Raw genomic sequence first — 111,549 nt, 5'->3', positions numbered from 1 at the left:
TCGTGTTGTTGAACGTGCTCTTGATGTGCGCGTGGCCGTGAGCGACGTTCTTCTTTTCCTTGCGGCGCACCTTCTTGGCAGCGCCCTGACGACCCTTGGGGGGCATCTAGTAACTCCTACGGGGAGGTGGTCGGTCCTACAGCGAAGACCGCTGATGAAGCGTTGTCCGCTGCGGACTACTTCTTGCCCGGCTTCTTCTTACCGGCGATGGCGCGACGCGGGCCCTTGCGGGTGCGGGCGTTGGTGCTGGTGCGCTGACCGCGGACGGGCAGACCGCGACGGTGACGCAGACCCTGGTAGCAGCCGATCTCGACCTTGCGGCGGATGTCGGCCTGGATCTCGCGACGGAGGTCACCCTCGGTCTTGATGTTGTTGTCGACGTACTCGCGGATGGCGACCAGCTGCTCTTCGGTCAGGTCGCGAACGCGGGTGTTCGGGTCGATACCGGTCTCGGCCAGCGTCAGCTGGGAGAGCGTCCGGCCGATGCCGAACACGTAGGTGAGCGCGACCTCCACACGCTTTTCGCGCGGGATGTCAACACCGGAAACGCGTGCCACTTCAATGGCTCCTGGTGATCGTCGGAGGTCTTCCGCAGAACCGGTTCCCAGCCGCCGTACCAGGTACGAACTGGGTCCCCGGCCTCCGAACCGGGGGTGTCAGGCGCCTTCGGCGCCCGGGTCCTGCGTATGAACATATTCAGCTCGCGTCGCGCGAATCTCTGCGATGTCGATGCAGAGGGATTGGTCGTGCGTCAGCCCTGGCGCTGCTTGTGGCGCGGGTTCTCGCAGATGACCATGACCCGACCGTGACGGCGGATCACCCTGCACTTGTCGCAGATCTTCTTGACGCTCGGCTTGACCTTCATGGGATTGAGGTTCTCCGGGTCAGTTGCCGGCGGCCCCGCTCACACGGGACGTGGGCAAGATCTACTTGTATCGGTAGACGATCCGGCCACGCGTCAGGTCGTACGGAGACAGCTCCACCACGACCCGGTCGTCAGGGAGGATGCGGATGTAGTGCATACGCATCTTGCCGCTGATGTGTGCCAGGACCTGGTGGCCGTTCTGGAGCTCGACCTTGAACATGGCGTTCGGAAGAGACTCGACGACAGTGCCCTCGATCTCGATGGCACCTTGCTTCTTGGCCACGCTTCGCCCTTCGAATCGACTACCTTGATCGACTCACGAGGGGCATGCGGACATGCGGGTGCACGAGAGCCGACGAGTCAGTCTACGTCAGCCCCCGGAAAAAGACGAACTCACGCGTGGTCCACACCTGCCCATGACAATGCCCCGCCCGTCGGCAAGTTATGCGCGACGGACGGGGCGGGGCGAGCGGTCGTTCCCCCGACCGCTCGCTACTGCTTACTTCTTACTGCGAGCCGCTTACTTCTCGACGGTCTCGCAGGCGGTGCCGTCGTCGTGCGTGCCGTCCAGGAGCGCCTGCACGCAGATGTCGGTGCCGTCCTTCCAGTTCGCGTTGATCGGAACCCGGAAGTAGGTGAAGTGGTTGCCGTTGTTGTAGTACGTCGTCAGCGTCGAGTACTTCACGTAATTCATCTTCTCGGCGTAGATCTTGAACTTGCCGTGGAAGGTCTCGTCGCCCGAGTAGGCCTGGATCCAGTTGACCTTGAGGCCGGAGCCGTCGACCCGGACACAGGCGCCGCCGTGACACCCGGCCGCGGACGCGAACGCGGGCGCGGTGCCCGTCGTGATGGCCAGAGCGGCCGCTCCCGCGAGGATGCCGACCGTTCGCTTCAGAGTGGAACCCACCGTTTTCCCTTTCATCATGTGCATGACAGGGGAGCAGGCACAGCTCTGCGCGACCGCCCCCCTGCCGGTCGGCATTGATCATATCCTCATAGGTAGAACATAGGATCGATTCCCAGGGGGGCTTTATGATCTCTTTGCGATCTTCAGCCCAGCGGGTCGGGCGCCGCCGTGACCCCGTGCTCCGCCAGCTTCGCGCGGCCCCCGTCGGGAGCCGTCAACACCAGCGGACCCTCCTCCGTGAGGGCGACGGAGTGCTCCCAGTGCGAGGACCAGGTGCCGTCCGTGGTGATGACCGTCCAGTCGTCCTCGAGGACCTCGGTCTTGGGCGTGCCCAGGGAGACCATGGGTTCGATCGCGAGGCAGAAGCCGGTGACCAGCTTGGGGCCCTTGCCGCGGCGGCGGTCTACGTAGTTCAGCAGGTGCGGGTCCATGTGCATCTCGGTGCCGATGCCGTGGCCGCCGTAGTCCTCGATGATGCCGTAGCGGCCGCCGCCGGGCTTCGGCTGCCGGCGGATGTAGGTCTCGATGGCCCGGGAGACGTCGACCAGGCGGCTGCCCTGCTTGACGGCCGCGATGCCGGCCCACATCGACTCCTCGGTCACCCGGGACAGCTCGATCAGCTCCGGGGCGTGACCCGAGCCCACGAAGGCGGTGTAGGCGGCGTCACCGTGCCACCCGTCGACGATCGCGCCCGCGTCGACGGAGATGATGTCGCCGTCCTTCAGGACGACCTCGTCGGAGGGGATGCCGTGGACCACGACGTCGTTGACCGAGGTGCAGATCGTCGCGGGGAAACCGCCGTACCCGAGGAAGTTCGGCTTGGCACCGTGCTCGGCGAGCACCTTGCGGGCGACCTGGTCCAGGTCCCGGGTGGTGGCGCCGGGGACCGCGGCCTCGTGGGTCGCCGCGTGGATCGCGGCCACGACCAGCCCCGCCGCACGCATCTTGGCGATCTGCTCGGGGGTCTTGATCTGCACCATGGGCGGCCTGCGCTCTCCATCACTCACGTCGACTGGGTTACCTGTACAACAGTACGGCCGCGACACCCTGGGGTCCCCGGACGTGGTCCGGGGGAGGGCGCCGCGGCCGGAAGAACCGCGATCTAGTTGTTCTCGGCCTTCTCGCGCTTCAGCGCCTCCAGCGCCCGCTGGGTGATCTCGTCCACCGGACCCAGGGAGGAGATCGTCACGACCAGGCCCTGCGCCTTGTAGTAGTCGATGATCGGCTCGGTCTGCGTGTGGTAGACCTCGAGCCGGGTGCGGACGGTGTCCTCGGAGTCGTCGTCACGCTGGTACAGCTCGCCGCCGCAGATGTCGCACACGCCCTCCTGCTTCGGCGGGCTGTACGTCACGTGGAAGACGTGCGACGAGTCGTTGCGGCAGACGCGCCGGCCGGCGATCCGCTTGACGACCTCCGCCTCCGGGACCTCCAGGTCCAGGACGGCGTCCAGCTCGATGTCCTCGTCGCTCAGCAGCCGGTCCAGCGCCTCGGCCTGCGAGACGTTGCGCGGGAACCCGTCCAGCAGGAAGCCGTTCTGCGCGTCCGGCTGCTCCATGCGGTCCTTGGCCATGGCGACGGTGACCTCGTCGGGTACGAGGTTGCCGGCGTCCATGTAGGACTTGGCGAGCTTGCCGAGATCGGTCTGCTTACTGATGTTGGCGCGGAACAGGTCGCCCGTGGAGATGTGCGGAATGGCCAGCATCTCGGCGAGGCGGACGGCCTGCGTTCCCTTACCGGCACCCGGCGGCCCGACGAGGACGATACGCATCAGCGGAGGAACCCTTCGTAATTGCGCTGCTGGAGCTGGCTCTCGATCTGCTTCACCGTCTCAAGACCGACACCCACGATGATGAGGATGCTGGTCCCGCCGAACGGGAAGTTCTGGCTCGCCCCGAAGCCGACCAACGCCACTGTCGGTACGAGAGCGATCAGCCCCAAATACAGCGAACCCGGCCAGGTGATCCGGTTGAGCACGTACGACAGGTACTCAGCGGTCGGTCGGCCAGCCCGGATGCCCGGGATGAAGCCACCATACTTCTTCATGTTGTCGGCGACTTCCTCGGGGTTGAAGGAGATCGCCACGTAGAAGAACGCGAAGAAAACAATGAGCAGGAAGTACATGGTGATGTACGTGGGGCTGTCACCCTGCTTGGTCAGGTTCTGCTCGATCCAGCTCTTCCAGCCCGAGTTGCCGCCCGCGAACTGCGCCACGAGGGCCGGGATGTACAGCAGCGACGAGGCGAAGATGACGGGAATCACACCCGCCTGGTTCACCTTGAGCGGGATGTACGTGGACGTACCACCGTAGGAACGACGGCCGATCATGCGCTTCGCGTACTGCACCGGGATGCGGCGCTGGGCCTGCTCGACGAAGACGACGAGCCCGACCATGACCAGGCCGACCGCGATGACCGAGCCGAACTCGATCCAGCCGTCGGCCAGCGTGCCCTGCTTCTTGATGGCCCACAGCGCGGACGGGAAGGTCGCGGCGATCGAGATGAACATCAGGATCGACATGCCGTTGCCGATGCCGCGGTCGGTGATCAGCTCGCCGAGCCACATCACAACGGCCGTACCGGCGGTCATGCAGACGACCATGGTGATCGTCGTGAAGATCGACTGGTCCGGGACGATGCTCGACGCGACCGAGCAGCCGTTGAAGAGGGCGCCGCTGCGCGCGGTGGCGACCAGACCGGTGCCCTGAAGGATGGCCAGGGCCACGGTCAGGTACCGGGTGTACTGCGTGATCTTCGTCGTACCGGCCTGGCCCTCCTTCTTCAGGGCTTCCAGGCGCGGGATCACCACGGTCAGCAGCTGAAGGATGATGCTGGCCGTGATGTACGGCATGATGCCCAGCGCGAAGATGGTGATCTGCAGCAGCGCGCCGCCGCTGAACATGTTGATCATGCCGAAGAGACCCTGGTTGCCCGAGGCCTCCTTCACGCACTGCTGCACAGACGTGTAGTTCACACCCGGGATCGGGATGTGCGTACCGACCCGGTAGACCACGATGATGCCCAGCGTGAAGAGCAGCTTCTTGCGCAGGTCGGGCGTCCTGAACGCCCGGGCGAACGCGGTGAGCACGGTGCCTCCTGCGACCCCCGCGCAAGTGCGTCAAGGGTGACGGTCTTGAGGTTCGACGAATGGGAAAAAGAACAGTGCTGGCCACCTTACCGGCCGCACTGCCCCCCGAGGAACGACCAACCGGGGATACCCCATTGTGAGGTATCCCCGGTCGGGATTCGCTTACGTCATCGAGACGTCCGAAACGATCAGACGAGCTCGGTGACGGTGCCGCCGGCGGCGGTGATCTTCTCCTTGGCGGAGCCGGAGACGGCGTCGACCGTCACCTGCAGCGCCACGGAGACCTCACCCTGGCCGAGGACCTTGACGAGGCTGTTCTTGCGAACGGCACCCTTGGCGACGAGACCCTCGACGGTGACCTCGCCACCCTCCGGGTACAGCGCGGCCAGCTTGTCGAGGTTCACGACCTGGAACTCGGTCTTGAACGGGTTCTTGAAGCCCTTCAGCTTCGGAAGACGCATGTGGAGGGGCATCTGGCCACCCTCGAAGCGCTCCGGAACCTGGTAACGGGCCTTCGTACCCTTGGTACCACGACCGGCCGTCTTACCCTTCGACGCCTCACCACGACCGACACGGGTCTTGGCGGTCTTGGCGCCCGGGGCGGGACGGAGGTTGTGGATCTTGAGCGGGTTGTTCTCCGCCATGATCAGTCGACCTCCTCGACCGTCACGAGGTGGCGGACGGTGTGCACCATGCCGCGGAACTCGGGGCGGTCCTCCTTGACGACCACGGTGTTGATCCCCTTGAGACCAAGCGACCGCAGAGTGTCACGGTGGTTCTGCTTGCTGCCGATGTACGACTTCGTCTGCGTGACCTTGAGGCGAGCCATTACGCACCCGCTCCCGCACGCGCACGAAGCAGAGCCGCGGGGGCGACGTCCTCGAGGGGCAGACCACGGCGGGCCGCGATCTCCTCGGGACGCTGCAGGCCCTTCAGGGCCTCCACGGTCGCGTGCACGATGTTGATCGCGTTGTCGGAGCCGAGCGACTTCGACAGCACGTCGTGGATACCGGCGCACTCCAGGACGGCACGCACGGGACCACCGGCGATCACACCGGTACCCGGCGAGGCCGGCTTGAGGAGAACGACGCCGGCAGCCTTCTCACCCTGGATCGGGTGCGGGATGGTGCCCTGGATACGCGGGACCTTGAAGAAGTGCTTCTTGGCCTCCTCAACGCCCTTGGCGATGGCGGCCGGCACCTCCTTGGCCTTGCCGTAACCGACACCCACGGTGCCGTCACCGTCGCCCACCACGACCAGCGCGGTGAAGCTGAAGCGACGACCACCCTTCACAACCTTGGCGACGCGGTTGATCGCGACGACGCGCTCAACGTACGCGGTCTTCTCGGCGGCAGCAGCGCCGCCGTCACGGCCCTTCCGGTCCCGCCGCTCGCCGCCACCGGCACCGCCACCGCGGCGCTGGGGTCCAGCCATTGGATTACCTCTCTCTTTCCGCTAGCTACAAGCGGCTCAGAACTTGAGCCCGGCCTCGCGGGCGGCGTCCGCCAGGGCGGCAATGCGCCCGGCGTACTGGTTGCCACCACGGTCGAACACCACGGCCTCGACACCGGCGGCCTTGGCACGCTCGGCGACCAGGGCGCCGACCTGCTTGGCCTGCGCGGACTTGTCACCCTCGCCACCACGCACCGAGGTGTCCAGCGTGGACGCCGACGCCAGGGTGTGACCCTTGATGTCGTCGATCACCTGGGCCACGATGTGGCGGTTCGAGCGGGTAACGACCAGACGGGGACGCTCCGCCGTACCGGAAATGTTCTTACGGATCCGGATGTGACGGCGCTTGATCGCGGCGCGCTTGTAGGCGTCGCCCTTGAGGATCTTCTGTCCGTATGCCATGGCTTACTTACCCGCCTTTCCGACCTTGCGGCGGATGACTTCGCCCTCGTACTTGACGCCCTTGGCCTTGTACGGGTCGGGCTTGCGCAGCTTGCGGATGTTGGCCGCGACCTCGCCGACCTTCTGCTTGTCGATGCCCTCGACCGAGAAACGGGTCGGAGCCTCGACCTTGAAGGTGATGCCCTCGGGGGCCTCGACCAGAATCGGGTGGCTGTAACCGAGCGCGAACTCGAGGTTCGAGCCCTTGGCGGTCACGCGGTAACCGACACCGCTGATCTCGAGCTTCTTCACGTAACCCTGGGTCACGCCGGTGATCATGTTCGCCACCAGCGTGCGGGACAGGCCGTGCAGGGCCTTGCTCTGACGCTCGTCGTTGGGGCGGGTCACCGCGAGAGTGCCGTCCTCGCCCTTGGCGATGTCGATCGGAGCCACGATGGTGTGGGTCAGCTCGCCCTTGGGGCCCTTGACCTGCACCGTGCGGCCGTCGATGGTGACGTCCACGCCGGCGGGAACCGCGATGGGGAGCTTGCCGATACGCGACATAGCTGTTTCCTCCGTTCCCTTCTGCTACCAGACGTAGGCGAGGACTTCCCCGCCTACGCCCTTCTTGCCGGCCTGCTTGTCGGTGAGGAGCCCGTGCGACGTGGAGATGATCGCCACGCCGAGGCCGCCCAGCACCTTGGGCAGGGAGGTGGACTTCGCGTACACCCGGAGACCGGGCTTGGAGATCCGCTTGATGCCCGCGATGGAGCGCTCACGGTTGGGACCGAACTTCAGGTCCAGGACGAGGTTCTTGCCGACCTCGGCGTCCTCGACCTTCCAGCCCGTGATGAAGCCCTCCTGCTGGAGGATCTCCGCGATGTGAGACTTGATCTTGGACGCCGGCATCGTCACGGAGTCGTGGTACGCCGAGTTCGCGTTCCGCAGACGCGTCAGCATGTCTGCGATCGGATCAGTCATGGTCATGAATTGGCCTGTGGCCTCTCTCGCCGGGGTTTCCTGGTGCGCCATCCCTCTCCCCGATCCGAGACGGGACGGGTGCGGCGCGGTGGACCTACGGCGTAGTAAGTCGTACGGGCGACCGTCAGGCGCCCAACCCTCCAAGCCTAAGCCATGGAAGGGAGGGCGCCTGACACGCCCATTGCTTACCGAGAGCCCTGGGAATCCCTAAAAGGGGGATTACCAGGAGCTCTTGGTCACGCCCGGCAGCTCGCCACGGTGAGCCATCTCACGAAGGCACACGCGGCACAGGCCGAACTTGCGGTACACGGAGTGCGGACGGCCGCAGCGCTGGCAGCGCGTGTAGCCACGCACACCGAACTTGGGCTTGCGAGCAGCCTTGGCAATCAGAGCCTTCTTCGCCATCTCGCTCACGCCTCCTTGAACGGGAAGCCGAGGTGACGAAGGAGCGCGCGGCCCTCAGCGTCGTTGGTCGCCGTGGTGACCACGGTGATGTCCATACCCCGGGTACGGTCGATCTTGTCCTGGTCGATCTCGTGGAACATGACCTGCTCCGTGAGACCGAAGGTGTAGTTGCCACGGCCGTCGAACTGCTTGGGGGACAGACCACGGAAGTCGCGGATGCGCGGCAGCGCGAGCGACAGGGTGCGGTCCAGGAACTCCCACATGCGGTCGCCACGGAGCGTGACGTGGGCACCGATCGGCTGGCCCTCACGCAGCTTGAACTGCGCGATGGACTTGCGGGCCTTGGTGACCTGCGGCTTCTGGCCGGTGATCGTGGTGAGGTCGCGGATCGCGCCGTCGATCAGCTTGGAGTCGCGGGCGGCGTCGCCCACACCCATGTTGACCACGATCTTGACGAGGCCGGGGATCTGCATGACGTTCTCGTACTTGAACTCGTCACGCATCTTGCCCGCGATCTCCTCGCGGTACTTCAGCTTCAGACGCGGAGCAGTGGTGGTAGCCATCAGATGTCCTCACCCGTCCGCTTGGCAACGCGGATCTTGTTGCCTTCGTCGTCGAAGCGGTAACCGACACGCGTGACGACCTTGTTGCCGTCCTTCTCAACGACCAGCTGGACGTTGGAGACGTGGACGGGCGCCTCGGTCGTGACGATGCCGCCGGCCTGCGAACCGCGAGCGGTCGGGCCGGCCTTGGTGTGCTTCTTGACCCGGTTGACACCCTCGACCAGGACCCGGTCCTCGCGGGGGTAGGCCGCGATGACCTTGCCCTGCTTGCCCTTGTCCTTACCGGTGATGACCTGGACCAGGTCGCCCTTCTTGATCTTCATGCTTACAGCACCTCCGGAGCCAGCGAGATGATCTTCATGAACTTCTTCTCGCGCAGCTCACGGCCGACCGGGCCGAAGATACGGGTGCCACGAGGGTCGCCGTCGTTCTTCAGAATGACAGCGGCGTTCTCGTCGAAGCGGATGTACGAGCCGTCCGGACGGCGGCGCTCCTTGACGGTGCGAACGATGACCGCCTTGATGACGTCACCCTTCTTCACGTTGCCGCCGGGGATCGCGTCCTTGACGGTGGCGACGATGACGTCACCGATGCCCGCGTAGCGGCGACCGGAGCCACCGAGCACACGGATGCAAAGGATCTCCTTCGCACCAGTGTTGTCGGCGACACGCAGTCGCGACTCCTGCTGGATCACGTCTATCTCCTGTTTGTCTGCCGGTTCCCGGCAGGGGTCCTGTTACGGAACCCCTGCCGAGCCTGGCGGAACTGTCCTGCGAGGAATGCCCCGCAGGAGACTTACTTGGCCTTCTCGAGGATCTCGACGACGCGCCAGCGCTTCGTCGCGGACAGCGGCCGGGTCTCCATGAGGAGGACACGGTCGCCGACACCCGCGGCGTTCTGCTCGTCGTGCGCCTTGAGCTTGTTCGTACGGCGGATGACCTTGCCGTACAGCGCGTGCTTGACGCGGTCCTCGACGGCGACGACGACGGTCTTGTCCATCTTGTCGCTGACGACGAGACCCTCACGGGTCTTGCGGAAGCTGTCGCGCGCCTCAGTGTTCTCAGTCACGTTGCTCTCGCTCATCAGGCGCTCTCCACCGTCTCGATGCCCAGCTCGCGCTCACGCATCAGGGTGTAGATCCGCGCGATGTCCTTACGGACGGCCTTGAGCCGACCGTGGTTCTCGAGCTGACCCGTCGCCGCCTGGAAGCGGAGGTTGAACAGCTCTTCCTTGGCCTCGCGGAGCTTGCCCAGAAGCTCCTCGTTGCCCAGCTCGCGCAGCTCGGACGCCTTGGTACCGGCCGACATCACGCTTCACCTGCCTCGCGCTTGACGATCCGGCACTTCATCGGCAGCTTGTGGGCTGCGCGAGTCAGGGCCTCACGGGCGATCTTCTCGTTGGGGTAGGACAGCTCGAACATGACCCGGCCCGGGTGCACGTTCGCGATCCACCACTCCGGAGAACCCTTACCGGAACCCATGCGGGTCTCGGCAGGCTTCTTCGTCAGCGGGCGGTCCGGGTAGATGTTGATCCAGACCTTGCCGCCACGCTTGATGTGGCGGGTCATCGCGATACGGGCCGCCTCGATCTGGCGGTTGGTCACGTACGCCGGCGTGAGGGCCTGGATGCCGTACTCGCCGAACGCGACCGTCGTACCGCCCTTGGCCTCACCGCGACGCTTCGGGTGGTGCTGCTTGCGGTGCTTGACCCTACGGGGGATCAGCATGTCGGTCAGGCCTCCGTTCCGGTGCTCTCAGCAGCCGGAGCGGCAGCGGCCTCGGCCTGGGGGGCCTCGGCAGCGGGAGCCTGCTGCGGCTTGCGACCGCGCCGCTCGCCACCACGGCCACCACGGGCCGGGCGGTCACCAGCGCCACCGCCACGGGCCGGGCGGTTGCCGGCGCGGGCAGCGGCGTTCTCGGCGCGGACCTCGGCGATGTTCTTGACGTCGCCCTTGTAGATCCAGACCTTCACACCGATACGGCCGAAGGTCGTCTTGGCCTCGAAGAAGCCGTAGTCCACGTTCGCGCGGAGCGTGTGCAGGGGCACACGGCCCTCGCGGTAGAACTCCGAGCGGGACATCTCGGCGCCGCCGAGGCGGCCGCCGCACTGGATCTTGATGCCCTTGGCGCCGGCCTTCATCGCCGACTGCATGCTCTTACGCATGGCGCGGCGGAAGGAGACGCGGGAGGAGAGCTGCTCGGCAACGGCCTGCGCAACCAGCTGAGCGTCGGTCTCGGGGTTCTTGACCTCGAGGATGTTCAGCTGGACCTGCTTGCCCGTGAGCTTCTCGAGGTCGCCGCGGATGCGGTCGGCCTCGGCGCCACGGCGGCCGATGACGATGCCCGGACGAGCGGTGTGGATGTCCACCCGCACGCGGTCACGGGTGCGCTCGATCTCAACCTTCGAGATACCGGCGCGCTCCATGCCGGACGTCATCATCCGACGGATGGCGACGTCTTCCTTGACGTAGTCCTTGTACAGCTTGTCGGCGTACCACCGGGACTTGAAGTCCGTGGTGATGCCGAGCCGGAACCCATGCGGGTTAACCTTCTGGCCCATTACCGGGTTCCTTCCTTGCTGCTGACGACCACGGTGATGTGGCTGGTCCGCTTGCGGATCCGGTAGGCACGGCCCTGGGCGCGCGGCCGGAACCGCTTCAGGGTCGGGCCCTCGTCGACGTACGCCTCGGAGATGAAGAGGCTGTCGGCGTCGGTGTGGTCGTAGTTGTGCGCGGCGTTGGCGATGGCGCTGTCGAGCACCTTGCCGACCGGCACGGAGGCTGCCTGCGGAGCGAATCGCAGAACAGCCTGAGCCTCCGTGGCGTCCATGCCACGGATAAGGTCCACCACGCGGCGGGCCTTCATGGGCGTAACGCGGATGTACCGCGCCTGGGCCCTGGCTTCCATGGTTGTCCCTCTCAGTTACTTACGTGTCTGAATGCGATCCGCTACTAGCGGCGCTTCGACTTCCGGTCGTCCTTGACGTGGCCCCGGAAGGTGCGGGTCGGCGAGAACTCGCCGAGCTTGTGGCCGACCATCGACTCGGTGACGAACACCGGGATGTGGGTCTTGCCGTTGTGCACCGCGATCGTGTGGCCGAGCATGGCCGGGACGATCATCGAGCGACGGGACCAGGTCTTGATGACGTTCTTGGTGCCGGCTTCGTTCTGGACATCCACCTTCTTGATCAGGTGGTCGTCTACGAAGGGCCCCTTCTTCAAGCTACGAGGCATCTCAACCAGTCCTTAACGCTTCTTGTTCGTCTTGCGGCGGCGGACGATGTACTTGTTCGACGCCTTCTTGGGCGAACGAGTACGACCTTCCTTCTTGCCCCACGGGGACACGGGGTGACGACCACCGGACGTCCGGCCCTCACCACCACCGTGCGGGTGGTCGACCGGGTTCATGACGACACCACGGACGGTCGGGCGAACGCCCAGCCACCGCTTGCGGCCGGCCTTGCCCCAGTTGATGTTCGACTGCTCGGCGTTGCCGACCTCACCGACGGTGGCGCGGCAGCGCGCGTCCACCATGCGGATCTCGCCGGACGGCATACGGAGGGTCGCCATGGCGCCCTCACGGGCGAGCAGCTGCACCGAGGCACCCGCGGAGCGGGCGAACTTGGCACCGCCACCGGGACGGAGCTCGATCGCGTGGATCGTGGTACCGACCGGGATGTTGCGGAGGGCCAGGTTGTTGCCCGGCTTGATGTCGGCCCCGGGACCGTTCTCCACGGTGTCGCCCTGCCGCAGGTTGCGCGGGGCGAGGATGTAGCGCTTCTCGCCGTCCGCGTAGTGCAGCAGCGCGATGCGCGCGGTGCGGTTGGGGTCGTACTCGATGTGCGCGACCTTCGCCGGCACGCCGTCCTTGTCGTGACGACGGAAGTCGATCACTCGGAAGGCGCGCTTGTGTCCGCCACCCTGGTGGCGAACGGTCACACGACCGGCGTTGTTACGGCCGCCCTTGCTGTGCAGCGGGCGGACCAGCGACTTCTCCGGCGTGGACCGCGTGACCTCGACGAAGTCGGCGACGCTGGCGCCACGACGGCCCGGCGTAGTCGGCTTGTACTTGCGGATTCCCATTTCTCAGTCCTCGTCCGATATCGGACGATCCGACCCGCTTACGCGGACGGACCGCCGAAGATGTCGATACGGTCGCCCTCGGCGAGGGTCACGATCGCGCGCTTGGAGCCCGCGCGCTGACCGAAACCGGTCTTGGTGCGCTTGCGCTTGCCCTGGCGGTTGAGGGTGTTGACCCCGGTGACCTTGACCGAGAAGACCGCCTGGACGGCCTGCTTGATCTGGGTCTTGTTGGCGCCCGGGGCGACGACGAACGTGTACTTGTTCTCGTCCAGGAGCGCGTAGCTCTTCTCCGAGACGACCGGCTTCAGCAGCACGTCACGGGGGTCCGTGAACGACTTGCTGAGCGGGGTCTCGACGGTGTTCTTGCCCTCGGCCTCGTGGCGGCGCGCCTTGGCGACGCGCGCGGCCTTGGCGGCCTTGGCGGCCTTCGAGGCGATGCTGGGGTGACGGATAGCCATCAGACCTCGGTCCCTTCGGTGTCGTTGGCCTTCGGGCCGGCGACGAAGGACTCGAGAGCGGCCTGGGTGAAGACCACGTCGTCCGAGACGATCACGTCGTACGTGTTCAGCTGGCCCGGCTCCAGGATGTGGACCTGGGGCAGGTTGCGGGCGGAGAGCCACGCGGCCTCGTCGGCGCGGTCGACGACCAGGAGCAGGTTCTTGCGCTCCGAGATCTTGCCGAACAGCGTGCGAGCGGCCTTGGTGCTGGGGGTCTCGCCCTCGATCACGCCGGTGACGACGTGAATGCGGTTGTGGCGGGCCCGGTCGGTGAGGGCGTGACGCAGAGCGGCAGCCTTCATCTTCTTCGGGGTCCGCTGCGAGTAGTCACGCGGCTGCGGGCCGTGGACGACGCCACCGCCGGCGAACTGCGGCGCGCGGGTCGAGCCCTGACGGGCGCGGCCGGTGCCCTTCTGGCGGTAAGGCTTCTTGCCACCACCACGGACCTCGCCACGGGTCTTCGTCTTGTGCGTGCCCTGGCGGGCGGCCGCGTTCTGCGCGACGACGACCTGGTGGATCAGCGGGATGCTGACCTTCTCCACGCCGAAGATCTCCGCGGGGAGCTCGACGCTACCGGTCTTCTCGCCGGCAGGCGAAAGGATGTCAACAGTGCTCATCGGTTACCTCAGGCCCCCTTGGCCGCGGTGCGGACCAGGACGAGGCCGCCGTTCGGACCGGGAACCGCGCCCTTGATGAGCAGCAGACCCTTCTCCGCGTCAACGGCGTGGACGGTCAGGTTCTGGGTGGTGACACGCTCGTTGCCCATGCGACCCGCCATGCGGAGGCCCTTGAACACGCGGCCCGGGGTGGCGCAGCCACCGATGGAACCGGGCGAGCGGTGCTTGCGCTGGGTGCCGTGACCGGCGCCGAGGCCCTTGAAGTTGTGACGCTTCATGACACCGGCGAAGCCCTTGCCCTTGCTCTTGCCGGTGACGTCGACCTTCACGCCGGCCTCGAAGACCTCGGCGGTGACTTCCTGACCGAGCGTGTACTCGGCGGCGTCGGCCGTCCGGATCTCGACGAGGTGGCGACGGGGGGTGACGTCGGCCTTCGCGAAGTGGCCCTTGAGGGGCTTGTTCACCTTGCGCGGGTCGATCTCGCCGAAGGCGATCTGGACCGACTCGTAGCCGTCGACGTCGTTGGTACGGACCTGGGTGACGACGTTGGGGCCGGCCTTGACGACGGTGACCGGGACGACACGGTTGTTCTCGTCCCACACCTGCGTCATGCCGAGCTTCTCGCCCAGGATGCCCTTGATCTGCTTAGCCATTCTCAGATCACCGGCCTCAGAGCTTGATCTCGATGTCGACACCGGCCGGGAGGTCGAGTCGCATCAGAGAGTCAACGGTCTTGGGGGTCGGGTCGAGGATGTCGATCAGGCGCTTGTGGGTGCGCATCTCGAAGTGCTCGCGCGAGTCCTTGTACTTGTGCGGCGACTTGATGACGCAGTACACGTTCTTCTCAGTGGGCAGCGGCACCGGGCCCGCGACCGACGCACCAGTCCGGGTCACCGTCTCGACGATCTTCTTCGCCGAGGAGTCGATGACCTCGTGGTCGTAGGCCTTGAGCCGGATGCGGATCTTCTGTCCCGCCATGGCTACTCAGTAGTCCTGTCTTTGCACGCTCTGGAACCCGGCGGTTCCGCCATCCTTCTCCGACCCACGCGGTCGGGTGTGTCGCGCTCTCACCGACACAGATGCCCCTTGTTCGAGCATCCCTGCTGGGAAGCACGGCCCTTCCGGAACCGCAAGCCGGGGGCGGAAGGCCCACCGGGCGCCTGGCCGGTGCCGCACTGCACTTCCCGAAAGATTCCCGTACGTCCGCCCCAGTGCTGCCGTAGTGGCAGTTAGGACGACGAGTACTGTGGGACTCGCTTCCGGTCCTCCCGGCGGGAGGCGCGCAGCATCAACACTCGGCCGAGCAACTCCGACAGTCTGCCATAGAGGGCGGGGGGCTGGCCAATCGGGGGGCGGAGAGCATACCCCCAGGGGGGCGAAGGTCAAACACAGGCTCGGGTGTACGCGCCGGGACTCCCCCGCCGACAGGGCTCAGAACCCCCACGGATCGGGGTGGACCACGGCCCCGGGCTCCTCCGACCAGGTCAGACGGGCCTCGATCTGGTCCCCCGTGAGGTCGAGCAGCCGATCGACGACCCAGCCGTTCCACTGAACGGCACGGGGGAACTGCGGCAGACGGAAGGCAGGCAGCTGGGCCGGCAGTGCCTCGGGCCGGTACACGGGCCTCTTGACCTCGCCGTTCCGCTTCGGCTTGGACGACCTGCGCAGATCCAGGCAGTCGACCACCTGGTCGACCAGGTAGAGGACGTAGTCGTCGCCCTCGGCCTTGTCGATCGCCACGGGCACCAGGCTTCCGGCCGTCATCAGCTCCTCTCCGAACCGCTCGGCGAGCCGGCGGCTGAGCACGGGGGCGGCGGGGCTGCTGCTGGGAAACTCGCTCTTGGGCGTACCGTCGTCGTCCAGCCATTCGGCACGCAGCCCGGTGGGCCGCTCCTCCTCACCTCCCTGACCCTGCCAGCGCATGAGCCGGACCTCGTCCGTGCCGTTCAGTCGCAGCGTCTCGTAGTCGACCAGGCTCGGCAGGAGGCGGTGGACCGCCAGGCCCCGCCGGGGGGCGCCGGGCACCGCGTCACCATCCGTACGGGCCAGGGGGCCGGCCGACCGGGGGGTCAGCACAGGCTCGCCTCCACCAGGGGCAGAAGCTCGTCGAGGCCCAGCTCTTGTGTCCCGGACGCGTCCGAGAGCACCCACGTGCCGTCCTGGTCCCATTGCACGCGGCGCACCTCACCGGCGTGGTTCTCGTACTCCACGAATCCACCGGGAGCGTTCCTCAGCTCCGGGATCTCGGCCAGCAGGACCTCGGGCCGGGCCAGGGCACGCCCCGGGTTGTTGCTGCCTCCGCCGGTACGCGGGTTGTCGAAGCGCATCTTCAGGAACGGCATGGGCGCACGGCCGATGTCCGCGGTGGCCAGCATCTTGTGGTACCTGGCCTCCGCCTCCTCCAGCGTCTCCAGCCCCGAGAACTCGCACCGGTACGCGGGAAAGACGATGGTGGTCACCGGCGTGAGGTCGGGGTTCTGGACCCGGTGGTGGCCGTGCACCCCGGGGACGGTGGCCGCGACGGCGTCGAAGGAATATCCGGGCGCCTCGAAGCCGCCGACACAGATCAGGAAGCGCCCCTCGGTGATCAGCTCGGACTCGTGCGCGCGGGCGAAAGCCAGGACCGCGCGGGCCAGCGCCTCGTCGTGCCGGCGTACCTGGTTCATCTGGAGAAGCCGGGTACCGTCGGCGGTCAGCGCGCCCGCGAAGTTCAGCACCGGGTTCAGCCGCCACGTCCAGGCGCGGTCCATGCCGTCGATCGGCGTGGCCCGCGGGAACGCGGTGACGGTGGACTGCAGATCCATGGTTCCTTCCGGGGGGTCCGGGGTCGGTTCCGGGCCGGACGGCCCGGCCTTCAGCGGCAGGAGTAGTTGTCGCCGGTGTCCTGGCGATACCGCGCGTCCATCAGCGCCCCACCGCGGGAGTTCTTGCTCTTCTCCATCGCTTCCATCTTGCTGGCGTCGTTGTAGAAGTCGTTCCTGGTGGCCCGGCCGGTGTCGTAGCCGGTGCTGTTCCAGTGATCCACGACGGGCTGCGTGTGCTCGTACGTGACCGTCTCATGGAACGGTTTCGAACCGGGGTTCTTCGGGTCCCAGATGATGTCACCCTTGGAGTCGAACCAGGTGAGATCCTCCCGCGGGATCTTGTTGCCCTTCGAGTCGACCGGCCGCGCGTCCTGGTCCACCCCTTCCAGCGTCCAGTTCTTGGCCATCTCGTCGTGTGTCGACTCCCGGTAACTGGACGGGTACTCGCTCTTCCTGTTGTGCGCCGTCTCGGGCGCGTCGGGGTCGCGCGCGTACTGGCCGTTGTCCTCGTCCCGGTACAGGCCGAGCGGGTCGATCCACCGGTAAGGGTTGGACACATAGGCGGTGTCGTTCGCGGCGGGCAGCAGCCCGAGCGGATCGGGAGTCGTGTAGTGCCCGGTCTCGGGGTCGTAGTGGCGGTGGCGGTTGTAGTGCCACCCGGTCTCGGCGTCGGCGTACTGCCCGGGAAAGCGCAGCGGGCAGGCGACCGCGTCCGCCGAGTCCCCCGTACTGCCGGACTGCACCCCCACGGGCAGACCCCACAGCGTGGTGAGCCGCTTCCAGACCAGCTCGCCGTCGGGTGAGACGAGTTCGGCGGGCGCCCCCGACAGGTCGGTGATCACCGCGTGGAAGCGGGTGCCCCCGTCGGGACCGTCCGGCCGGCGGTCGATCTGGGTCAGCGGCAGGTGGGTACCCGGGGCGTAGTCCCAGGAGGTCACCCGACCGCTCGCCGTGACCTGTTCGGCGAGCCGTGCGCCGTCCCAGGTGAAGCGCGTCTCCTCGGCGAGGGCGCCATCCGCGGCGAAACACTGCTTCGCCACTCTGCGGCCCTCAGCGTCGTAGAGGTAGCGCCAGCGTGTGCCCTCCGGCGTCACCGCGCCGACGAGCTGGCTCTGGCTGTTCCAGGCGAACGCGCGCACGCGTCTCTGCCCGTTGAGCAGTCGGCGTACCGACCGGACGATCCGGCCGTCGGAGTCCCGTTCGTAGCGGGTCCGGCCGCATCGGCGGATCAGGGTTCCCGAGAACTCCCGGTCCCTGTCGTCGCCACCGGTGACCGGTGTCGAGGCCTGGACCAGGTTCCCGAGGTCGTCGTAGGCGTAGGTCTCGGTCCAGTCGCTGGCGTGGACGGCGGTGACGCGTCCGCCGGCGTCGAGGGCGAACCGCCGCGTGCCGCTGGTCAGTTCACTCAGCTCTGCCAGGTAGCCGTCGGCGCGGTAGGCGTAGCTGCGGTGCTGGAGCAACGTCTCCGCGCCCTCCGGGTGCCGGGAGAGCGTCTGGGACGTGAGCCGGTTGGCCTCGTCCCAGGACTGGCCGAGCGTGATCCCGGGGCCCAGGCTGCGGGCGGTCTCCCGTCCCGCGGCGTCGAACCGGAAGCCGATCCGATGGCCCGCGGCCTCCAGGCCGTCGGGGCGTCCTGCTGCGTCGTAGGTCCACGTGGAGACGATCCCGGACGGTGTCCGACGCTCGACCCGGCGGCCGAGTGCGTCGTAACGGAAGGTCGTGGTGCGGCCGTTGACGCTCTCCGAGACGAGCCTGCCCACGGGGTCGTAGGCACGGTCGACCCTGACCTCCGGTCCGGCCTGTTCGACCAGTTGCCCCTGTCTGTCGTAGCGGAGCACCGTGGTCTGTTCGTCGTGCCGGAAGGAAGTCGTACGGCCCAGGGCGTCCCTGCCGAAGGAGACAGTCTCGTCGGCGCCGTTGGTGGCCGCCACGAGCCCTCCCATGGCGTTCACCTCGTACGTGAGCGTGCGCCCGTTGAAGTCGGTCTCGGCGATCACCCGGTTCACCGCGTCGTAGGCGTAGTCCCAGGTGGCACCCTGGGGGTTGGTCACCTGGACCAGGTTCAGCTCGGTGTCGTAGGTGAACGTGTAGCGCGAGCCGTCGGGGCGGGTCCGGGCGGCGGCGAGCTGGAAATGCGTGGGCGTGTAGGTGCTGGTGTTGCCGGCCTCGTCGGTGTACCGCACGAGGTTTCCGGCGGGGTCCCACTCGAAGCGTTCCGCGGGTGCGTCACCGGTCTGCCGCCAGGAGAGCCGCCCCTCGACGGTCCATCCGAACCGGGTGACCTGCCCCAGCGCTCCGGTGAGTGCCGTCGTCCGGCCGAAGGCGTCGTACTCGGCCGTCGAGACGCTGCCGAGCGGGTTCGTGAGCCGGACCGGCAGCCCCACGGCGTTCGCGACAGCGGTGCGCCGGTTTCCCAGGGCGTCGGTGACGTCTGTCAGGAATCCGGCCGCGTCGTAGGTGTAGTGGGTTTCGGCGCCGAGTGGATCGCGGGTGGCGGTCCGGTTTCCTCGTTCGTCGTAGCGGTGCTGCCATGCGACACCGTCCTCCTCCGTCACGGCGACCGGCAGGTGGAGGTCGTTGTAGACGGCCGACGCGGACGTGCCGTCGGGGCGCGTGATTCTCGTGATGTTGCCAGCGGCGTCATAGAGGTAGCCGAAGGTGTGCCCCAGGGCGTCGGTGCGGCTCACCAGCCGGTCGTACTCGTCCCACACGTTGTGCACGGCCGCACCGAGCGGATCGGTGGTGGAGACCAACTGCAGCCGCTCGTTGTGCCGGTAGACGGTGGTACGACCGAGGGAGTCGGTGTACCGGGTGGCACGGGCCTCCGTGTCGTACTCGATGGTGCAGTCGAGCACGCCGTCTGCGCCCTCGCCCCGGACGACACGGTCGTGGTCGTCGTAGCTGTAGCGGTACCAGGAGCCGTTCCGGTCGGTTCGGGACTCGATCCTTCCAGCGAGGTCGTAGGCGAAGGTGTACGGCACTCCGGTGGAGTCGTGGATCGCCGTGAGGTCCCCGGCCCCGTCGTAGCCGAACCGCAGCATCGCCGTTCCCGCGGGCCCATCGGCGGGGTTGCGCAGACTGAGCCCGACCACGCGGCCGCCTCGGGTGTGGACGTCGAGGTGGTACCCGCCGGAGTGCCGTACCGCCACGGGCGCGCCGTCGGGGGTGCGGTCGAAGTGGACGCGGTTGCCGTTGCGGTCCGATATCGCGGCCAGCGGCAGGGTGAACGCCGATTCGTTCCGATTACCGTTCGCCGAGGGGGAGAAGTGCCGGGTGATCCCCGTTTTGGGGTCGGTGACCCGAAGCTCCCCGGGGTGTTCGTCGTCCGAGGTCAGCGGCCAGCGCGGTCCCGCAACCGGCAGCGCCGGACCGTCGGCACCCGGAACCGGATAGCAGAGGATCATGCCGTCCTCGGTGGCGAACAGCACCCCGTCCTCGTCCACTTCCAGCCGCTCGTCGAGAGTGGACGCCCATGACTCGCCGAACCAGTTGCCCCAGTGGTAGGTGGACAGGTGCGCCCGGCGGAGGATGACGGGAAGCACACCGGGCAGCCCCACGTCGGTCTGCTCGATGAGCATCTCCCCGGAGACCATGTCGACGGGGTCGCCGTTCTTGCACCGCCCCTTGCCCGGCTTGCTCTTCTCCAGGGCGTCCTCGGCTCCCTTGCGCAGGTCCTTGCCGAGTCCTCTGCCCATGGCCTTGAGGCCGCCCTTGAGGAACTTCATCTCCTTCACACCCTTGGCGAGCTTGCCGAGCGATGTGATGCCCTTGCCGCCGGGTATGCAGTCCAGGGCCGCGAACGCCACATCCCATAGGGACGCCTGCCCTTGGGAGTATTTGTAGAGGGTGTCCGCGAGCACGACGAGCGCGGCGACGAGCACGATCGCGCCGAGGATCGGCCCGCCGATGATCATCGCGATGATCCCGACGACCGCGACGACGACCTTGCAGACCGTGACGATGGTGTCCCAGTTGTCCTCGAACCAGTGACCGACGTCCTGCCACCAGTGCCGGTTCGGGATCCCCGCGTCGGAGGCCTCGTCGATCTTCCGCTTCGCCTCGCCCGCGGCGTCGTCGCGCATCTTGCGGGCGTCCTCGGCCATCTTCTTCGCGGCGTCGAGGGCGTTCTGGGCGGTGGTGACGTCCGACTGGGCCTGGGTGTGCGCGGACCTGGCGCTCTGCACGTCCCGGGTGGCCGCCCGCACCTTCCCCTCGTCCGGCTTGTCGGCGGTGGATTTGCTGCCGGTGGGGTCGTCCTTGTACTTGTCGGCTTCCTTCGTCGCCCGGGTGACCCAGGAATCGGCTGAGGAGAGGCGGGACTTGGCGGAGGACAGGTCCGACTGGGCCTCCTTCGCCTTGGCGAGAGCCTTGTCCGCCAGCGCCTGCGCCCGCTCCAGCTTCGGCCAGTAGTCCGCGAGGGCGTCACCGCACATCTCGTACGACTTCTTCAGCTTCTTCAGGTTCTTCGGGACGTCCTTGAACTGCTCCTTGAAGACCTCGGCGGATTTGCCGGCCCATTGGAGGAGGGTGTCCTCGCCGGCCATGCCCTTGACCAGGCGGAGCGCGTCGGAGACGTCGTCGGCGAAGTCGTGCAGCTGCGTGGCGAGGGTGCGGACGCGCTGCGGGTCACCGGGGGTGGGGTCCCTGTCGAGGTCGAGTGGATGCCAGTCCGCCGGTCGGTACCCCGCCATGTCCCGCAACCCCCGTCGCGTACGCCACGTCAAGAACCCTGTGCACAAGTGAACTTACAAGGAACGACCGTTCGAGGTGAAGCCCGGCGCGCAGACTGGGCCGTGGGCCGGGCTCTCAGGCGCCGGGACGGTCACTGATGGTCCAGAAGCGTGAGCCCTTGGGCGGCGCCGGGCGCGCGTTCCAGCCGGACAGGTCCTCTTCGGGGTCTCCGTCCGGTGTCCGCCGCTCCTTGGGCTCGAAGTAGAGCCGGTAGGCCCAGAACTCGGGAAACTCATGGCACATGAGATCCGGATAGGGTTCTGTCTCCGCGCCTTCATAGGCCGCGTTGACCCGCGCAACCGCCTCTGCGGGAGAAACACCGAACCTGGTCACCAGCACTTCGGCGATGTCCCGGAAGAACTCGAGCATCCCCTCGTCGAGTTCCACAAGAAATTCCTTGGTTCTCACCCCGATGCCCCCTCTGGTGTCGAGCAGTCAGGGCGCCGCGCCCTCGGTCGACGGCGGACGGTTTCCGGATCCGGCTCCGGTGCGAAGGCGGGACGGGCGCTGGGGAAGTCGCCGGGGAACACGTCCATGCGGGTTGTGCCGGAAAGGACGGCCACGAGGAACTCCACGACTCCGCCGTCGAAGTGGGGCCACTTGGTGTTGCGTGCCCCATTCGCCGTGACGGTCCATTCGTCCGAGGCTGCCTCGGGTTCGGTGACCCAGTAGATCGTGTCTCCGTTGTCGGTCTTCCCGACCGCCAGGAGGTGATCGATCCTGTACGGGACTTTCTTCTGCAAGCTCTCCGGCATCTGCTCCAGCAACTCGGCGGCGCGCTCGGCGGCGTCGACGAGACGTGTCGGCCAGAACTGTGAATGCGGATGCAGGATGGTCATGAAATCGTCGAAGCCGCCCGGCCCGTACCGCTCCGACAGCCATTTGTAGTCGTCGGGCAGGGGGACACCGAGTTCGTCCTCCACTCGCTCCCAGTCGACAGCGCCCACGGCCGCATCCGTGGGCGGCGGTACGAGTCGCAGCAGCTCTTCTCGTGCGGTCGTCACTGCAGCTCCGTCCGTTCAGCGGTGGCCGCGGCCGCGCAGGATCCGCCGGCCGTCTTCGATCGCGTCCACGGAGCGCAGCCACCAGTACTCCAGCTTGTTCCGCACCGTCACGTACGCCCGCAGGCGCTTGAACCAGGGCGGCAGGTCCCGGTACGGCACGAAGGTCAGCGTGTCCCTGATCGGGTGCTCGGCGACGCCGCCGAGGCCTTCGGCGCGCAAGGCCGCGAACAGTTCCGGGGTCAGCCGCCCGTTGAGCCGTGCCGCGTGCCCGGCCGCGACGAAGGCGTTCGTCCGCTGGAGGCCGTCCGGGAACCCCATCACCTTGACGATCCGGGGCGACGCCTCCTCCAGCGGGCAGTGGAACGCCAGCCCGATCACCGCCGTGCCGAGATGGTCCTCGCCGCGTTCGAACGCGGCGTCCCATTCCGCAGGGTCGTCGAGCCCCAGCAAACCCTCGCCCGTCTCCCACCGCAAAGGATCAGTCCGCGAACCGGAACGTCGACGTGATCGCGTCGAAGATGTCGAAGAAGGAGTCGGCGAGGTCGAGGACCTGGCTGCTGCCGGCCACCAGGGCGACCTTGCCCTCCTGGCCGGGGACCGGGATGAAGGTCTGCATCAGGACCGCGCGGATCGTGCGGTTGAGGCTGTCCTCCGGGATCGGGATGTCCTCGATGCCGTAGGTGCGGGCGGCGGGGCCGACGCCGGGGATGTCGACGGTCGTCACCTTGCGCCAGGAGTCGCCCTCCCGGTGGGCCTCCTTGGGGGCGAGCTGGGCGGCGATGGCGGCCGGGTCGTTGGAGAGGGGCGCGCCCTCGCGGGTACGGCCGCCGACCAGCGACACCGTGACCGAGCCGGTGATCGGGGTGTCGCCGCCGAAGCTCTCCGCCATGCAGCCGCAGTACATCGCGCCCGACTTCCACGCGTCGGCCGCGGACCTGCGCAGGAAGCCGACGTACGTGTCCCGGTACTGCGCCAGCTCCGGGTGCTGGGCGATCCGCTCGTTCACCATCCGCCGGATCGAGTCGTCCCGCGACTCCGGCCGTACGTCGAACTCCCACCACGACTCCGGCACCTTGATCCGGAAACCGCCGCGCTGAATGGTGAGCGTCTCCATGTAGCGGGCCATGCTGTACGCCACCCCTCCCCCGATGATCTGATATACGGTGCGGCCCAGACTACGAGACGCGCGAACGGGGGACGGTCACGTGGGCAACGGCAAGAGCGATCTCGCCATACCGCTGAGCGAGCTTGAGGACTACGGCCGCAAGCTGCGCTCCATCAAGGAACGTCTCAACCACACCAAGAAGATGTTCGAGTCCTACAAGGACGACGTCGGCAGCGGCACGGTCTACGACGCCCTCGACGACTTCGAGTCCAACTGGCACGACGGCCGCGAGGACATCACCAAGCAGATCGACTCCCTCGCCGACATGTCCGACACCGTGGTCCGCGAGTTCAAGAAGCTGGACGACGACCTCGCGAAGAAGGCGAAGGACGCGGTACGGCCGGAGGGCCAGCAGCAACCGCAGAGCGGTGGCGGGAACAAGGCGGAGTAGTCAGGTTTCCGCGGGGACAGACTCACGGCATGCCGGACACCGCACTGCTCATCATCGACATGCAGCGTGCCCTGTTGAAGGACGCCTACGACGGCGACGCCTGCCTGGGGCGGGTCGCCGAGCTTGCGGATCGGGCCCGCGCGGCGGGGGTACCGGTCGTCTACCTGCGGCAGCAGTTCGATCAGGTGCCCGCGGAGTGGCTGGAAGTCCATCCGACGCTGACGCCCCGGCCGGGGGACGTCGTCCTCGACAAGGACAGCGCGGACTCCTTCCTCGGCACGGCGCTCGGCGAGGTCCTGGCCGAGCTCGCCGTACACCGTCTCGTCGTCACCGGCTACGCCTCCGACTACTGCGTCGACTCCACCAGCCGCAGCGCCCTCTCCCACGGCTACGACCTCGTCCTCGTCGCCGACGGCCACACCACGATGGAACGCCCGGCCGGCGCCCAGCCCACGGCCGCACAGATCGTCGCGCACCACAACGGAATCTTCTCGATCATCCAGTACGCGGGCAGGTCGGTCACGGTGGCTCCGGCGGCGGAGATCCGCTTCGACGCCTCATGGGCGACCTGACCGGTCACGAACGCCCCGCCGCCGAGCAGTCCTCGACGTTCAGCACCTCGACCCCGCCGACAACCCCGGCGCGCTCCCCGCGATCCATCGGCATCACCGGCACGCGGTCCGCCGCGAGGCGGTGACGCCCGCCGCCAAGTAGTTAAGAAACCCAGGGAAATCCCCCTCCCCAACCCCACCCGCCTCCCCGCCGCCGCCCGTCACCCTCCGGAGTGAACATGGCCAACTGGGCTGGATTTGGTGCCGGTTGCCCGGCATATGCTCGCCGCGACAACAGCGGGTGACGGCCAGGGCAACACACGGTCACCCGCCACGCACATACGACGGCCCCCGGCCGGGACTAGCGATCCCGATCGAGGGCCTGACCACCTAGGAAGACAACCCTTCCCGATGGATGCAGAGCACACTAGCGCGCCCTCGCGCGCCCGGTCAGCCGTTCCCGGGCCGAACCCCTCCTCCGGGGTGACCCACGTCAACGTCCGGCTCACCACGCGGTACACGGTGGTCGACAACCGCCTCCTCCAGCACCGCGCACTCTCCCTCACCGCGATCGGCCTCGCCGGCCACATCCAGTCGCTGCCGACCGGCGCCCGCATCGACATCAAGTCGCTGACCGCGCGTTTCCCGGAGGGCGAGGTGCGGATCGCGGCGGCGCTGCGCGAACTGGAGGCCCACGGCTACCTGTCCCGGACGCGCGAGCGGCCGCCGAACGGCCGGGTGGTCTCGCGGACGGTGTCGTACAACCGGCCGACGGGGGTGGAGGAGGTACGAGAGGTTACGCCGCCACCCCCGCCTCCACCGCCGCCCCGCCCGGAGCGGGCACAGCCCCCGGCAGCACCGCCACCGCGCCCGCCGGAGCCACCTCTGCCGGAGCCCACGCGCGGCGCGCCCGATCCGCGGCGCACGGCCACCACGCTCCTCTCCCGCCTCCACCACGACGACCCCCGTCTCCTCCTCCCCGAACGCGAGGTGCGACGGCTCGCCCCGGCCGTCGACGCCTGGCTCGAACGCAGGGCTTCGCCCGATGCCGTACGACGCACCCTGACGTCCTGCCTCCCGGCCGAGCCGCTCCGCCACCCGGCAGGCCTCCTGGCCCACCGCCTCACGGAGTACCTGCCACCTCCACCACCGCCCGCCCCACCGCGTCCGCTCCCCTTCCAGGACTGCGACGGCTGCGACCGCCCGTTCCGCGCGGCGGAGCCCGGCCGCTGCAGAGAGCGGCCTGACCACCCCACTCCCAGGCCCTACGACTACGACGAGAGGCCCCGATTCCCCTCATGGTCAGCTCCCCGCACGAAGCGATGCACCGGATCTTCCAGCAGGATCCGGGGCTCTTCCCCCGAGCCGTAAGGGCGCTCGGCGTCTCCTTCAGCGATCCGGTCTCGGCATCACCGTTTCCCACGGACCTGACGGAGAACCGCCCCCTGGAACGCCGGGTGGACACCCTCCTCCGCCTCGACACGGTGAAAGACGGCAGCTTCCTCCTCGCCGTGGAGGCCCAGGGCAGGCAGGACCTCGACAAGCCCGCCAGCTGGGCCTACTACTTGGCGTATCTCTACGCCAAGTACAAGATGCCGGCGGTACTGCTGGTCGTCTGCCGGGACAGGCACACGGCCGCCTGGGCGGCACAACAGGTCAGCCTCGGTCCCCCGCAGTGGCCCACCCTCACCCTGCGCCCGCTCGTCCTGGGCCCGGACACCGTCCCGGTCATCGACACGCCGGAAGCGGCCGCCAAGGACATCTCCCTCGCGGTGCTGTCCTCCGCGCTGCACAGCCGGGCGCCGGAGTCCGATGCCATACTGAAAGCACTGGCAGCCGCCCTGAAGGGCCTGCAGGCCGACGACGAAGACACCGCGAGCATCTACATCGAGCTCACCGAACAAGGCCTGGGCAAGACGCCGGCCGCGGACCTCTGGAGGCACCTCATGGCCGTCGACCTCTCCATCTTCCAGTCCCAGACGGCCCAAGCCCTGCGTGCCGAAGGCCGTTCCGAAGGTCTCTCCGAAGGTCTCTCCAACGGCCTCGCCGAAGCCCTCCTCGTCGTCCTCAGCGGCCGTGGCATCGACATCAGCGACGAAGCCCGCGACCGCATCACCACCTGCGACGACCACGACACCCTCACCACCTGGCTCACCCGCGCCGCCACAGCCACCACCACGGACGAGCTCTTCATGCAGCCCAAGTAAAAGGACGGGTTAATTCCAGGTTATTCGAAATGAACAACCTCCGGAAATACCGCTCGGAAAGCCTGTGAAGTTCCCTTCCTGATCATTTTCAAACCCTGTGACATTCTCTCACCCTGCCTTTACCATCGCCCAATGCGTATTTCCGAGGTCGAAGCCGCCAACGCCCGCATGCTGGCCCACGCGCCATCGGTCAGGCCGGTCGCCACCGGGGACATCATCCGCGTCCACCGCAAGAAGTTCCCGTACCGGGGCTACGTGGAGATCGAGTCGCCGTACTGTCCGCCGTTCGTGATGTTCTGCGTGAACGACGATGCGGTGGCCATGGACACCCTGTGGAACGGGACGTTCGGCTACGAGCCCGGCACGCTCGCCACCTGGTCGCAGCTGGCCGCGCAGAGCTCGACGATCGCGGACGTCGGCGCCCATGTCGGCTACTTCTCGATGATCGCCGCGCATGCCAACCCGAAGGCGAAGGTGCACTCCTTCGAGCCGGTCGACCAGATCCACGCCCGGCTCTCGGTGAACGTCCGCTCCAACGGCCTCCAGAACATCAAGCTCCACCAGGCCGGCGTCTCCAGCGAGCCCGGCTGGGCCGACATCAGCGTCCGTTTCTCCGGGAACCTGCTCTCCACCGGCTCGACCCTGGAAGGCGGCGCCGCCCCTGACGCCCAGCAGAAGCGCATCCAGCTGCTCACCCTCGACGAGGTGTTCGCCGAGACCAAGCTGGACCTCGTCAAGATCGACGTGGAGGGGCACGAGATGTCGGTGCTCCGCGGCGCCCGGCAGGTGCTGAAGCGGGACCGGCCGACCCTGGTGATGGAGGCCCTGGTCGACGCCTCCCTCGACGACCTCATCGCCGAGTTCGAACCCCTCGGCTACGACGTCCACTGGATCGCCGAGCACGACGGTGCGCTGGTGCCCTGGAACGAACCCCGGCCGCCGCACACCCGCAACCTGCTCTTCGCCCCGCGGGACTGAGCCAGAGCTTCGCTGCACTGAGGCTGTCCCCACCCCCGAGCCGCCCGTCTGCCGGATGGTCGGGGCTCCTCGGCGTCCGGCACCGTGAAGGACGGAAACGTCAGTCGCGTGCAGGGGGAAGGACGCCATCGTGCGAAACGCCGTCGGGACCGCAGCATCTCTCCTGGCCCTCGCCCTGGCCGTACCGGCCGCGGTGGCGGCGCCGGGCACCACCGCCAAGGCCGCCACCGCAACCACCACCGGGCTGTGGCGCATGGACGGCTACGGGACCGTCCTCGCCATCGACGGGCGGGGGGCGCAGGAGTACCAGACCACCGCCGTCAGCTGCCTGAAGGGGTACTTCGCCACGGCGGCCCCGAAACCGGGGACGTACGACGTCGAAGGCGCCGTGATCACCGTGCGGCCCGCCCCCGACGGGGAACACGCCCGGTTCGGCGTCGACGTGGCGGTGGGGCACCGGCAGCTGCGCAGGATCGGCTCCCTGCCTGCCGCCTGCACCCGCCCGCCCGCGACCGACCCGCGCACCGCCTTCGACGTCTTCTGGCAGTCGTTCGAGGAGAACTACCCCTTCTTCGCCGCCAAGGGCATCGACTGGCACGCCGTCCGCGACCGCTACCGGCCCCTCGTTCACAAGGACACCACCCGGGCCCAGCTCTTCGACATCTTCAGCCGGATGATCACCCCGCTGCACGACGCGCACATCCTCGTCCTGGACGGCGACCGGCACTACGGCGTGGGACGCCCCGGCACCGTCGTCCCCACCGAGGAACTCAACGACAAGGTGAAGAAGTTCGTCGTCGAACGCGACCTCGCACAGGCCACCGGCCGACAGGACTTCGCGGGCGGCCTCATCACGTACGCCGACCTGAACCAGCAGGGCCTGGGCTACCTCCGGATCGCGAGCTTCGACGGATACGACCGCGACGACCCGTCCTACACCGCCCAGCTCGCCGAACTCGACCGGGCGCTCGACACCGTCCTCACCCCGGCCCGCACCCGCGCCCTCCGCGGCCTGGTCATCGACCTCCGCATCAACGGCGGCGGCTCCGACGCCCTCGGCATCCGCATCGCCGAACGCCTCACGGACACGCCGTACGTCGCCTACTCCAAGCGCGCCCGCAACGACCCGGCCGATCCGGCCGAGCACACCCGCCCCGAGCCGATCCCCGTCGTCCCCTCCGCCAAGCCCCGCTACACCGGCCCGGTCGCCCTCCTCACCGGCGGCTCCACCGTCAGCGCCGGCGAGACCTTCACCCAGGCCCTGATCGACCGGCCGGGACGGACGGTCCGGATCGGGCAGCCGACCCAGGGCGTCTTCTCCGACGTCATGGTCCGCGGCCTCCCCAACGGCATGGCGGTCTGGCTGCCCAACGAGGAGTACCTGACCCGGACCGGCGGGACTTTCGACGGGACGGGCATTCCGGCACAGATCACCGAACCGGTCTTCACGGACGAGGAGTTCGCGAAGAACCGGGACTCGGCGTTCGACCGGGCCGTGGAGCTGCTGCGGTCCGCCCGCTGATCCCCATCCCCTCTCCTCCTACAGCCGCCGGCTCTCCAGTGGCCCCAGATACGTCGGCGTCAGCCCGCCCGTGTCGAGCACCAGTCGCTGCACCACCACCGTGGGGTCCACCGACCAGAACGTCAGGCGGTGGACCCCGGGGGACGCCAGGGTGTGGCGGGTCGCCGTGCGGTTGACGTGGTCGGAGGTGTTGCGGGCCCACACCGCGTTCAGGAGGCCGTCGTCCGCGCCCGCGGTGATGTCGACCTGCTGGGGCGCCTCGTCGTCGAAGGACAGGGCGTAGTGCAGACCGGGACCCGTCGGCAGCGCCGGGTTCCGCGGGGACAGGTACGCCCACACCGTCACCTCGCCCGCCGACAGCAGGCTCACCTCGTATTCCAAGCGGGGCCAGGAGTCGCCCCAGCCTCCCGTCACCGGCCACGCCGTCATCCCCGCGCCGGTGCGGCCGATCCCGTCCAGCCGGCGCCACTCCCCCACCGCCCGGTCGTAGTGCTCCGCGTCGATCGCCACATAGCCGCCCGCCTCCACGAACCCCCGCAGGCCACGGGCCGGCGGCCGCTCGGCGGCGCACTCCACGGTCACCGACTCCCCCGCCCCGCTGACCGTCAGCACCCCGGAGGACCGCCCGGCGGGAGCCCGCGACCAGTCCACCCGCACCTCCACCCTGACCTGCTCCGTCACCCGCCCCCGTGGACGGTCCACCGTCAGCCACGGCACCGACACCGACACCCGGTAGTCGAAGGGCGTCCGGCCCCGGTTGAAGATCTCGACGTACTGCTGCGGGCGGGTCTGGTAGGGACTGAACGGCGGCAGGGTCCTGGTCCCCTCGGCCTCGGCTCCGGTTCCGGCTCCGGCCGCGTCCGCGTCCACCGACACCCCCAGCCCCGCCGCCTCCGGCACCTCGATCCGTCGTACGGCCGGGAACAGGACGTCCGGCAGCGCCACGTTGTCCTTCTCGGGCTGCTGCCAGGGCGCGTTGGGGCCGTACCGGTCCACGTCCCCGTAGTCGATGTGCGGCTGGGTCTGGAAGCCCTGCCATTTGCCGCCCGCCACCTGCGAGTTGAAGCGGTCGGCCAGGGCGAAGTCCGTCTCCAGGGCCTGCTCCGCCTGCGCGGCCAGGGAGTTCGTCGCGGCTCTGCCCTGCCGTGCGTACAGCAGGTTGGTGAACTCGGCCGCCCGCAGCGCGTACAGGTTCGCGGTCGCCGTCACCTCGTAGCCGACCAGTTCGAACCAGGCGTCCTGGGCGGCCGCCGGAAGCCGCCGGGCGATCCGCGTCGCCTGCCTTCCGAGTTCCCGCCACTCCTGCGTCACCCGCTCCAACTCGCCGTGGCCGAAGGAGAAGGGCGTCTGCCGGTCGTCGTAGACCACCTCGCCGGTGCCGGAGAGGGTGATGCGGCGGTTCAGCAGCTCCGGTTTGCGGCGCGCCTGCAACTGGCCGTAGCGCGCGAGCAGTTCGGCGATCTCCGGCGCCGCCGCCGCGCCGAAGTTCTGGCGGGCGTATCCGCGCTCCCACTCGGCCAGCCGGTCGAAGGGCCAACGGTCCGGATTCCACGCGTAGGTGAGGAAGAACTCCGTCGGGAGTTCGTTCCCCTTCAGGTCGCCCACGTTGGCCACCCACAGGCCGTGGTTGCCGTAGGCGTGGGCCTGGTGGAGCTGGTCCCAGACGTTGCGGAGGTTGGCGGTGTCGACCCACTTGTAGTTGCGGCCGGCTCCGACGTAGTCGAAGTGGTAATAGAGGCCGTATCCGCCGCCCCGCGGCTCCTGCGGGGAGGGGTGCTTGCGGATGTTGCCCCAGTTGTCGTCCGTGAGGACGACGGTCACGTCGTCGGGCGCCCGCAGCCCCCGGTCCCAGTAGCGCTGGACCTCCTTGTACAGGGTCCACACCTGGGGGGTCTCGGCGGCCGGTCTCCCGGTCACCTCCTCGATGATCCGCCGTTGCGCCGCGATGATCTCCCGCATGAGCTCGATGCCGTCGCCGTCGGGGAGGCCGGTGTCACCGTTGCCGCGCATGCCGAGGGTGACCACGCCCTCGAAGCCCTCGTCGACCATGCGCTGGATGCCGGCCCGCCAGTAGGCGCGGATCGCCTCGGCGTTGCGGAGGTAGGACCATTCGCCGGTGCCCCCGTAGGGGTCGGTGCCGCCGGTCGCGTGGCGGTTCCACTCCTCGATTCCCCGCATCATGGGCGCCTCGTGAGACGTGCCCATGACAACACCGTACAAGGCGGCCCGCCGGTGGTTCTCCGGGTCGTCCTCCGCGAACGCCCGCCCCCAGACGGCGGGCCAGAGGTAGTTGCCCTTCAGCCGCAGCAGGACCTCGAAGACCTTCGCGTAGAAGTCCGCGTTGAACCCGCCGGGACAGCCGGGCGCCTTGCCCGGGCCGAAGTACGCCGGGGCCCAGGTGCCGAGCGCCGGGTTCTCGTCGTTGACGAAGAAGCCGCGGTACTTCACCGCCGGGGTGCCCTGTGTGTGGCGGCCCGGCAGCACCCACGCCTGGTCGCGGTGGACCGGGGGCACGTCGTCCCACCAGTGCCAGGGCGAGACGCCGAGGCCGTACGAGACGTCGTACGCCCCGAAGATCGTGCCGCGCGGGTCGCTGCCCGCGATGACGAAGGCCTGCTCCACGCCGGGCATCGGGTGGTCGACCACCGTCTGGAGCGAGGTCTCCCAGCGGCCCCGGATCCCCGTCACGTCCAGCTTGCCGGCGGCCACCAGGCCGTCGATCAGCGGGCTGCGGCCGATCGTGCCGACGAGGACCGCACGGCGGGCGATGGTCGCGGCGGGGCGTACCCCGGTCACCCGCTCGATGTCGTCGCGGAGGTCACCCACCACCCGTACGACTCCGGAGTGGTCGTCGGCGCTCACCACGACGGGGGCGCCGACGAGCGGGAATGCTCCACCGGTGAAGGAGATGTACGCGCCCGGGTCCGTCACCCGCGGTCCGCCGTCCCTCTCGTCCGCCCACGCGATCCCCGGCGACAGCGCCGGCACCGCGGCGACTCCCGCACCCACCGCGCCCAGGACAGCCCTCCGGCTGACAGACATGGCTCACCCCTCCACCCGAATGCGATCACCCGAATTTGCTCAGCGGCATGACAAATGGTGGGGTGAGTGGCCCGTGCGGACCAGGGGTCGTGGGCGCCGAATAGTTTCGAACCCCGCGAGACGGCACGGGACAGCAAAGGGGCCCGTACGACCGGAGTCGTACGGGCCCCTTCAGACCTGCCTGGTCAGCCCTTGCGGGCCGAGATCACTTGTTGATCTTGGTGACCTGGCCGGCGCCGACCGTGCGGCCACCCTCGCGGATGGCGAACTTCAGGCCCTCTTCCATGGCGACGGGCTGGATGAGGTCCACCTTCATCTCGGTGTTGTCACCCGGCATGACCATCTCGGTGCCCTCGGGGAGGGTCACCACGCCGGTCACGTCCGTCGTACGGAAGTAGAACTGCGGACGGTAGTTGTTGAAGAACGGCGTGTGGCGGCCACCCTCGTCCTTGGAGAGGATGTAGGCCTGCGCCTCGAACTCGGTGTGCGGGGTGACCGAGCCCGGCTTGATGATGACCTGGCCGCGCTCGACGTCCTCGCGCTTGATGCCACGGAGCAGCAGACCGACGTTCTCACCGGCCTGGCCCTCGTCGAGCAGCTTGCGGAACATCTCGATGCCGGTGACCGTGGTGGTGGTCTTCTCGGTCTTGATGCCGATGATGTCGACGGTCTCGTTGACCTTGAGGACACCACGCTCGATACGACCGGTGACGACGGTGCCACGACCGGTGATCGTGAAGACGTCCTCGATCGGCATCAGGAACGGCTTGTCGACGTCACGCTCGGGCTGCGGGATGGCCTCGTCGACGGCGGACATCAGGTCCAGGACGGACTGGGTCCACTCGGGGTCGCCCTCCAGCGCCTTCAGCGCGGAGACCTTGACGACCGGCAGGTCGTCGCCCGGGAACTCGTACTCGGAGAGGAGCTCACGGACCTCGAGCTCGACGAGCTCCATGATCTCCTCGTCGTCCACCATGTCGGCCTTGTTCAGGGCGACGACGATGTACGGAACGCCGACCTGGCGGGCCAGGAGCACGTGCTCCTTGGTCTGCGGCATCGGGCCGTCGGTGGCGGCCACGACCAGGATCGCGCCGTCCATCTGCGCGGCACCCGTGATCATGTTCTTGATGTAGTCCGCGTGACCGGGGCAGTCGACGTGCGCGTAGTGACGGGTCTCCGTCTGGTACTCGACGTGCGCGATGGAGATCGTGATACCGCGCTGACGCTCCTCGGGCGCCTTGTCGATGTTGTCGAACGCGGTCGCCTCGTTCAGGTCCGGGTACGCGTCGTGCAGCACCTTGGTAATGGCGGCCGTGAGGGTCGTCTTACCGTGGTCGATGTGACCGATGGTGCCGATGTTGACGTGCGGCTTAGTCCGCTCGAACTTCGCCTTCGCCACTGGGGTCCTCCTGGAAGTGGTTCTGTACGCCTTGACTCGTTCGGCGCCAGGTGATCTTTGCTGTTGGGTCCCGGGCCCCGGGCCATTCCGCCACGAATGCGGAGGAACGGCCCGTGAGGCTCCGGGGTCAAGCCTAAAGCGTGTGCGCGCGGTGCGTGGAACGCGGTGCGCTACTCGCCCTTGGCCTTCGCGATGATCTCCTCGGCGACGTTCCGGGGAACCTCGGCGTAGGAGTCGAACTGCATGGAGTAGCTGGCCCGGCCGGACGTCTTGCTGCGCAGGTCGCCGACGTAACCGAACATCTCCGAGAGGGGCACGAGGCCCTTCACGACGCGGGCACCGGCCCGCTCCTCCATGGCCTGGATCTGGCCACGGCGGGAGTTGATGTCGCCGATGACCTCACCCATGTAGTCCTCGGGCGTGGTGACCTCGACGGCCATCATCGGCTCAAGGAGCACGGGGGACGCCTTGCGCGCAGCCTCCTTGAAGGCCTGCGAACCGGCGATCTTGAAGGCGAGCTCGGAGGAGTCGACCTCGTGGTAGGCACCGTCGAGCAGGATCACGCGGACACCGGTCATCTCGTAACCGGCGAGGATGCCGAACTGCATGGCCTCCTGCGCACCGGCGTCCACCGAAGGGATGTACTCCTTCGGGATACGGCCACCGGTCACCTTGTTCACGAACTCGTACGAGGTGTCGCCACCCTCGAGCGGCTCGATCGCGATCTGCACCTTGGCGAACTGACCGGTACCACCGGTCTGCTTCTTGTGGGTGTAGTCGACGCGCTCGACGGCCTTGCGGATCGTCTCGCGGTACGCGACCTGCGGCTTGCCGACGTTGGCCTCGACCTTGAACTCACGGCGCATACGGTCGACCAGCACCTCGAGGTGCAGCTCGCCCATACCACCGATGATGGTCTGGCCGGTCTCCTCGTCCGAGTGGACCTGGAAGGACGGGTCCTCCTCGGCCAGGCGCTGGATCGCGATGCCCAGCTTCTCCTGGTCGCCCTTCGACTTGGGCTCGATGGCGACCTGGATGACCGGCGCCGGGAAGTCCATGGACTCCAGGATCACCGGCTGCTTGTCGTCACACAGCGTCTCACCGGTCGTGGTCTGCTTCAGACCCATGACGGCGATGATGTCGCCGGCGCCCACCGACTCGATCTCCTCACGCTTGTTCGCGTGCATGCGGTAGATCTTGCCGATGCGCTCCTTGCGGCCCTTGACGGAGTTCAGCACGGCCGTGCCGGACTCCAGGCGGCCCGAGTACACCCGGACGAAGGTGAGCTTGCCCAGGTGCGGGTCGCTCATGATCTTGAACGCGAGGGCGGACAGCGGCTCGTCGTCGGACGGCTTGCGCTTGACCACGACCTCCGGGTCCTTGACGTCGTGGCCCTCGATGGCCTCGACGTCCAGGGGGGAGGGCAGGTAGCGCACGACCGCGTCGAGCAGGGGCTGAACACCCTTGTTCTTGAACGCGGTACCACAGAACACCGGGGTGACCGTGACGTCCTTGGACTTGCCGGACGCGATGGTGATACGACGGATCGCGGCGTACAGCTGCTCCACGGAAGGCTCCTGGCCCTCCAGGTACAGCTCCATGATCTCGTCGTCGTTCTCGGCGACGGTCTCGACGAGCTTGCCGCGGTACTCCTCGGCAGCCTCGGTGTGGGTGGCCGGGATGTCGACAACGTCGTACATCTCGCCCTTCTCCGCCTCGGCGGACCACACGAGGGCCTTCATCGTGACCAGGTCGACGACACCCTTGAAGTCGGCCTCGGCACCGATCGGGAGCTGCATCACGATCGGCTGCGCGCCCAGACGGTCCTTGATCATGTCCACGCAGCGGTGGAACTCGGCACCGGTCCGGTCGAGCTTGTTGACGAAGCAGATACGCGGGACGCCGTAGCGGTCCGCCTGACGCCAAACCGTCTCGGACTGGGGCTCCACGCCGGCAACGCCGTCGAACACCGTCACGGCGCCGTCGAGGACGCGGAGCGAACGCTCCACCTCGACGGTGAAGTCGACGTGACCCGGGGTGTCGATGATGTTGATCGTGTGGTCGACGTCTTCGAGCGGCCAGTGACAGGTGGTGGCAGCAGAGGTGATCGTGATGCCACGCTCCTGCTCCTGCTCCATCCAGTCCATGGTGGCAGCACCGTCGTGGACCTCACCGATCTTGTACGACACACCGGTGTAGAACAGGATGCGCTCGGTGGTGGTCGTCTTGCCCGCGTCGATGTGGGCCATGATCCCAATGTTGCGGACCTTGGCCAGGTCAAGCGAAGTGGTAGCCATAAGGCTTCAGTCTTCTCTCGGTCTCGATGTGGACTGCGACTACCAGCGGTAGTGCGCGAAGGCCTTGTTGGACTCGGCCATCTTGTGCGTGTCCTCGCGCTTCTTGACGGCCGCACCGAGGCCGTTCGAAGCGTCGAGAAGCTCGTTGAGCAGACGCTCGGTCATGGTCTTCTCGCGACGGGCGCGGGAGTAGCCGACCAGCCAGCGCAGCGCCAGGGTGTTGGCACGGCCGGGCTTGACCTCGACCGGCACCTGGTAGGTGGCGCCACCGACACGGCGGGACTTGACCTCAAGCGTGGGCTTGATGTTCTCCAGCGCGCGCTTGAGCGTGATGACCGGGTCGTTGCTGGTCTTCTCGCGCAGGCCCTCCATGGCGCCGTACACGATGCGCTCGGCGGTGGAGCGCTTGCCGTTCAGCAGCACCTTGTTGATGAGCGAGGTGACAAGAGGAGAACCGTAGACCGGGTCGATGATGACCGGGCGCTTCGGGGCAGGGCCCTTACGAGGCATTCTTACTTCTCCTTCTTGGCGCCGTAGCGGCTGCGGGCCTGCTTGCGGTTCTTGACACCCTGGGTGTCGAGCGAGCCGCGGATGATCTTGTAGCGAACACCGGGCAGGTCCTTCACACGGCCGCCGCGCACGAGCACGATGGAGTGCTCCTGCAGGTTGTGTCCCTCACCCGGAATGTAAGCAGTGACCTCGATACCGCTGGTCAGACGCACACGCGCGACCTTACGCAGGGCCGAGTTCGGCTTCTTCGGGGTGGTCGTGAACACACGCGTGCAGACGCCACGACGCTGAGGGGAACCCTCGAGTGCGGGCGTCTTGTTCTTCTCGACCTTGTCCTGCCGGCCCTTGCGGACCAGCTGCTGGATCGTAGGCACTACTTCTCCGGTTTCTGTGTGCCGAATGGTGAAGCTAACCTGGAACATCGCCGACCCACGCGGTCGGGTGTGTCGGATTCCGTGGACTCCTGCCGCAAGGCAGAAGGGGGCGCGGATCGCGGTGGCCACTCGTCACTCCGGTGCGGTTTGAAGGCACGCACGAGGGTCAGGGCACACCCCAGGCACAAGGTCTGAGCGTACCCAGCGCAATCACTCCGGTCAAAACAAAAGAAGGGGGACCGGTTGCGGGGGGCGTGAGCTGGGGTTTTGCGGCGCCTTCCGATATACCACGGAGACGAACGACACGCGAACGGGGAGCGGCGCGAGTTGACGTCGATCGGATTCACAGCTGTGCGACGCTGATCAGATCTTCTGATCGCCGGTCCCCTTCCGCCCCGCCCCCCTTGGGGGCGCGGGGCTATATAAATGTGCGGCTCCGCCGCGTGGGCGCGACCAGCCACGACGGACCGGCGGCCGCCCGACGACCACGCGCAGCACTTCCATCGGCGTTCTTCAGGGGGAATCAAGCATGAGCGCAGCTCAGAGCAGCACCGCGACGACCGCCGAGCCAGTGCCACGTCCTCGCCCCCTCCGCCTCCCCCCGGCCGCCCGCCCCTACCTCCCGCCCCTCGCCCTCTACGGCGCCGCCAAGCTCACCGGCCTCCTCGTCTTCGCCTGGCTGCTGACGTCCGCCGGTGACTACCGTCACAAGGACCCCCGCTTCGGCGGCGGCGCCCACTGGTGGGACGTCCTGTCCACGTGGGACGGCTGGTGGTACCTCCAGGTCGCGCAGAAGGGCTACCACCCCGAGCCCCTCCAGCCCCTCGCCCCCGGCGGCCAGTTCAGCGCCGAGCAGAACTCGGTCGCGTTCTTCCCCCTGTATCCGGGTCTGGTCCGGGCCGTCTCGGAAGTCACCGGCCTCGGCCTGTACGGCGCGGCGATCCTCGTCTCGGTGGTGTGCTCGTTCGTGGCGGCGGCCGGCATCTACGCGGTGATCTCGCTGCTCGCCGGCGCCCGGGCCGGCACCATCGCGGCCGGCCTGTGGGCCGTGGCCCCCGCCGCCGGCGTCGAGTGGGCGGTCTACACGGAGTCCCTGTTCGTGGCGATCGCCGCCTGGACCTGCCACGCCGTGATGAGACGCCGCTGGGTGACGGCGGGCCTGCTCGCCTTCCTGTCCGGCCTGAGCCGTCCCACGGCGGCCGTGCTGATCGGCGCGGTCGGCCTGGCGGCCCTGGTGACCCTGCTGCGCCGGGACAGCCGGCGCGAGCAGGGCGTCGCGGCCCCGCTGTACGCGGTGATCGCCGCACCCCTCGGCCTGCTCACCTACATCGCGTGGGTCGGCCGGTCGATGGGAGACCCGGGCGCGTATTTCTCGCTCCAGCACCAGGCCTGGGCCCACTACTTCGACTTCGGCGCCTACACCCTGGACGTGCTGCGGAACGTGGCGGTGGGGCACGGCGACTACCTCTTCGCCTACTCGGTCCCGGACCTCATCGCCGTGCAGGTGGTGGTGGCGCTGCCGTTCCTCGTCGCGCTCATGCTGCGGAAACGGCCGCCGCTGGTGCTGACGGCGTACACCCTCGCCTCGATCGTGACGATCCTCGGCACCCAGCAGATGTTCGGCAACACCCCGCGCTACCTGCTGCCCGTCTTCCCGCTGCTGCTGGCTCCGGCGGCGGCGATGAGCCGGTTGCGGTGGCCGACCCTCGCGGTGTTCTTCTCCACTGCCGCGGTGGCGTCCGGGTGGTACGCGCACTACGTGATCTTCGAGTTGGGGATCCCCTAGGGACGAGAGGCGGGGCGCGAGGGGCAGGGCGCGAGGGGCAGGGGCCGGGGTGGCCCCCGCCCGGGTCCGCTACGGGCGGCGGGCGGCCGCGCGCTCCGCCGCGAAGACGTCCTCCAGGCGGAAGAGCGCGGCCCGGCCCGCCTTGCCGGCCGCCGTGAGGTGGCCCAGCTGGACCCACTTGCGGATGGTCGCCGGGGCGACACCGGCCTCCTGGGCGGCGAGGGGGCCGGGGATGAGCGCGGGCAGGCCCTGCTGCTTCATCGGTGGCTCCACTCCCCCTCGTCCCAGGTGTGCCGGTAGGCCGGGTCGTCGTGGCAGCCGCAGTCGGGGTCCGGGCACCGGCAGGCGGGGTTCACGCAGAGGACGGCGGCGCGGTCCGGGAAGGCGCGCAGGGAGACGGAGTCGCACCAGGGACAGCGCCCGGAGACGCGGACGATGGTCTCGGTGTCGCCCAGGGCGCGGGCGCAGCGCCGGGCCATCCGGCGGGTCTCGTCCCGGACGTGGGCGGCGAGGACGGGGTCGGCGGCGATGCCGTCGAGGAGGCCGCCGATCCGGCGCAGCCGCTCGGGCACGGAGGCGCGGCGGACGCGGGGCAGCCCGAGCCGGTCCCGTACCGCCTCTTCCAGCTCCACGACCCCGTCGGTGATGTCGCGGATGGTGTCGGAGATGTGCAGCCGCAGCGGAGCGGCAGTGCGACCGGGGGCGACGAGTCCGTGGGCCTGCTGGAGCAGCAGCGCCTCGGCGCGCTCCTCCCGGAGCCGGTCGGCGAGGTCTGCCGGGGGCGGGGCGGGCGTGGGCCGGTGGGCCGGGGTGGCGCCGCGGCCGGGAGCCAGCTCGACGGCCAGCTCGGGGAAGTGCTGGAGGAGCTGGCCGATCCAGAGGGCGGCGTGGTCGGCGGGGCGGTCTTCGGCGGGCGGGTGCGCAGGGGGGCAAGGTGGCTTTGCGGGGGTGGAAGGTGGCTTTGCAGGGGTCGTACGACGGTCAGGCAACGGAGCCTCCGCGGCGCAGGGCGCCCTGGACGACCGGGCTCTGCACGGCCGGGAGGAGATGGGCGGGGATCTCGACGGGGCGACCGCGGCGCCACAGCCGGCCGCCGCAGACGCCGTCGAACCAGTTGTCGGCGGGGGCGACGGCCTCCTCGCAGTCACGCCGGACCGGACAGCGGGCGCAGGCCTGCAACGCGGGGGCGGCCTCCTTCACCTTCTTCGAGAAGACCACCAGGGGCGGAAGCCCGGCGCAGGCGGCCGCGGCCTGCCAGGCGGGCGGTGGGCATGAGCTGCCGATGACGGACATGGGGCCTCCCAATGTGGCTCCGGTGGGGCTGGTGTGAGGCGAGCGCCGTCCAGACTTACAGATTGCGCGCGCGCTCGCAACAAATATGCCAGCGACCCTTTCGGAAGATCACGGAGGGATCGTGACCACTCGGACATCATCCGGACCTCATCCGGACGTCAACCACCGCCAAATCCCCGCGTATTGCACAGACTTTCCGCAGTGCTTGCACGAGAGCACGTAATTCCGTGCGCGCAAGCAAGCTAAACTTGCTGCCCTCTAAAGGAAGCGAGCCCTCAGATGACCAGCCAGGATCTGGACGCGTTCGCCGCGTGGGTCGAAGACCTGATGCGCGACCGCGGGTACGACATCGACAGCCCGCGCGGCGGCGGCAAGTCGCGGATAGCGGACGAGGCGGGGGTCCACCGGGCCGCTGTGACCCGCCTGTTGCAGCGCCAGAGCATGCCGGACCTGGAGACCACGCGCCGGCTCGCCCGCGTGCTGGGCGTTCCGGTCCGCGAGATGCTCATCCGTTCCGGCCGCCTGACGGCGGAGGAACTGGCCGACCCGCACGACTACTTGGCCGCGCCCGCGCCGAGCGCGGAGTTCGCCCGCCGGCCCACGCTGGAGGAGGTGGCCGACCTGCTGGGGGTGCCGGCGGACCGGCGGGAGATGTTCGTCCGCGTCGTGGAGCAGTTCCTGCCGAACGACGTGTACGACCAGAAGGACCCCCGCCCCCTGGCGGACGCGGCAACGACGACCGCGGACTGAGCTCCCCCCTTCCCTCGCCGGACGCGCCATCGAGGACGCCCGCGGGCCGACGGGTGTTCTCCACGGGGGTGGCGCAGCATGTCCCGAAGGGGGCGAGCCGAATCCCCCGCCCCTCTTGCCGAACCCCTCCGCGACGGCCCGTACGACGGCGAGGAACCACCGGCACCCGGCCAGGCACCAGCACCAGCACCAGCCGCCATGCGGCACCGCCGGCCGCACAAGTGGCCCCTCCCTTCGGCCGACCCGTCCGTACGGCACACCGGTCGGCCTGCTCACTCGTCCCGGCGTCGGCCGGAGGCCCGATCCTCCAGCTCCTCCGCGAGGGCTCGCGCCTTGTCGGAGAGCCGGGCACCGGGCATGTCGGCGGGCTCCTGCTGATCGCGCTCCCCACCGCCGTCGGCCCGACGCCCCTTGTCCCGAACGCCGCCCGCAGCATCGCGCTTCAGCGGAGGCACGCTGGGCCGCCCGTTTCGCCGTACGACCGAACGCCGTTCGGCGGCGGCCGGCACCACGCGCTTCTCGCGCACCTCGCGCACCTCGCGCGCGGACAGCAGGGTGTCGGCTCCGGGCCCGGCATCCGTACGGTCGTCGGCGCTATCGGCGTCAGCGATTCCGTCGAGGTCAGCGGCCGCGTGGCCGCCGCCATCCCACGGAGTCCCGTCCGCGATGGACCGCTCCCGCTCCCCACGCTGCTCTACCCGCGTCAATTCGGACGGCGGCCGCAGGAGCTGGACATAGGGCAGCGGAATGACCTCGCCCCCGTACTCCCGCTCGCCCTCCGGCCGTCGAGCGCGCCGCGGCCGCCGCCCGGTCCGGGCATCCTCCTGCCCCTGCACATAGGCGGCGGTGATCCGCCGCTCGTACGCCCGCCGTACGGCCGGAAGCCGCTCGTCGACCACATCGGCCCAGCCGGCGCTGTAGGCGGCCATCTCGCGCCGGTCGAGTTCCGCGCGCGGAAGGACCACCAGGTCCTGGGGCTCGTAATCGAGGCTCAGGACCAGCTCGGAGACACGAGCGATGAGATGTGGCAGGTCGGAGGCTTGTTCGAGCCAGTCGATCACATGCCGATGCCGCGCGTTGCCTGCGTCCGCGTCCCCGTCCACCCCATAGGCCTTGCTCTCGTCCCTGCCCCGTCGCGCCCCCCGCGCGAGGACGGCCGCCCTATGGCCGTCCACCGTCGTATGACAGGCCCTCAGGTCCGTTGCAAGGCCACACCGTTCACTTTCGATTCACCGACGGAAGGACGGCCGGATCCTACTCCACGGATCTGACACAAGATCCACTGGACTCCGACATCACAGCAGGTCCAGACCGGGCGACAGCGGAGAGTGAAATAAATCCACTTCGGCAAACACAGAGCGACACCATCGGATTACTCGTACACTAGTTCGAACAAACACTCGAACGCGCCGGTGTGCGCACCCGTACCACCAGCCCAGCGGACAGACCGGAAAGCAGGCCGACATGGCGACTGGCACGAGCAACTTCCCGCACCAGCCGATCGACACCTACACCCGCCTCGCCCACCTCCTGCGCTCCCCCGCGTCCGACCGCGAGGCACTGCTCGACCGGCTGTACGAGGAACTGCTCACCCGCGAGTCGATGGCCTACGCGGCCGGCTGGACGGACGCACTGACGGAGGCCCGCCACGTCCGCCACTGACCCGCAACTCACCACTCGCCACTCGCCACTCGCCACTCGCCACTCGCCACTCGCACAAGGAACGCGCACCACACCGATCTCTCTCACCACCCCGCCCGGCGCCACCCCCACCGCCGCGAGACCGCCCCGACCAGCCGCAGCCCCCCCCTCCCGCCGCCCTTCAACGGGTCGCCGCCAGTCGGCAGTCGAGGCATCCGGACAGGCCGCCGGCGGACGCCTGCCAGGCACCCCGTCACCCAATTTGTTGCGCGCGCGCTCGCAACGTGTCACAGTTGGTGCAGCGGCGGAGCTGTGCCCACGACGGGACAACGGCCCGCCGCACGCTCATGGGCAGCCCCATCGACACACCAGGTACCCCTCCGCGAAGGGAGGTCACCCCGTGGCCGATCCGACGGTCACCTTCCCCGATGTCGAGCGACTCGTCGTCGACTTCCTGACCGACCGCACCGAACTCGCCGCCGCCACCGTGGACAACGTCCCGCCGAGTGGATTCGACGGCACCCAGCAGGTCGTCCTGGTCTCCCGCGCCGGCGGGGCCTGGATCGACGACCAGCACCTGGACCAGCCGCTGGTGGACTTCGAGGTCTACGGCCCCGACAAGACCACCGCGCACACCCTGGCCCTGCTCGTCCGTTCCGCCGTTCTCACCCTGCGCGGCACCGCATACGGCACCGCGCACGTCACGGACGTCGTCGAGGCCGACGGCCCGCGCTGGCTGCCGGACTGGAACCGCTCGGCGGCGAACCGCTACTACGCGACGGTGAGGCTGCACATCCGCCCCGCCTGATCCGCCGGTTCGAAGCCCCTTCCTTGCGGGCCTCCACCGGCCCGCTCCCCCGAACAGGCCCCCGCCGGCAAGACCGTACGGCGGGGCCTTCGCCATGCCCAGGCACGGCACAGCGTCGCAACGACGCACCAACCAACCCACCGAGAAGGAGTTACGCATGGCAGGCAGCAACGCCAACGAGATCCGCGTCGCCGGTACCGGCCGCATCCTGGTCGCCCCGGTCGGCACGACCGCGCCGACCGATGTCAGCACCGCGTGGGCCGCCGGCTGGAAGGACCTCGGCTACACCTCCCAGGACGGCATCAAGCTGGCCAAGAAGGACAAGCTCGACCCGGTCGAGACCTGGCAGTCGGTCTCCCCGGCCCGGTTCATCTACTCGGACCGCGACCTGACCGTGAAGTTCCAGCTGCTCCAGCTGAACGAGGACACGCTGCCGTTCTTCATGGGCGGTGACGCGGTGGCCGAGACCGCCGCCAACTCCGGGATCTACAAGTACGACCTGTCGGCCGACCCGAAGTTCAACGAGAAGGCACTCGGCATCGAGTTCTCCGACGGGACCGACATCACGTACCGCTTCGTCGTCGCCCGGGGCCAGGTCACCGAGAGCGAGGAGCTGTCGCTGACCCGCACCGCCTCCATCAAGCTCGGCGTCACCTTCACCGCGCTGGCGGTCGACAACACCAAGCCGCTGGCGACCTTCCTGATGAAGGACCCGGCGTACTCGACCGCCTCCTGATCAGTCCCCTTCCCGGCGGGCGGGCCGGGGCCTCCCCACCTCGGCCCGCCCGCGCCGACCACCTTCCTCTGTACAGGAGTCGACGCATGTCCTTCGACGTCAGCGCCGCCCGTGCCCAGCGCCAGGAGGCGCTCGGCCGGACCTGGTCCTTCACCATCGACGGCGACACCTTCACCCTCCCGACCGAGCTCACCCGCAAGACGGCCCGTGCCCTGCGGGAGCTCGACGACAACGACGTGGACGGCCTGCTGCAGGTGCTGCTGGGCGACGCCCAGTTCTCCCGCTTCGACCGTCTCGACGTCACCATGCAGGACATCGCGGCCATCCTGGAGGCGTACGGCAAGGAGACCGGGCTCGGCCTGGGGGAAGGCTGAGCCTCGGCGAGTTCGTCGACGAGCACGCCGAGGCGCTGGAGGCGGACCTGCTCCGCCACTACGGCGTGGACCTGCTCGACTGGCATCGCGGCCGGCTCTCCTCCCGCCGGCTCGCGGTGCTGGTCAGGCATCTGCCCCGCGACAGCGCGACCCTGCGCGAACTGCACGGGGAGGCGGCCGACTGGTCGGTCACGGACCATCTGCTCGCCGCCGCCGTCGACCAACTCACCGAGGCGAACTGGATGTTCGCCACCGTCAACCGGGACGAGGACGCGGAACCGCTGGAGTACCCGAGGCCGGTCCCGCGGCCCGGCTCCGAGCGGGCCGCTCCGGAACCCGGCCCCGAGGCCGCGGCCGCCGAGGTCCACAACCCCGGCCCCGCCGAACTGGCCCGGTTCTTCAACTGACCGCCGGCATCCCGGCATCCCCAGCACAGGAGCGATGCGCCATGACCCTCACCACCCCGCTCAGCAAACTCCCGTACCCCCAGCCCACCGACATCGCGAACCTCCCCCTCCACCTCCAGTCCCTCGCCGAGGGCATCGACAGCCGGACGATCCTGCGCTACTCGACGGCCGCCGACCGGGACGCGGCCGTCACGACTCCGGTGGCCGGAATGGTCGCCTGGCTGACCACGCCCGGCACCCTCAGCTACTACACGGGCTCGGCATGGATCGCGCTCGGCGCCTGGAACACCTACACCCCGACCTGGACGGCCACCACCACCAACCCGTCCATCGGCGACGGCACGCTGACCGGCAGGTACGCGGTGGTCGGCAAGGTCTGCCACTTCACGACACTGGTCACCTTCGGCGCGGCGACGACCTACGGCAGCGGCAACTACAGCTTCGGCCTGCCGGTCACGGCGGGTGCGCTGGGCGGGCTTCCGCAGTTCCAGGGAGTGGCGGCGGTCTCCGTAGGCCGCGCACTGATCTCGTGCCAGCCCGGCGCGAGCACCGGCGCGACGGCGTACACCATCTGGGGCCCGGCCTCCGCGTCGAGTTCCACGGCCACCCAGCTCGGCAGCGGCGGCGTGCTCGGCACGGCCTACGTGAGCGGCAACGTCATCCGGATCGGCGGGACGTACGAGGTGGCCTGAACCGGCTCCGCTTTCCCCTCCCGTACACAGGTGCGTGGAGTACCCTGCTACGGCTATCGCTCACATGTTCGAGTCACGCTTTCCGGAGATTCGGGCGGTGCGGAGGAATGGGGGCCTCATGGCGAGGGACGACAGCACGGCACAGGACGGCACGGAGACGACCGCAGAGCTGCGGCAGGCCCTGGCCGCCCACTTCAAGGGCCGCCCTCTGCCACCGGACCTCTTGATCACCACCCGCGCGGAAGTCGAACGTCGGGAGTTCCGGGCGTACGGCCAGGGCTGGCGCGACCGGGGTGAACACGACGAGCGGCGCAGGGCGGAGACGACCCGGGCGGCAGCCCCCCGCCCCTCACCCACCGACGCCACGGTCCTCCCCTTCCCCCACCCTTCCGGGCCATCGGCCGCCCGCTCTCATCCCCATGACGAACCGTCGTGACCGACGGGGAGTACATGACGGCTGTTCACCGTCGACAACCGTGATCACCTCGGCCATCATGAGCCCTGTGCCGGTTCGGCCACGCGGGTGACGGAGGGGACCACTCGATGGACAACGTGTTCGGGCTGGCGTTCCTGGCCCTCATTCCCACCGTGCTCGGCGCCGTGGGCCTCCACTCGTACCGCAAGTACCGGGCGGCCAGGCACCTGCAGGAATCAGGAGTCGAGACGGAAGGTCTGTGCACGTCGCTGTCCTGGCACGAGGACGACGTGTCCGTGCGTTTCACCTACACGCTCCCCGACGGTACGGAGCACAGCGCGGACTCATCGCCCATACGGCGCCTTGAGGTGGCGCGCGGCGACACCCTGAGGATCGTCTACGCCCCCGCCTCGCCGGACACGGCGGAACTGGCGACTCTCCTGGACTCCTCCGTCAGGTTCCACCGCACCGTAGTCGCCTGCCTGGCACCGCTGACGGTCGTCTTCACGGTCTGGTTCGTCGCCTCCACCATCGCGGTCGCCGTCGCGTAGCCCCTGATCACACCTCCGACCTCTGACCGGCCCCCGGTCGGAGGTCTCCTTTTTCTGTCCACCCGCTCGTCCACTTCCCGCGAGGAGGCTCCATGGGGTCGAGTACCGCACCCTACGATCCGAACCAGGTACGCGTCCTGGCCGCGCAACAGTCCCAGGCCACGGCGGCCGCCTTCCTGAAGAACCAGATCCCCCAGCTCAAATCGGAGTGGGTGAAGGACATCCAGGCGCAGGCCGTCACCACGAGCGCCCAGTTCGTCAAGATCGATCAATCCCTCCTCAAGTGGGACGAGAAGGGGTTCACCTTCGCCGGCAAACCGGTCGGACCGAACCTCTCCCTGAACAACGCGTTCCACGGCCGCGAGAACGCGGCCAAGAAGGCGGCCGAGGACGCCGCGAAGGAAGCGAAGGAGGAGGCGGAAGAAGCTGCCCGGCAGGCCCTCACAGCCGTGCAAAGTCGCGTCGAGACGTTCGAACAGGACATCAAGGTCCAGGTCGACCGCGCCAGGAACTCCTCCCGCCAGGCACAGGACATGGCCCACAAGGCGCAGGAGGACGCCAGGCGGGCGGACAACCTACTGCGCAGCGCCACCAGCAGCGCCCAGCGGGCCGCGGGCCAGGCGACCCGGGCCGGCATGAGCCTCACCGCGCTCGAAGAGCGGGTCAAGCAGCTCGAAGGCGTCCTCCGCTGAACGCCCCCACCACCCAAGGAGATGAGACATCGTGGGTCTCGCGAACTCACTGAACCAGGCCAGCACCAGCATCGGCAGATTCCGTACGGCCCTCAACCAGGCGTCCGGCAGCGCCGGTTCGCTGCGCCAGAGCGTCGGCACCGCGGACACCGCCGTCGGGCGCATCAGGACGACGGCCGGGCAGGCCGTCCCGTCCATGACCAAGGTCAAGACCGGCTCCGACCAGCTCTCCACCTCCCTCGCCAAGCTCAAGACCTCCGCCACCCAGGGCGGCGGCGGGCTCGACAAGGTCAAGTCGGGGGCCGGTGGAGCCGACGGCGGGCTCGGCAAGGCCCGCACCGGCACCGACAAACTCAAGTCGTCCTTCGACAAGCTCAAGTCGGCCGCCAAGGGTGCTCACGGCGAGCTGCAGAACGTCAAGAGCCAGGCGGACGCGGTCGAGACCTCCGTCGGCAGGGCCGCGAAGAACGCCGAGACCGGCGGCAAGTCCATGGGCAGCCTCGGCAAGGGCGTCAAGGGCGCCTCCCTCGCGCAGAAGGGGCTCAACCTCGCCATGGCGGCGAACCCCTTCGGCCTGGTGATGACGCTGCTGACCCCGCTCATCGCGCAGTTCATCAACATGGACAAGATCACCGCTCTGCTGCAGAAGGGCGTCACGTACGCCATGAAGCACATCGGCACCGCGGTCGGCGGACTGGTGAAGAACGCCGGGCCCCTGCTGAGGGGCCTCGGCAACGCCATGCTCGCCCCGATGACCGGCCTCGCCACCGCCCTGAACGGCCTGCTCAGTGCGCTCGCCGGCATCCACATCAGCATCCCCGACTGGGTCCCGAAGTTCGGCGGCCGTTCCTTCGGCTTCCCCCGCCTGAGCGTCCCCGTCCCCCACCTCGCCGCCGGCGGCATCGTCACCGCCCGCACCGGCGGCACCCTCGCCCTGCTCGGCGAGGCCGGTGAGAACGAGGCCGTCATCCCGCTGTCCAAGCTGGAGCGCATGCTCGGCCACGGCGGCGGCCTGCGCACCCTCACCGCGGCCGTGGAGAAGCTCGCCGAGCGCCCGGTCGTCGTCCAGGTCGACTCCCAGGAGATCGCCCGCGCGGTGTTCCTGGGCCAGCGCCAACTCGCCCGCCGCTGACGGGACCGGAGTCCCCGCACGCACGCCGACGGCCGCCCCGTCGGCTTTTTCATGCCCTCCGCCAGTCCTCGTCCAGTCTTCCGACAGGAACATTCAGGAGTCCCCATGGGAAACCTCTGGATCGGCCGCCCCGGCTCCATGACCGAGATCGACCAGGCCGCCAAGTCCTTCGACCGCAGTGCCGACCTGGGCGTCAGCGAGTTCAAGTCGCTCGGCGGCCGGGTCACCGTCACCCGCAACCAGGCACCCGTCCGCCGCCTCAAGCTGTCCTGGGACCTGCTCGCCCCGGCCCACGCCCGCGCCCTGGACCGCCTCGCCCGCCGCGTCGACGGCTCCGGTCCCGTGTACGTCTTCGACCCGGCCGCCGGCAATGTCCTCACCCCCGGCCAGGCCCTCGGCCTCGGCGTGTCCGGCGCCACCGGCATCACCGGGCTCGCCCAGTGGTTCCGTACGACGTCCACGGGTACCGTCGCCGAGAGCACGACGGCCGCCGGATCCTTCACCTTCACCGCCGCCGACACCACCAGCGCGGTGGCCTGGCGCTGCACCGCGACCGTCGGGAACTTCCCCGTCGCCCCCGGTCTCACCGTCTCCTTCCGTGCCCCGACCGCGATCGCCGCGCTCGGCACCACGGCCAAGGTCGGCATCGACTACAAGCAGGCGGACGGCACCTTCCTCAGCTCGTCCACCGTCTACGGGCCCCTCGTCACCGGCACCGTCCCCGCGGGGGCCGTCTACGCGACCCCCACCGCCACCCCCGGCGTCGCCGGCACCTACTCCCTCGCCGGCGCCTGCCTCACCTACGGCGGCACCGCCGAGGACGGCGTCCCCGGCGACGGCCTCCCGCCACTGGCGATCACCGGCTACAGCGACAACCCGGGCCGGCCGCTGCCGTACCGGAACATCGGTCTCGACCTGGTGGAGGTGTCCGGTGCAGCAGGCTGACGACGCCACGACCGCCGCGCTCGCCGCCGGGGAGCGCACGACCGCCCAGAGCACCCGGCTCGGCGGCACGGACGTCTCCGCACAGGTGCAGTCCTGGCAGCTGGAGCGGTCGTACGCCACCGATCTGCCGCCCGCCATGCGGGCCTTCGCGGGGTCGTCCTCGGCCCAGCTCCAGCTCCAGGTGTCCGGCACGAACGGCACCGCCGCGCCCACCCTGTACGCCCCCTGGGCCGACCGGGCCACCGGGGACATCGCCCGCCCGGGCCAGTCGGTCGTGCAGCGGAGCGGAGTCGGAGCAGGCGCCACGCTGCCCGCCTTCCGGGGCACCGTCCGTGCCCGGTCCGCGCAGGCCGGCACGGACACCGTGCAGCTCACCGCGCTGGACGGCGCCGAGCGGCTGCGCGGCCCTGCGCTGCTGCCGAAGCCGTACGCCGGATTCCGCCTGGGCCGTCCGGTGGCCACCGCGACCTGGTGCGTGGACGAGTTGCTGCGCCAGGCGGGCGTGTACTCCAGCCCGCCGCCCCGCTACCCGGACTTCGCCGAGGGCCAGCCGCTCACCCTTGTGCACGCCACCCTGCACGGCGGCTTCGCGACGCCGTACGGTCAGCCGGAGACCCTGCCCGAGGCAGAGCAGTACACCTGGACGCGGGACCAGGCCCCGCACGAGATGGCGCTGCTGCCGCTGGTGACCGGCGTCACCGCGAGCTGGTTCCCGCGCTCCCGGGTCACCGTGCCGGGGAGCCGGCTGCTCCTTGAGGCGTGGGTCAATCCCGCGATCGGCGAGGGCGACACCGTCCGCATGGACCTCGTGCTCGACCGCACCGGGGGCGCGACCGGCACCCTGCGGCTCCAGGTGAACTTCGCGACCGGCCAGCTCACGGTCGGCTCGGGCACCACCGACGGCGATTTCCTCAACGCCAACTGGAACGACATCACTTCCGTGCAGACACTCAAGGGCGTCTGGCACATCGGGGTCTTCATCGACACCGTCACCACGGGCACCACCGTCTACCCGACCGTGCAGCCCCGGCTGACCGGCCCGGACGGGACGGTGTTCCTCGGGTCGCTGTACACGATCACCAATGACTACGGGATCCAGCCGGCCTCCGAACTGCGCGAGCTGAAGCTCGTCACCGACCTGGCCGTGGAGGGCGTCCAGCTCACCAGCGGGCTCACCGGCATGCCCACGGCGTCGGTCTTCGACCAGTCGGGCACCTGGACGAAGGCGGTCGAACTGGACGACGCGATCCTGCCGTTGTACTCGGTGCCGCGGGTGTCCGGTTCGCAGTGGGAGGTCGTCGGGCAGATCGCCAAGGCAGCCGTGTCGACCGCCGAGTTCGACGAGCGGGGCGTCTTCCACTGGCGCAACCACACCCGCTTCGCCACCACGCCGACCACCCCGGACCTCACCCTCACCTCGGTACGGGACATCGCCTCCCTCACCCTCACCGAGGAGATCGACGCCTGCCGCAACTACGTCGCCCAGCCGGCCAAGGTCTGGGAGGACTTCGGCGTCGACTCGGGCACGACGTACACCGACACGGCCGTCCGGACGATCCCCGCGAACAGGACGCTGACGGTGTCGTACGTCATGGCGGACGAGGAGTTCGACATCGGTCCGCCGAGCACCGACGACGACTCGGTCACCACTGCCGGCAGCCAGGTGCGCTTCGCCACCACCGCGGCCGGCACCACGGCGGTCAAGGGAGCGGTCGACGTCCTGACCCGCCGTGAGGACGGCTACCTGGTGGTCCGGTTCTCCAACCGCACCTCGCAGGCCCTGTACACGGCGAAGAAGGACGGCAAGCCGTCCGTCTATCTGGAGACGCTGAAGCCGAAGGCGGATCCGGTCGACCGGTCGGCCGTCGCCTACGTGGCGGGCACGGCCAGCGAGAAGTTCTACGGCCGCCAGGAGCACACCGGCGACAACACCGACTGGATCCAGGAGCTGTCCTCCGCCCAGGCCATCGCCGACGCGCTGTACACCGCCGGGGTGAACCCGGTGCCGGTCATCGGGGACGTCGAGGTCCTGTACGACCCCCGGGTGCAGCTCGGGGACGTGATCAGGCTGACCGACACCTCCGGCACCCTCCTGGACACGCTGGCCTGGGTCATCGGCATCAGCACGACAGCAGCCGCCGACGGCGGCGTACAGCAGATCCTGACCCTGCGCGGCACCAAGCCGAACGGCACGCCCGCCGACAGCGGGCTGACCCCCGACGCCCCCGCCGCCCCGCCTGCGGTGACCCTGTCCACGTACGCCTCGGTCACCGCAGCCTTCCCGACCCTGTCCGCACTCACCGCCCCGGGCTGGACCTGGGGCGAGATCATGGAGTCCGCGTATGTCTGAGACGGCCGCCGATCCCGTCGCCGTCACCCTCGACGACGAGCAGCTCGCCCAGCTGGCCGCCGCGGTCGCGGCCGGGCTGGCCGACTACCTGGCACCGGAGCCCAGGACAGCGACGCCCACGGAGGTCACCGAGGCCGTCACCGAACCGCCGGCGGAGGAACCGACGGACCCCGGGGAAGGGGACGGCACCGACACCTCCGCTCCCACCGAGGAGGTCCCGCTGCCGGTGGCCTCCTCGCCGGAGACGACGCCGGACCCCGCTTCGGCGGAGGAGTAGCCCTCCGTCCCGATCCGGCACGGCCCACGCCGAGCCCGAGCCCGCGCCCGCACGCCCGGCCCCCGCCCCACCCGCCCCGAGCCGATTCCGGCCGGGGCTTTTTCATGCCCGCCCCATCCCGGAAGGCACCCCATGGCCACACCCCTCTCCGCCGACGCCCTCGTCGCCGCCCTGCGCGCCGAAGGCGTCACCGTCGTCGAGCACGACGGCTGGCGCACCCACAACAGGGCCGGACACGGCGCCTGGGGCCCGATGAACGGCGTGATCATCCACCACACCGTCACCTCCGGCACCAGCACCTCCGTCAGCATGTGCTTCGACGGCCGCTCCGACCTGCCCGGCCCGCTCTGCCACGGCGTCATCGCCAAGGACGGCACGGTCCACCTCGTCGGCAACGGCCGCGCCAACCACGCCGGCAGCGGCGACGGCGACGTCCTGGCCGCCGTCATCGCCGAGAGCGCCTCCCTGCCGGCGCCGAACCAGAACGACACCGACGGCAACGTCCACTTCTACGGCTTCGAGTGCGTCAACCTCGGCGACGGCAAGGACCCCTGGCCCGACGTCCAGCTGGACGCCATGGTCCGGGCGTCGGCCGCGCTGTGCCGGGCGCACGGCTGGAGCGCGCGGTCGGTGATCGGTCACAAGGAGTGGACGAACACCAAGATCGACCCCAAGGGCTTCGCGATGCCCGACTTCCGCGGCCGGGTCGCCGCCCGGCTGCAGACGCAGACCTCGCCCGGCACGCCCGCCTACCAGCCCTTCCCCGGTGCCGAGTGGTTCAGGAAGAAGCCGAAGTCGGCGATCGTCACCGCGATGGGCAGGCGGCTGGTCGCGAGCGGCTGCTCGGCGTACACGTCCGGTCCCGGCCCGCAGTGGACCGACGCCGACCGGGCCTCGTACGCCAAGTGGCAGCGCAGGCTCGGCTACACCGGCTCGTCCGCCGACGGCTGGCCGGGGGCGAAGTCCTGGGCGGCGCTCAAGGTCCCGTACAGCTCCTGAAAGGCAGGATCCCCCATGTCAGAGGCCGCCAAGCGCACCCTCCGTACCGTCGTACAGACCGCTGTCGGCCTGTGCGTCCTGCTGCCGGCGGTCGTCGACGCCGCCGGCATCCCGGACACCCTGCCCTGGGCCGCCGGCGCGCTGACCGTCGCCGCCGCGGTCACGCGCGTGATGGCCGTACCCGCCGTACAGGCGCTGCTGCCCTCGTGGCTGCGGACGGGAGGTGCCGATGACCGACGCTGATCCGAACGACCCGATCACCGTCGCCCTGGAACTGGAGCGGCTGCGGGGCACGCTGGAGGCCGGGTTCGCCCGCGTCGACGGCTCGCTCGCGCTGCTGGTCCAGCGCAGCGACCAGACCGACCGGCAGCTCGCCGACCACGAGCAGCGGCTGGACGCCCTGGAGCGGACCCGCTGGCCGCTGGCGAGTATCGGCGCGCTGGCCGCCGTGGCGACCGTGGTCGTGACGGCGCTGGAGATCACCGCACGCTGACACAACGCCGAAGGGCGGCCACCCCGTACGAAACGGGGTGGCCGCCCTTCAACTCATGCTCGCTTACTGGTTGTACGGACCGTAGTCGTAGTCCTCCAGCGGAACGGCCTGGCCGGAGCCGGTGCCGAACGGCGAGTAGTCGATGTCGTCGTAGCCGACGGCCGAGTACATCGCGGCCTTCGCCTCCTCGGTCGGCTCGACCCGGATGTTGCGGTAGCGGGACAGACCCGTACCGGCCGGGATGAGCTTACCGATGATGACGTTCTCCTTCAGACCGATGAGGCTGTCGGACTTGGCGTTGATCGCCGCGTCCGTCAGGACTCGGGTCGTCTCCTGGAAGGAGGCCGCGGACAGCCACGACTCCGTCGCCAGCGACGCCTTCGTGATACCCATCAGCTGCGGACGGCCGGAGGCCGGGTGACCGCCCTCCTGGACCACACGACGGTTCTCGTGCTCGAACTTCGAGCGCTCGACCAGCTCGCCGGGCAGCAGCTCGGCGTCGCCGGACTCGATGATCGTCACGCGGCGCAGCATCTGCCGGATGATGATCTCGATGTGCTTGTCGTGGATCGACACACCCTGCGAGTTGTAGACCTTCTGGACCTCGCCGACCAGGTGGACCTGGACGGCACGCTGGCCCAGGATGCGCAGCACGTCGTGCGGGTTGGTGGCACCCACGGTGAGCTTCTGGCCCACCTCGACGTGCTCGCCCTCGCTGACCAGGAGACGGGCACGCTTCGAGATGGGGTAGGCCATCTCGTCGCTGCCGTCGTCCGGGGTGACGACGATCTTCTTGGTCTTCTCGGTCTCCTCGATCCGCACGCGGCCCTGGGCCTCGGAGATCGGGGCGACACCCTTCGGGGTACGGGCCTCGAAGAGCTCGACGACACGCGGCAGACCCTGGGTGATGTCGTCACCGGCCACACCACCGGTGTGGAAGGTACGCATCGTCAGCTGGGTACCGGGCTCACCGATGGACTGGGCGGCGATGATGCCGACCGCCTCACCGATGTCGACCAGCTTGCCGGTGGCCAGCGAGCGGCCGTAGCACATGGCGCAGGTGCCGACGGCGGACTCGCAGGTCAGGACCGAGCGGGTCTTGACCTCGGAGACGCCACGGGCGACCAGTTCGTCGATGAGCACGTCACCGAGGTCGGTGTTGGCCGGGGCCAGCACCACGCCGTCCACGACGATGTCCTCGGCCAGCGCACGTGCGTACACGCTGGTCTCGACGTTGTCCGCCTTGCGCAGCACGCCGTCCGCGCCGACCTCCGCGATGTGCAGCTTGAGGCCGCGCTCGGTGCCGCAGTCCTCCTCGCGGATGATGACGTCCTGGGAGACGTCGACCAGACGACGGGTGAGGTAACCCGAGTCGGCGGTACGCAGAGCGGTGTCCGCCAGACCCTTTCGAGCACCGTGAGTCGAGATGAAGTACTCCAGCACCGACAGGCCCTCACGGAAGGAGGCCTTGATCGGACGCGGGATCGTCTCGTTCTTGGCGTTCGACACCAGACCACGCATACCGGCGATCTGACGCATCTGCATCATGTTGCCTCGTGCACCCGAGTTCACCATCATGAAGATCGGGTTGGTCTTCGGGAAGTTCTCGTTCATCGCCTCGGCGACCTCGTTGGTCGCCTTGGTCCAGATCGCGATGAGCTCCTGCGTGCGCTCGTCCTTGGTGATCAGACCGCGCTCGTACTGCTTCTGGACCTTCTCGTCCTGCGCCTCGTAGCCCTTGACGATCTCCTTCTTCGCCTCGGGAACGACGACGTCGGAGATGGCCACGGTGACGCCGGAGCGGGTGGCCCAGTAGAAGCCGGACGCCTTCAGGTTGTCGAGCGTCGCCGCCACGATGACCTTCGGGTAGCGCTCGGCGAGGTCGTTGACGATCTCGGAGAGCTGCTTCTTGCCGACCTCGTAGTCGACGAACGGGTAGTCCTCGGGCAGCAGCTCGTTGAAGAGCGCGCGGCCCAGGGTCGTACGCAGGCGGAAGCTGTCGCCCGTCTGGTACTCCGGCTCGCCCTCCTCGACGGCCGGCGGGGTCCAGCCACGCGGCGGGATGGTGCCCACCGGGAAGCGGATGTCGACCTTCGACTGGAGCGAGAGCTCGCCCGCGTCGAACGCCATGATCGCCTCGGCCGACGAACCGAAGGACCGGCCCTCGCCCTTGACGTCCCGCATCTCGGAGTCGGTGGTGAGGAAGAACAGACCGAGGACCATGTCCTGGGTCGGCATCGTCACCGGACGGCCGTCGGCGGGCTTGAGGATGTTGTTCGAGGACAGCATCAGGATGCGGGCCTCGGCCTGCGCCTCCGCGGACAGCGGCAGGTGCACGGCCATCTGGTCACCGTCGAAGTCCGCGTTGAACGCGGTGCAGACGAGCGGGTGGATCTGGATGGCCTTGCCCTCGACCAGCTGCGGCTCGAAGGCCTGGATGCCGAGGCGGTGCAGGGTGGGCGCACGGTTCAGCAGCACCGGGTGCTCGGCGATGACCTCTTCGAGGACGTCGTACACGACGGTGCGGCCGCGCTCCACCATGCGCTTGGCGGACTTGATGTTCTGCGCGTGGTTCAGGTCGACCAGGCGCTTCATCACGAACGGCTTGAAGAGCTCCAGCGCCATGGCCTTGGGCAGACCGCACTGGTGCAGCTTCAGCTGCGGGCCGACGACGATGACGGAACGCGCCGAGTAGTCGACTCGCTTGCCGAGCAGGTTCTGACGGAAACGACCCTGCTTGCCCTTGAGCATGTCGCTCAGGGACTTCAGCGGGCGGTTGCCGGGGCCGGTGACCGGGCGACCACGACGACCGTTGTCGAAGAGGGCGTCCACGGCCTCCTGGAGCATGCGCTTCTCGTTGTTCACGATGATCTCGGGCGCGCCGAGGTCGAGAAGCCGCTTCAGGCGGTTGTTGCGGTTGATCACACGGCGGTACAGGTCGTTCAGGTCGGAGGTCGCGAAGCGGCCACCGTCCAGCTGCACCATCGGGCGAAGGTCCGGCGGGATGACCGGCACGCAGTCCAGCACCATGCCCTTGGGGCTGTTGCTGGTCTGCAGGAACGCGGAGACGACCTTCAGGCGCTTGAGCGCACGGGTCTTCTTCTGGCCCTTGCCGGTGCGGATGATCTCGCGGAGCTTCTCGGCCTCCTCGTCGAGGTCGAAGGACTCCAGGCGCTTCTGCAGCGCCGCGGCACCCATCGAGCCGTCGAAGTACGTGCCGAAGCGGTCCCGCAGCTCGCGGTAGAGCAGCTCGTCGCCCTCCAGGTCCTGGACCTTGAGGTTCTTGAAGCGGGTCCACACCTCGTCGAGGCGGTCGATCTCGCGCTGCGAACGGTCGCGCAGCTGCTTCATCTCACGCTCGGCACCCTCGCGCACCTTGCGGCGCACGTCGGCCTTGGCACCCTCGGCCTCCAGCTCGGCCAGGTCGCCCTCGAGCTTCTTGGCGCGGGCCTCCAGGTCGGCGTCCCGGCGGTTCTCGACCTGCTGGCGCTCCACGGAGACGTGCGCCTCCAGGGAGGGCAGGTCGCGGGTACGGCGCTCCTCGTCGACGAACGTGATCATGTACGCCGCGAAGTAGATGACCTTCTCGAGGTCCTTGGGAGCCAGGTCGAGCAGGTAGCCCAGCCGGCTCGGGACACCCTTGAAGTACCAGATGTGCGTGACGGGCGCGGCCAGCTCGATGTGGCCCATCCGCTCACGGCGCACCTTGGCGCGCGTGACCTCGACGCCACAACGCTCGCAGATGATGCCCTTGAAGCGGACGCGCTTGTACTTGCCGCAGTAGCACTCCCAGTCCCGGGTGGGGCCGAAGATCTTCTCGCAGAAGAGCCCGTCCTTTTCCGGCTTGAGGGTGCGGTAGTTGATCGTCTCGGGCTTCTTGACCTCGCCGTGGCTCCACTGACGGATGTCGTCAGCGGTGGCCAGGCCGATCCGGAGCTCGTCGAAGAAGTTGACGTCGAGCACTATGCGTCAATCCCTCTCAGGGTTGTAAGTCTGTGGTCTGAAACGGGGGCCTGGGGGTCGGCGGGGCCCTGATTCCTCAGGGCCCGCCGGACTCCCGTCAGACCTCTTCGACGCTGCTCGGCTCGCGCCGGGACAGGTCGATGCCGAGCTCCTCCGCAGCGCGGAAGACGTCCTCGTCGGTGTCACGCATCTCGATGGACATACCGTCGCTGGACAGCACCTCCACGTTCAGGCAGAGCGACTGCATCTCCTTGATGAGCACCTTGAAGGACTCGGGGATGCCGGGCTCGGGGATGTTCTCGCCCTTGACGATGGCCTCGTAGACCTTCACGCGGCCGGTGACGTCGTCGGACTTGATGGTCAGCAGCTCCTGGAGGGCGTACGCGGCGCCGTAAGCCTCCAGCGCCCACACCTCCATCTCGCCGAACCGCTGGCCACCGAACTGGGCCTTACCACCCAGCGGCTGCTGGGTGATCATCGAGTACGGGCCGGTCGACCGGGCGTGCAGCTTGTCGTCGACCAGGTGGTGCAGCTTCAGGATGTACATGTAGCCGATGGAGATCGGGTCCGGGAACGGCTCACCGGAGCGGCCGTCGAACAGCCGAGCCTTGCCGGTCGGCTGCACCAGGCGGTCGCCGTCACGGTTCGGGATGGTGTGCTGCAGCAGACCCGCCAGCTCGTCCTCGCGGGCACCGTCGAAGACCGGGGTCGCGACGTTGGTGCGCGGGGCGACCTGGTCGGCGCCGATGACCTGGAGCCGCTGGGCCCAGTCGTCGGCGAGGCCGGAGACGTCCCAGCCGCGGCTGGCGAGCCAGCCGAGGTGGATCTCCAGGACCTGTCCCGGGTTCATTCGGGACGGGACGCCGAGCGGGTTGAGGATGATGTCGACCGGGGTGCCGTCCTCCAGGAACGGCATGTCCTCGATCGGCAGGATCTTGGAGATGACACCCTTGTTGCCGTGGCGGCCGGCGAGCTTGTCACCGTCGGTGATCTTGCGCTTCTGCGCGACGTAGACGCGGACCAGCTGGTTCACGCCCGGCGGCAGCTCGTCGCCCTCCTCGCGGTCGAAGACGCGCACGCCGATGATCTTGCCGATCTCGCCGTGCGGCACCTTCAGCGAGGTGTCGCGGACCTCACGGGCCTTCTCACCGAAGATCGCGCGCAGCAGACGCTCCTCGGGGGTCAGCTCGGTCTCGCCCTTGGGCGTGACCTTGCCGACGAGGATGTCACCGGCGACGACCTCGGCACCGATCCGGATGATGCCACGCTCGTCGAGGTCGGCGAGGACCTCCTCGGAGACGTTCGGGATGTCCCGGGTGATCTCCTCGGGGCCGAGCTTGGTGTCACGGGCGTCGACCTCGTGCTCCTCGATGTGGATCGAGGAGAGGACGTCGTCCTGCACGAGGCGCTGCGACAGGATGATCGCGTCCTCGTAGTTGTGACCCTCCCACGGCATGAACGCCACGAGCAGGTTCTTGCCGAGGGCCATCTCGCCGTTCTCGGTGGCCGGACCGTCGGCGAGGACCTGGCCCTCGATGATCCGGTCGCCCTCGTCGACGATGACCTTCTGGTTGACCGAGGTGCCCTGGTTGGAGCGGGCGAACTTGGCCAGGCGGTACGTGATGTACGTGCCGTCGTCGTTGGCGGTGGTGATGTAGTCCGCGGAGACCTCCTGGACCACACCCGCCTTCTCGGCCTTGACGACGTCGCCGGCGTCGACGGCGGAGCGGTACTCCATGCCGGTGCCGACGAGCGGGGACTCGCTCTTGATCAGCGGCACGGCCTGCCGCATCATGTTCGCGCCCATGAGGGCACGGTTGGCGTCGTCGTGCTCCAGGAACGGGATCATGGCGGTCGCGACCGACACCATCTGGCGCGGCGAGACGTCCATGTAGTCCACGTCGTCACCGGCGACGTAGTCGACCTCGCCGCCACGACGACGGACGAGCACCCGGGCCTCGGAGAAGCGCATGTCGTCGTTGAGGCCGGCGTTGGCCTGCGCGATGACGAAGCGGTCCTCCTCGTCGGCGGTCAGGTAGTCCACCTCGTCGGTGACCTGGCCGTCGACGACCTTGCGGTACGGGGTCTCGACGAAACCGAACGCGTTGACGCGACCGTAGGAGGCGAGCGAGCCGATCAGACCGATGTTCGGGCCTTCGGGGGTCTCGATCGGGCACATACGGCCGTAGTGCGAGGGGTGCACGTCACGGACCTCGAAGCCGGCCCGCTCACGGGACAGACCACCCGGGCCAAGCGCCGACAGACGGCGCTTGTGGGTGAGACCCGACAGCGGGTTGTTCTGGTCCATGAACTGGGACAGCTGGCTGGTGCCGAAGAACTCCTTGATGGAGGCGACGACCGGCCGGATGTTGATCAGGGTCTGCGGCGTGATCGCCTCGACGTCCTGGGTCGTCATGCGCTCGCGGACGACGCGCTCCATACGGGCCAGACCGGTACGGACCTGGTTCTGGATGAGCTCGCCGACGCTGCGCAGACGACGGTTGCCGAAGTGGTCGATGTCGTCGGTCTCGACGACGATGTTGACGCCGCTGTCACCGACCGTCTCGGTCTCGCCGGCGTGCAGCTTCACCAGGTACTTGATCGTCGAGATGACGTCCTCGACGGTCAGTACGCCCGCGTCCAGCGGAGCCTCCGCACCCAGCTTCTTGTTGACCTTGTAGCGGCCGACCTTGGCGAGGTCGTAGCGCTTGGGGTTGAAGTACAGGTTCTCCAGGAGCGTCTGCGCGGCCTCACGCGTGGGGGGCTCGCCCGGACGCAGCTTGCGGTAGATGTCGAGCAGCGCGTCGTCCTGGCCCTGGGTGTGGTCCTTCTCCAGGGTGGCGCGCATCGACTCGTACTCGCCGAACTCCTCGAGGATCTGCTCGGTGGTCCAGCCGAGCGCCTTCAGGAGGACGGTGACGGACTGCTTGCGCTTGCGGTCGATACGGACACCGACCATGTCGCGCTTGTCGATCTCCATCTCCAGCCAGGCACCCCGGGACGGGATGATCTTGGCGGAGAAGATGTCCTTGTCGGACGTCTTGTCGATGGAGGAGTCGAAGTAGACACCGGGCGACCGGACCAGCTGCGACACCACGACACGCTCGGTGCCGTTGATGACGAAGGTGCCCTTGTGCGTCATGAGCGGGAAGTCGCCCATGAAGACCGTCTGGGACTTGATCTCGCCGGTCTCGTTGTTGGTGAACTCGGCCGTGACGAAGAGCGGGGCGGCGTACGTGAAGTCGCGCTCCTTGCACTCGTCGATGCTGTTCTTCGGCGGCTCGAAGCGGTGGTCGCGGAACGTCAGCGACATCGACCCGGAGAAGTCCTCGATCGGGGAGATCTCCTCGAAGATCTCCTCCAGACCGGACTTGGTGGGGACGTCCTGACCTGACTCCAGAGCCTCCTCGACCCGACTCTGCCAGGCGGTGTTGCCGAGCAGCCAGTCGAAGCTCTCGGTCTGCAGCGCGAGCAGGTTGGGAACCTCGAGAGGCTCCTTGATCTTTGCAAAGGAGATGCGCAGCGGGGCGGTGCTGGCGCCGTTGTTCATATTCGCGTTCGAGGCAGTGCGCGAGGCGGCCAAGAGGGGGTCCTTCCGAGGGCTCGGACTCACTACGCGCTCCCCGGTCCCTTCCCGGACACAGAGACAGAAACCCCAGTTCAGAGGAGGTTCGGTCGTCGGCATTCGGGTGAGGGCAGACCCCTGGTGACGGGCAGGGGAAGGCTAACAGGCAGCGCAAAGGGTCAGTGTAGCCACTTGGCACACTGATGTCCAGTCCCCATTTTCTGAGACCCTCTTCATCGTCAACGCCTGCGTCATGCCTGCCCTCAACGCACGTTGATACTGCCCTCTTCGTCGCCGATCCATGCCTCGGATTCGGACCGTTCTGGCGACGCGTCCTGAGAATTGCGCGCTGCGTGCGGTTCGTCAAGGCCCCCCTGCGCAAACCCGGTGCGCCCGGTGACACGACGAAGATCACCATACCTCCCGCCGGGGCGGGTGCAAGGTAACCGTGGTCGGCCTTCCAGGAACGCCGAAGAGCGACCACCCGGATGGATGATCGCTCTTCGCGGTCCGCGCGTTACAGCCCCGAAGGACGTGTTTCAGCGCACAGAGGTCTGCTCGACCTCAGAGGTGTTACTTGACCTCGACGGAGGCGCCGGCGCCCTTGAGGGACTCGGCGGCCTTCTCGGCGGCGTCCTTGGCGACCTTCTCGAGGACGGGCTTCGGGGCGCCGTCCACCAGGTCCTTGGCCTCCTTCAGGCCGAGCGAGGTCAGCTCACGCACGACCTTGATGACCTGGATCTTCTTGTCGCCGGCGCCGGTGAGGATGACGTCGAACTCGTCCTTCTCCTCCTCGACCGGGGCGGCGGCGGCCGGACCGGCCGGGCCCGCGACGGCAACCGCGGCGGCGGCGGTGACGTCGAACTTCTCCTCGAACGCCTTCACGAACTCGGAGAGCTGGATGAGGGTCATGCCCTCGAACTCGGCGAGCAGTTCGTCCTGGGTGAGAGCCACGATGGCTTTCCTTCCACTAATTCGGCTGGTGCCGTATGTACATGTCTGGCGGGCGTACGTTCGGCCCGCTACGACCGCTTCCTCAGGTGGATCGCCTTGGACGGCGAGCCTCAGGCGGCGGTCATTTCGCGAGCCGAGTTACTCGGCACCGCCCTGCTCGTCCTGCTTGGCGCGAAGCGCGTCCACGGTGCGGACGAGCTTCGACGGGAGCGCCTGGAAGACCTGAGCAGCCTGCGTCTGCTTGCCCTTCAGGGCGCCCGCCAGCTTGGCGAGCAGAACCTCGCGGGACTCGAGGTCCGCAAGCTTCTTGATCTCGTCGGCGGACAGCGCCTTGCCGTCAAGGACACCGCCCTTGATGACGAGGTTCGGGTTGTCCTTGGCGAAGTCACGAAGACCCTTCGCCGACTCCACCGGGTCACCGGTGACGAAGGCGACCGCCGTCGGACCGTTGAACAGGTCGTCGAGCGTCGTGATCCCGGCCTCGTTGGCCGCAATCTTGGTCAGCGTGTTCTTCACCACGGCGTACTGGGCGTTCTCACCGAGCGACCGGCGCAGCGTCTTGAGCTGCGCCACGGTGAGACCCCGGTACTCGGTCAGCACGGCGGCGTTCGAGCTGCGGAACTGCTCCGTCAGCTCGGCTACCGCGGCAGCCTTGTCGGGCCTTGCCATAGAGCGTCGGCCTCCTTCCGGGTGATGAGGACCGCTCGGAAGGGGCTGGGGAAAACGAAACGCCCCGGCGCAGGCGCACGGGGCGTAGCTCGACCGAAGTCACACACGCGATGCATGCGTCTCCGGGAGCACTTCCACAGTCACCTGCGCGGGTCGTCCGCGGTTCAGCGGATCCTTCGGCCACCGCACACTCTTGCGAGTACACGGCAACGACCAGCGGTCTTTGGCTTCTGTAGGAGAGTACGGGACCGGTGCACTGTCAAGCAAATCGGTCCCCGACGGGTGGCGGCCCGGTGCTTCCAGGGGCGACCCGGCGGCTCAGGAGGTCAGCCCGGTCGCGCCCTGCTTCTTGAGCAGCGTCTTGAAGTCCTCGGTGTCGCCGGCCGGGGGCTTCTGGGCGCTGACCTTGACGCCGTAGTCGCTGTAGTGCGCGGTCTGGGTCATCGTGCCGGTCGCCGTCGCGGCCTTCTCGGTCTTCTTGACCAGCAGGTCCTGGCCGTTGACCCAGATGTCGACGGTCTCGGTGCTGACGCCGGCCTGGGTGAGCTGCTTCTTCAGGGCGGCCAGCTGGCTCGCCGTGAGGCTGCTGCTCTGCCCGGCCAGGTCGGCCACGTCCACGGTGCCCGCGTAGTGGGTGGTGGCCTGGCCGTCGACCTTCTCCTCGCCGACCTTCCGCACGTCGCCGGAGGCCAGCAGCATCTGCACCGACTTGTTGGGCGTGGTGTTCTGCATCTGGTCCTTGAGCAGCGCGCCCGAACTGCCGGCGACCGAGGCCAGGTCGCTGTACCCGTACCGGATCCAGTGCTTGCCGCCCGTCTGCGCGGCGAACGTGTCGCTCATCTTCGCGTAGTAGGCGTCGGGCAGATAGCGGGCCTCCATCGACGTCGTACCGAGCTTGCGCATCAGCTCGGCCGTGCTGCCGCCGGTGTAGGTGATGGTGACGGTGCCGGATATGCCGTCGTCCCAGGCGAGGCTGCCGTCCGTCGTCATGGACAACAGGGAGCCCATGGTCGTGGTGGAGCGGACCCGGGCGGAGTCGGCCTTGTCGGTGGACCTCTCCGCGGAGCGCAGCGCGGCAATCGGGCTGACCCTGGTCGCGGCGCGGGCGCCGGCCCTGTCCTCCTTGCCGGAGCCCCCGGAGCCTGCTGAGCTCCCCGCGGAGCTGCAGGCGGCCACTCCGGTCAGCGCGGCCGCCACCGCGATCGAGACGGCCGTACGACGCACTCGCCTGCTCTTCATCCCGCCCACCCCCATGAAGGTCCCGCACCCCGGTCCCGTACCCCGACGCTAACCCAGGGCACCGACAACGCGCCGGGAGTCACTCAAACATCAGGACGGGCCCCGCAACCGAGAGGTTGCGGGGCCCGTCCTGATGATGTCGCGTCCCTGACGCGGCTACCGGACCGAGCGCGAGGCTCAGACGGCGGCCGGGTCCTCCTCGGTGAGGAGGTTGCGGGTGCGGTTCGAGTCGACCGGGATGCCGGGGCCCATCGTGGTGCTGATGGCGGCCTTCTTGATGTACCGGCCCTTGGCGGCGGACGGCTTCAGACGGAGGATCTCCTCCAGCGCGGCGCCGTAGTTCTCCACCAGCTTGTCGTCCTCGAAGGACGTCTTGCCGATGATGAAGTGCAGGTTCGAGTGCTTGTCGACGCGGAACTCGATCTTGCCGCCCTTGATCTCGGTCACAGCCTTGGCGGTGTCCGGGGTCACGGTGCCGGTCTTCGGGTTCGGCATCAGACCACGGGGGCCGAGGACGCGGCCGAGGCGGCCGACCTTGCCCATGAGGTCCGGGGTGGCGACGACGGCGTCGAAGTCCAGACGGCCCTTCGCCACCTCGTCGATCAGTTCGTCGGCGCCGACGATGTCGGCGCCCGCGGCACGCGCGGCCTCGGCACGGTCACCGGTCGCGAAGACCAGGACCCGGGCGGTCTTGCCGGTGCCGTGCGGGAGGTTCACGGTGCCACGGACCATCTGGTCGGCCTTGCGCGGGTCTACACCCAGGCGGAAGGCGACCTCGACGGTGCCGTCGAACTTGGTCGTGGAGGTCTCCTTGGCGAGACGGACGGCCTCGAGCGGGGCGTACAGCTTCTCCCGGTCGATCTTCTCGTCCGCAGCGCGGAGAGCCTTGCTGCGCTTGCTCACAACTTGCTCCTGTGTGTTCTGAAGGAGTCGTGGTGTACGGGCCGAGCAGGCCCTACCACGGTGGTTCTACGAAGGTGGGGGTCAGCCCTCGACCGTGATGCCCATGGAACGGGCGGTGCCGGCGATGATCTTCGACGCGGCGTCCAGGTCGTTGGCGTTCAGGTCGGGCAGCTTGGTCTGGGCGATCTCGCGGACCTGCGCCTCGGTGATCTTGGCGACCTTGGTCTTGTGCGGCTCGCCGGAGCCCTTCTCGACACCAGCGGCCTTGAGGATCATCTTCGCGGCCGGCGGGGTCTTGGTGACGAAGGTGAAGGAGCGGTCCTCGTAGACCGTGATCTCCACCGGGATGACCCAACCGCGCTGCGACTCGGTCGCGGCGTTGTAGGCCTTGCAGAACTCCATGATGTTGACGCCGTGCTGGCCGAGCGCGGGACCGACCGGCGGAGCCGGGTTCGCCGCACCGGCGTTGATCTGGAGCTTGATGAGCCCCGTGACCTTCTTCTTCTTGGGAGGCATAGCTCTCCGGGTCCTTTCATTTCGGGTCCTGCCTGCGCGAGGGGACCAACCCGAACGCAGGCATACCGCACAACGATAACGGGTATAGTTGCGCGGCCAAAAACGAACAGGTCAGGGGGCTCACCTTGGAGCCGACCCTGACCGGTCCCACCTAGGGGCGCGGGGCAGCATTGAATATGCGGCTACCGCCGCGTGGGCGCGACCAGCCCCCACGCACCCGCAGTCGAACGACTACCGACTCAGTTCTTCTGAATCTGGTCGAACGAAAGCTCCACCGGCGTCTCACGCCCGAAGATCTCCACCAGACCCTTGACCTTCTTGGAGTCGGGGTTGATCTCGTTGATCGTCGCCTGCAGCGTGGCGAACGGACCGTCGGTCACCGTCACCGAGTCGCCCACCTCGAAGTCCAGCACCTGGACCTCGACCTTGCGCTGCGGCACCGGCTTGCCCTCGGCCTCCGCCGCCTCGCGCGCCGCCTTCTCCTCGGCCTCCGGCGCGAGCATCTTGACGATCTCGTCCAGGGTCAGCGGGTACGGGTCGTACGCGTTGCCGACGAAGCCGGTGACACCCGGGGTGTTGCGGACGACACCCCACGACTCGTTGGTCAGGTCCATGCGGACGAGCACGTAACCGGGCAGCTTGTTCTGCTTGATGGTCTTGCGGTCGCCGTTCTTGATCTGGACGACCTCTTCCTGCGGCACCTCGGCCTGGAAGATGTAGTCCTCGACGTTCAGCGAGACGGCGCGCTGCTCCAGGTTGGTCTTCACGCGGTTCTCGTAGCCGGCGTACGTGTGGATGACGTACCACTCGCCGGGGAGCAGGCGGAGCTCCTCGCGCAGCGCCTGGACGGGGTCGACCGGCTCGGCGGGCTCTTCCTCGAGAGCCTCCTCGACCTCTTCGGTCTCGTCGGCGTCCTCGTCCTCCACCACGTCCTCGTCCTCGACGTGGACCGCGGTCTCCTCGGCCGGCTCCCCCAGTCCGGCCTCGGCAGCCTCGAACTCGTCCTGCTCGTCCGCGCCCTCGACGATGTCCAGCTCGTCTTCGACGGCCTCTTCGGGCTCGACGGCCTCGACGGCGTCGTTCAGGTTCGGGTCAGACACGATGGCTGCTTCTTCCTGGATACATAGGGGTGGAACATGCGAAAACGGGCGCCGGTACCACGGCGCCCTTCGCTCTGTGCTTAGCCGAAGACGTACTTGGCCGCGTGGTTGAGTCCATAGTCAATCACGGTCACCAGAGCGATCATGATGGCGACGAAGAAGATCACCACGGTGGTGTACGACGTCAACTGGTTGCGAGTCGGCCAGACGACCTTGCGGAGCTCCGCAATGATCTGGCGGTAGAAAGTGGCAAGGCGCTTCAGCGGGCCCTTCTTGGCACGCTTGCCGCCCTTGCGGCCCTTCTTTTTGGACTCCTGCACCTCATCGGCATCAGGCGTGTCGATGGAGCCCACGGCGTCCGTCATTCGTCCTCACCTGGTCCCGGGTCATGGCCGTGCCGCGCCCGGTTTCTGGAGCCGCACGGCGGTGCAATGCTTGTACGTACATGCGCACACATCCTGGCGGTGTGTGTAGCAGGGCCGGAGGGACTTGAACCCCCAACCGCCGGTTTTGGAGACCGGTGCTCTACCAATTGAGCTACGACCCTTTGCTGTGTCCCCAACGTACCGCATCCGACCGGGTGCTCGGTGTGCACCCGCTCAGGCACGGCCGCTGAAGGCCAACGAGGTGAGAGTGTACGTGGTCCGCGGCGCCGCGTCGAACAGAAAGCGGCAGTCCGGGCCGACCGTACGGAAGATCGTCCTGGCCCGGGGGAGGATCCGCACGCTTGTTCATGGTTCGGCCCGTAGTTGTTCAGTCCGTGAAACCGGCGTGCCGGGCAGGTTTCCGGTCTGAAACGATGGGCCCCATGAGCGCTGCAACCCCTCCCACCGAGCGCCGGGTCTCCGCCCGAGTCGGCGCGATCTCCGAGTCCGCCACCCTCGCCGTGGACGCCAAGGCCAAGGCCCTCAAGGCCGCCGGGCGCCCGGTGATCGGCTTCGGCGCCGGTGAGCCCGACTTCCCGACGCCGGACTACATCGTCGAGGCCGCCATCGAGGCCTGCAAGAACCCGAAGTACCACCGCTACACCCCGGCCGGCGGTCTGCCCGAGCTGAAGGCCGCGATCGCCGCGAAGACGCTGCGGGACTCCGGCTACGAGGTCGACGCCTCCCAGGTCCTCGTCACCAACGGCGGCAAGCAGGCCATCTACGAGGCCTTCGCCGCCATCCTCGACCCGGGCGACGAGGTCATCGTCCCCGCCCCGTACTGGACGACCTACCCGGAGTCCATCCGCCTGGCCGGCGGTGTCCCGGTCGAGGTCGTCGCGGACGAGACCACCGGCTACCGCGTCTCCGTGGAGCAGCTGGAGGCGGCCCGCACCGAGAAGACGAAGGTCGTGCTCTTCGTCTCCCCGTCGAACCCGACCGGCGCGGTCTACAGCGAGGCCGAGACCGAGGCGATCGGCCACTGGGCCGTGGAGCACGGTCTGTGGGTCCTCACGGACGAGATCTACGAGCACCTGGTCTACGGCGACGCGAAGTTCACCTCGCTGCCGGCGATCCTGCCCGAGCTGCGCGACAAGTGCATCGTCGTCAACGGCGTGGCGAAGACGTACGCCATGACCGGCTGGCGGGTGGGCTGGGTCATCGGCCCCAAGGACGTCGTCAAGGCGGCCACCAACCTCCAGTCGCACGCCACGTCCAACGTCTCCAACGTGGCGCAGGTCGCCGCCCTGGCCGCCGTCACCGGTGACCTGGAGGCCGTGGCGAAGATGCGCGAGGCCTTCGACCGGCGCCGCCAGACGATCGTGCGGATGCTCAACGAGATCGACGGCGTGCTCTGCCCTGAGCCCGAGGGTGCCTTCTACGCCTACCCGTCGGTCAAGGCGCTGCTGGGCAAGGAGATCCGCGGGAAGCGCCCGCAGGACTCGGTCGAGCTGGCCGCGCTGATCCTGGAGGAGGCCGAGGTCGCGGTCGTCCCCGGCGAGGCCTTCGGCACGCCCGGCTACCTGCGCCTGTCGTACGCGCTGGGTGACGAGGACCTCGTCGAGGGCGTGAGCCGGATGCAGAAGCTGCTGGCCGAGGCGAAGGACTGAGGACTGACGCCTCTTCGCGCTGCACGCGCGCGTGCGGGCCGTCTCCCTCCGGGGAGGCGGCCCGTTCTCGTACGCGCTCTCGTGTGCGTTCTCGTGTGCGAGCAAGGCCACTAATGGGGAATCGGCTACCGGTACGGCAGGTACGTACGGCAGGATCCTGGAATGGAGCACGTACGTGATGTCTCTGAGCTGCCGAAAGCTCATCTGCATCTGCACTTCACCGGTTCGATGCGGCCGGGAACCGTCCTGGAACTGGCCGACAAGTACGGCGTACGCCTCCCCGAGGCGCTGACCGACGCCCTGACCAGCGGCGAACCACCGAGACTGCGGGCCACCGACGAACGGGGCTGGTTCCGCTTCCAGCGGCTGTACGACGCTGCGCGCTCCTGCCTGAGAGAGCCCGAGGACATCCGGCGCCTGGTCCGGGAGGCCGCCGAGGAGGACCTGAAGGACGGCTCGCGCTGGCTGGAGATCCAGGTGGACCCGACGTCGTACGCCCCGCGCCTCGGCGGTCTGATCCCGGCCCTGGAGATCATCCTGGACGCGGTCGAGACGACCTCCCGGGAGACCGGCCTCGGCATGCGCGTCCTGGTGGCCGCGAACCGTATGAAGCACCCCCTGGACGCGCGCACGCTGGCCCGGCTCGCCGTCCGGTACGGGGACCGGGGCGTGGTCGGCTTCGGGCTGTCCAACGACGAGCGGCGGGGCATGGCGCGGGACTTCGACCGGGCGTTCCACATCGCGCGCGAGGGCGGCCTGCTGGCGGCCCCGCACGGCGGCGAGCTGACCGGCCCGGCGTCGGTGCGGGACTGCCTGGACGACCTGCACGCCTCCCGGATCGGGCACGGCGTGCGGGCGGCGGAGGACCCGAGGCTGCTCAAACGCCTCGCGGACCGGGAGATCACCTGCGAGGTGTGCCCGGCCTCCAACGTGGCCCTGGGCGTCTACGAGAAGCCCGAGGACGTCCCGCTGCGCACCCTCTTCGAGGCGGGCGTCCCGATGGCCCTGGGCGCCGACGACCCGCTGCTGTTCGGCTCCCGGCTGGCCGCGCAGTACGACATCGCGCGCGTGCACCACGCCTTCACCGACGCCGAACTGGCGGAACTGGCCCGCCAGTCGGTCCGCGGCTCGGCGGCACCGGAGGACGTGAAGTCCGGGCTCCTGGCGGACATCGACGCCTGGCTGGTCGCCCCGGTGTCCTGATTGCCGGTCACGCCCCGGTGGCAGGGCGGGCGTGCTCCTCGGCGACGGAGAGCCCGCCCAGCAGGGTGCGGGCGATGCGGGCGGCGAACGTGTCGACCGGCGGGCGCTCGCCGGTCGCCGTCGCCTCGTAGGCGAAGACGCGCTGGACGCAGGCGCCGAGGAGCAGGGCGGCGGCCGCAGACGTGTCGGCGTCGAGGCGGATCCGGCCGTGCGCCTTCTCGGCGCGCAGGTAGCCGTCCAGGGCCCTCATCGGCACATGCGGTCCCGCGCCGATGGTGCGCAGCTTGTCGTCGAGCTTCCGCTTGAGCTGCTGCTCGGCGTAGAGGGAGGCGGCGATCGGGAAGCTCGCCTCGTAGAAGAGGGCGGCCTGACGGGCGATCTGGGTGAGGTTGTCCTCCAGGCTGCCCCGGCCGGGTTCGACGGTGAGCTCGCCGAGGAGCGGGAGAAGCCGCGGCAGCCGCTCGGTGAGCACGTGTACGAACAGCTCTTCCTTGCTGGGGAAGTACTTGTAGAGGGCCGCCTCGGAGCAGCCGGCCGCCCTGGCGATCTCCTTGGTGGTGGCGCGGGCGAGCCCGACGGTGCGCATCAGCTCGTGAGCGGCGTCGAGGATGCGGACGCGGGCCGGTTTCTGCTCCATGGCATCCAAGGATCACATGCCCCTTCCAGCGGCTTCGACGGACTTCCCCGAAGGGTCTTGACTGGTGAGTGAATGCTTACCCACTCTAGGAGCAGGCAATGGGTGAGTGAATACTCACCCACCACTCTTGCTGTGCTGGAAACGGGAGCAGTCATGAATCTCACTGTGTTCGGCGCGACCGGCGGGATCGGCCGGGAGCTCGTCCGTCAGGCGCTGGCGTCCGGCCACCGGGTCACGGCGGTCGTCCGCGACCCCGCCCGGCTGACCGTGACCGGCACGGGCCTGGAGGTGGTCCGCGCGGACCTCACCGACCCCGAGGTGATCCGCCCGGCGCTGACCGGCCGGGACGCGGTCCTGTCCGGCCTGGGCCCGCGCGGCCGGGGGGACGCGGGTGTCGCCGCCCGGCTGACCCGCACGGTCCTGGCCGCCATGGAGGCGGAGGCCGTACGACGGCTGGTGGTGGTCAGCGCCGCGCCGGTGGGCCCGGAACCGGACGACGGCCTCCTGGACCGCACCATGCGCGGTCTGGTCTCCACCGTCCTCAAGCCGGTCTACGACGACCTGCGCGAGATGGAGGCCGAGCTGTCCCGCAGCGGCACCGACTGGACCTCCGTACGCCCGCCGCGCCTGCAGGACAAGCCGCTGACCGGTACCTACCGCACGGTGGTGGGCGGCTTCCCGCGCAAGGGACACTTCATCGCGCGGGCGGACGTGGCCCACGCGATGCTGGCGATGATCGAGGACACGGGGACGGTGAAACAGGGGGTGGGAGTGGCGTACTGAGCCTCCGGCTCGTGGCGCTTGCCTCTCTAGAGGCTCACGCCGACGGTCACCGGTTCGTTGACCAGGGTCACGCCGAAGGCGTCCCGGACCCCGGCGACGACCTCCCGCGCCAGCTCCAGCAGCTCCTCGGTCGTGGCCCCGCCCCGGTTGGTCAGCGCCAGCGTGTGCTTCGTGGAGATCCGGGCCGCGCCGCTGCCGTACCCCTTGGTGAACCCGGCCTTGTCGATCAGCCAGGCCGCCGAGGTCTTGGTGCGCCTGTCACCGGCGGGGTAGGCGGGCGGCTCGGCCGCGTCGCCCAGCCGCTCGCGCACGCGCGCGTGGAAGGCGGCGAACTGCTCGTCCGTGAGGATCGGGTTGGTGAAGAAGGACCCCGCCGACCAGGTGTCGTGGTCCTCCGGATCCAGCACCATCCCCTTTCCGGCGCGCAGCTTGAGCACGGCCTCGCGGACGTCGGCGAGCGGCACCCGGTCCCCCGGCTCCGCCCCGAGCGCCCGCGCGGCCTCCGCGTACCGCACCGGTGCCGACAGCCCGCCCGCGTCCTCCAGCCCGAACCGGACGCGCAGGACGACGTACCGCTCGGGGTCGGCCTTGAAGCGGCTGTGCCGGTACGAGAACGCGCACTCCTCGTTGGCCAGCGTCACCGTCTCGCCGGTCCGCCGGTCGTACGCGACGACCTCGGTGACGGTCGAGGAGACCTCCTGCCCGTACGCCCCCACGTTCTGGATGGGCGTGGCCCCGGCGGAACCCGGGATGCCGGCGAGGCATTCGATGCCCGCGAGGCCCGCCTCGACGGTGCGGGCGACCGCGTCGGTCCACACCTCGCCGGCAGCCAGTTCCAGCGTCGTACCGCTGAGTTCGAAACCGGTGGTGGCGATGCGCAGGGCCGTACCGTCGAAGCCCTTGTCGCCGATGACCAGGTTCGATCCGCCGCCGATGACCAGCAGCGGGGTCCCGCTGTCGTCGGCCGCGCGGACGGCGGCGATCACCTCGGCGTCGGTGGTCGCGGTGACCAGCCGGGTGGCGGGGCCGCCGAGCCGGAAGGTGGTGAGGGGGGCGAGGGGGGCGTCGTGGAGTTCCTGCACGCGCCCAAGACTACGAGACGCCGTCGGCAGTCCGGCCGCCACGAGCGGCACGCGCGCGTGGGGCCCCGTCCGCACCGGAAACGGGGCCCCACGCGCGCGTGCCGTCAGCCGTCGTCAGCCGCCGACGGTTTCCAGCGCCGGGGCCGGCTCGCCTTCGGCCACGAGCCGCGCAGCGCGCCGCCGGCCGGGGATGGCCAGGGCGGCGATCCCGGCGAGGGCCACCACGGCCGAGCCGGTGACCAGGGCGGGCTGCAGCCCGTCCACGAAGCTCTGGGCGCTCTCGTAGCCGCCCTGGGCGGAGAAGATGGACGACATGACCGCGACGCCGAGTGCGCCGCCGACCTCGCGCAGCGCGTTGTTGGCGCCGGAGGCGATGCCCTGTTCCTGCGGGCGTACGGCGGACATCACCAGGTTCGCGGCCGGGGCGAAGTACAGGGCCATGCCGATGCCGCTGACGATCAGGCCGGGCAGCTGGGCGCCGTAGGAGGCGTCTGCGGTGACGACGGAGGCCAGGTAGCCGAGCCCGGCGGCCTGCAGGAAGAGCCCCGCCGCGACGACCGGGCGGCCGCCTATGCGGTCGGACAGGATGCCGGCGATCGGCGCGACGATCATCGGCATGCCGGTCCAGGGCAGCATCCGGAGGCCCGCCTCGGTGGGCGAGTAGCCGAGCACGCCCTGCATGTACTGGCTGAGCAGGAAGATCGACCCGAACATCCCGAGGAACATCAGCAGGCTGGCCGCGTTGATCCCGGAGAAGGCGCGGGAGCGGAAGAGCCGCATCGGCAGCATGGGGTTCTTGGCGCGGCTGCCGTGGAGGACGAAGCCTGCGAGCAGCGCGGCGCCCGCGAACAGGCCGGTGAGCACGAGCGGGCTGGTCCAGCCGTCGGCAGGGCCGCGCACCAGGCCGTAGACGATCCCGAAGAGGCCGCCGCTGGCGAGCAGGGTGCCGGGGACGTCGAGCGGGGCGCCGGTGCCGTGCGACTCGGCGAGGCGGAGGCGGGCGAGCGGCAGCAGGGCGAGGCCGAGCGGTACGTTCAGCCAGAAGATCCAATGCCAGGACACGTGTTCGGTGAGGCTGCCGCCGATGAGCGGTCCTGAGGCGACCGCGAGCCCGTTGACGGCGCCCCAGATGCCGTACGCCATCCCGCGCCTGGCCTCGGGCACGGCGGCCGTCAACAGGGTGAGCGTGAGCGGCATCATGATGGCCGCGCCGACGCCCTGCACCGCGCGGGCGGCGATCAGGGAGTCGATGCCGGGCGCCATGGCCGCCGCGGCGGAGGCGCCGGTGAAGACGGTGAGCCCGGCGAGGAAGAGCCGGCGCCGGCCGAAGCGGTCACCCAGGGCGGCGCCGAACATCAGCAGGACGGCGAAGGTGAGCGTGTAGGCGCTCACGGTCCATTCGAGGTCGTCCAGGGCTCCACCGAGGTCCTTGCGGATGGAGGGCAGGGCCGTGGTGACGACGAGGTTGTCGAGGGCCGCCATGAATCCGGCGACACTGGTGATGACGAGCGCCCATCCGGCGCCCCCGCGACGTGCGGTCTCTTGTGACATCGCTCCCCCAGAGCGTGCTCGCGTTGATTAGTTATTAGTCACTAATTTTCTGGCTCATGAAAAGGCCCGGGCCGGGAACGGCGAACCGCCCCCTCACTCGTCGCCGCACTTCTCCAGCCGCCCCGTGACCCCGGCGTCCGGGTACATCCCCTGCCAGACTCGGTGCTCGGGCGGAAACCCCATGGCGGCATAGGTGTTGATGAGCATCCCTTTGGCCAGGAAGGTCGTGGTGCGGTCGACGTCCGCCCCCGAGAGCAGGTGGACGGTGTCCCACAGCCGACCCCAGCCGGCCCGCACGAGCTCGCCGAACTCGTGCTCACCCTCCGCCTCGGCGGCCGCGACGGCGATGTACGTTTGCATCTGCATCTGGAGCCGCTCCGGCCGCTCCTGGATGAGCTGGACGTACGCGTCACCCATGGCATACAGGGCCTCTTCGCCCCGCAGCCCCTCGGCCACCTTCTCGAAGAGCTCGCACATCTCGTCGATGCAGCGCTGCGAGGCGGCGGCGAAGATCGCCTTCTTGCCCGGAAAGAGCCGGAAGAGGTACGGCTGCGAGACCCCGACCCGCTTGGCGATCGCCTCGGTGGAGGTGCCGTAGTAGCCCCTCTGCGCGAACTCCGCGATCGCCGCACGGATGACGCTCTCGCGCCGCTCCCCTGCGCTCATCCTGACCATGCGAGAAAGTTAGTGCCCAATCACTAACTACGTCAAGAGGTCCGGACCGCTGCTCTCCAGGGCCCCATGCGCGTATGGGGCGCCCCGCCAGGGAGGGCGCCCCTTACCGAGTCGCCGGACTCAGCCCAGCCGGACGACCGCCCGCGACATGCCCAGCACCTTCTGCCCGGCGCTCATCGCCGTCAGGTCGACACGCACGGTGTTGTCGTCGAGCTTGGCCGCGACCTTGCCGCTGACCTCGATCAGGGCGCCCTGGTCGTCGTTCGGGACGACAACGGGCTTGGTGAAGCGGACGCCGTAGTCCACGACCGCGCCCGGGTCGCCGGTCCAGTCGGTGACCACACGGATCGCCTCGGCCATGGTGAACATGCCGTGGGCGATGACGTCCGGCAGGCCGACCTCCTTGGCGAACTTCTCGTTCCAGTGGATCGGGTTGAAGTCCCCGGAGGCACCCGCGTACCGCACCAGCGTGGCGCGGGTCACGGGGAAGGTCTGCGCCGGCAGTTCGGTGCCGACCTCGACCTCCTCGTACGCGATCTTCGACGTCATCGGATCCTCACGCCCCGCCTTCTTCTGCCTCGGCCGCGCGGGCCACCAGCTTGGTCAGGGCGCTCACCACGAGCTCGCCCGCCTCGTCGTGGACGTCGCCGCGGATGTCGATGACGTCGTTGCCCGCGAGGGACTTGATGGCCTCGATGGTGGATGTGACGCTCAGTCGGTCGCCGGCACGCACCGGGCGCCGGTAGGCGAACTTCTGGTCCCCGTGCACCACCCGGCTGTAGTCCAGGCCGAGCTGCGGGTCCTCGACGACCTGTCCGGCCGCACGAAACGTGATCGAGAAAACAAAGGTCGGCGGGGCGATCACATCGGAATGGCCGAGCGCCTTGGCGGCCTCCGGGTCCGTGTACACGGGGTTGGTGTCACCCACCGCCTCGGCGAACTCACGGATCTTCTCCCGGCCCACCTCGTAGGGCTCGGTGGGTGGGTAGGTCCGTCCCACGAAGGACTGGTCGAGCGCCATACGCCCGGCACCTCCTGATGTCTGCTGTGCTGCCCCACAAACTAGCGGGAAAGGCATCGGCCGAAACGCCGTGAGGCCGCCCCCGAGTCGGGGACGGCCTCACGAACGAGCCTGTTGTTATCGCGTTTCGCGGTGCGCAGTGTGCGCGTTGCAACGCGGGCAGTGCTTCTTCATCTCAAGACGGTCCGGGTTGTTACGCCGGTTCTTCTTGGTGATGTAGTTCCGCTCCTTGCACTCCACGCAGGCCAGCGTGATCTTCGGGCGGACGTCGGTGGCAGCCACGTGAGTGCTCCTAAGACGAACGGATGGACTGATTCAACACAAAAAGAGTAGCCGATCGAAGGACCGACCCCGCAATCGGCTACCGTCAGTAGCGGTGACCGGACTTGAACCGGTGACACAGCGATTATGAGCCGCTTGCTCTACCGACTGAGCTACACCGCTTTGATGAGATCAGTCCCGTCTCGCGACGGGACCTCTCACACCAGAGCCCCAATACGGAATCGAACCGTAGACCTTCTCCTTACCATGGAGACGCTCTGCCGACTGAGCTATTGGGGCGAGCGATGAAGACATTACACGCTCGGCCGCCGTTCACCCAAATCCGTTTCCCGCCGCCCTTCCCGGCCCCTTCCGCACGGCTCACGACGGCCTCCCGGGCCCCTTCCGGCACTCCCCACGCGCGCGTACCGAACCGTTCCCCGCAGGTCCGACGGCTCCGGTACGACTATTGCGCTCCTCCCCGCCCCACGCGGCTCGCCACCCTAGGCTCGACTCACTCTGCGTGATCTTGAGTCCCATGCCTGGACCGACCCTCATGGAGCGCGATGCCCGACAGCCAGCCGCAGCCGCCCTCGTCGTCGTCCAACCCGCAGGGTTCCTCGGGCCAGCCCGACCCCGCCGCACTCCTGCTGTGCGGGGCGCGGCTCACCGACGGCCGGACCGTGGACGTACGGCTGGGCTGCGGGCGCATCGAGGCGGTGGGTACGGCCGGCAGCCTGGCGCCGGGCCCGGCCCGCACGGGTGGCACGCGCGTGGACCTGACCGGCTACCTCCTCCTCCCCGCCCCGGCCGAACCGCACGCCCACGGCGACACCGCGCTCTCCGCCGAACACGACGGCCCCGTCTCGTACGAACCCGAGGACGTCCAGCGCCGCGCCACCGAGGCGGCCCTGCTGCAGTTGGGACACGGTGCGACTGCGGTACGCGCGCACGTGCGCGTGGGCGACGTCCAAGGGCTGGGCGCCCTTGCCGCCGTCCTCCAGGCGCGCCGTTCGCTGCGCGGGCTCGCGGAACTCACGGCGGTCGCGATGCCGCGCGTGCTGACCGGGATCGCCGGCGCCGACGGACTCGCCATACTGCGGGACGCCGCGAAGATGGGCGCGTCCGTGGTGGGCGGCTGCCCCGACCTGGACCCCGACCCCACGGGCTACACGGAGGCGGTCCTGGAGGTGGCCTCCGAACACGGCTGCCCGGTCGACCTGCACACGGACGCCACCGACCCGGCCAGGCTGGCCAGGCTCGCGGCGATGGCCGGCGGCATGCGCCCCGGCGTGATCCTCGGACCGTGCGCCGGGCTCGCGCGCCTGCCCGCCGAGGTGGCCGCGCGGGTCGCGGACCAGCTCGCCGCGGCCGGCGTCACGGTGGTGTGCCTGCCCCAGGGCGGCTGCGGTTCCGTGGACCGCCGCGGCACGGCTCCGGTACGGCTGCTGCGCGCGGCCGGGGTGCGGATCGCCGCCGGCAGCGGCGCCCTGCGCGACCTGTCGAACCCCGTCGGCCGCGGCGACCCCCTGGAGGCGGCCTATCTCCTGGCCTCCCGGCACGGCCTGCGCCCCGAGGACGCCTACGACGCCGTGAGCGCCGCCTCCCGCGCCGCCCTCGGCCTTCCCGAGGTCCGCGTCGAGGCCGGCTTCCCCGCCGAACTCCTCGCGGTACGCGGCGACCACCTGGCGGGCGCGCTCTCCCTCGCCTACAGCCGGATCGTGGTGCACCGGGGGCGCGTGGTGGCACGCACCAGCGCGGTCCGCGAGTACTGCAACTCGGCGGTGGCAGCGGAACTGGGCCTCCCGCGGCAGGGGCGCGGGGAGTTGTCCTGAGGGACGCGGGAGCGCGGGCGCCGACGCGCGGGCCGGGGCGCGGGAGCGCGCGGCACGGAGCGGGGATCCTCACGGCGCGCTCGCGCCGGACCGGCGCGCCAGGCGGAACCACCCGGGCGCGTGGGGCGCATGAAGTCGTGCAGCGGATGCGGGGCTTCGGGCGTACGGTCTGAAACATGCGCATTGTCATCGCTGGTGGTCATGGTCAGATCGCGTTGCGGCTGGAGCGGCTGCTCTCCGCGCGCGGGGACGAGGTCGCGGGGATCATCCGGAGTGCCGAGCAGGGCGACGACCTGCGGGCGGCCGGTGCCGAACCGGTGCTGCTGGACCTGGAGTCGGCGTCGGTCGAGGAGGTCGCGGCCCTCCTGCAGGGGGCGGACGCGGCGGTGTTCGCGGCGGGCGCGGGCCCGGGCAGTGGCACGGCCCGCAAGGAGACGGTGGACAAGGGCGCGGCGGTGTTGTTCGCGGACGCGGCCGTGCGCGCGGACGTACGCCGTTTCGTGGTCGTGTCCTCGATGGGCGCGGATCCGGCGCACCGGGGCGACGGTGTCTTCGACGTGTACCTGCGGGCCAAGGGCGAGGCCGACGCGTATGTGACCCGGCAGAATGCCCTGGACTGGACGGTCCTGCGCCCTGGTTCGCTGACGGACGCGCCGGGCACCGGTCTGGTGCGGCTGGAGGCGCATACGGGCCGGGGTGCGGTCACCCGCGACGACGTGGCCGCCGTACTCGCGGAGTTGGTGGACACCTCGGCGACGGCCGGCCTGACTCTGGAGCTGATCGGCGGGTCGACGCCGGTCTCGGTGGCCGTGAAGTCGGTGGCCGGGAACTGAGTTCTCAGAACAGCGGCAGCTGGCCGGGGAACTCCGGCACGACGTGACCGTCCAACGAGGGCTGCGCGGCCCCGATCCGGGCCGGCTGCCGTGAGCCGGAGCAGGAGACCAGTTCCCCGGCCTCGCGTGCCCCGGGCGGGTCGTGCCGCGCGAAACGGCCCGCCACGACGGCGATTTCACGGCGGCACACCGGGCAGGTTCTGCGTCGGGAGGACATGCGTTCAGTGTGCCCCGGGGCGGGGCACCCGTGACGGACCGCTGCCCGGCCGCCTCACCGACGAAGCGCCTCCATGATCTTCATCACGCCTCGCCTTCGCGTCCGCGCGGCTGCTTCCGCGCCAAGGCGTACGCACGGGTACATGACGAAGGGCCCGTGACCTGCTCGATAGCAGGTCACGGGCCCTTCGTTCCCGTGTGGCGGCGCCAGGATTCGAACCTGGGAAGGCTGAGCCGGCAGATTTACAGTCTGCTCCCTTTGGCCGCTCGGGCACACCGCCGGGGTTCTGTCACCAGATCGAACCGCTTTTCGGCGGTGCTCCCTGGCAACGACGTAAACAATACCCGATCCACAGGGGTGCTCCGCCACCCGATTGATCGCCGCTCGCGGGACACGGGATGGCTAGGCTGGTGCGGATACGGCCCGGTCCCCACCCCGGGCCCGGCGGCCGCCGGCGCGTGCCGCACCGCATCCCGTCACACCCCCCGATACAAGGAGCCACAGGACATGGCCGACTCCAGTTTCGACATCGTCTCGAAGGTCGAGCGGCAGGAGGTCGACAACGCCCTCAACCAGGCCGCCAAGGAGGTCTCGCAGCGCTACGACTTCAAGGGCGTGGACGCCTCGATCGCCTGGTCCGGCGAGAAGATCCTGATGCAGGCGAACTCCGAGGAGCGGGTCAAGGCGATCCTCGACGTCTTCCAGTCGAAGCTGATCAAGCGTGGCATCTCGCTGAAGGCGCTGGACGCGGGTGAGCCGCAGCTCTCCGGCAAGGAGTACAAGATCTTCGCGTCGATCGAGGAGGGCATCTCCCAGGAGAACGCGAAGAAGGTCGCGAAGATCATCCGCGACGAGGGCCCCAAGGGCGTGAAGGCCCAGGTCCAGGGCGACGAACTGCGTGTCAGCTCCAAGAGCCGCGACGACCTCCAGGTCGTGATCGCGCTCCTGAAGGGCCAGGACTTCGACTTCGCGCTCCAGTTCGTGAACTACCGGTAGGCAGCGACGTCGAAGTACGAGAAGGGCGGGCACCGCGTTGTGCCCGCCCTTCTCGTACTTCTCGTGCGTCGGCTCCGGCCGAGGGTGGTCAGTCGCGCGAGTTGCCGAACAGGATGCGGTAGGCGATCAGCAGGACCAGCGAGCCGCCGATCGCCGCCACCCAGGTCGCGCCGTCGTAGAAGTTCTTGGTGATCGGGTGGTCCAGCCAGCGGGACGATATCCAGCCGCCGAGGAACGCACCGACGATGCCGATGAGGGTCGTGCCGATGAAGCCGCCCGGGTCGCGTCCCGGCAGCAGGACCTTGGCGATGGCGCCGGCCAACAGTCCCAGGATGATCCAGCTGATGATGCCCATGACCTGAACCTGCCCTTCCGCGCTGTGTTCGCACTGTTCCGGCGCTGTGATTTCGGTCCGGGCCGGCTGTGCCGGACAGGTGGTGCCGGACGGGCTGTCCGAGCCGTCCGCATGTGTCCGTCGCGCGTGTGTTCGTGCCTTGTCGATGACGAGGACGCCTGGGCGATACCGCACGGTTGCAGTGATCAGTAGGGTGCGCCGCGTGGCTTCCTCTCCTCCTTCCGGTCTGCGGCGCACGCTGGGCGTGCGCGACGCCGTGATCGTCGGCCTGGGCTCGATGGTCGGGGCCGGCGTGTTCTCCGCCCTGGGCCCCGCGGCCCGCGCCGCCGGCTCGGGGCTGCTTCCCGCGCTGGCCGTCGCGGCGCTGGTCGCCTACTGCAACGCCATGTCCTCGGCGCGCCTGGCCGCCCGGTACCCGCAGTCGGGCGGCACCTACGTGTACGGGCGGGAGCGACTCGGCGCCTTCTGGGGGTACCTCGCGGGCTGGGCGTTCGTCGTCGGCAAGACGGCGTCCTGCGCCGCGATGGCGCTCACCGTGGGTGCGTACGTCTGGCCGGGGCAGGCGCACGCGGTGGCGGTCGCCGCCGTGGTGGCGCTGACCGCCGTGAACTACGGCGGCATCCAGAAGTCGGCCTGGCTGACGCGGGTGATCGTGGCCGTGGTGCTGGCGGTCCTCGCTTGCGTGGTGGTCGTGTGCCTGACGTCCGGGGCGGCGGACTCGGGGCGGCTGGACATCGGGCTGTCGGCGGGCGTGGGCGGGGTGCTCGAGGCGGCCGGCCTGCTGTTCTTCGCGTTCGCCGGGTACGCGCGGATCGCGACCCTCGGCGAGGAGGTGCGGGACCCGGCGCGCACCATTCCGCGTGCGATCCCGCTGGCCCTGGGGATCACGCTGGTGGTGTACGCGTGCGTGGCGGTGGCCGTGCTCTCGGTGCTGGGCGCGGACGAGCTCGGGCGGGCGGCCGCGCCGCTGGCCGATGCGGTGCGGGCGGCCGGGGTGCCGGGGCTGGTGCCCGTGGTGCGGGTGGGGGCCGCGGTGGCCGCGCTCGGCTCGCTGCTGGCCCTGATCCTGGGTGTGTCGCGGACGTCGCTGGCCATGGCCCGCGACGGTCATCTGCCTCCGGCGCTGGCCGCCGTGCACCCGCGTTTCCAGGTCCCGCACCGCGCGGAGCTGGCCGTCGGCGCGGTGGTCGCCGTGGTGGCGGCGACCGCGGACGTCCGGGGTGCCATCGGTTTCTCCTCCTTCGGTGTGCTGGCGTACTACGCGGTGGCCAACGCCTCGGCGTGGACGCTGGATCCCGCACCGCGGGCCCGGGTGGTCCCGGTGGTGGGGCTGCTGGGGTGTGTGATCCTCGCTTTCGCGCTGCCGGTGGCCTCCGTGGTCGCGGGGGCGGCCGTACTGGCGGTGGGTGCGGCGGCATACGCCGTACGGCGGTGGGTGGCGGCCCGGTAGACACGGTGGCCGCCACGACGACAACGACAGCGGTCGCGAGCTGCGGCGCGGGACCGCGGCGGCCGCGCTCGGGAGACCCTGTCTCTCAGAAGGCCTGCTCCGGGGCCGTGCGGGTCCGGAAGTCGGCCCAGAGCGCCAGGTCCGTTCCCTCGTCGGTCTCCTCGTACCAGCCCGTGCCCTCCAGCCAGATGCGCAGCCAGTCGGCAAGGCTGGGCGCGTCCACGAGCCAGGCGCCGTCGGCGTCGTCTGCGTTGGGCTCGTAGAGCAGGACCGTGGCCTGCGGGTCCCGGCAGTCCACGCACGCGTACATGCCACAGCCCCAGTGGGATATCGGCAGGACGCCCTCGGGCCAGGGCCAGTCCGGGTTCTTGCGGCCGTACTCGCGGTTGGTGAGGTACTGGGCGACGGCGGCCGGTTCCCCCGAGGGCGCGGAGTCGAGCAGGGGCAGCAGGCCGTACGACGGGCCGAAACCGCCGTCGCCCACCCGTTCGTAGAGCGCGGCGAGGAGGGGCGGCAGCGGGAAGCCCAGGGCGTGACCGGCGCGGTCGATCGTGGCGGCGTCGACCGGCGCGGGGAGCGAAGGCCAGCCCCACGGGCGGGAGTTGCGGGCCTGTACGGTCACCCGTGTCAGCAACTGCTCGATCTCGGTCATGGCTTCATGATGCAGGCCGCCACTGACAATCGGGCCGGCCTGTGGACAACCTTCCGCCGATGCTCCGGCCTCACTCCGGCCTGTGGACAACTCGTGAGGCCGGAGGCGCCGGGTCGGGTCGGATGACGTGCGGTCAGCGGGTCGCGAACGGCTGGTCGGTGGGGACGATCTCGCGTCCGAGCGGAAGCAGGGAGACCGGGATCAGCTTGAAGTTGGCGATGCCGAACGGGATGCCGATGATCGTCAGACACATCGCGATGCCGGTGACGATGTGGGCGAGGGCCAGCCACCAGCCCGCGAGGACCAGCCACAGGACGTTGCCGACGCAGGAGGGGGCACCCGCGTCGCGGCGCTCAACGGTCGTGTACCCGAAGGGCCACAGGGCGTACACGCCGATACGAAAGGCAGCTATGCCAAAGGGAATGCCGATGATCGTGATGCAGAGGATCACGCCGGCCAGCAGGTAGCCGAGGAACAGCCAGAAGCCGCTCAGGACGAGCCAAATGATGTTCAGGATGGTCTTCACTGCGGGCGACCTGCCATCTTCTCTAGCCGGGCGATCCGTTCCGCCATGGGCGGGTGCGTCGAGAACATCTTGGACAGTCCCTGGCCCGGGCGGAAGGGGTTCGCGATCATCATGTGGCTCGCGGTCTCGATCCGGGGCTCGGGGGGCAGCGGGAGCTGCTTGGTGCCGGCGTCCAGCTTGCGCAGGGCGCTGGCCAGGGCGAGCGGGTCGCCGGTGAGCTGGGCGCCGGAAGCGTCCGCCTCGTACTCCCGGGAGCGGCTGATGGCGAGCTGGATGAGGCTGGCGGCGAGCGGACCCAGGATCATGATCAGCAGCAGGCCGAGGAAGCCCGGGCCGTCGTCGTCGTCCGAACGGCCGACCGGGATCAGCCAGGCGAAGTTGACCAGGAACATGATCACCGAGGCGAGGGCGCCGGCGACCGACGAGATGAGGATGTCGCGGTTGTAGACGTGGCTGAGTTCGTGGCCGATGACGCCGCGCAGTTCCCGCTCGTCCAGGATGCGCAGGATGCCCTCCGTGCAGCACACGGCGGCGCTGCGCGGATTACGGCCCGTGGCGAAGGCGTTCGGTGCCTCCGTCGGGGAGATGTACAGGCGGGGCATGGGCTGGCGGGCCTGCGTGGAGAGCTCGCGGACCATCCGGTACAGGGCCGGGGCCTCGAACTCGCTCACGGGGCGCGCGCGCATCGCGCGTAGCGCCAGCTTGTCGCTGTTCCAGTACGCGTACGCGTTCGTGCCGAGGGCGACGAGGACCGCGACGATCAGACCCGTTCGGCCGAAGAAGCTGCCGATGACGATGATGAGTGCCGACAGTCCCCCGAGGAGAACTGCGGTCCTGAGCCCGTTGTGCCGGCGGTGCACGGTACGCCCTCCAAGTCGTGCGGCAGGGGAACCCTTTGCCTGCGGTGCTGCCTTCCGATCTGCGATGCCACCGGTGTCGTGGTGTCACGTCCAGTGGACCCTCCCGCACTGGTCAACGCCAGGCGACGGCCACTAGTTCCCTTGTGTCCGCTGTGTGCGGGGTGAGCCGTCCGGGTGAGAGCCGCGCCCGGGCGCGCGTGGCGGTTCGCACGCGCGCGTGGGGCCGTCAGAACAGGCCGGTGGTGGCGAAGCGGAGTACCAGTTGCGGAGCGCCGGAGAGGACGACGCCGAGGGTGCCGGTGAGGGCGAGCGCGGCCGTGAGAGGGGCGGGGAGCCGGTGCCTGACCGGCTCGCCCTCGGGGGCACGGAACAGGAGGGCCGTCCACTGGAGGTAGTAGTAGAGGGCGATCACGACGTTGACGGCCATGACGACGGCGAGCCAGCCGAGGCCGGCGTCGACGGCCGCCGAGAAGACGGTGACCTTCGCGAACAGACCGATGATGCCGGGTGGGAGTCCGGCGAGGCACAGCAGGAAGAACGCGAGGAGCAGTGCGGTGAGCGGGTTCCTCGCGTACAGGCCGCGGTAGTCGGAGATCCGGTTGAGCCGCTCGGTACGGGCGACGGCTGCGGCCACCGCGAAGGCGCCGAGGTTCACGGCGGCGTACATGAGGGCGTAGGCGACAGTGGAGCCGACGGCCTTCCGGGCGTCCTCGGTGTATCCGGCGGCGGCGATCGGCACCAGCAGATAGCCGGCCTGGCCCACCGACGACCAGGCGAGCAGCCGTACCGCGCTGTACGCGCGCGTGGCCTGCTGGCGCAGGGCCGCCACGTTGCCGACGGTCATGGTGAGCGCGGCCAGGGCGGCGAGCGCGGGGCCCCAGACGTCGGCGTACGACGGGAAGGCGACGACGGTGACCAGGATCAGGCCGGAGAAGCCGACGGCCTTGCCGACGACCGACAGGTAGGCGGCGATCGGGAGCGGGGCGCCGACGTAGGTGTCGGGCACCCAGAAATGGAAGGGGACGGCGGCCGTCTTGAACGCGAATCCCACGAGGGTGAGGACGACGCCCGTCTGTGCGAGCGTGTGCAGCTGTCCGTCGACGTGCTGGATCCGGTCGGCGATCTGGGTGAGGTAGAGGCTGCCGGTGGTGGCGTACACGAAGCTGACGCCCATGAGGCTGACGGCGGTCGCGGTCACCGAGGACAGGAAGAACTTCAGGGCCGCTTCGGAGGACCTCTTGTCGCCGTGCCGGATGCCGACGAGGGCGAAGGCGGGCAGGGAGGCGACCTCCAGGGCGACGATCAGGGTGGCGAGGTCGCGGGAGGCGGGGAGCAGGGCGGCGCCGGCTGCCGAGGAGAGCAGCAGGAACCAGAACTCGCCCTGGGGATAGCGGCGGTTGCCGTCCTTGAGGGCGGTGACGGACAGCAGGGCCGTGAGCAGGGCGCCGCCGAGGACGAGGAACTGCACGACCAGGGTGAACCGGTCGGCTGTGTAGCTGCACGCGCGCGTGGTGCCGGTCAGGCAGAAGGTGCTGCGGTCGTGGTCGAGGAGCGGGAGCAGCAGGAGGGTGGCCGCGGCGAGTCCGGCGACCGAGATCCAGCCGAGGAGCGGCTTCCTGGCCTCAGGCACGAACAGGTCGGCGACCAGGACGACCAGGCCGACGACCGCGGTGAGGGTGGGCGGGGCGATGGCGAGCCAGTCGACGGACTGGACGAGGTTCGCGGCCAGTGGCTGGGCCAGGGCGCTCATCGGGTGCCTCCTGCGAGGAGCTGCTGCACGGCCGGGTCGGTCAGGCCGAGCAGGGCCTTCGGCCACAGTCCGGCGACGACGGTCAGGGCGACGAGCGGGGTCCAGGCCGCGAACTCGTAGCTGCGGACGTCCGCGAGCTTCGGCACTTCCTGCGATGCGGCGCCCATACAGACGCGTCGGACCACGGCCAGCATGTACGCGGCCGTCAGCAGGGTGCCGAAGGCGGCGATCGCCATGAAGGTCAGGAAGGCCGGGCGGCTGAGGCCGGCGGCGGGCTCGAACGCGCCGAACAGGGCCAGCATCTCGCCCCAGAACCCGGCGAGTCCCGGCAACCCGAGCGAGGCGACCGCGGCGAACGCGAGCAGTCCGCCGAGGCGCGGTGCCTTGCCGTACAGCGCGGCGCCGGTCTCCTCGGCCAAGGTGTCCAGGTCGGTGGTGCCGGTACGGTCCTTCAGGCCGCCGACCAGGAAGAACAGCAGGCCGGTGATGAGGCCGTGGGCGATGTTGGCGAACAGGGCACCGTTGACGCCGGTCGGGGTCATGGTGGCGATGCCGAGCAGGACGAATCCCATGTGGCCGACGGAGGAGTAGGCGATCAGGCGTTTGAGGTCGCCCCTCGCGCCTCTCTTGGCCAGGTTCAGGCAGGCCAGGGACCCGTAGATGATCCCGACGACGGCGAAGGCGGCGAGGTACGGCGCGAAGGTGCGGAAGCCGTCCGGCGCGACCGGCAGCAGGATCCGGACGAACCCGTACGTGCCCATCTTCAGCAGGACCCCGGCCAGCAGTACCGAGCCGACCGTCGGCGCGGAGGTGTGGGCGTCCGGCAACCAGCTGTGCAGGGGCCACATCGGGGTCTTGACCGCGAGCCCGATCCCGACCGCCAGAACGGCGATGACCTGCACGGATGCGGTCAGTGACCGGCCGTTGTCAGTGGCGAGTGCCACCATGTCGAAGGTGCCGGCCTTGATTCCGATCAGGAGCAGGCCGAGCAGCATGACGACGGATCCGAGCAGCGTGAAGAGGATGAACTTCCAGGCGGCCCGGGTCCGTCCCTCGCCGCCCCAGCGGGCGATGAGGAAGTACATCGGGATGAGCACCGTCTCGAACGCGAGGAAGAACAGCAGCAGGTCGAGGACGGCGAAGCTTGCGAGGGTGCCGGACTCCAGGACCAGCAGCAGGGCTACGAAGGCCTTCGGTGACGGGCCCGCGGGCGGGTTGAAGTACGAGTAGAGCGCGCAGAGGAAGGTCAGCAGCGCGGTCAGGACCACGAGGGGGAGGGAGATGCCGTCGATGCCGAGGTGGATGCGCACGTCGAGTGCGGGGATCCAGCTGATGTCGGTCGTGGCCTGCATCCTGGACGGGTGGTCGTGGTCGAAGCCGAGCGCGAGGACGATCGCGGCGACGAGGATCGCGCCGGTCACGGTCACGCCATGGCGGAGCACGGCCTGCTCGGGCGACTTCCCCTTCAGCCCGGGCGGGGCGGGCAGCAGGGCGGCGACGGCGCCGAGAAGCGGGCCTACGACGATCAGTGCCAGAAGGACTTGCATCACGGACTCGCTGATATCGATCACGCCTGCTCACGCTCCCGTGGCGACGAGGAGGACGGCGACCGCCAGGACGACGGTGCCGGCGAGCAGCGCGCTCACATAGGTCTGGACATTGCCGGTCTGGGCGCGCCGTACGGCGGCGCCGAGCAGGCGGGGCACAGCGCCCGCCCCACGGACGTAGGTGTCGACGACCTCGCGGTCGAGGAACTGGACGAGGCTCGCGGCGGCCAGCACCGGGCGGACGAACAGCGCGTCGTAGACGGCGTCCAGATGGAAGCCTTCGGCCGCGTGCCGGTACAGCGGGCCGAGCAGCAGCCGGCCGGGATCCGCCGGGTCGGGTGCGTAGGCGACGTCGCCGAAGGTGGGCTCGTGGGCGGCGATGGCCTCGGCCTCGACCAGTCCGGCGTCGCCCTCCGGGTGGGCGGCGACGGCACCCAGCGGGATCCGGGCCGCCAGTGTTCTGGTGCGCTGCCAGGCGCCGTAGGTGACGAGTCCGCCGACGAGCGCGAGGCCGGTGCCGAGGACCGACGTGGTGAGGGTCGGGGTGAGGGCGCGGCCGTCGAACCAGCCGGGCAGCGAGCGGTAGGCGAACCCGCCGAAGGCCAGGGAGGGAACGGCCAGGACCCACAGCACCACGGTCATGGACAGCGGCTGCCGCCCGTGGTCCGCTGCCTCGGCTCCCCGGCCCCGGAAGGTGAGCAGCCACAGCCGGGTCGCGTAGGAGGCGGTGAGCAGGGCGGTGGCCAGGCCCGCGACCAGGACGATCCAGCCGGCGCTGCCGGGGGCGTGCTCGGTGTGGCCGGTGGCGACGTGCTCGGCGGCGCCGAGGACGGACTCCTTGGAGAAGAAGCCGCTGAAGGGAGGGATCGCGGCGAGCGCGAGCAGGGCCACGGTCATCGTCCAGTAAGCGTCCGGGACGCGGTCGCGCAGGCCGGAGGTGCGGGACATGACGGCCAGCGAGTTGGTGCCGGCGGCGTGGATGATCACGCCGGCCGCGAGGAACAGCAGCGCCTTGAAGGCGCCGTGGGACAGGAGGTGGAAGACGGCGGCCCCGCGGTCGCCGACGGCGAGGGCGCCGGTCATGTAGCCGAGCTGGCCGATCGTCGAGTAGGCGAGGACGCGCTTGATGTCGTCCTGGGCGAGCGCGGCGAGGGCCGAACCGACCATCGTGACGGCGCCCATGACGGCGAGGACGACCATCACGGCCGCACTGGCCTCGAAGACCGGGAGGAGACGGGCGACGAAGTAGACACCGGCGGCGACCATCGTCGCGGCGTGGATCAACGCGGAGACGGGGGTCGGGCCGGCCATGGCGTCGGGGAGCCAGGTGTGCAGCGGGAACTGCGCGGACTTGCCGGCCACGCCGCACAGGAGCAGCAGGCCGATCAGGGTGGGATGGTGCAGCCCGCCGTTCGCGACGGTGCCGAGGACCGAGGTGATGCGGAACGAGCCGGCGTCGGTGGCCAGCGCGAACAGGCCGATCAGGAACGGCACGTCGCCGAGCTTGGTGACCAGGAAGGCCTTCACTGAGGCGGCGCGCGCCTCGGGGGTCTCCCAGTAGTGGCCGACCAGGAAGTAGGAGCAAATGCCCATGACTTCCCAGCCGACCAGCAGCACGATCAGGTCGCCGGAGTAGACGACCAGCAGCATCGCGGAGGTGAACAGGGAGACGAGGGCGGCGTACGAGGGGTAGCGCGGGTCGTCGCGCAGGTAGCCGGTCGAGTAGATCTGCACGCAGGTGGCGACAAAGGCGACCAGGACGGCGACGAGGGCGGCGAAGCCGTCGATGTGCAGGGCGAGTTCGATCGGGACCGAGCCGGTCGGGGTGAGCTCGGTGTGGGCGTCCACGGCCCGGCCGCCACCCTGGTCGGCGGCGACCGTGCAGGCGAGGGCCAGCGCGGCGAGCGCCGGCAGGACCGCGAGCGGGCGGACGAAACCGGGGGCGGTGCGCCCCAGGAGCAGGCCGGCGGCGGCGCCGAGGAACGGCAGGAGGGGGACGAGGACGGCGAGGGTGGTCGTGGTCACGCGGCGGCCTCAGCCTTCTCGTCGGCCGCCCCGTCCGGGGGCGTGCCGTCCTCGTGGCCCTCGGCGGTGTCGCGGAGCCGGTCGATGTCGGAGGTGCCGCGGTTGCGGTAGACGGCGAGGACGATCGCCAGGCCGATGCCGATCTCGGCGGCGGCGATGGCGATGGTGAACAGGGTCAGGGCCTGGCCGGAGTGCAGGGTGTCCCGGGCGGCCTTGCTCAGCCAGACGTCGAAGGCGACGAGGTTGAGGTTGACGGCGTTGAGCATCAGCTCGACCGACATCAGTACCAGGATCGCGTTGCGGCGGGCGAGGACGCCGTACAGGCCGGTGCAGAAGAGGAGAGCGGAGAGAACGGCGGGATAGGCGAGGTGCATCAGCGGGCGCCTTCCTGCTCGGATTCCTGATCGTTCTGCTGCTCGTTCCCCTGATCGCCTTCCTGCTCGATCGGGTGAATCCCGGAATCCGTGACGGAGGGGGAACTCTGCGTGACGACCCGGCCGTTCACAGGGGGCGGGGCCGACTCCGCCTTCGCCTTCCGGGACAGGACGATCGCGCCGACCAGGGCCGCCAGGAGGAGGACGGAGAGGGCCTCGAAGGGCAGGACCCAGTTCTGGAAGAGGCTCGCGCCGGTGACCTTCGTCGAACCGGCGGCGGCACCGCCCAGGTCGATCCAGGTGGTACGGAAGGCGTCCACGACCACCCAGACCAGAGCGGCCCCGGCGGCCACGGCGACGGCCAGCGCGACCCAGCGGTTTCCGGAGTCGGCGTCCGGGGAGCGCCCGATCGGGGCCTTGGTGAGCATCAGACCGAAGAGGAGGAGGACGACGACGGAACCCACATAGATGAGGACCTGCACCCAGGCGATGAACTCGGCGGTCAGCAGGAGGTATTCGACGGCGAGCCCGCCGAGGGCGACCACCAGCCACAGGGCGGCGTGCACCAGCTGGCGGGTGGTGACCGTGACGAGGGCGGCGCCCAAGGTGACCAGGCCGACGAGAAGGAAGGCGATCTCCACGCCGGTCGGAGACAGGAAGCCGTGCGGCGCTTGGGCGAGCGGGCTCACTCCTCCCCCTCCCCCGGCTCGACCCGGTCGGTGGCCTGCTCGACCTCGGCAGCCTGGGCGGCCGCGAGCTTCTCGGCGGACTTGCGGGCGGCGGCGATCTCCTTCGGCTCCTCCGCACCGGGGTCGAGGGCGGGCGGGGCCGGGACCGTCCACATCCACTCGCGGAGCTTGTCGCGCTCGTGGGTGAGCTCGCGGATGTCGGTCTCGGCGTACTCGAACTCCGGGGACCAGAACAGGGCGTCGAAAGGACAGACCTCGATACAGATACCGCAGTACATGCACAGGGAGAAGTCGATGGCGAAGCGGTCCAGAACGTTGCGGCTGCGTTCACGGCCGCCCGGGGCCGCCGCCGGGACGGTCTCCTTGTGGGAGTCGATGTAGATGCACCAGTCGGGGCACTCACGGGCGCAGAGCATGCAGACCGTGCAGTTCTCCTCGAACAGCCCGATCACACCGCGGGTGCGGGGCGGAAGGTCGGGAAGGGCGTCCGGGTACTGCTCGGTGACCGACTTCCGGGTCATCGTGCGCAGGGTGACGGCCAGGCCCTTGGCCAGGCCTGAGCCAGGGATGGGGGCCACTAGGAGATCACCACCTTGACGATGCCGGTGAGGGCGATCTGGGCGAGAGAAAGGGGGACGAGGAGGGTCCAGGAGAACTTCTGCAGCTGGTCCTCGCGCAGCCGGGGGTAGGTCACGCGGAGCCAGATCACGACGAAGGCGAGGAGCGCCGCCTTCAGGAGGGTCCACAGCCAGCCGAGACCGTCCGCACCCCACGGGCCGTGCCAGCCGCCCAGGAAGAGGACGGTGGTCAGCCCGCACAGGACGACGATCCCGGCGTACTCGGCGAGCAGGAACAGGGCGAAGCGCAGGCCGGTGTACTCGGTGTACGCGCCGAAGATGATCTCCGAGTCGGCGACGGGCATGTCGAACGGGGGCCGCTGAAGTTCCGCGAGGCCGGCGACGAAGAAGACCAGACCGCCGGTGATCTGCCAGGGCAGCCACCACCAGTGGAAGGAGCCGACGATGCCCGGCAGGGAGACGGTACCGGCCGCCATCGCCACGGAGGCGGCGGCGAGCAGCATCGGGAGTTCGTAGGCGAGGAGCTGGGCGGCGGTGCGCAGGCCGCCGAGGAGGGAGAACTTGTTGGCACTGGCCCAGCCGGCCATGAGCGAGCCGAGGACGCCGACGCCCATCACGGCGAGCACGAAGAAAACCCCGGCGTCCAGGACCTGGCCGACCGCGCCCTCGCCGGGGCCGATCGGGATGGCGAGCAGCACGAGCAGGTACGGGAGGAGGGCCACCGCGGGGGCCAGCTGGAAGACACGGCGGTCCGCGCCGGCCGGGACCACGTCCTCCTTCTGCGCGAACTTCACGCCGTCGGCGATCAGCTGGGCCCAGCCGTGGAAACCACCGGCGTACATCGGGCCGAGGCGGCCCTGCATATGGGCCATCACCTTGTGCTCGGTCTGACCGACGATCAGGGGGAAGGTGAGGAAGACGACGAACACGACGAGGAGTCGCAGGGCGACGTCCAGAGCGTCGTTCACTGCGGGCCTCCTGGGGGGTCGTCCGGGGCGGCGGAGGTCGGGGCTTCGGGGTGGCGCGGGGCAGCGGAGGCCGGGGCCTCGGAGCCGGATGGTTCGGGGCCGGGGTCCTCGGGTGCCTCAGGTTCGGCCGGTTCCGACTCGGGCTCCTCGGGCTCTTCGGGCGCGGCAGGGCTCGACTCGGCCGGCCCCGGTGCTGTCGGCTCCCCCGTCCCCCGCTCCTCGAAGGCCGGACGAGCGTGGTGCCACGGCGCGTCCGAGCTGCGGGGAGTTGCGGGGCGGGCCGGAGTGGCCGGTACCGCCGGCGTCTCCGTCTCCTGCGCACGCTGTGAAGCGGAGCCGCCCGAGGCAGTACGCGCCCGGCGCGGCCCGCGGGGAGCAGCCGACGGCCCCGCGGCAGGAGCGGTCGCCTCCACCCCGGTGCCTTCCGCGGCGCTGCCCTCGGCAGGCGCTTTCTCCGCACCGGAGGCCGTCCGCTGCGTGGCGGATCCCTCGCTCGCGCTCTGTGCCCGGCGTGGAGTGGCCGTGGGCTCCGCCGTACCCACCGCAGTCGTCTCGGCCGCCGCAGTCGGCCCGGCCGTCTCGGCCGCCTGGCTCGCCGAGCCCTCCGCGGTCGTACGTGAGCGGCGTACCGGGCGTTCGCCGGTCGCACGGGCCGGGCGGTCGCCGGCTGCGCGGCTCGCTGCGGTGCGGGCCGGGCGGGCGGGGGCGGCCGGGAGTTGGCCCTTGAGGGGGCCCCACTCGTTCGGGTCGGGGACGCCTGGGGGGAGCATCTGGCGACGCTTGGGGCCGCCGTGGTCGGACTCGCCCGGTTCCTTGGCGCCGGGCCAGGCCTTGGCGACACGGGCGGCGAGCACGAAGTCCTTGCGGAGGGGGTGGCCTTCGAAGGTTTCCGGGAGGAGGAGGTGGTCCAGGCCGGGGTGGCCGGTGAAGCGGACGCCGAACATCTCGTGGGTCTCGCGTTCGTGCCAGCGCGCGCCCGCGTAGACGCCGACGGCGGACGGGAGTTCGGGGGCGGTGTGCGGGACGGTCGTGCGCAGGAGCAGGCGGCGGACCGGGGCGAGGGCGACGACGTGGGCGGAGACGCGGAAGCCGGTGCCGGGTTCGTCGACCGCGCTCAGCCAGTCGAAGTACGTGCAGGAGAGAGTCGTACGGGCGATCTCCAGGGCGGCGAGCCAGGAGGAGGGAGGGACGTCGACCGTCAGGACGTCGTAGGACTCGTCGGCCGTGGCGTCCGTGCCGAAGAGTTCCTCGACGGGGGCCGGCAGCCAGCCGGCCGGGGCCGTCATCGCGCGTCCCCTTCGTCTTCAGCCCCGGTGCGGGCCGGGGGCCGGACCAGACCGCTCTGGAGGGCCGCGGCGGACGGGCGGGGGGTGCCGTAGCGCTCCCCCAGGGACTCCGCCGCGATCTTCTCCTGGAGCTTGAGGATGCCCTGGAGGAGCGCCTCGGGGCGCGGCGGGCAGCCGGGGACGTAGACGTCGACGGGGATGATCTGGTCGACGCCCTTGGTGACGGAGTAGGAGTCCCAGTAGGGGCCGCCGCAGTTCGAGCAGGCGCCGAAGGAGATGACGTACTTCGGTTCGGGCATCTGCTCGTACAGGCGCTTGACCGCTGGGGCCATCTTGTCCGTGACCGTGCCGGAGACCACCATCAGGTCGGCCTGGCGGGGCCCCGGCGCGAAGGGGATCACGCCGAGGCGGATGAAGTCGTGGCGGGCCATCGACGCGGCGATGAACTCGATCGCGCAGCAGGCGAGACCGAAGTTGAAGACCCAGAGCGAGTAGCGGCGGCCCCAGTTGAGGACGACCTTCATCGGCTCGGGGGCGAGGCGGGCGAGCGTGCCCAGCCTCTTCGGCTCGGGGAGCAGCACCGGCTCCGGCGTCACGTCCATGTCAGGACGCCCTTCTTGTATGCGTACAGCAGGCCGACGGCGAGGAAGCCGAGGAAGACGAACATCTCCACGAGCGTGGTGGCGCCGTAGCCGGGGGCGGCGAAGACCGTCGCCCAGGGGAACAGGAAGATCGAGTCGACGGCGAAGATGACGTAGAGGAAGGCGTAGACGTAGTAGCGGACCTGGGTGTGGGCCCAGCCCTCGCCGACGGGATCGACTCCGCACTCGTAGGTGAGGAGTTTCTCGGGCGTGGGGACCACCGGGCGCAGCAGCCGGCCGGCACCGAAGGCGACGGCCACGAAGACCACGCCGACCAGCGCCAGCAGTCCCACGACCGAGTAGGACGCGAAGTAGTCCGCCGCGACGGCCACGGTCGGCTCACCACCCGCCGTCTCCAGCATCGCCCGTCCCTCACTCCCTCGACAGACCACAGGCCCGACCGACCCGACCCGGCCCGGTGCCGTGACCTCAGTCAACTCTTGATTCGACGATCTGTACGCACGGGAGTCTAGGCCCTGATAAAGACACGGTAAGCAGGTCGTCACGCGGTGGGACAGGGTGGGACACGAGACCGGGGCCGGCCGGTGGGGTTTTCCCCAGGGCGGCCCGGGCGGGAACTCCATGGCGTCACGCCACGGCACACGGCACGCTGGCGCATATGACCGCACCAGCACCCCGATCCTTCAGCTTCGCCGACGACGGCGAGGACCGCGAGCGACTGCCGCCCGTGCGCTTCGCCTTCGAAGGTCACACCTGGAAGGAGATCGCGCATCTCCTGCTGAATCTGCCGATGTCGCTGTTCGGCTTCGTCTACGTCGTCACGACGGTGTGGGTGAGCGGTGTACTGACGCTGACGGTGATCGGCATCCCCCTGCTCGCGGCGACCCTGCTGGGCGCCCGGCAGCTGGGGAAGCTGGAGCGGGCACGCGCGCGTGCGCTGCTCGGGGTGCGGGTGGAGGAGCCGACCCCGCTGCCGTGGACCAGGCGCGGTGCGGGCTCCCGGCGGCTGTGGATGACGTTGAAGGACCCGGTGGGCTGGCGGACGCTGCTGTACGACTTCATCCGGCTGCCGTGGGGAGTCCTCACCTTCTGCATCACGCTGGTCTCGCTGTTCGTGCTGTGGCCGGTGCTGCCGTTCGTCGCGCGCGGGCTGGCGAACGTGGACCGGGCGATGGTGCGCGGCCTGCTGTCGCCCTCCGACGAGCTGGAGCGCCGTATCGCCGAACTGGAGTCGGACCGCGGGGTGGTCGTCGACACGGCCGCCGCCGACCTGCGGCGCATCGAGCGGGATCTGCACGACGGCGCGCAGGCCCGGCTCGTCAATCTGGCGATGGGGCTCGGCCTGGCGAAGGAGAAGCTGCTGGAGGATCCCGACGCGGCCGCCACGATGGTCGAGGAGGCGCACGGTGAGGTGAAGCTGGCGCTGCAGGAGCTCAGGGATCTCGCCCGCGGCATCCATCCGGCGGTGCTGACCGACCGGGGGCTGGACGCGGCGCTGTCGTCGGTCGCCTCGCGGTGCACGGTGCCGGTCCAGGTGACCGCCGACCTGCCGTCCAGACCGGCGCCGGCGATCGAGGGCATCGCCTACTTCACCGTCTCCGAGCTGCTGCAGAACATCAGCAAGCACAGCGGGGCGCGTACCGCCTCGGTGGACGTGTGGCGGACCGACGACCGGCTGCTGATCCAGGTGCGGGACGACGGGCGCGGCGGGGCGAGCCTGGACGGCGGCTCCGGGATGCGCGGGCTCGCGGACCGGCTGGGAGCGGTCGACGGCCTGTTCGTCGTCGACTCGCCGGCCGGCGGTCCCACGACGGTCACCGCGGAGCTGCCCTGGCGCGACCGGTCGTAGCCGAGGTGCCGGGAGAGGCGCAGGCGAGGTGCGGAAGGGGGTGGGGAAAACCCCCCGTCCAAGACGCCGACGGACTCCATGGTCCGGGGACCTGCGGTGCAGCAGGGTGGAGGTACGGCAGGACAGGCCGGTGAAGCCCATGAGGCAGGGCTGGACAGGACGGGAGGGGACGGCGCCGATGGCCACGGAGTACGGACACGAGTACGGGTACGGGCAGGACCACGGATACGGTTACGAGCCGTGCGACGAGCCTCGGCATCGGGTGCCGGCGGTGTTGCGGGCGCCGTTCGAGGCGCGCAGCTGGCGCGAGTTCGGCTATGTCCTGCTGGGCCTGCCGGTCGGCGTCACGCTGTTCGTGTGGACGGTGACGATGCTGTCCCTCGGTGTCGGTCTGCTGGTGACCTTCATCGGGATCCCGCTGCTGGCGGTGGCCCTCGCCGGGTGCCGTGGCTTCGGGGCACTGGAACGGGCACGCGCGCGTGGGCTGCTGAAGCTTGAGGTGGCCGACCCGGAGCCGCTGCGGATGCGCAAGCCGGGGTTCTTCGCCTGGGTCGGCGCCGTACTGAAGAGCGGCACGTCCTGGCGTCATCTGCTCTACGCGGTCCTGCAGTTCCCCTGGTCGATGTTCTCCTTCGTCGTCGCCCTCAACTTCTGGGCGTACGGCTGGGCCCTGTTGACGTATCCGCTGTGGTTCTGGGTGTTCCCGATGTGGGCCGGGCAGGGCGGGCTCCAGCTGTACGGCGACGCGCACCACAGCGTCTACCTCGACAACCCGTTCGAGATCACCGTGACCGCGCTGGTGGGACTGCTGTTCACCCTGGCCACGCCGTGGATCGTACGGGCGCTGACGCTGGTGGACCGGGTGATGGTGAACGGGCTGCTGGGGCCGTCGAAGCTGGCGTCGCGGGTGGTGGAGCTGGAGTCGGACCGGGGGATCGTGGTGGACACGGCCGCCGCCGACCTGCGGCGGATCGAGCGGGATCTGCACGACGGGGCGCAGGCGCGGCTGGTGGCGCTGGCCATGGATCTGGGGCTGGCGAAGGAGAAGCTGCGGGAGGATCCGCAGGTCGCGGCACGGATGGTGGACGAGGCGCACGGTGAGGTGAAGACCGCGCTGCAGGAGTTGCGGGACCTCGCCCGCGGCATCCATCCGGCCGTGCTGACCGACCGGGGGCTGGACGCGGCGCTGTCCTCGGTGGCCTCGCGGTGCACGGTGCCGGTGCGGGTGGAGGTCGACCTGGCGGAGCGGCCGGCGGCGGCGATCGAGGGGATCGCGTACTTCACGGTGTCCGAGCTGCTGCAGAACATCAGCAAGCACGCGCGGGCGAGTGAGGCGGCGGTGGATGTGTGGCGGAGTGAGGACCGGTTGATGCTGCAGGTCGTGGACGACGGGGTGGGGGGTGCGGACACGACGCGGGGGTCGGGGCTGGCGGGGCTGGCCGAGCGGCTGGACGCGGTCGACGGGATCCTGGTGGTGGACTCGCCGGTGGGCGGGCCTACGCGGGTGACCGCGGAGCTGCCCTGGCGTGGCTGAGGGCAGGTTTCCCGCCCCCGCCGCCCTTACCCGTCCCGTCCTCCAGGGGGTGTGCCCCCTTCGACCGCCCGGTTACGGCCGTCCGTTTCGGGGGTTGCCACCCCCGGACCCCCGCTTCGGCCTGAACGGCCTCGTCCTCAAACTCCCCCAGAGGGGGTACCCCCAGACGGGCTGGTGGGGGTGCAGACCGGCTCTCGGCCTCAGACACCAAACGGGCGGGAGGGGGTACAGACCGGCTCCCGTCTTCAGACACCGGACAGGCTGGAGGAAGTGCAGACCGGCTCCCGTCCTCAGCTGTGTCCTGCCCACGACGCGGCCTGATTTGGTTCGCCTCCTCTTCGTTACCGGCACGCACTCCGATCCGAATGCTGGAATGCTGGACTTTCCGACAGGGCAGGCATGTACGCCGGACGGGGTACGGGGGGCCGGGAGATCGTGGAGGACAGGGTGCGGGTGGTCATCGCCGAGGATTCCGTGCTGCTCAGAGAGGGGCTGACCCGGCTGTTGACCGACCGGGGGCATGACGTCGTCGCGGGCGTCGGGGACGCGCAGGCGCTGGTCAAGACGATCGCCGAGCTGGACGCGCAGGATGCGCTGCCGGACGTCGTCGTCGCGGATGTGCGGATGCCGCCGACACACACCGACGAGGGCGTGCGGGCCGCCGTACAGCTGCGGAAGGCACATCCGGGGCTCGGGGTGCTGGTGCTGTCGCAGTACGTGGAGGAGCGCTACGCCACCGAACTGCTGGCCGGTTCCAGCCGGGGCGTGGGGTATCTGCTGAAGGACCGGGTCGCCGAGGTGCGGGAGTTCGTGGACGCCGTGGTGCGGGTCGCCGAAGGAGGTACGGCGCTCGATCCGGAGGTCGTCGCCCAGCTGCTGGGCCGGAGTCGTAAGCAGGACGTCCTTGCGGGCCTCACCCCGCGGGAGCGGGAGGTGCTGGGGCTGATGGCCGAGGGGCGGACGAACTCGGCGATCGCCCGGCAGCTGGTCGTGAGCGACGGAGCCGTCGAAAAGCACGTCAGCAACATCTTTCTCAAGCTCGGGCTCTCCCCGAGCGACGGTGACCACCGGCGTGTTCTGGCCGTTCTGACGTATCTGAACTCCTGACGGGCCGACGGCACCGTGTCGGCACCGGAAGGCGGCCAGGGGGAGGGAAAATCATCACAAGTCAGGGCGACAGGTCGTCTCAGAACTCCGTCCAGCATGCGAGCGGGCACGGGAAGGCGACCCTAACCGACGTAGGGTTGATTGCGGGATGGTCCGTGGGACGGCCACGCCCGGACAGCCGCCTCGAAGGAGGTCCAGTTCAGTGACCAGCCAGGTCAGCAGGACAACGGAACAGGCCGACGGAACCGTCGTGGGAGAGCAGCGCAAGCCGGGCGGTGTGAAGGCCGTTCGGCGCCTCGATCGGGTGATCATCCGGTTCGCGGGGGACTCGGGTGACGGTATGCAGCTCACCGGTGACCGGTTCACGTCGGAGACAGCATCCTTCGGCAATGATCTGTCGACCCTGCCGAACTTCCCCGCCGAGATCCGGGCCCCCGCAGGCACTCTGCCGGGGGTTTCCTCGTTCCAGTTGCACTTCGCCGACCACGACATCCTCACCCCGGGTGACGCGCCGAACGTGCTGGTCGCGATGAACCCGGCCGCGTTGAAGGCGAACATCGGGGATCTGCCGCGCGGGGCGGAGATCATCGTCAACACGGACGAGTTCACCAAACGGGCGATGCAGAAGGTCGGCTACGACACCTCGCCCCTGGAGGACGGTTCGCTCGACGGCTACAGCCTCCATCCGGTGCCGCTGACCACGCTGACCGTGGAGGCGCTGAAGGAATTCGATCTCAGCCGCAAAGAGGCCGAGCGCAGCAAGAACATGTTCGCGCTCGGCCTCTTGTCGTGGATGTACCACCGGCCGACCGAGGGCACGGAGAGATTCCTCCAGCAGAAGTTCGCCCGTAAACCCGAGGTCATGAAAGCCAACGTGGCGGCCTTCCGCGCGGGCTGGAACTTCGGCGAGACCACCGAGGACTTCGCCGTCTCCTACGAGATCGCCCCGGCGACGACCGCGTTCCCGGTCGGCACATACCGGAACATCTCCGGGAACCTGGCGCTGGCCTACGGCCTGGTCACCGCGTCGCGGCAGGCGGATCTGCCGCTGTTCCTCGGGTCGTACCCGATCACCCCGGCCTCCGACATCCTGCACGAGCTGTCCAAGCACAAGAACTTCGGTGTGCGGACCTTCCAGGCGGAGGACGAGATCGCCGGCATCGGTGCGGCCGTGGGGGCGGCGTTCGGCGGCTCGCTGGCCGTGACGACGACCTCGGGCCCCGGTGTCGCCCTGAAGGCGGAGACGGTCGGGCTCGCGGTCTCGCTGGAGCTGCCGCTGCTGGTCGTCGACATCCAGCGGGGCGGGCCGTCCACCGGGCTGCCGACGAAGACCGAGCAGGCGGACCTGCTGCAGGCGATGTACGGGCGCAACGGCGAGGCGCCGGTCCCGGTCATCGCCCCGCGGACGCCGGCCGACTGCTTCGACGCGGCGCTGGAGGCGGCCCGGATCGCGCTGACCTACCGGACGCCCGTGATGCTGCTCTCCGACGGCTACCTGGCCAACGGCAGCGAGCCCTGGCGGATCCCGGAGCTGGAGGAGCTTCCCGACCTGGGGGTGCAGTTCGCGAGCGGCCCCAATCACACCCTCGACGACGGCACCGAGGTCTTCTGGCCGTACAAACGCGATCCGCAGACCCTGGCCCGGCCGTGGGCGGTCCCCGGCACGCCCGGCCTGGAACACCGTATCGGCGGCATCGAGAAGCAGGACGGCACGGGCAACATCTCCTACGACCCTGCCAACCACGACTTCATGGTCCGTACCCGGCAGGCCAAGATCGACGGCATCGACGTCCCCGACATCGAGGTGGACGACCCGGACGGGGCGCGCACCCTGGTGCTCGGCTGGGGATCGACGTACGGGCCGATCACGGCGGCGGTACGGCGGCTGCGCGCGGCCGGCGAGCCGATCGCGCAGGCGCACCTGCGGCACCTCAACCCGTTCCCGAGGAATCTCGGAGCCCTGCTGAGGGGTTACGACAAGGTGGTGATCCCCGAGATGAACCTCGGTCAGCTCGCCACCCTCATCCGGGCGAAGTACCTGGTGGACGCGCATTCGTACAACCAGGTCAACGGCATGCCGTTCAAGGCCGAGCAGCTCGCCACGGCGCTCAAGGAGGCCATCCATGACTGACTCCATGACCGACGCCAGGACCGACGCCACCGACGGACTGCTGCAGCTCGTCCCCAAGGCCGAGGCCAAGCAGTCCATGAAGGACTTCAAGTCCGACCAGGAGGTGCGCTGGTGCCCGGGCTGCGGTGACTACGCGATCCTGGCCGCCGTACAGGGGTTCATGCCGGAGCTGGGGCTGGCGAAGGAGAACATCGTCTTCGTCTCGGGCATCGGCTGCTCGTCCCGTTTCCCGTACTACATGAACACGTACGGCATGCACTCCATCCACGGCCGCGCCCCCGCGATCGCGACCGGGCTGGCGACCAGCAGGCGTGACCTGTCGGTGTGGGTGGTGACCGGTGACGGTGACGCGCTGTCCATCGGCGGCAACCACCTCATCCACGCGCTGCGCCGCAACGTCAACCTGAAGATCCTCCTCTTCAACAACCGCATCTACGGGTTGACGAAGGGGCAGTACTCACCGACTTCCGAGGTCGGCAAAATCACCAAGTCGACACCGATGGGCTCGCTGGACGCCCCGTTCAACCCGGTGTCGCTGGCGATCGGCGCGGAGGCGTCCTTCGTCGCCCGCACGATCGACTCCGACCGCAAGCACCTCACCGAGGTACTGCGCGCGGCCGCCGCACACCCGGGCACGGCCCTGATCGAGATCTACCAGAACTGCAACATCTTCAACGACGGCGCCTTCGACACGCTCAAGGACAAGCAGTCGGCCGAGGAGGCGGTGATCCGCCTGGAGCACGGGAAACCCATCCGCTTCGGCACGGACGGCGGGCGCGGTGTCGTACGCGACCGGCTCACCGGCGACCTGAAGGTGGTCGACGTGACCGCGGACAACGAGTCCGAGGTCCTCGTCCACGACGCCCACTCGTCCTCCCCCACCACGGCCTTCGCGCTGTCCCGGCTGGCCGATCCCGACACCCTGCACCACACGCCCGTCGGCGTCTTCCGCTCGGTGGAACGGCCCGTCTACGACGTGCAGATGTCCGAGCAGCTGGACACCGCGGTCGAGCAGCACGGCAAGGGCGACCTCGCGGCGCTGCTGGCCGGCGGGGACACCTGGACGGTCGTGGGCTGACCCCCGTGAAGTCGTGCGTGTGAGCGTGTGAGCGTGTGAGCGGGGCCCGGACGCATCGTCCGGGCCCCGCCCGCGTCCTCAGAGGCCCCAGGGAGCTTTCAGGCGGCCCTTCAGAGCCCTCGGCGTCTCAGGCGCGCTTGGCCTCGTCGTACGCCTCCCTGGCCCGCTCCACGTCGGCCATCCGCCGCTCGGTCCACAGCGCCAGGTCCCGTACCTGCCGGGCGGCCTCGCGGCCGAGGTCGGTGAGGGAGTAGTCGACGCGGGGCGGGATGACGGGCTTGGCGTCGCGGTGGACGAGGCCGTCGCGTTCCAGGGTCTGCAGGGTCTGGGTGAGCATCTTCTCGCTGACCCGGCCGATCGCGCGGCGCAGCTCGCTGAAGCGGTACGGGCGGTCGAGGAGCTGGATCAGGACCAGGACGCCCCAGCGGCTGGTGACGTGCTCCAGGACCAGACGGTACGGGCACATCTCCCCGCCGACGACGTACGTCCCGGCCCGCGGTGCGGTTTCGGTTTCGGCTTCGACTCGGACTTCGGAGGCACTTACGGGCATGCCAGTACCTTACTTCAAAGTGGGTACTTTCTTCTGGTTAGCGCTCCCCCTAGGGTTAGTGACATCGGAACCCCACAAGGAGATCGCACACCATGAGCATCGTTGTCACCGGAGCCACCGGACACCTCGGCCGCCACGTCGTGACGCAGCTGCTGGAGAAGGTCCCGGCCGAGCAGATCACCGCCGTCGTGCGCGACGAGGCCAAGGCCGCCGACTTCGCCGCCGCGGGCGTGACGATCGCCGTCGCGGACTACAACGCCCCCGAGACCTTCGACGGTCTCTTCGCCGCCGGCGACAAGGTGCTGCTGATCTCCGGCAACGAGTTCGACAAGGGCCGCCCGGCGCAGCACAAGGTCGTCATCGACGCCGCCAAGGCGGCGGGCGTCGCCCTGCTGGCGTACACCAGCGCCCCGGGCAGCCTGCACGCCTCGCTGGTGGACGACCACCGGGCCACCGAGGAGGTGCTGCTCGCCTCCGGCCTGCCGTACACCCTGCTGCGCAACGGCTGGTACCACGAGAACTACACCGAGAACCTCGCCCCGGTCCTCGCGCACGACGCCGTCGTCGCGGCCGCCGGCGAGGGCCGGGTCTCCTCGGCCTCCCGCGCCGACTACGCGGCCGCCGCGGTGGCCGTACTGACGGGCGAGGGCCACGAGAACCAGACGTACGAGCTCGGCGGCGACGTCGCCTGGAGCTTCGCCGAGTACGCGGCCGAGCTCACGAAGCAGACCGGCAAGGAGATCGCCTACAACTCCGTGCCCGGCGAGGCGCTCCAGTCCATCCTGACCGGCGCGGGCGTGCCGGAGATGTTCGCCGCGATCCTCGTCGACGTCGACGCGTCGATCGCCAAGGGCGAGCTCGTCGTCGACTCCGGCCACCTCTCCCGCCTGGCCGGCCGCCCGACCTCCCCGATCTCCGAGGCGATCACCGCCGCGCTCAAGTAAGCCCCGGTAAGCCCCCCAAAAAACGGTGACCCCGGTCCGTCATGACCGTATGCCGATACGGCCATGACAGACCGGGGTGCTCGGCGCTACCTTCGTCCCGGCGTGCTGAAGCTGGGTGTGAGGAGGGCCGGTGGCCGGCATATCGAAGGGTGAGCGGCGGACAGGACTGGTGAACGGCTTCGCGGCCTACGGGATGTGGGGGCTGGTCCCCCTGTTCTGGCCGCTGCTGAAGCCCGCCGGGTCGATGGAGATCCTGGCCCACCGGATGGTGTGGTCCCTCGTCTTCGTCGCCGTCGCACTCGTCTTCGTACGGCGCTGGGCCTGGGCCGGCGAGCTGCTGCGGCAGCCGCGCCGGCTGGCCCTGGTGACGGTCGCCGCCGCCGTGATCACCGTCAACTGGGGCGTCTACATCTGGGCCGTGAACGCCGGGCACGTGGTCGAGGCGTCCCTCGGCTACTTCATCAACCCCCTGGTGACCATCGCCATGGGCGTGCTGCTGCTGAAGGAACGGCTGCGGCCCGTGCAGTGGGCGGCGGTGGGCGTCGGATTCGCCGCCGTCGTCGTGCTGGCCGTCGGTTACGGGCAGCCGCCGTGGATCTCCCTCGTCCTCGCCTTCTCCTTCGCCACCTACGGACTCGTCAAGAAGAAGGTCAACCTCGGCGGCATCGAGTCACTCGCGGCTGAGACCGCGATCCAGTTCCTGCCGGCGCTCGGCTATCTGCTGTGGCTGGCCGGCCACGGCGAGTCGAGCTTCGTCAACGACGGCGCCGGGCACGCGGCCCTGCTGGCCTCCACCGGCATCGTCACCGCCGTCCCGCTGGTCTGCTTCGGCGCCGCCGCGATCCGCGTGCCGCTCTCCACACTCGGCCTGCTGCAGTACCTGGCGCCGGTCTTCCAGTTCCTGCTCGGCATCCTCTACTTCCACGAGGCGATGCCCGCCGAGCGCTGGGCCGGCTTCGTCCTGGTCTGGCTCGCCCTCGCCCTGCTCACCTGGGACGCGCTGCGCACCGCCCGCCGGGCCGCACGGGCGCTCGCGGCGACGCCCGTACCACGGCCGGCCGCCCCGGTCGCGGAGACTCCGGCAAGTCAGGTGTGACTGTCAGAGCCGTCGGCTATAAGTGGGCGGCATGACGCAGACGCCCGCACCCCTGCACTGGAAGCTCGTCGTCGACACCCGCGACCCGCACGCGCAGGCCGACTTCTGGGCCGCCGCGCTGCACTACGTGGCCGAGGACAACAGCGCGTTCGTGGAACGGCTGCTGGAGCTGGGCGCGCTGCCCGGCGCGGCCACCCTGGAGTACCACGGCCGTGCCGCCTTCCGTGACCTGATCGCCGTACGGCACCCGGACGACCCGTACGACGAGGAGCGCGGGACGGGGCTGGGGCGGCGGCTGCTGTTCCAGCGGGTGCCGGAGGCGAAGTCCGGCAAGAACAGGCTCCACATCGACCTGCACGCCGGGGAGGGGAGGCGGGCCGACGAGGTGGCGCGCCTCGAGGCGCTGGGCGCGGCCGTGGTCCGGCATGTCTCCGAGCCCTCCGGGGCGTGGACCGTGATGGCCGACCCGGAGGGCAACGAGTTCTGCGTGCAGTGACGACGACGCTCAGGCGTTCCCGGCCGCGCGGCGGGCGCGTTCCGTGAGGCGGGCCATCCGGGCGCGGGCCGACTCCAGTTCCTCGGCGTCGTCGGCCGCCGGGCCGTCCTCGACGGTGAGCTGCGCCCACAGGTCGATCAGCTCGCGGCCCAGGCGCAGCCCGTGCTCGGGGTCGCGCACCGCGCGCCAGGCGGTCGCCGCGCTCCGCACGTTCCCGTACGCCGCCTCGCCGTCCCGCGCCTGCCGGCGCTGCCGGGCCAGGTCGAGGGAGAGGTGGAAGGCCCGCACCGGGTCACCCGCCAGGTAGGAGATGTACGCGGTCAGCTCGCCCAGGTGCAGGACCTCGGTGTGGTCCTCGCCGAGGACCGCGGCGGCCTTGGCGACGGTGCGCTCCGCGAGCTCGGCCGCCGCTTCGATTCGGCCCGTCCGGACGGCCTCGTTGATCCGCGCCACCGGCTCGGTGAGCAGCGCGGCCCCTTCCGCCGTCAGCGTCACGGGCTCGTCGCCGAGCACCTCCTCGGCGACCGCGTCGAAGCCGCGGGCGGGGGTGGGGGTGGAGCGGGGGTCGGGGTCCGGGCCCCGGGCGGCCACCGGCTCATCGGGGGCGGGGGCCGTCTCAGAAGCCGGGGCAGGGGCGGCAGGGGGACTCATCACGGGCGGCGGGCCGAAGACGCCGGTGGGCGGCCGCACGGTGCCCGGCGCGGGCGGCAGGGGCGGGACCACGGCCGGCGGGGCGGGCGGTGTCGGCGGGGCGGCGGGCGGTTGCGGTACTGCCCGCAACGCCTGCTGCGGGAACGTCGGCGCCGGGGTCTGCGCGGGCTCGTTCGGTACCGGTTCCACCGGAGCGGATGCCTTCGGTGCGGATTCGTTCGGTGCGGGCTGTTCCTTCGGTTCGGCGGCCTGTTGGGCCAGTCGTACCGGGTCGCCGGTGAAGCTGCTGGAGCCGTCCAGGTTCACCTGAAGGGGGACGACGTAGCCGATACGGGTGTCGTGGACGGTGGCGAGGACCGGGCGGCCGGTGGCGCGGGCGAGGCGCTGGAGGTGGTTGAGGACCGCCTGCTGGGGTTCCTCGCCCGGGCCCGGGAACAGCGGTACGCCGTCCACGGACGCGGCCGCGCCCGCCACCCGGACGTCGACCGGTGCCAGACGCCCCTCCTGCTGGACTTCCCGCTTCTCCTCGCGGCTGAGTCGGGACATCGGCCCTCATTCCCCCGGCGTCACCATCCGGTCGTACCCAGGTCGTACTCGTGCGTACGATCCAGTGTCTCCGCTCGGCACGACTCGCGCGTCACCGCGACGTCACAGCCTCGCACCAGGAAGGAGCGCCCGGCGGGGCGCGGGCGGACCGGGACCGTACGGGCCCCGCTAGGCGGTGATGTCCCTCGTGGTGAACCGCGCCCAGGCCGCCGATCCGAACACCGCCGTGTACAGGGCCTGGAGTTCCAGGTTCTTGACCAGGTCGTCCCAGTAGACGGGGTCGCGCATCAGGTCGGCGAAGGACAGCCAGTAGTGGGAGAAGAAGTACGGCTGCAGTGCGTGCAGCTGGGGTATCTGGTCGAGGATCTGGACCGTGATGAGCAGGCCCACGGTCGTCGCCATCGCCGCGATGCCGCTGTTGGTCAGGGTGGACACGAACAGGCCGAGGGCGGCGACGCCGGCCAGGGACGCGGCGACCACCAGGGCGATCAGCAGGGCGCGGCCGAGGCCGTCGGCGAAGGAGATCCGGGTGCCTGAGATCGTCGTCAGGTCGCCGAGCGGGAAGAGGAGCGCGCCGACGGCGAGCGCGGAGGCCGCCACCACCAGGGTCGCGACCAGGCAGAAGGCCATCGCCGTCGCGTACTTGGAGAGCAGGAGACGGGTGCGGCCCGCCGGCGCGACCAGCAGATAGCGCAGTGTGCCGGCGTCGGCCTCACCCGCGATCGCGTCTCCGGCCACCACCCCGACGGCCATCGGCAGGAAGAACGGGAGGGTCGCGGCCAGCGCCGTGAACACCAGGAACAGTCCGTTGTTGGTGACCTGGGTGATGAACGCCGGGCCTTCGCCGCCACCCCGGCCGACCTGCCCGTCGCCGCGCGTCTCGATCCTGACGGCGATCCCGACGAGGATCGGCACCGCCGCGAGAACGCCGAGCAGGGCGAGGGTGCGCCAGCGGCGGAACGTCGTGACGAGTTCGCTGCGCAAGAGGCCGAGGCTCCACAGCGGGTTCGGCCGTGCGGCCGCTGTGTCCACGACGGCCAGGTCAGCCCGCGACATCGAAGCCCTCTCCGGTCAGTGCCACGAACGCGTCCTCCAGCGAGGCCCGTTCCACGGTGAAGCCGCGGACCCGGACGCCCGCCGTGACGAGCGCCGCGTTCACCTCGGCGAGGTCGCGCTCGGGCGGCTCGCCGGTCACCCGGTCCTCGGCGACGACGACATCCGCGACGCCCTGTTCCTTGAGCACCCGGGCCGCCTCCACGGGGTCCGGGGTGGTCACCACGAGCCGGCCGCGCGCCCCGGCCGCCAGGTCGGCCACCGCGCCCTGGGCGATCAGCCGGCCCTGCGCCATCACGGCCGCGTGGGTGCAGACCTGCTCGATCTCGTCGAGGAGGTGGGAGGAGAGGAACACGGTCGTGCCGTCCCCGGCCAGTTCCCGCACCAGGGTGCGGATCTCCCGCATGCCCTGCGGGTCGAGGCCGTTGGTCGGCTCGTCCAGGACCAGCAGCCTGCGGGGCTGGAGCAGTGCGGCGGCGAGGCCCAGGCGCTGCTTCATGCCGAGCGAGTAGGCCTTCGCCTTCTTCGCCGCGGCGGCCGCGAGGCCCACCCGGTCCAGCGCGGCCTCGACGCGGGCGCGCCGGGTGCGCGGGTCGGCGGCGGGGTCGGCGGCGTCGTACCGCAGCAGGTTGTCGCGGCCGGAGAGGAAGCCGTACAGCGCCGGGCCCTCGATGAGGGCGCCGACGTGGGGCAGTACGACGCGGGAGGCGCGTGGCATCGGGTGGCCGAGGACGCGGGCCGTGCCCGAGGTGGGTGCGATCAGGCCCATCAGCATGCGGATGGTGGTGGTCTTGCCGGAGCCGTTCGGGCCGAGGAAGCCGAAGACGCTGCCCGCGGGGACGGTCAGGTCGAGACCGTCCACGGCGAGCTGTCCGCCGCGGTAGCGCTTGGTGAGGCCACGGGTGTCGATGACACCCGCGGCCACCGGCGCGTCGTCCCCCAGGTCACCCAGGCCCTTGGGGTGCCCGGAGTCCCCGGGGTCCTCCGGCTCCCGCTCCGCTGCGGACGGTCGGTCCATCGGCTCCCTCGATTCGTCGTGCGGCAGAGGGTACCCACCGCACCCGCGCTGCCCTCTGCTACCCCGCGTTGGCCGCCTTCACCAGCGCAGCCTTGTCCACGGCGCCGACGTACACCTTGCCGTCGTCCGTGATCAGGGCGTTGATCAGCCGGGTGGAGAAGACGGTGCCCTTGCCGAACTTGCCGGAGACGGGGTCGCCGAGCGAGCCGAGGAAGCCGCTCAGGTCGCCGCCGCCGGAGGCGGAGCCGGTGGGCACGCCTCCCTTGCTGCCGGTGTCGAGGACGGCTATGGAGTTCCAGCCCTTGCCGAGGACGTCGAAACCGGACTTGTCGAGGCCCTTGGCGGAGCCGTGGCCGGGCGTCTCGGAGGCCTTGCCGCCCTTGTCCAACCCGCCGGTCTTGCTGTCCTTGCCGGCCTTGTCGCCCTCGGTGACCTTGGCGCCCTTGGGCGGGGTGAAGTTGAAGATGGAGGCGGCCGGCTTCGCGAAGCTGACCTGGGTGTAGCCGGCGTCGACGACGGCCGCGCCGCCGCTCGACGGGGTGAGCGTGAACTTCAGCGGCGTACCGGTCTTGGCGTCCACCGCGATGCTGATGGCGCCGACCGTCGTACCGGACTGCTTGGGCTTGATGACGAGCCGGTAGGCGTCCCGGCCGGCCACCTGGGCGGTGCCGTCGACCGTCACCGACGTGGTGTCGTCGACCGACTTGAGGACCTCGTCGGCGAAGTCCTTGGGCGTGGCCGGGGTTTCGTGCTGCTCGGCCTTGCCGGAGTCGGCGACGGTGGAGTGGTAGACCTCGTTGGACTTGCTGTCGTAGCCCCACACGTCGGTGCCGTTGTGGATGAGGCTGTACTCGGCGCCGCTCTCCAGCACCGACACCTTCTGCTTCTCGGGGCCGTCGGCGGCCACCCGCAGGGTGTGCGTGCCGGAGGCAAGCTCGGTGAGCTTGCTGGTCGGGTCGGCGGACGAGCCGTCGCCGCTGCCCTGGGTGGCCCCGGACATCAGGCTGCTCTCCAGACCGCCGAGGTCGGGCAGACCGAGGTCGGTGCTGATCTTCACGGTGCCGGACAGCTGCTGCACGTCCGACTTGGCGATCTTGTCGATGAGTTCCTGCGCGGTGGTCTTCGGCAGGTCGGGGTCGCCGGAGTCGGCGAGTGCCGGGACCAGGCCGATGGTGGCCGCAGCCACGCCCACCACCGCGACGGGAACGACGTATCGTGCGGCCTTGCGCCGTCGCTCGGCGCGCAACTCGTCGCGCAGCTCCTCGCCGGCCTGCGCGGCCCCCGTGCTGTCGTCGGATTCGTACGGTGCCATGTGTGCCTTACCTCCGTCGTCGGCGGCGGCCGTCCTCGCACGTGTCCCACCCTGAGCCGCCATTCTCACCCGAATCGGTGAGTGGTGGTGATTTCCGTGGTTTCCATCTCACCAAATCGGGGGCGGGTAAGCGTCAGACCACGGAGCCAACTCCGCGTACACCTGCGGTATGACACAAGGGTGGAGGCGCCTTCCCCGACCCGTAGGGGTCGTGCGGCGAAGGCGCCTCCTGTCACGTGCCGTGTCCGGCCGGCCGACGTGCCGTGTCCGGCCAGTTCACGTGCCCTGTCCGGTCAGTTCACGCCCCCTGTCCGGTCAGTGCTGCACGAACACGTAGTCCGCGCGGTAGGGGACGCCGACGACGGCTCCCGGGGTGCAGGAGCCGGCCGGGGCGACGCCGCCGACGGTGTTGAGGCGCAGGATCTCGCCGGTGTGGGCGAGCAGCCCGTGCTTCTTGCCGGACCGGGTGGTCCTGAGGTCCAGTTCGGGGATGTTGCCGGTGCCGTTCGCCGTCTTGGTCAGGACGGCTCCGGTGACCGCGGTGCCGTCGGGTGCGACCCACTGCGGGGTACCGGAGTTCGGTGCGACGAAGGAGTGGCGGATACCGCCGCCGAGCTTGGCGCTGACGTCGCGCTGGGCGAAGGCGTAGCCGCCGCCGTCGGCGGGCTTGCACTCGTAGATCTGCTTGCCGGTGACGACGGAGGCCTGGAAGCCGCCCCTGAGGTCGGAGACGGTGGTGACGGCGTGCAGCTGGCCGCGGAGGGCTCCGCCGGGGAACTCGGCGGTGTGCAGGTTGGCGTAGAAGGCTCCGGGGTCGGTGGTGAGCTGCTTGAGCAGGGCCTTGTCGGTGACCTTGACGCTGCCGGTGACACTGTGGCCCTTGGCCGTCTTCAGGAGTTTCCCGAAGTCGATCTTGACGCCGCCGTTGGCGCCCTTGGCACCCTGGTGGATGTGCAGGTCGGTGGGCCTGCCGGTGCCGCGCCAGGTCACGGCGACGGTCACCTTGTCCCCCTTGACCTTGATGAACTCCAGCGCCGCGCCGTCCTTGTCCCCGACGGCGGGTCCACCGGCGACGGGCACCTCGTTGGCACCGCGCAGGCTGGCGGCGAGGACGACGGAGGCGGTGGAGCTGTGGCCGGTGGCGGCGGATGCCGGGACGGCGGCACCGCCGAGAGCGGTGACGGTGACGGTGATGGCAGCGGCGACGAGGCTCTTGCGGCGCGTTGCGTCGATGACCATGATTCCGTTTTCTCCCCCTGTGTCAGCCGACGCCCCCTGCGTCGGCTTCTGCGGAGGAATACGGAGCACGTCCGGGATTGGACTCAGTCCAATCACGTGACCTGCGTCACACGGCGGGGGTTTTCTGGCAGCCTGGAGCCCGCAAGGCCCTCCGGAGGGCTATCCGGCGCGGTGCACCACCGCGTCGCACAGCTCCACCAGCGCCACCTTGGGGTCACATTCCGGCAGCGGACTCAGCGCGGCCCGCGCCTCCTCGGCGTACCGGACCGCATCCCGGCGGGCCTGCTCCAGCGCCGGATGCGCGCGCAGCGCCGTCAGCGCCTCCGCGTGCCGCGCGTCGTCCGTGAGGTCGGAGTCCAGCAGCTCGCACAGGGCGATGTCCTCGGCCAGCCCCAGCCGGGCCGCCCGCTCCCGCAGCCGCAGCACCGGAAGCGTCGGCACGCCCTCGCGGAGGTCCGTTCCCGGGGTCTTCCCCGACTCGTGGGAGTCGGAGGCGATGTCCAGGACGTCGTCGGCGAGCTGGAAGGCGACACCGAGCCGTTCGCCGTACTGGGTGAGGACGTCGACGACCGTCTCGTCGGCACCCGACAGCATGGCGCCGAAGCGGCAGGAGACCGCGACCAGCGAGCCGGTCTTGCCGCTGAGCACGTCGAGGTAGTGCTCGACCGGGTCACGGCCGTCCGACGGGCCTGCCGTCTCCAGGATCTGACCGGTCACCAGCCGTTCGAACGCGAGGGCCTGGACCCGGACCGCCTCGGGGCCGAGGTCGGCGAGGATCTGGGAGGCTCGGGCAAAGAGGAAGTCGCCAGTGAGGACGGCGAGCGAATTGCCCCAGCGGGTGTTGGCACTGTCGACACCGCGCCGCACGGCGGCCTCGTCCATGACGTCGTCGTGGTACAGCGTGGCCAGATGGGTGAGCTCGACGACGACGGCCGACGGCACGACACCGGGTGCGTACGGATCGCCGAACTGCGCGGCAAGCATCACCAGCAGCGGGCGGAACCGCTTCCCCCCGGCCCGTACGAGGTGCTGCGCGGCCTCCGTGATGAACGGGACCTCGCTCTTGGTGGCTTCTAGCAAGCCCTCCTCGACAGCCGTCAATCCGGCCTGGACATCGGCTTCCAGAGCCTGGTCCCGCACGCTCAGCCCGAACGGCCCGACGACGGTCACGAGGGGTCTCCTGTCTGCTGGTGTCTACTGGCGATTACACGGTTTGTCGATAGGTCGCTGCCATCACTCAAGTCAGCGTATCCGGTCAGGTTTCGATCACCGATAGCGCCCACGGTTACACCCCGGGCGCTATCGGATCATGACCGTTATGTTTTTGATCAGCCGATACGATCTGACATCCACTGACTTAACAGGAAGTACGGACAGTTGTCCCGAACCGAGGCCCAGGCCGTGTCCCGCAGCGGGCCCCGCGCCGGGTTCGGATCCCGGGTGGCACCCGGGCGCCCGTCCGGCGGTGAGCCCTCCGGACGACTGCGGCCCGGAATCGGCCCCGCCTCCCCCGACCGACGTCACCTGCCCGGGCGTACCCCGTCCGCCGCCCGCCCAAGCCGACGGGTGCACCCGATGCACGAACGGCGACACCCCGCACCCGTCCGTACACCCTTCCTCCACGAGACCACGCACGACGCCCTCCGCGTTTCGTTGGCCTACGCCCCCGGTCGACATCCTCCCGGTCGACGCCCTCCCGGTCGACGCCCTCCCGGTCCGCGTCCTCCCGGTCCGCGTTCCCTCGGTCCACCCCCTCGATCCGCATTTCCTTGACCGTCATCCCCCGACCGTCATCCCCTCGACCGACGGAACGGCGTCCCTGATCAATCCCTGCGCGCGCGTGGCGCCCGCGCACCTCCCCGCCGGCTCGCGGGAACGTCGGCACGTTCGGGTTCCCGCCCGGGACGGCCGCCATGACAACGACGCGCACCACAGGGGAGGTTCCGCCCTCACGGTGGACACGCCCACCGGAGATCACCGGTTCCACACCCCCCTCCCCCGACGTGACGAGAATCACGTACACACGCAACGACCCCCGACGCCCTCCCGACCACTCCGGACACCCGGCCCCGTCAACCGCCCGCCCCGACCTCCCC

The 111,549-nt window shown here is 69.5% G+C and carries 122 protein-coding genes and 4 tRNA genes (1 of these 126 running past the window's edge); 39 read left to right on the top strand and 87 right to left on the bottom strand.

Annotated elements, in window-relative coordinates; genetic code table 11:
* The 36 genes from rpsK to ABT137_RS17120 form a co-directional block, all read right to left on the bottom strand.
* Positions 1-106: the 5' portion of a 30S ribosomal protein S11 gene (gene rpsK, locus ABT137_RS17295; RefSeq protein ID WP_003956432.1), read on the bottom strand. The gene continues 299 nt to the left of window position 1, outside the view; only the first 106 of its 405 coding nucleotides appear in the window; its start codon is at positions 104-106; its stop codon lies beyond the left edge, outside the window.
* A gap of 70 nt (positions 107-176) precedes the next feature.
* Positions 177-557, bottom strand: coding sequence for a 30S ribosomal protein S13 (gene rpsM / locus ABT137_RS17290; protein ID WP_020941684.1), 381 nt, complete (start codon positions 555-557; stop codon positions 177-179).
* 194 nt (positions 558-751) lie between these two features.
* Positions 752-865, bottom strand: coding sequence for a 50S ribosomal protein L36 (rpmJ, locus tag ABT137_RS17285; RefSeq protein ID WP_003998809.1), 114 nt, complete (start codon positions 863-865; stop codon positions 752-754).
* Between the two features lie 61 nt (positions 866-926).
* Complete coding sequence (gene infA, locus ABT137_RS17280) at positions 927-1,148, bottom strand: translation initiation factor IF-1 (RefSeq protein ID WP_003948620.1); 222 nt, start codon at positions 1,146-1,148, stop codon at positions 927-929.
* 237 nt (positions 1,149-1,385) lie between these two features.
* Positions 1,386-1,772, bottom strand: a complete 387-nt coding sequence (locus ABT137_RS17275) for a hypothetical protein (RefSeq protein WP_351709203.1) — start codon at positions 1,770-1,772, stop codon at positions 1,386-1,388.
* Positions 1,773-1,915: 143 nt separating this feature from the next.
* Positions 1,916-2,752 (bottom strand): type I methionyl aminopeptidase, encoded by an 837-nt coding sequence (gene map / locus ABT137_RS17270; RefSeq protein WP_351709249.1) that lies wholly within the window; start codon positions 2,750-2,752, stop codon positions 1,916-1,918.
* Between the two features lie 122 nt (positions 2,753-2,874).
* Complete coding sequence (locus ABT137_RS17265; RefSeq protein WP_351709200.1) at positions 2,875-3,540, bottom strand: adenylate kinase; 666 nt, start codon at positions 3,538-3,540, stop codon at positions 2,875-2,877.
* Positions 3,540-4,856: a preprotein translocase subunit SecY gene (secY, locus tag ABT137_RS17260; RefSeq protein WP_351709197.1), complete on the bottom strand. Its 1,317-nt coding sequence runs from the start codon at positions 4,854-4,856 to the stop codon at positions 3,540-3,542. Before secY ends, ABT137_RS17265 begins: the two co-directional genes overlap by 1 nt.
* A 188-nt stretch (positions 4,857-5,044) precedes the next feature.
* Positions 5,045-5,500 (bottom strand): 50S ribosomal protein L15, encoded by a 456-nt coding sequence (gene rplO, locus ABT137_RS17255; RefSeq protein WP_007443991.1) that lies wholly within the window; start codon positions 5,498-5,500, stop codon positions 5,045-5,047.
* Between the two features lie 2 nt (positions 5,501-5,502).
* Positions 5,503-5,685, bottom strand: coding sequence for a 50S ribosomal protein L30 (rpmD, locus tag ABT137_RS17250; protein WP_006376032.1), 183 nt, complete (start codon positions 5,683-5,685; stop codon positions 5,503-5,505).
* The gene (gene rpsE, locus ABT137_RS17245; protein ID WP_009190144.1) at positions 5,685-6,290 is read right to left on the bottom strand and encodes a 30S ribosomal protein S5; all 606 of its coding nucleotides are present in this window, start codon (positions 6,288-6,290) and stop codon (positions 5,685-5,687) included. The genes rpmD and rpsE overlap by 1 nt, the downstream gene beginning before the upstream one ends.
* 36 nt (positions 6,291-6,326) lie before the next feature.
* Positions 6,327-6,710 carry a 50S ribosomal protein L18 gene (gene rplR, locus ABT137_RS17240; RefSeq protein WP_089099426.1) on the bottom strand — a complete coding sequence of 128 codons (384 nt, stop codon included), beginning with the start codon at positions 6,708-6,710 and terminating at the stop codon, positions 6,327-6,329.
* Positions 6,711-6,713: 3 nt separating this feature from the next.
* Positions 6,714-7,253 carry a 50S ribosomal protein L6 gene (rplF, locus tag ABT137_RS17235; RefSeq protein ID WP_089099427.1) on the bottom strand — a complete coding sequence of 180 codons (540 nt, stop codon included), beginning with the start codon at positions 7,251-7,253 and terminating at the stop codon, positions 6,714-6,716.
* 24 nt (positions 7,254-7,277) lie between these two features.
* Positions 7,278-7,676, bottom strand: a complete 399-nt coding sequence (gene rpsH / locus ABT137_RS17230; protein WP_089099428.1) for a 30S ribosomal protein S8 — start codon at positions 7,674-7,676, stop codon at positions 7,278-7,280.
* Between the two features lie 213 nt (positions 7,677-7,889).
* Positions 7,890-8,075: a type Z 30S ribosomal protein S14 gene (locus ABT137_RS17225; RefSeq protein WP_003948630.1), complete on the bottom strand. Its 186-nt coding sequence runs from the start codon at positions 8,073-8,075 to the stop codon at positions 7,890-7,892.
* A 5-nt stretch (positions 8,076-8,080) separates the two neighbouring features.
* Positions 8,081-8,638 carry a 50S ribosomal protein L5 gene (rplE, locus tag ABT137_RS17220; RefSeq protein WP_351709192.1) on the bottom strand — a complete coding sequence of 186 codons (558 nt, stop codon included), beginning with the start codon at positions 8,636-8,638 and terminating at the stop codon, positions 8,081-8,083.
* Positions 8,638-8,961, bottom strand: coding sequence for a 50S ribosomal protein L24 (rplX, locus tag ABT137_RS17215; protein WP_030967306.1), 324 nt, complete (start codon positions 8,959-8,961; stop codon positions 8,638-8,640). The genes rplE and rplX overlap by 1 nt, the downstream gene beginning before the upstream one ends.
* Positions 8,962-8,963: 2 nt before the next feature.
* Positions 8,964-9,332: a 50S ribosomal protein L14 gene (gene rplN / locus ABT137_RS17210; RefSeq protein ID WP_003992364.1), complete on the bottom strand. Its 369-nt coding sequence runs from the start codon at positions 9,330-9,332 to the stop codon at positions 8,964-8,966.
* A gap of 101 nt (positions 9,333-9,433) precedes the next feature.
* The gene (gene rpsQ / locus ABT137_RS17205) at positions 9,434-9,721 is read right to left on the bottom strand and encodes a 30S ribosomal protein S17 (RefSeq protein WP_089099430.1); all 288 of its coding nucleotides are present in this window, start codon (positions 9,719-9,721) and stop codon (positions 9,434-9,436) included.
* A complete protein-coding gene (rpmC, locus tag ABT137_RS17200; protein ID WP_030174543.1) occupies positions 9,721-9,945 on the bottom strand; it encodes a 50S ribosomal protein L29 in 225 nt (74 codons plus the stop codon). Before rpmC ends, rpsQ begins: the two co-directional genes overlap by 1 nt.
* On the bottom strand, positions 9,945-10,364 hold the full coding sequence (gene rplP, locus ABT137_RS17195; RefSeq protein ID WP_030788270.1) for a 50S ribosomal protein L16: 420 nt from the start codon (positions 10,362-10,364) through the stop codon (positions 9,945-9,947). Before rplP ends, rpmC begins: the two co-directional genes overlap by 1 nt.
* Positions 10,365-10,369: 5 nt before the next feature.
* Entirely contained in the window at positions 10,370-11,197 is an 828-nt protein-coding gene (gene rpsC, locus ABT137_RS17190) for a 30S ribosomal protein S3 (RefSeq protein WP_217549193.1), read from the bottom strand.
* The gene (gene rplV, locus ABT137_RS17185; protein ID WP_003974262.1) at positions 11,197-11,544 is read right to left on the bottom strand and encodes a 50S ribosomal protein L22; all 348 of its coding nucleotides are present in this window, start codon (positions 11,542-11,544) and stop codon (positions 11,197-11,199) included. Before rplV ends, rpsC begins: the two co-directional genes overlap by 1 nt.
* Positions 11,545-11,588: 44 nt before the next feature.
* Positions 11,589-11,870, bottom strand: a complete 282-nt coding sequence (rpsS, locus tag ABT137_RS17180; protein WP_003948639.1) for a 30S ribosomal protein S19 — start codon at positions 11,868-11,870, stop codon at positions 11,589-11,591.
* A 12-nt stretch (positions 11,871-11,882) separates the two neighbouring features.
* Positions 11,883-12,719, bottom strand: coding sequence for a 50S ribosomal protein L2 (gene rplB / locus ABT137_RS17175; protein ID WP_351709186.1), 837 nt, complete (start codon positions 12,717-12,719; stop codon positions 11,883-11,885).
* Positions 12,720-12,757: 38 nt separating this feature from the next.
* Positions 12,758-13,177, bottom strand: a complete 420-nt coding sequence (gene rplW, locus ABT137_RS17170; protein WP_351709183.1) for a 50S ribosomal protein L23 — start codon at positions 13,175-13,177, stop codon at positions 12,758-12,760.
* Positions 13,177-13,833, bottom strand: a complete 657-nt coding sequence (gene rplD / locus ABT137_RS17165; RefSeq protein WP_123974799.1) for a 50S ribosomal protein L4 — start codon at positions 13,831-13,833, stop codon at positions 13,177-13,179. The genes rplW and rplD overlap by 1 nt, the downstream gene beginning before the upstream one ends.
* A gap of 8 nt (positions 13,834-13,841) precedes the next feature.
* Positions 13,842-14,486, bottom strand: a complete 645-nt coding sequence (gene rplC / locus ABT137_RS17160) for a 50S ribosomal protein L3 (protein ID WP_046732368.1) — start codon at positions 14,484-14,486, stop codon at positions 13,842-13,844.
* Between the two features lie 16 nt (positions 14,487-14,502).
* Entirely contained in the window at positions 14,503-14,811 is a 309-nt protein-coding gene (gene rpsJ, locus ABT137_RS17155; protein WP_003948644.1) for a 30S ribosomal protein S10, read from the bottom strand.
* A 453-nt stretch (positions 14,812-15,264) separates the two neighbouring features.
* Positions 15,265-15,909, bottom strand: a complete 645-nt coding sequence (locus ABT137_RS17150; protein WP_351709180.1) for a hypothetical protein — start codon at positions 15,907-15,909, stop codon at positions 15,265-15,267.
* Entirely contained in the window at positions 15,903-16,637 is a 735-nt protein-coding gene (locus ABT137_RS17145) for a hypothetical protein (RefSeq protein ID WP_351709177.1), read from the bottom strand. Before ABT137_RS17145 ends, ABT137_RS17150 begins: the two co-directional genes overlap by 7 nt.
* A gap of 50 nt (positions 16,638-16,687) precedes the next feature.
* Positions 16,688-21,328 carry an RHS repeat-associated core domain-containing protein gene (locus ABT137_RS17140; protein ID WP_351709174.1) on the bottom strand — a complete coding sequence of 1,547 codons (4,641 nt, stop codon included), beginning with the start codon at positions 21,326-21,328 and terminating at the stop codon, positions 16,688-16,690.
* Positions 21,329-21,443: 115 nt separating this feature from the next.
* Entirely contained in the window at positions 21,444-21,755 is a 312-nt protein-coding gene (locus ABT137_RS17135; RefSeq protein WP_351709171.1) for a hypothetical protein, read from the bottom strand.
* A 17-nt stretch (positions 21,756-21,772) separates the two neighbouring features.
* Positions 21,773-22,315 (bottom strand): SMI1/KNR4 family protein, encoded by a 543-nt coding sequence (locus tag ABT137_RS17130; protein WP_351709168.1) that lies wholly within the window; start codon positions 22,313-22,315, stop codon positions 21,773-21,775.
* Positions 22,316-22,387: 72 nt separating this feature from the next.
* Positions 22,388-22,846 (bottom strand): hypothetical protein, encoded by a 459-nt coding sequence (locus ABT137_RS17125; protein ID WP_351709165.1) that lies wholly within the window; start codon positions 22,844-22,846, stop codon positions 22,388-22,390.
* Positions 22,847-22,850: 4 nt separating this feature from the next.
* Positions 22,851-23,498, bottom strand: coding sequence for a hypothetical protein (locus ABT137_RS17120; protein ID WP_351709246.1), 648 nt, complete (start codon positions 23,496-23,498; stop codon positions 22,851-22,853).
* Between the two features lie 79 nt (positions 23,499-23,577).
* Here ABT137_RS17120 and ABT137_RS17115 point away from each other — a divergent pair, with 79 nt between their 5' ends.
* From ABT137_RS17115 to ABT137_RS17090, 6 genes are all read left to right on the top strand, one after another.
* Entirely contained in the window at positions 23,578-23,928 is a 351-nt protein-coding gene (locus ABT137_RS17115; protein ID WP_089099441.1) for a hypothetical protein, read from the top strand.
* A gap of 29 nt (positions 23,929-23,957) precedes the next feature.
* Positions 23,958-24,500: an isochorismatase family protein gene (locus ABT137_RS17110; RefSeq protein ID WP_351709162.1), complete on the top strand. Its 543-nt coding sequence runs from the start codon at positions 23,958-23,960 to the stop codon at positions 24,498-24,500.
* 462 nt (positions 24,501-24,962) lie between these two features.
* A complete protein-coding gene (locus ABT137_RS17105; protein WP_351709159.1) occupies positions 24,963-25,850 on the top strand; it encodes a helix-turn-helix domain-containing protein in 888 nt (295 codons plus the stop codon).
* Positions 25,778-26,686, top strand: coding sequence for a hypothetical protein (locus ABT137_RS17100; RefSeq protein ID WP_351709156.1), 909 nt, complete (start codon positions 25,778-25,780; stop codon positions 26,684-26,686). The genes ABT137_RS17105 and ABT137_RS17100 overlap by 73 nt, the downstream gene beginning before the upstream one ends.
* Before the next feature lie 132 nt (positions 26,687-26,818).
* The gene (locus ABT137_RS17095; RefSeq protein WP_351709153.1) at positions 26,819-27,664 is read left to right on the top strand and encodes an FkbM family methyltransferase; all 846 of its coding nucleotides are present in this window, start codon (positions 26,819-26,821) and stop codon (positions 27,662-27,664) included.
* Positions 27,665-27,827: 163 nt separating this feature from the next.
* On the top strand, positions 27,828-29,186 hold the full coding sequence (locus ABT137_RS17090) for a S41 family peptidase (RefSeq protein WP_502984527.1): 1,359 nt from the start codon (positions 27,828-27,830) through the stop codon (positions 29,184-29,186).
* Positions 29,187-29,204: 18 nt separating this feature from the next.
* Here the strand turns inward: ABT137_RS17090 and ABT137_RS17085 are convergent, their stop codons facing one another.
* The 5 genes from ABT137_RS17085 to rpsL all read right to left on the bottom strand — a co-directional run bounded on the left by ABT137_RS17085 (position 29,205) and on the right by rpsL (position 36,808).
* Positions 29,205-32,228, bottom strand: coding sequence for a glycosyl hydrolase 115 family protein (locus tag ABT137_RS17085; protein ID WP_351709147.1), 3,024 nt, complete (start codon positions 32,226-32,228; stop codon positions 29,205-29,207).
* Between the two features lie 205 nt (positions 32,229-32,433).
* Positions 32,434-33,627 (bottom strand): elongation factor Tu, encoded by a 1,194-nt coding sequence (gene tuf / locus ABT137_RS17080; protein ID WP_351709144.1) that lies wholly within the window; start codon positions 33,625-33,627, stop codon positions 32,434-32,436.
* Between the two features lie 170 nt (positions 33,628-33,797).
* Positions 33,798-35,924, bottom strand: a complete 2,127-nt coding sequence (fusA, locus tag ABT137_RS17075) for an elongation factor G (protein WP_351709141.1) — start codon at positions 35,922-35,924, stop codon at positions 33,798-33,800.
* A 39-nt stretch (positions 35,925-35,963) separates the two neighbouring features.
* Complete coding sequence (gene rpsG, locus ABT137_RS17070) at positions 35,964-36,434, bottom strand: 30S ribosomal protein S7 (protein WP_007384059.1); 471 nt, start codon at positions 36,432-36,434, stop codon at positions 35,964-35,966.
* Positions 36,435-36,436: 2 nt separating this feature from the next.
* Complete coding sequence (gene rpsL / locus ABT137_RS17065) at positions 36,437-36,808, bottom strand: 30S ribosomal protein S12 (RefSeq protein WP_003948652.1); 372 nt, start codon at positions 36,806-36,808, stop codon at positions 36,437-36,439.
* Between the two features lie 529 nt (positions 36,809-37,337).
* Between rpsL and ABT137_RS17060 the strand changes: the two genes are divergently transcribed.
* Positions 37,338-38,594, top strand: coding sequence for a putative hexosyltransferase (locus ABT137_RS17060; protein ID WP_351709138.1), 1,257 nt, complete (start codon positions 37,338-37,340; stop codon positions 38,592-38,594).
* Between the two features lie 69 nt (positions 38,595-38,663).
* Here ABT137_RS17060 and ABT137_RS17055 read toward each other — a convergent pair whose 3' ends face one another.
* The 3 genes from ABT137_RS17055 to ABT137_RS17045 are packed head-to-tail and all read right to left on the bottom strand — an operon-like array spanning position 38,664 to position 39,887.
* Positions 38,664-38,855: a MerR family transcriptional regulator gene (locus ABT137_RS17055; RefSeq protein WP_351709135.1), complete on the bottom strand. Its 192-nt coding sequence runs from the start codon at positions 38,853-38,855 to the stop codon at positions 38,664-38,666.
* Positions 38,852-39,583, bottom strand: a complete 732-nt coding sequence (locus ABT137_RS17050; RefSeq protein ID WP_502984524.1) for a hypothetical protein — start codon at positions 39,581-39,583, stop codon at positions 38,852-38,854. Before ABT137_RS17050 ends, ABT137_RS17055 begins: the two co-directional genes overlap by 4 nt.
* On the bottom strand, positions 39,576-39,887 hold the full coding sequence (locus ABT137_RS17045; RefSeq protein ID WP_351709133.1) for a WhiB family transcriptional regulator: 312 nt from the start codon (positions 39,885-39,887) through the stop codon (positions 39,576-39,578). The genes ABT137_RS17050 and ABT137_RS17045 overlap by 8 nt, the downstream gene beginning before the upstream one ends.
* A 279-nt stretch (positions 39,888-40,166) precedes the next feature.
* Between ABT137_RS17045 and ABT137_RS17040 the strand changes: the two genes are divergently transcribed.
* Positions 40,167-40,637 carry a helix-turn-helix domain-containing protein gene (locus ABT137_RS17040; RefSeq protein WP_351709130.1) on the top strand — a complete coding sequence of 157 codons (471 nt, stop codon included), beginning with the start codon at positions 40,167-40,169 and terminating at the stop codon, positions 40,635-40,637.
* Positions 40,638-40,909: 272 nt separating this feature from the next.
* On the opposite strand, the gene ABT137_RS17035 is transcribed toward ABT137_RS17040, so the two are convergent.
* The gene (locus ABT137_RS17035; protein ID WP_351709127.1) at positions 40,910-41,698 is read right to left on the bottom strand and encodes a hypothetical protein; all 789 of its coding nucleotides are present in this window, start codon (positions 41,696-41,698) and stop codon (positions 40,910-40,912) included.
* Between the two features lie 403 nt (positions 41,699-42,101).
* Here ABT137_RS17035 and ABT137_RS17030 point away from each other — a divergent pair, with 403 nt between their 5' ends.
* The 16 genes from ABT137_RS17030 (at position 42,102) to ABT137_RS16955 (ending at position 53,149) form a co-directional block, all read left to right on the top strand.
* On the top strand, positions 42,102-42,299 hold the full coding sequence (locus ABT137_RS17030) for a hypothetical protein (protein ID WP_351709124.1): 198 nt from the start codon (positions 42,102-42,104) through the stop codon (positions 42,297-42,299).
* Positions 42,300-42,678: 379 nt separating this feature from the next.
* Positions 42,679-43,086, top strand: a complete 408-nt coding sequence (locus ABT137_RS17025) for a phage tail termination protein (RefSeq protein WP_351709121.1) — start codon at positions 42,679-42,681, stop codon at positions 43,084-43,086.
* Between the two features lie 157 nt (positions 43,087-43,243).
* A complete protein-coding gene (locus tag ABT137_RS17020; RefSeq protein WP_351709118.1) occupies positions 43,244-43,822 on the top strand; it encodes a phage tail tube protein in 579 nt (192 codons plus the stop codon).
* 86 nt (positions 43,823-43,908) lie between these two features.
* A complete protein-coding gene (locus tag ABT137_RS17015; protein WP_351709115.1) occupies positions 43,909-44,196 on the top strand; it encodes a hypothetical protein in 288 nt (95 codons plus the stop codon).
* Positions 44,197-44,261: 65 nt separating this feature from the next.
* Complete coding sequence (locus ABT137_RS17010) at positions 44,262-44,603, top strand: hypothetical protein (protein WP_351709112.1); 342 nt, start codon at positions 44,262-44,264, stop codon at positions 44,601-44,603.
* A gap of 41 nt (positions 44,604-44,644) precedes the next feature.
* Positions 44,645-45,295, top strand: a complete 651-nt coding sequence (locus ABT137_RS17005; RefSeq protein ID WP_351709109.1) for a hypothetical protein — start codon at positions 44,645-44,647, stop codon at positions 45,293-45,295.
* A gap of 118 nt (positions 45,296-45,413) precedes the next feature.
* Positions 45,414-45,731 (top strand): hypothetical protein, encoded by a 318-nt coding sequence (locus tag ABT137_RS17000; protein WP_351709106.1) that lies wholly within the window; start codon positions 45,414-45,416, stop codon positions 45,729-45,731.
* 107 nt (positions 45,732-45,838) lie between these two features.
* On the top strand, positions 45,839-46,261 hold the full coding sequence (locus ABT137_RS16995) for a DUF3592 domain-containing protein (RefSeq protein WP_351709103.1): 423 nt from the start codon (positions 45,839-45,841) through the stop codon (positions 46,259-46,261).
* Between the two features lie 92 nt (positions 46,262-46,353).
* Positions 46,354-46,953, top strand: a complete 600-nt coding sequence (locus tag ABT137_RS16990) for a hypothetical protein (protein ID WP_351709100.1) — start codon at positions 46,354-46,356, stop codon at positions 46,951-46,953.
* A 31-nt stretch (positions 46,954-46,984) separates the two neighbouring features.
* Entirely contained in the window at positions 46,985-48,085 is a 1,101-nt protein-coding gene (locus tag ABT137_RS16985) for a hypothetical protein (protein WP_351709097.1), read from the top strand.
* 105 nt (positions 48,086-48,190) lie between these two features.
* The gene (locus tag ABT137_RS16980) at positions 48,191-49,030 is read left to right on the top strand and encodes a hypothetical protein (RefSeq protein WP_351709094.1); all 840 of its coding nucleotides are present in this window, start codon (positions 48,191-48,193) and stop codon (positions 49,028-49,030) included.
* Positions 49,017-51,380: a hypothetical protein gene (locus ABT137_RS16975; protein WP_351709091.1), complete on the top strand. Its 2,364-nt coding sequence runs from the start codon at positions 49,017-49,019 to the stop codon at positions 51,378-51,380. The genes ABT137_RS16980 and ABT137_RS16975 overlap by 14 nt, the downstream gene beginning before the upstream one ends.
* Positions 51,373-51,657 carry a hypothetical protein gene (locus ABT137_RS16970; RefSeq protein WP_351709088.1) on the top strand — a complete coding sequence of 95 codons (285 nt, stop codon included), beginning with the start codon at positions 51,373-51,375 and terminating at the stop codon, positions 51,655-51,657. Before ABT137_RS16975 ends, ABT137_RS16970 begins: the two co-directional genes overlap by 8 nt.
* A 132-nt stretch (positions 51,658-51,789) precedes the next feature.
* Complete coding sequence (locus ABT137_RS16965) at positions 51,790-52,656, top strand: peptidoglycan-binding protein (RefSeq protein WP_351709085.1); 867 nt, start codon at positions 51,790-51,792, stop codon at positions 52,654-52,656.
* A 15-nt stretch (positions 52,657-52,671) separates the two neighbouring features.
* The gene (locus tag ABT137_RS16960) at positions 52,672-52,899 is read left to right on the top strand and encodes a hypothetical protein (protein WP_351709082.1); all 228 of its coding nucleotides are present in this window, start codon (positions 52,672-52,674) and stop codon (positions 52,897-52,899) included.
* A complete protein-coding gene (locus tag ABT137_RS16955; RefSeq protein WP_351709079.1) occupies positions 52,886-53,149 on the top strand; it encodes a hypothetical protein in 264 nt (87 codons plus the stop codon). Before ABT137_RS16960 ends, ABT137_RS16955 begins: the two co-directional genes overlap by 14 nt.
* A gap of 63 nt (positions 53,150-53,212) precedes the next feature.
* Here the strand turns inward: ABT137_RS16955 and ABT137_RS16950 are convergent, their stop codons facing one another.
* From ABT137_RS16950 to ABT137_RS16905, 10 genes are all read right to left on the bottom strand, one after another.
* Positions 53,213-57,112, bottom strand: a complete 3,900-nt coding sequence (locus ABT137_RS16950; protein ID WP_351709076.1) for a DNA-directed RNA polymerase subunit beta' — start codon at positions 57,110-57,112, stop codon at positions 53,213-53,215.
* A gap of 97 nt (positions 57,113-57,209) precedes the next feature.
* Positions 57,210-60,695 carry a DNA-directed RNA polymerase subunit beta gene (gene rpoB / locus ABT137_RS16945; RefSeq protein WP_089099473.1) on the bottom strand — a complete coding sequence of 1,162 codons (3,486 nt, stop codon included), beginning with the start codon at positions 60,693-60,695 and terminating at the stop codon, positions 57,210-57,212.
* Positions 60,696-61,250: 555 nt separating this feature from the next.
* Positions 61,251-61,634 (bottom strand): 50S ribosomal protein L7/L12, encoded by a 384-nt coding sequence (gene rplL, locus ABT137_RS16940; protein WP_093499670.1) that lies wholly within the window; start codon positions 61,632-61,634, stop codon positions 61,251-61,253.
* A gap of 135 nt (positions 61,635-61,769) precedes the next feature.
* A complete protein-coding gene (gene rplJ / locus ABT137_RS16935; RefSeq protein WP_009330729.1) occupies positions 61,770-62,300 on the bottom strand; it encodes a 50S ribosomal protein L10 in 531 nt (176 codons plus the stop codon).
* Between the two features lie 318 nt (positions 62,301-62,618).
* On the bottom strand, positions 62,619-63,539 hold the full coding sequence (locus ABT137_RS16930; protein ID WP_351709072.1) for an SCO4651 family lipoprotein: 921 nt from the start codon (positions 63,537-63,539) through the stop codon (positions 62,619-62,621).
* 177 nt (positions 63,540-63,716) lie between these two features.
* Positions 63,717-64,442: a 50S ribosomal protein L1 gene (gene rplA / locus ABT137_RS16925; protein WP_351709069.1), complete on the bottom strand. Its 726-nt coding sequence runs from the start codon at positions 64,440-64,442 to the stop codon at positions 63,717-63,719.
* 81 nt (positions 64,443-64,523) lie between these two features.
* On the bottom strand, positions 64,524-64,958 hold the full coding sequence (rplK, locus tag ABT137_RS16920; RefSeq protein WP_037858373.1) for a 50S ribosomal protein L11: 435 nt from the start codon (positions 64,956-64,958) through the stop codon (positions 64,524-64,526).
* A 239-nt stretch (positions 64,959-65,197) separates the two neighbouring features.
* Entirely contained in the window at positions 65,198-66,058 is an 861-nt protein-coding gene (nusG, locus tag ABT137_RS16915; RefSeq protein ID WP_351709066.1) for a transcription termination/antitermination protein NusG, read from the bottom strand.
* 80 nt (positions 66,059-66,138) lie between these two features.
* A complete protein-coding gene (secE, locus tag ABT137_RS16910) occupies positions 66,139-66,423 on the bottom strand; it encodes a preprotein translocase subunit SecE (RefSeq protein WP_093499675.1) in 285 nt (94 codons plus the stop codon).
* A 109-nt stretch (positions 66,424-66,532) separates the two neighbouring features.
* Positions 66,533-66,605, bottom strand: a tRNA-Trp gene (locus tag ABT137_RS16905).
* A gap of 261 nt (positions 66,606-66,866) precedes the next feature.
* On the opposite strand from ABT137_RS16905, the gene ABT137_RS16900 reads away from it, so the two are divergent.
* Together ABT137_RS16900 and ABT137_RS16895 are read left to right on the top strand one after the other, a co-directional pair.
* Positions 66,867-68,093: a pyridoxal phosphate-dependent aminotransferase gene (locus ABT137_RS16900; RefSeq protein WP_351709063.1), complete on the top strand. Its 1,227-nt coding sequence runs from the start codon at positions 66,867-66,869 to the stop codon at positions 68,091-68,093.
* 162 nt (positions 68,094-68,255) lie between these two features.
* Entirely contained in the window at positions 68,256-69,296 is a 1,041-nt protein-coding gene (locus ABT137_RS16895) for an adenosine deaminase (protein ID WP_351709060.1), read from the top strand.
* A 7-nt stretch (positions 69,297-69,303) separates the two neighbouring features.
* On the opposite strand, the gene ABT137_RS16890 is transcribed toward ABT137_RS16895, so the two are convergent.
* Positions 69,304-69,933: a TetR/AcrR family transcriptional regulator gene (locus tag ABT137_RS16890; RefSeq protein ID WP_351709057.1), complete on the bottom strand. Its 630-nt coding sequence runs from the start codon at positions 69,931-69,933 to the stop codon at positions 69,304-69,306.
* A gap of 153 nt (positions 69,934-70,086) precedes the next feature.
* Here ABT137_RS16890 and ABT137_RS16885 point away from each other — a divergent pair, with 153 nt between their 5' ends.
* Complete coding sequence (locus ABT137_RS16885) at positions 70,087-70,716, top strand: NAD(P)-dependent oxidoreductase (RefSeq protein WP_351709054.1); 630 nt, start codon at positions 70,087-70,089, stop codon at positions 70,714-70,716.
* Positions 70,717-70,742: 26 nt separating this feature from the next.
* Here the strand turns inward: ABT137_RS16885 and ABT137_RS16880 are convergent, their stop codons facing one another.
* From ABT137_RS16880 to ABT137_RS16845, 8 genes are all read right to left on the bottom strand, one after another.
* The gene (locus ABT137_RS16880; RefSeq protein WP_351709051.1) at positions 70,743-71,798 is read right to left on the bottom strand and encodes a UDP-N-acetylmuramate dehydrogenase; all 1,056 of its coding nucleotides are present in this window, start codon (positions 71,796-71,798) and stop codon (positions 70,743-70,745) included.
* Between the two features lie 114 nt (positions 71,799-71,912).
* Entirely contained in the window at positions 71,913-73,349 is a 1,437-nt protein-coding gene (locus tag ABT137_RS16875) for a DHA2 family efflux MFS transporter permease subunit (protein WP_351709048.1), read from the bottom strand.
* Positions 73,350-73,442: 93 nt separating this feature from the next.
* Positions 73,443-74,024, bottom strand: a complete 582-nt coding sequence (locus tag ABT137_RS16870; RefSeq protein WP_351709045.1) for a TetR/AcrR family transcriptional regulator — start codon at positions 74,022-74,024, stop codon at positions 73,443-73,445.
* Between the two features lie 120 nt (positions 74,025-74,144).
* Complete coding sequence (locus ABT137_RS16865; protein ID WP_351709042.1) at positions 74,145-74,573, bottom strand: MaoC family dehydratase; 429 nt, start codon at positions 74,571-74,573, stop codon at positions 74,145-74,147.
* A 7-nt stretch (positions 74,574-74,580) separates the two neighbouring features.
* Positions 74,581-75,045: an FAS1-like dehydratase domain-containing protein gene (locus tag ABT137_RS16860; RefSeq protein ID WP_351709039.1), complete on the bottom strand. Its 465-nt coding sequence runs from the start codon at positions 75,043-75,045 to the stop codon at positions 74,581-74,583.
* Between the two features lie 117 nt (positions 75,046-75,162).
* Positions 75,163-75,327, bottom strand: coding sequence for a 50S ribosomal protein L33 (rpmG, locus tag ABT137_RS16855; protein ID WP_003948671.1), 165 nt, complete (start codon positions 75,325-75,327; stop codon positions 75,163-75,165).
* 89 nt (positions 75,328-75,416) lie between these two features.
* Positions 75,417-75,489, bottom strand: a tRNA-Met gene (locus tag ABT137_RS16850).
* A gap of 44 nt (positions 75,490-75,533) precedes the next feature.
* A tRNA-Thr gene (locus ABT137_RS16845) sits at positions 75,534-75,606 on the bottom strand.
* 266 nt (positions 75,607-75,872) lie between these two features.
* Between ABT137_RS16845 and ABT137_RS16840 the strand changes: the two genes are divergently transcribed.
* Complete coding sequence (locus tag ABT137_RS16840) at positions 75,873-77,141, top strand: amidohydrolase family protein (RefSeq protein ID WP_351709036.1); 1,269 nt, start codon at positions 75,873-75,875, stop codon at positions 77,139-77,141.
* 176 nt (positions 77,142-77,317) lie between these two features.
* Complete coding sequence (locus ABT137_RS16835) at positions 77,318-77,974, top strand: NAD(P)H-binding protein (protein WP_351709033.1); 657 nt, start codon at positions 77,318-77,320, stop codon at positions 77,972-77,974.
* A 4-nt stretch (positions 77,975-77,978) separates the two neighbouring features.
* Here ABT137_RS16835 and ABT137_RS16830 read toward each other — a convergent pair whose 3' ends face one another.
* Both ABT137_RS16830 and ABT137_RS16825 read right to left on the bottom strand, forming a co-directional pair.
* Positions 77,979-78,191 (bottom strand): hypothetical protein, encoded by a 213-nt coding sequence (locus ABT137_RS16830; RefSeq protein ID WP_351709030.1) that lies wholly within the window; start codon positions 78,189-78,191, stop codon positions 77,979-77,981.
* A gap of 198 nt (positions 78,192-78,389) precedes the next feature.
* A tRNA-Tyr gene (locus tag ABT137_RS16825) sits at positions 78,390-78,471 on the bottom strand.
* A gap of 227 nt (positions 78,472-78,698) precedes the next feature.
* Here ABT137_RS16825 and ABT137_RS16820 point away from each other — a divergent pair.
* On the top strand, positions 78,699-79,187 hold the full coding sequence (locus tag ABT137_RS16820) for a YajQ family cyclic di-GMP-binding protein (RefSeq protein WP_089099493.1): 489 nt from the start codon (positions 78,699-78,701) through the stop codon (positions 79,185-79,187).
* Between the two features lie 88 nt (positions 79,188-79,275).
* Here ABT137_RS16820 and ABT137_RS16815 read toward each other — a convergent pair whose 3' ends face one another.
* Positions 79,276-79,542, bottom strand: a complete 267-nt coding sequence (locus ABT137_RS16815) for a GlsB/YeaQ/YmgE family stress response membrane protein (protein ID WP_351709027.1) — start codon at positions 79,540-79,542, stop codon at positions 79,276-79,278.
* Between the two features lie 181 nt (positions 79,543-79,723).
* On the opposite strand from ABT137_RS16815, the gene ABT137_RS16810 reads away from it, so the two are divergent.
* Positions 79,724-80,992 carry an APC family permease gene (locus ABT137_RS16810; protein ID WP_502984523.1) on the top strand — a complete coding sequence of 423 codons (1,269 nt, stop codon included), beginning with the start codon at positions 79,724-79,726 and terminating at the stop codon, positions 80,990-80,992.
* Between the two features lie 85 nt (positions 80,993-81,077).
* Here the strand turns inward: ABT137_RS16810 and ABT137_RS16805 are convergent, their stop codons facing one another.
* The 13 genes from ABT137_RS16805 to ABT137_RS16745 all read right to left on the bottom strand — a co-directional run bounded on the left by ABT137_RS16805 (position 81,078) and on the right by ABT137_RS16745 (position 93,250).
* Entirely contained in the window at positions 81,078-81,644 is a 567-nt protein-coding gene (locus tag ABT137_RS16805) for an SMI1/KNR4 family protein (protein ID WP_351709021.1), read from the bottom strand.
* A gap of 133 nt (positions 81,645-81,777) precedes the next feature.
* Positions 81,778-82,170, bottom strand: a complete 393-nt coding sequence (locus tag ABT137_RS16800) for a YccF domain-containing protein (protein WP_351709018.1) — start codon at positions 82,168-82,170, stop codon at positions 81,778-81,780.
* Positions 82,167-83,030, bottom strand: a complete 864-nt coding sequence (gene htpX, locus ABT137_RS16795) for a zinc metalloprotease HtpX (protein ID WP_351709015.1) — start codon at positions 83,028-83,030, stop codon at positions 82,167-82,169. The genes ABT137_RS16800 and htpX overlap by 4 nt, the downstream gene beginning before the upstream one ends.
* A 226-nt stretch (positions 83,031-83,256) precedes the next feature.
* On the bottom strand, positions 83,257-84,780 hold the full coding sequence (locus tag ABT137_RS16790; protein WP_351709012.1) for an NADH-quinone oxidoreductase subunit N: 1,524 nt from the start codon (positions 84,778-84,780) through the stop codon (positions 83,257-83,259).
* A complete protein-coding gene (locus tag ABT137_RS16785) occupies positions 84,777-86,351 on the bottom strand; it encodes an NADH-quinone oxidoreductase subunit M (RefSeq protein ID WP_351709009.1) in 1,575 nt (524 codons plus the stop codon). The genes ABT137_RS16790 and ABT137_RS16785 overlap by 4 nt, the downstream gene beginning before the upstream one ends.
* 6 nt (positions 86,352-86,357) lie before the next feature.
* The gene (locus tag ABT137_RS16780) at positions 86,358-88,352 is read right to left on the bottom strand and encodes an NADH-quinone oxidoreductase subunit 5 family protein (RefSeq protein ID WP_351709006.1); all 1,995 of its coding nucleotides are present in this window, start codon (positions 88,350-88,352) and stop codon (positions 86,358-86,360) included.
* Entirely contained in the window at positions 88,349-88,726 is a 378-nt protein-coding gene (gene nuoK / locus ABT137_RS16775; RefSeq protein ID WP_351709003.1) for an NADH-quinone oxidoreductase subunit NuoK, read from the bottom strand. Before nuoK ends, ABT137_RS16780 begins: the two co-directional genes overlap by 4 nt.
* A complete protein-coding gene (locus ABT137_RS16770; protein ID WP_351709000.1) occupies positions 88,726-89,415 on the bottom strand; it encodes an NADH-quinone oxidoreductase subunit J family protein in 690 nt (229 codons plus the stop codon). The genes nuoK and ABT137_RS16770 overlap by 1 nt, the downstream gene beginning before the upstream one ends.
* Entirely contained in the window at positions 89,412-89,993 is a 582-nt protein-coding gene (locus ABT137_RS16765; protein ID WP_351708997.1) for a NuoI/complex I 23 kDa subunit family protein, read from the bottom strand. Before ABT137_RS16765 ends, ABT137_RS16770 begins: the two co-directional genes overlap by 4 nt.
* A complete protein-coding gene (locus ABT137_RS16760; protein ID WP_351708994.1) occupies positions 89,993-90,961 on the bottom strand; it encodes a complex I subunit 1/NuoH family protein in 969 nt (322 codons plus the stop codon). Before ABT137_RS16760 ends, ABT137_RS16765 begins: the two co-directional genes overlap by 1 nt.
* Positions 90,958-92,247: an NADH-quinone oxidoreductase subunit C gene (locus ABT137_RS16755; protein WP_351708991.1), complete on the bottom strand. Its 1,290-nt coding sequence runs from the start codon at positions 92,245-92,247 to the stop codon at positions 90,958-90,960. The genes ABT137_RS16760 and ABT137_RS16755 overlap by 4 nt, the downstream gene beginning before the upstream one ends.
* Positions 92,244-92,849 carry an NADH-quinone oxidoreductase subunit B gene (locus ABT137_RS16750; protein WP_351708988.1) on the bottom strand — a complete coding sequence of 202 codons (606 nt, stop codon included), beginning with the start codon at positions 92,847-92,849 and terminating at the stop codon, positions 92,244-92,246. Before ABT137_RS16750 ends, ABT137_RS16755 begins: the two co-directional genes overlap by 4 nt.
* The gene (locus ABT137_RS16745) at positions 92,840-93,250 is read right to left on the bottom strand and encodes an NADH-quinone oxidoreductase subunit A (protein ID WP_351708985.1); all 411 of its coding nucleotides are present in this window, start codon (positions 93,248-93,250) and stop codon (positions 92,840-92,842) included. Before ABT137_RS16745 ends, ABT137_RS16750 begins: the two co-directional genes overlap by 10 nt.
* Positions 93,251-93,507: 257 nt before the next feature.
* On the opposite strand from ABT137_RS16745, the gene ABT137_RS16740 reads away from it, so the two are divergent.
* The 5 genes from ABT137_RS16740 to ABT137_RS16720 all read left to right on the top strand — a co-directional run bounded on the left by ABT137_RS16740 (position 93,508) and on the right by ABT137_RS16720 (position 100,548).
* Complete coding sequence (locus tag ABT137_RS16740; RefSeq protein WP_351708982.1) at positions 93,508-94,698, top strand: sensor histidine kinase; 1,191 nt, start codon at positions 93,508-93,510, stop codon at positions 94,696-94,698.
* A 178-nt stretch (positions 94,699-94,876) separates the two neighbouring features.
* Complete coding sequence (locus ABT137_RS16735; RefSeq protein ID WP_351708980.1) at positions 94,877-96,232, top strand: sensor histidine kinase; 1,356 nt, start codon at positions 94,877-94,879, stop codon at positions 96,230-96,232.
* 399 nt (positions 96,233-96,631) lie between these two features.
* A complete protein-coding gene (locus ABT137_RS16730) occupies positions 96,632-97,339 on the top strand; it encodes a LuxR C-terminal-related transcriptional regulator (RefSeq protein ID WP_351708977.1) in 708 nt (235 codons plus the stop codon).
* A 202-nt stretch (positions 97,340-97,541) separates the two neighbouring features.
* Positions 97,542-99,470 carry a 2-oxoacid:acceptor oxidoreductase subunit alpha gene (locus tag ABT137_RS16725; protein ID WP_351708974.1) on the top strand — a complete coding sequence of 643 codons (1,929 nt, stop codon included), beginning with the start codon at positions 97,542-97,544 and terminating at the stop codon, positions 99,468-99,470.
* Positions 99,471-99,474: 4 nt separating this feature from the next.
* Positions 99,475-100,548: a 2-oxoacid:ferredoxin oxidoreductase subunit beta gene (locus ABT137_RS16720; protein WP_351709240.1), complete on the top strand. Its 1,074-nt coding sequence runs from the start codon at positions 99,475-99,477 to the stop codon at positions 100,546-100,548.
* 127 nt (positions 100,549-100,675) lie between these two features.
* Here ABT137_RS16720 and ABT137_RS16715 read toward each other — a convergent pair whose 3' ends face one another.
* A complete protein-coding gene (locus ABT137_RS16715) occupies positions 100,676-101,014 on the bottom strand; it encodes a winged helix-turn-helix transcriptional regulator (protein WP_351709237.1) in 339 nt (112 codons plus the stop codon).
* 176 nt (positions 101,015-101,190) lie between these two features.
* Here ABT137_RS16715 and ABT137_RS16710 point away from each other — a divergent pair, with 176 nt between their 5' ends.
* The 3 genes from ABT137_RS16710 (at position 101,191) to ABT137_RS16700 (ending at position 103,634) form a co-directional block, all read left to right on the top strand.
* Complete coding sequence (locus ABT137_RS16710) at positions 101,191-102,042, top strand: SDR family oxidoreductase (protein ID WP_351708971.1); 852 nt, start codon at positions 101,191-101,193, stop codon at positions 102,040-102,042.
* Between the two features lie 130 nt (positions 102,043-102,172).
* Positions 102,173-103,138, top strand: a complete 966-nt coding sequence (gene rarD / locus ABT137_RS16705) for an EamA family transporter RarD (RefSeq protein ID WP_351708968.1) — start codon at positions 102,173-102,175, stop codon at positions 103,136-103,138.
* 31 nt (positions 103,139-103,169) lie between these two features.
* On the top strand, positions 103,170-103,634 hold the full coding sequence (locus tag ABT137_RS16700) for a VOC family protein (RefSeq protein WP_351708965.1): 465 nt from the start codon (positions 103,170-103,172) through the stop codon (positions 103,632-103,634).
* Between the two features lie 9 nt (positions 103,635-103,643).
* Here the strand turns inward: ABT137_RS16700 and ABT137_RS16695 are convergent, their stop codons facing one another.
* The 6 genes from ABT137_RS16695 to ABT137_RS16670 form a co-directional block, all read right to left on the bottom strand.
* Complete coding sequence (locus ABT137_RS16695; RefSeq protein WP_351708962.1) at positions 103,644-104,831, bottom strand: tetratricopeptide repeat protein; 1,188 nt, start codon at positions 104,829-104,831, stop codon at positions 103,644-103,646.
* A 168-nt stretch (positions 104,832-104,999) separates the two neighbouring features.
* Complete coding sequence (locus tag ABT137_RS16690; RefSeq protein WP_351708959.1) at positions 105,000-105,887, bottom strand: ABC transporter permease; 888 nt, start codon at positions 105,885-105,887, stop codon at positions 105,000-105,002.
* A complete protein-coding gene (locus tag ABT137_RS16685; RefSeq protein WP_351708956.1) occupies positions 105,874-106,902 on the bottom strand; it encodes an ABC transporter ATP-binding protein in 1,029 nt (342 codons plus the stop codon). Before ABT137_RS16685 ends, ABT137_RS16690 begins: the two co-directional genes overlap by 14 nt.
* A 58-nt stretch (positions 106,903-106,960) precedes the next feature.
* Positions 106,961-108,214, bottom strand: coding sequence for a LolA family protein (locus ABT137_RS16680; protein ID WP_351708953.1), 1,254 nt, complete (start codon positions 108,212-108,214; stop codon positions 106,961-106,963).
* A 315-nt stretch (positions 108,215-108,529) separates the two neighbouring features.
* Complete coding sequence (locus tag ABT137_RS16675; RefSeq protein WP_351708950.1) at positions 108,530-109,453, bottom strand: CHRD domain-containing protein; 924 nt, start codon at positions 109,451-109,453, stop codon at positions 108,530-108,532.
* Between the two features lie 159 nt (positions 109,454-109,612).
* Positions 109,613-110,623 (bottom strand): polyprenyl synthetase family protein, encoded by a 1,011-nt coding sequence (locus ABT137_RS16670; RefSeq protein WP_351708947.1) that lies wholly within the window; start codon positions 110,621-110,623, stop codon positions 109,613-109,615.
* Positions 110,624-111,549: the final 926 nt, after the last annotated feature.

It is taken from the genome of Streptomyces sp. NPDC001980, from assembly GCF_040296885.1.
In the GTDB taxonomy this organism is placed as follows: Bacteria; Actinomycetota; Actinomycetes; order Streptomycetales; family Streptomycetaceae; genus Streptomyces.
The sequence above is the reverse complement of the archived record's forward strand: the minus strand, read 5'-3'. Positions and strand labels throughout refer to the sequence as shown.

Coding starts and splice junctions, on each gene's coding strand:
- rpmJ (WP_003998809.1), bottom strand. CDS start 865: ATGAAGGTCAAGCCGAGCGTCAAGAAGATCTGCGACAAGTGCAGGGTG.
- map (WP_351709249.1), bottom strand. CDS start 2,752: ATGGTGCAGATCAAGACCCCCGAGCAGATCGCCAAGATGCGTGCGGCG.
- ABT137_RS17265 (WP_351709200.1), bottom strand. CDS start 3,540: ATGCGTATCGTCCTCGTCGGGCCGCCGGGTGCCGGTAAGGGAACGCAG.
- rplO (WP_007443991.1), bottom strand. CDS start 5,500: ATGGCGGAGAACAACCCGCTCAAGATCCACAACCTCCGTCCCGCCCCG.
- rpmD (WP_006376032.1), bottom strand. CDS start 5,685: ATGGCTCGCCTCAAGGTCACGCAGACGAAGTCGTACATCGGCAGCAAG.
- rpsE (WP_009190144.1), bottom strand. CDS start 6,290: ATGGCTGGACCCCAGCGCCGCGGTGGCGGTGCCGGTGGCGGCGAGCGG.
- rplR (WP_089099426.1), bottom strand. CDS start 6,710: ATGGCATACGGACAGAAGATCCTCAAGGGCGACGCCTACAAGCGCGCC.
- rplF (WP_089099427.1), bottom strand. CDS start 7,253: ATGTCGCGTATCGGCAAGCTCCCCATCGCGGTTCCCGCCGGCGTGGAC.
- rpsH (WP_089099428.1), bottom strand. CDS start 7,676: ATGACCATGACTGATCCGATCGCAGACATGCTGACGCGTCTGCGGAAC.
- ABT137_RS17225 (WP_003948630.1), bottom strand. CDS start 8,075: ATGGCGAAGAAGGCTCTGATTGCCAAGGCTGCTCGCAAGCCCAAGTTC.
- rplE (WP_351709192.1), bottom strand. CDS start 8,638: ATGGCTACCACCACTGCTCCGCGTCTGAAGCTGAAGTACCGCGAGGAG.
- rplX (WP_030967306.1), bottom strand. CDS start 8,961: ATGAAGATCAAGAAGGGCGACCTGGTCCAGGTCATCACCGGTAAGGAC.
- rpsQ (WP_089099430.1), bottom strand. CDS start 9,721: ATGAGCGAGAGCAACGTGACTGAGAACACTGAGGCGCGCGACAGCTTC.
- rpmC (WP_030174543.1), bottom strand. CDS start 9,945: ATGTCGGCCGGTACCAAGGCGTCCGAGCTGCGCGAGCTGGGCAACGAG.
- rplP (WP_030788270.1), bottom strand. CDS start 10,364: ATGCTGATCCCCCGTAGGGTCAAGCACCGCAAGCAGCACCACCCGAAG.
- rpsC (WP_217549193.1), bottom strand. CDS start 11,197: ATGGGCCAGAAGGTTAACCCGCATGGGTTCCGGCTCGGCATCACCACG.
- rplV (WP_003974262.1), bottom strand. CDS start 11,544: ATGGAAGCCAGGGCCCAGGCGCGGTACATCCGCGTTACGCCCATGAAG.
- rpsS (WP_003948639.1), bottom strand. CDS start 11,870: ATGCCTCGTAGCTTGAAGAAGGGGCCCTTCGTAGACGACCACCTGATC.
- rplB (WP_351709186.1), bottom strand. CDS start 12,719: ATGGGAATCCGCAAGTACAAGCCGACTACGCCGGGCCGTCGTGGCGCC.
- rplW (WP_351709183.1), bottom strand. CDS start 13,177: ATGGCTATCCGTCACCCCAGCATCGCCTCGAAGGCCGCCAAGGCCGCC.
- rplD (WP_123974799.1), bottom strand. CDS start 13,833: ATGAGCACTGTTGACATCCTTTCGCCTGCCGGCGAGAAGACCGGTAGC.
- rplC (WP_046732368.1), bottom strand. CDS start 14,486: ATGGCTAAGCAGATCAAGGGCATCCTGGGCGAGAAGCTCGGCATGACG.
- rpsJ (WP_003948644.1), bottom strand. CDS start 14,811: ATGGCGGGACAGAAGATCCGCATCCGGCTCAAGGCCTACGACCACGAG.
- ABT137_RS17145 (WP_351709177.1), bottom strand. CDS start 16,637: ATGGATCTGCAGTCCACCGTCACCGCGTTCCCGCGGGCCACGCCGATC.
- ABT137_RS17140 (WP_351709174.1), bottom strand. CDS start 21,328: ATGGCGGGGTACCGACCGGCGGACTGGCATCCACTCGACCTCGACAGG.
- ABT137_RS17120 (WP_351709246.1), bottom strand. CDS start 23,498: ATGGCCCGCTACATGGAGACGCTCACCATTCAGCGCGGCGGTTTCCGG.
- ABT137_RS17110 (WP_351709162.1), top strand. CDS start 23,958: ATGCCGGACACCGCACTGCTCATCATCGACATGCAGCGTGCCCTGTTG.
- ABT137_RS17100 (WP_351709156.1), top strand. CDS start 25,778: ATGGTCAGCTCCCCGCACGAAGCGATGCACCGGATCTTCCAGCAGGAT.
- ABT137_RS17095 (WP_351709153.1), top strand. CDS start 26,819: ATGCGTATTTCCGAGGTCGAAGCCGCCAACGCCCGCATGCTGGCCCAC.
- ABT137_RS17085 (WP_351709147.1), bottom strand. CDS start 32,228: ATGTCTGTCAGCCGGAGGGCTGTCCTGGGCGCGGTGGGTGCGGGAGTC.
- fusA (WP_351709141.1), bottom strand. CDS start 35,924: ATGGCTACCACTTCGCTTGACCTGGCCAAGGTCCGCAACATTGGGATC.
- rpsG (WP_007384059.1), bottom strand. CDS start 36,434: ATGCCTCGTAAGGGCCCTGCCCCGAAGCGCCCGGTCATCATCGACCCG.
- ABT137_RS17060 (WP_351709138.1), top strand. CDS start 37,338: ATGAGCGCAGCTCAGAGCAGCACCGCGACGACCGCCGAGCCAGTGCCA.
- ABT137_RS17055 (WP_351709135.1), bottom strand. CDS start 38,855: ATGAAGCAGCAGGGCCTGCCCGCGCTCATCCCCGGCCCCCTCGCCGCC.
- ABT137_RS17045 (WP_351709133.1), bottom strand. CDS start 39,887: ATGTCCGTCATCGGCAGCTCATGCCCACCGCCCGCCTGGCAGGCCGCG.
- ABT137_RS17040 (WP_351709130.1), top strand. CDS start 40,167: ATGACCAGCCAGGATCTGGACGCGTTCGCCGCGTGGGTCGAAGACCTG.
- ABT137_RS17030 (WP_351709124.1), top strand. CDS start 42,102: ATGGCGACTGGCACGAGCAACTTCCCGCACCAGCCGATCGACACCTAC.
- ABT137_RS17020 (WP_351709118.1), top strand. CDS start 43,244: ATGGCAGGCAGCAACGCCAACGAGATCCGCGTCGCCGGTACCGGCCGC.
- ABT137_RS17015 (WP_351709115.1), top strand. CDS start 43,909: ATGTCCTTCGACGTCAGCGCCGCCCGTGCCCAGCGCCAGGAGGCGCTC.
- ABT137_RS17005 (WP_351709109.1), top strand. CDS start 44,645: ATGACCCTCACCACCCCGCTCAGCAAACTCCCGTACCCCCAGCCCACC.
- ABT137_RS17000 (WP_351709106.1), top strand. CDS start 45,414: ATGGCGAGGGACGACAGCACGGCACAGGACGGCACGGAGACGACCGCA.
- ABT137_RS16995 (WP_351709103.1), top strand. CDS start 45,839: ATGGACAACGTGTTCGGGCTGGCGTTCCTGGCCCTCATTCCCACCGTG.
- ABT137_RS16990 (WP_351709100.1), top strand. CDS start 46,354: ATGGGGTCGAGTACCGCACCCTACGATCCGAACCAGGTACGCGTCCTG.
- ABT137_RS16980 (WP_351709094.1), top strand. CDS start 48,191: ATGGGAAACCTCTGGATCGGCCGCCCCGGCTCCATGACCGAGATCGAC.
- ABT137_RS16970 (WP_351709088.1), top strand. CDS start 51,373: ATGTCTGAGACGGCCGCCGATCCCGTCGCCGTCACCCTCGACGACGAG.
- ABT137_RS16965 (WP_351709085.1), top strand. CDS start 51,790: ATGGCCACACCCCTCTCCGCCGACGCCCTCGTCGCCGCCCTGCGCGCC.
- ABT137_RS16960 (WP_351709082.1), top strand. CDS start 52,672: ATGTCAGAGGCCGCCAAGCGCACCCTCCGTACCGTCGTACAGACCGCT.
- ABT137_RS16955 (WP_351709079.1), top strand. CDS start 52,886: ATGACCGACGCTGATCCGAACGACCCGATCACCGTCGCCCTGGAACTG.
- rplJ (WP_009330729.1), bottom strand. CDS start 62,300: ATGGCAAGGCCCGACAAGGCTGCCGCGGTAGCCGAGCTGACGGAGCAG.
- ABT137_RS16930 (WP_351709072.1), bottom strand. CDS start 63,539: ATGAAGAGCAGGCGAGTGCGTCGTACGGCCGTCTCGATCGCGGTGGCG.
- rplK (WP_037858373.1), bottom strand. CDS start 64,958: ATGCCTCCCAAGAAGAAGAAGGTCACGGGGCTCATCAAGCTCCAGATC.
- secE (WP_093499675.1), bottom strand. CDS start 66,423: ATGACGGACGCCGTGGGCTCCATCGACACGCCTGATGCCGATGAGGTG.
- ABT137_RS16900 (WP_351709063.1), top strand. CDS start 66,867: ATGAGCGCTGCAACCCCTCCCACCGAGCGCCGGGTCTCCGCCCGAGTC.
- ABT137_RS16895 (WP_351709060.1), top strand. CDS start 68,256: ATGGAGCACGTACGTGATGTCTCTGAGCTGCCGAAAGCTCATCTGCAT.
- ABT137_RS16890 (WP_351709057.1), bottom strand. CDS start 69,933: ATGGAGCAGAAACCGGCCCGCGTCCGCATCCTCGACGCCGCTCACGAG.
- ABT137_RS16885 (WP_351709054.1), top strand. CDS start 70,087: ATGAATCTCACTGTGTTCGGCGCGACCGGCGGGATCGGCCGGGAGCTC.
- ABT137_RS16875 (WP_351709048.1), bottom strand. CDS start 73,349: ATGTCACAAGAGACCGCACGTCGCGGGGGCGCCGGATGGGCGCTCGTC.
- ABT137_RS16870 (WP_351709045.1), bottom strand. CDS start 74,024: ATGGTCAGGATGAGCGCAGGGGAGCGGCGCGAGAGCGTCATCCGTGCG.
- ABT137_RS16865 (WP_351709042.1), bottom strand. CDS start 74,573: ATGACGTCGAAGATCGCGTACGAGGAGGTCGAGGTCGGCACCGAACTG.
- ABT137_RS16860 (WP_351709039.1), bottom strand. CDS start 75,045: ATGGCGCTCGACCAGTCCTTCGTGGGACGGACCTACCCACCCACCGAG.
- ABT137_RS16840 (WP_351709036.1), top strand. CDS start 75,873: ATGCCCGACAGCCAGCCGCAGCCGCCCTCGTCGTCGTCCAACCCGCAG.
- ABT137_RS16835 (WP_351709033.1), top strand. CDS start 77,318: ATGCGCATTGTCATCGCTGGTGGTCATGGTCAGATCGCGTTGCGGCTG.
- ABT137_RS16830 (WP_351709030.1), bottom strand. CDS start 78,191: ATGTCCTCCCGACGCAGAACCTGCCCGGTGTGCCGCCGTGAAATCGCC.
- ABT137_RS16820 (WP_089099493.1), top strand. CDS start 78,699: ATGGCCGACTCCAGTTTCGACATCGTCTCGAAGGTCGAGCGGCAGGAG.
- ABT137_RS16815 (WP_351709027.1), bottom strand. CDS start 79,542: ATGGGCATCATCAGCTGGATCATCCTGGGACTGTTGGCCGGCGCCATC.
- ABT137_RS16805 (WP_351709021.1), bottom strand. CDS start 81,644: ATGACCGAGATCGAGCAGTTGCTGACACGGGTGACCGTACAGGCCCGC.
- ABT137_RS16790 (WP_351709012.1), bottom strand. CDS start 84,780: ATGAGCGCCCTGGCCCAGCCACTGGCCGCGAACCTCGTCCAGTCCGTC.
- nuoK (WP_351709003.1), bottom strand. CDS start 88,726: ATGCACCTCGCCTATCCCGCCGTTCTCTCCGCTCTCCTCTTCTGCACC.
- ABT137_RS16755 (WP_351708991.1), bottom strand. CDS start 92,247: ATGACGGCCCCGGCCGGCTGGCTGCCGGCCCCCGTCGAGGAACTCTTC.
- ABT137_RS16750 (WP_351708988.1), bottom strand. CDS start 92,849: ATGGACGTGACGCCGGAGCCGGTGCTGCTCCCCGAGCCGAAGAGGCTG.
- ABT137_RS16745 (WP_351708985.1), bottom strand. CDS start 93,250: ATGCTGGAGACGGCGGGTGGTGAGCCGACCGTGGCCGTCGCGGCGGAC.
- ABT137_RS16740 (WP_351708982.1), top strand. CDS start 93,508: ATGACCGCACCAGCACCCCGATCCTTCAGCTTCGCCGACGACGGCGAG.
- ABT137_RS16735 (WP_351708980.1), top strand. CDS start 94,877: ATGGCCACGGAGTACGGACACGAGTACGGGTACGGGCAGGACCACGGA.
- ABT137_RS16730 (WP_351708977.1), top strand. CDS start 96,632: ATGTACGCCGGACGGGGTACGGGGGGCCGGGAGATCGTGGAGGACAGG.
- ABT137_RS16720 (WP_351709240.1), top strand. CDS start 99,475: ATGACCGACGCCAGGACCGACGCCACCGACGGACTGCTGCAGCTCGTC.
- ABT137_RS16715 (WP_351709237.1), bottom strand. CDS start 101,014: ATGTGCCCGTACCGTCTGGTCCTGGAGCACGTCACCAGCCGCTGGGGC.
- ABT137_RS16710 (WP_351708971.1), top strand. CDS start 101,191: ATGAGCATCGTTGTCACCGGAGCCACCGGACACCTCGGCCGCCACGTC.
- ABT137_RS16700 (WP_351708965.1), top strand. CDS start 103,170: ATGACGCAGACGCCCGCACCCCTGCACTGGAAGCTCGTCGTCGACACC.
- ABT137_RS16695 (WP_351708962.1), bottom strand. CDS start 104,831: ATGTCCCGACTCAGCCGCGAGGAGAAGCGGGAAGTCCAGCAGGAGGGG.
- ABT137_RS16690 (WP_351708959.1), bottom strand. CDS start 105,887: ATGTCGCGGGCTGACCTGGCCGTCGTGGACACAGCGGCCGCACGGCCG.
- ABT137_RS16685 (WP_351708956.1), bottom strand. CDS start 106,902: ATGGACCGACCGTCCGCAGCGGAGCGGGAGCCGGAGGACCCCGGGGAC.
- ABT137_RS16680 (WP_351708953.1), bottom strand. CDS start 108,214: ATGGCACCGTACGAATCCGACGACAGCACGGGGGCCGCGCAGGCCGGC.
- ABT137_RS16675 (WP_351708950.1), bottom strand. CDS start 109,453: ATGGTCATCGACGCAACGCGCCGCAAGAGCCTCGTCGCCGCTGCCATC.